This window comes from Streptomyces sp. 8N616 (assembly GCF_052246385.1).
Classification (GTDB): Bacteria; Actinomycetota; Actinomycetes; order Streptomycetales; family Streptomycetaceae; genus Streptomyces.
Window position 1 is genome coordinate 1 of sequence record NZ_JBQQBY010000035.1, and the last position, 93,927, is coordinate 93,927.

67 protein-coding genes and 1 pseudogene are annotated in these 93,927 nt (G+C 69.2%); 40 read left to right on the top strand and 28 right to left on the bottom strand.

The window, feature by feature from the left end; genetic code table 11:
* From ACTWQC_RS27350 to ACTWQC_RS27365, 4 genes are all read left to right on the top strand, one after another.
* A partial coding sequence (locus ACTWQC_RS27350) for an amino acid adenylation domain-containing protein (RefSeq protein ID WP_443318477.1) occupies positions 1-4,976 on the top strand: 4,976 nt, incomplete at its 5' end.
* The gene (locus ACTWQC_RS27355; protein ID WP_443318478.1) at positions 4,976-12,175 is read left to right on the top strand and encodes an amino acid adenylation domain-containing protein; all 7,200 of its coding nucleotides are present in this window, start codon (positions 4,976-4,978) and stop codon (positions 12,173-12,175) included. The genes ACTWQC_RS27350 and ACTWQC_RS27355, both read left to right, overlap by 1 nt.
* Before the next feature lie 41 nt (positions 12,176-12,216).
* A complete protein-coding gene (locus ACTWQC_RS27360; protein WP_443318479.1) occupies positions 12,217-12,447 on the top strand; it encodes an MbtH family protein in 231 nt (76 codons plus the stop codon).
* Between the two features lie 117 nt (positions 12,448-12,564).
* Positions 12,565-13,374 carry an alpha/beta fold hydrolase gene (locus ACTWQC_RS27365; RefSeq protein WP_443318480.1) on the top strand — a complete coding sequence of 270 codons (810 nt, stop codon included), beginning with the start codon at positions 12,565-12,567 and terminating at the stop codon, positions 13,372-13,374.
* A gap of 90 nt (positions 13,375-13,464) precedes the next feature.
* On the opposite strand, the gene ACTWQC_RS27370 is transcribed toward ACTWQC_RS27365, so the two are convergent.
* Complete coding sequence (locus ACTWQC_RS27370; RefSeq protein WP_443318481.1) at positions 13,465-16,008, bottom strand: MMPL family transporter; 2,544 nt, start codon at positions 16,006-16,008, stop codon at positions 13,465-13,467.
* 399 nt (positions 16,009-16,407) lie between these two features.
* On the opposite strand from ACTWQC_RS27370, the gene ACTWQC_RS27375 reads away from it, so the two are divergent.
* Positions 16,408-17,472 (top strand): ornithine cyclodeaminase family protein, encoded by a 1,065-nt coding sequence (locus tag ACTWQC_RS27375; protein ID WP_443318482.1) that lies wholly within the window; start codon positions 16,408-16,410, stop codon positions 17,470-17,472.
* 105 nt (positions 17,473-17,577) lie between these two features.
* On the opposite strand, the gene ACTWQC_RS27380 is transcribed toward ACTWQC_RS27375, so the two are convergent.
* Genes ACTWQC_RS27380 through ACTWQC_RS27390 form a run of 3 tightly spaced genes read right to left on the bottom strand, consistent with a single transcriptional unit; the run spans position 17,578 to position 20,188 of the window.
* A complete protein-coding gene (locus ACTWQC_RS27380; protein WP_443318483.1) occupies positions 17,578-18,222 on the bottom strand; it encodes a response regulator transcription factor in 645 nt (214 codons plus the stop codon).
* Entirely contained in the window at positions 18,213-19,532 is a 1,320-nt protein-coding gene (locus tag ACTWQC_RS27385; protein ID WP_443318484.1) for a histidine kinase, read from the bottom strand. The genes ACTWQC_RS27380 and ACTWQC_RS27385 overlap by 10 nt, the downstream gene beginning before the upstream one ends.
* Positions 19,532-20,188 carry a DedA family protein gene (locus ACTWQC_RS27390; protein ID WP_443318541.1) on the bottom strand — a complete coding sequence of 219 codons (657 nt, stop codon included), beginning with the start codon at positions 20,186-20,188 and terminating at the stop codon, positions 19,532-19,534. The genes ACTWQC_RS27385 and ACTWQC_RS27390 overlap by 1 nt, the downstream gene beginning before the upstream one ends.
* Before the next feature lie 404 nt (positions 20,189-20,592).
* On the opposite strand from ACTWQC_RS27390, the gene ACTWQC_RS27395 reads away from it, so the two are divergent.
* The 11 genes from ACTWQC_RS27395 (at position 20,593) to ACTWQC_RS27445 (ending at position 32,468) form a co-directional block, all read left to right on the top strand.
* Positions 20,593-20,706, top strand: a complete 114-nt coding sequence (locus tag ACTWQC_RS27395; protein ID WP_443318485.1) for a lasso RiPP family leader peptide-containing protein — start codon at positions 20,593-20,595, stop codon at positions 20,704-20,706.
* Between the two features lie 132 nt (positions 20,707-20,838).
* Entirely contained in the window at positions 20,839-22,731 is a 1,893-nt protein-coding gene (locus ACTWQC_RS27400) for an asparagine synthase-related protein (protein WP_443318486.1), read from the top strand.
* Positions 22,712-22,969 (top strand): lasso peptide biosynthesis PqqD family chaperone, encoded by a 258-nt coding sequence (locus ACTWQC_RS27405; protein ID WP_443318487.1) that lies wholly within the window; start codon positions 22,712-22,714, stop codon positions 22,967-22,969. Before ACTWQC_RS27400 ends, ACTWQC_RS27405 begins: the two co-directional genes overlap by 20 nt.
* A complete protein-coding gene (locus tag ACTWQC_RS27410) occupies positions 22,966-23,379 on the top strand; it encodes a lasso peptide biosynthesis B2 protein (protein WP_443318488.1) in 414 nt (137 codons plus the stop codon). The genes ACTWQC_RS27405 and ACTWQC_RS27410 overlap by 4 nt, the downstream gene beginning before the upstream one ends.
* Before the next feature lie 63 nt (positions 23,380-23,442).
* Positions 23,443-24,294: a TauD/TfdA dioxygenase family protein gene (locus ACTWQC_RS27415; RefSeq protein WP_443318489.1), complete on the top strand. Its 852-nt coding sequence runs from the start codon at positions 23,443-23,445 to the stop codon at positions 24,292-24,294.
* 273 nt (positions 24,295-24,567) lie between these two features.
* Positions 24,568-24,945 carry a DUF485 domain-containing protein gene (locus ACTWQC_RS27420; RefSeq protein ID WP_443318490.1) on the top strand — a complete coding sequence of 126 codons (378 nt, stop codon included), beginning with the start codon at positions 24,568-24,570 and terminating at the stop codon, positions 24,943-24,945.
* Positions 24,942-26,555: a sodium/solute symporter gene (locus tag ACTWQC_RS27425; protein ID WP_443318491.1), complete on the top strand. Its 1,614-nt coding sequence runs from the start codon at positions 24,942-24,944 to the stop codon at positions 26,553-26,555. Before ACTWQC_RS27420 ends, ACTWQC_RS27425 begins: the two co-directional genes overlap by 4 nt.
* A 189-nt stretch (positions 26,556-26,744) precedes the next feature.
* A complete protein-coding gene (locus ACTWQC_RS27430) occupies positions 26,745-27,938 on the top strand; it encodes a PucR family transcriptional regulator (protein WP_443318492.1) in 1,194 nt (397 codons plus the stop codon).
* Positions 27,939-28,411: 473 nt separating this feature from the next.
* Complete coding sequence (locus ACTWQC_RS27435) at positions 28,412-30,745, top strand: molybdopterin cofactor-binding domain-containing protein (protein ID WP_443318542.1); 2,334 nt, start codon at positions 28,412-28,414, stop codon at positions 30,743-30,745.
* A 10-nt stretch (positions 30,746-30,755) separates the two neighbouring features.
* Positions 30,756-31,232: a (2Fe-2S)-binding protein gene (locus ACTWQC_RS27440; RefSeq protein ID WP_443318493.1), complete on the top strand. Its 477-nt coding sequence runs from the start codon at positions 30,756-30,758 to the stop codon at positions 31,230-31,232.
* Between the two features lie 93 nt (positions 31,233-31,325).
* Positions 31,326-32,468, top strand: a complete 1,143-nt coding sequence (locus ACTWQC_RS27445; RefSeq protein WP_443318494.1) for an XdhC family protein — start codon at positions 31,326-31,328, stop codon at positions 32,466-32,468.
* A gap of 158 nt (positions 32,469-32,626) precedes the next feature.
* On the opposite strand, the gene ACTWQC_RS27450 is transcribed toward ACTWQC_RS27445, so the two are convergent.
* From ACTWQC_RS27450 to ACTWQC_RS27465, 4 genes are all read right to left on the bottom strand, one after another.
* Positions 32,627-34,063: an MFS transporter gene (locus ACTWQC_RS27450; protein WP_443318495.1), complete on the bottom strand. Its 1,437-nt coding sequence runs from the start codon at positions 34,061-34,063 to the stop codon at positions 32,627-32,629.
* Complete coding sequence (locus tag ACTWQC_RS27455; protein ID WP_443318496.1) at positions 34,060-34,668, bottom strand: TetR/AcrR family transcriptional regulator; 609 nt, start codon at positions 34,666-34,668, stop codon at positions 34,060-34,062. The genes ACTWQC_RS27450 and ACTWQC_RS27455 overlap by 4 nt, the downstream gene beginning before the upstream one ends.
* 140 nt (positions 34,669-34,808) lie before the next feature.
* Positions 34,809-35,687, bottom strand: a complete 879-nt coding sequence (locus ACTWQC_RS27460) for a carbohydrate ABC transporter permease (protein WP_443318497.1) — start codon at positions 35,685-35,687, stop codon at positions 34,809-34,811.
* Positions 35,684-37,048, bottom strand: coding sequence for an extracellular solute-binding protein (locus ACTWQC_RS27465; protein ID WP_443318498.1), 1,365 nt, complete (start codon positions 37,046-37,048; stop codon positions 35,684-35,686). The genes ACTWQC_RS27460 and ACTWQC_RS27465 overlap by 4 nt, the downstream gene beginning before the upstream one ends.
* Before the next feature lie 318 nt (positions 37,049-37,366).
* On the opposite strand from ACTWQC_RS27465, the gene ACTWQC_RS27470 reads away from it, so the two are divergent.
* On the top strand, positions 37,367-40,216 hold the full coding sequence (locus ACTWQC_RS27470) for a BTAD domain-containing putative transcriptional regulator (RefSeq protein ID WP_443318499.1): 2,850 nt from the start codon (positions 37,367-37,369) through the stop codon (positions 40,214-40,216).
* A 167-nt stretch (positions 40,217-40,383) separates the two neighbouring features.
* A complete protein-coding gene (locus ACTWQC_RS27475) occupies positions 40,384-40,509 on the top strand; it encodes a hypothetical protein (RefSeq protein WP_443318500.1) in 126 nt (41 codons plus the stop codon).
* Between the two features lie 23 nt (positions 40,510-40,532).
* Here the strand turns inward: ACTWQC_RS27475 and ACTWQC_RS27480 are convergent, their stop codons facing one another.
* Positions 40,533-43,352, bottom strand: coding sequence for a BTAD domain-containing putative transcriptional regulator (locus tag ACTWQC_RS27480; RefSeq protein ID WP_443318501.1), 2,820 nt, complete (start codon positions 43,350-43,352; stop codon positions 40,533-40,535).
* Between the two features lie 353 nt (positions 43,353-43,705).
* Between ACTWQC_RS27480 and ACTWQC_RS27485 the strand changes: the two genes are divergently transcribed.
* The 3 genes from ACTWQC_RS27485 to ACTWQC_RS27495 all read left to right on the top strand — a co-directional run bounded on the left by ACTWQC_RS27485 (position 43,706) and on the right by ACTWQC_RS27495 (position 46,865).
* Entirely contained in the window at positions 43,706-43,894 is a 189-nt protein-coding gene (locus tag ACTWQC_RS27485) for a hypothetical protein (protein WP_443318502.1), read from the top strand.
* Between the two features lie 9 nt (positions 43,895-43,903).
* Positions 43,904-44,374, top strand: coding sequence for an ATP-binding protein (locus ACTWQC_RS27490; protein WP_443318503.1), 471 nt, complete (start codon positions 43,904-43,906; stop codon positions 44,372-44,374).
* 841 nt (positions 44,375-45,215) lie between these two features.
* On the top strand, positions 45,216-46,865 hold the full coding sequence (locus ACTWQC_RS27495; protein ID WP_443318504.1) for a BTAD domain-containing putative transcriptional regulator: 1,650 nt from the start codon (positions 45,216-45,218) through the stop codon (positions 46,863-46,865).
* Positions 46,866-46,877: 12 nt separating this feature from the next.
* On the opposite strand, the gene ACTWQC_RS27500 is transcribed toward ACTWQC_RS27495, so the two are convergent.
* From ACTWQC_RS27500 to ACTWQC_RS27520, 5 genes are all read right to left on the bottom strand, one after another.
* Positions 46,878-48,209, bottom strand: a complete 1,332-nt coding sequence (locus ACTWQC_RS27500) for a cation:proton antiporter (protein ID WP_443318505.1) — start codon at positions 48,207-48,209, stop codon at positions 46,878-46,880.
* 82 nt (positions 48,210-48,291) lie between these two features.
* On the bottom strand, positions 48,292-49,179 hold the full coding sequence (locus ACTWQC_RS27505) for a Rossmann-like and DUF2520 domain-containing protein (RefSeq protein WP_443318506.1): 888 nt from the start codon (positions 49,177-49,179) through the stop codon (positions 48,292-48,294).
* A 9-nt stretch (positions 49,180-49,188) separates the two neighbouring features.
* Positions 49,189-50,094, bottom strand: coding sequence for a cyclase family protein (locus tag ACTWQC_RS27510; protein ID WP_443318507.1), 906 nt, complete (start codon positions 50,092-50,094; stop codon positions 49,189-49,191).
* Positions 50,078-50,755, bottom strand: coding sequence for a LuxR C-terminal-related transcriptional regulator (locus ACTWQC_RS27515; protein ID WP_443318508.1), 678 nt, complete (start codon positions 50,753-50,755; stop codon positions 50,078-50,080). The genes ACTWQC_RS27510 and ACTWQC_RS27515 overlap by 17 nt, the downstream gene beginning before the upstream one ends.
* A gap of 36 nt (positions 50,756-50,791) precedes the next feature.
* A complete protein-coding gene (locus tag ACTWQC_RS27520; RefSeq protein ID WP_443318509.1) occupies positions 50,792-51,844 on the bottom strand; it encodes a branched-chain amino acid aminotransferase in 1,053 nt (350 codons plus the stop codon).
* A gap of 357 nt (positions 51,845-52,201) precedes the next feature.
* On the opposite strand from ACTWQC_RS27520, the gene ACTWQC_RS27525 reads away from it, so the two are divergent.
* From ACTWQC_RS27525 to ACTWQC_RS27555, 7 genes are all read left to right on the top strand, one after another.
* A complete protein-coding gene (locus ACTWQC_RS27525; protein WP_443318510.1) occupies positions 52,202-52,879 on the top strand; it encodes an RraA family protein in 678 nt (225 codons plus the stop codon).
* 148 nt (positions 52,880-53,027) lie between these two features.
* Positions 53,028-53,939 (top strand): 3-methyl-2-oxobutanoate hydroxymethyltransferase, encoded by a 912-nt coding sequence (gene panB / locus ACTWQC_RS27530; protein ID WP_443318511.1) that lies wholly within the window; start codon positions 53,028-53,030, stop codon positions 53,937-53,939.
* Positions 53,940-53,956: 17 nt separating this feature from the next.
* On the top strand, positions 53,957-55,276 hold the full coding sequence (locus ACTWQC_RS27535) for a glutamine synthetase family protein (RefSeq protein ID WP_443318512.1): 1,320 nt from the start codon (positions 53,957-53,959) through the stop codon (positions 55,274-55,276).
* A gap of 32 nt (positions 55,277-55,308) precedes the next feature.
* Positions 55,309-57,321: an asparagine synthase (glutamine-hydrolyzing) gene (asnB, locus tag ACTWQC_RS27540; RefSeq protein WP_443318513.1), complete on the top strand. Its 2,013-nt coding sequence runs from the start codon at positions 55,309-55,311 to the stop codon at positions 57,319-57,321.
* Positions 57,321-58,709 carry a pyridoxal phosphate-dependent decarboxylase family protein gene (locus tag ACTWQC_RS27545; protein ID WP_443318514.1) on the top strand — a complete coding sequence of 463 codons (1,389 nt, stop codon included), beginning with the start codon at positions 57,321-57,323 and terminating at the stop codon, positions 58,707-58,709. Before asnB ends, ACTWQC_RS27545 begins: the two co-directional genes overlap by 1 nt.
* A gap of 82 nt (positions 58,710-58,791) precedes the next feature.
* Positions 58,792-59,745, top strand: a complete 954-nt coding sequence (panC, locus tag ACTWQC_RS27550) for a pantoate--beta-alanine ligase (RefSeq protein ID WP_443318515.1) — start codon at positions 58,792-58,794, stop codon at positions 59,743-59,745.
* A gap of 1 nt (position 59,746) precedes the next feature.
* Positions 59,747-61,177: an aldehyde dehydrogenase family protein gene (locus ACTWQC_RS27555; RefSeq protein WP_443318516.1), complete on the top strand. Its 1,431-nt coding sequence runs from the start codon at positions 59,747-59,749 to the stop codon at positions 61,175-61,177.
* A gap of 54 nt (positions 61,178-61,231) precedes the next feature.
* On the opposite strand, the gene ACTWQC_RS27560 is transcribed toward ACTWQC_RS27555, so the two are convergent.
* From ACTWQC_RS27560 to ACTWQC_RS27570, 3 genes are all read right to left on the bottom strand, one after another.
* Positions 61,232-62,050 carry an S-methyl-5'-thioadenosine phosphorylase gene (locus ACTWQC_RS27560; protein WP_443318517.1) on the bottom strand — a complete coding sequence of 273 codons (819 nt, stop codon included), beginning with the start codon at positions 62,048-62,050 and terminating at the stop codon, positions 61,232-61,234.
* 100 nt (positions 62,051-62,150) lie between these two features.
* Positions 62,151-64,007 (bottom strand): MFS transporter, encoded by a 1,857-nt coding sequence (locus ACTWQC_RS27565; protein WP_443318518.1) that lies wholly within the window; start codon positions 64,005-64,007, stop codon positions 62,151-62,153.
* 132 nt (positions 64,008-64,139) lie between these two features.
* Positions 64,140-64,919: a YmdB family metallophosphoesterase gene (locus ACTWQC_RS27570; protein WP_443318519.1), complete on the bottom strand. Its 780-nt coding sequence runs from the start codon at positions 64,917-64,919 to the stop codon at positions 64,140-64,142.
* Positions 64,920-65,177: 258 nt separating this feature from the next.
* Between ACTWQC_RS27570 and ilvD the strand changes: the two genes are divergently transcribed.
* The 8 genes from ilvD (at position 65,178) to ACTWQC_RS27610 (ending at position 73,998) form a co-directional block, all read left to right on the top strand.
* A complete protein-coding gene (ilvD, locus tag ACTWQC_RS27575; RefSeq protein WP_443318520.1) occupies positions 65,178-66,860 on the top strand; it encodes a dihydroxy-acid dehydratase in 1,683 nt (560 codons plus the stop codon).
* 16 nt (positions 66,861-66,876) lie between these two features.
* A complete protein-coding gene (locus tag ACTWQC_RS27580; RefSeq protein WP_443318521.1) occupies positions 66,877-67,656 on the top strand; it encodes an SDR family NAD(P)-dependent oxidoreductase in 780 nt (259 codons plus the stop codon).
* A 151-nt stretch (positions 67,657-67,807) separates the two neighbouring features.
* On the top strand, positions 67,808-68,620 hold the full coding sequence (locus ACTWQC_RS27585) for an SAM hydrolase/SAM-dependent halogenase family protein (RefSeq protein WP_443318522.1): 813 nt from the start codon (positions 67,808-67,810) through the stop codon (positions 68,618-68,620).
* Positions 68,621-68,698: 78 nt separating this feature from the next.
* A complete protein-coding gene (locus ACTWQC_RS27590) occupies positions 68,699-70,222 on the top strand; it encodes an ABC transporter substrate-binding protein (RefSeq protein WP_443318523.1) in 1,524 nt (507 codons plus the stop codon).
* Positions 70,223-70,249: 27 nt separating this feature from the next.
* Positions 70,250-71,197, top strand: a complete 948-nt coding sequence (locus tag ACTWQC_RS27595; protein ID WP_443318524.1) for an ABC transporter permease — start codon at positions 70,250-70,252, stop codon at positions 71,195-71,197.
* Positions 71,194-72,075, top strand: a complete 882-nt coding sequence (locus ACTWQC_RS27600) for an ABC transporter permease (RefSeq protein ID WP_443318525.1) — start codon at positions 71,194-71,196, stop codon at positions 72,073-72,075. The genes ACTWQC_RS27595 and ACTWQC_RS27600 overlap by 4 nt, the downstream gene beginning before the upstream one ends.
* Positions 72,075-73,094 (top strand): ABC transporter ATP-binding protein, encoded by a 1,020-nt coding sequence (locus ACTWQC_RS27605; protein ID WP_443318526.1) that lies wholly within the window; start codon positions 72,075-72,077, stop codon positions 73,092-73,094. Before ACTWQC_RS27600 ends, ACTWQC_RS27605 begins: the two co-directional genes overlap by 1 nt.
* A complete protein-coding gene (locus tag ACTWQC_RS27610; RefSeq protein ID WP_443318527.1) occupies positions 73,087-73,998 on the top strand; it encodes an ABC transporter ATP-binding protein in 912 nt (303 codons plus the stop codon). The genes ACTWQC_RS27605 and ACTWQC_RS27610 overlap by 8 nt, the downstream gene beginning before the upstream one ends.
* Positions 73,999-74,073: 75 nt before the next feature.
* Here ACTWQC_RS27610 and ACTWQC_RS27615 read toward each other — a convergent pair whose 3' ends face one another.
* Positions 74,074-76,971, bottom strand: a complete 2,898-nt coding sequence (locus ACTWQC_RS27615) for a helix-turn-helix transcriptional regulator (RefSeq protein WP_443318528.1) — start codon at positions 76,969-76,971, stop codon at positions 74,074-74,076.
* A gap of 553 nt (positions 76,972-77,524) precedes the next feature.
* Here ACTWQC_RS27615 and ACTWQC_RS27620 point away from each other — a divergent pair.
* Positions 77,525-77,980 (top strand): MmyB family transcriptional regulator, encoded by a 456-nt coding sequence (locus ACTWQC_RS27620; RefSeq protein WP_443318529.1) that lies wholly within the window; start codon positions 77,525-77,527, stop codon positions 77,978-77,980.
* A gap of 88 nt (positions 77,981-78,068) precedes the next feature.
* On the opposite strand, the gene ACTWQC_RS27625 is transcribed toward ACTWQC_RS27620, so the two are convergent.
* From ACTWQC_RS27625 to ACTWQC_RS27645, 5 genes and pseudogenes are all read right to left on the bottom strand, one after another.
* Positions 78,069-78,947, bottom strand: coding sequence for a geranyl diphosphate 2-C-methyltransferase (locus ACTWQC_RS27625; protein WP_443318530.1), 879 nt, complete (start codon positions 78,945-78,947; stop codon positions 78,069-78,071).
* Complete coding sequence (locus tag ACTWQC_RS27630) at positions 78,944-79,945, bottom strand: family 2 encapsulin nanocompartment cargo protein terpene cyclase (protein ID WP_443318531.1); 1,002 nt, start codon at positions 79,943-79,945, stop codon at positions 78,944-78,946. The genes ACTWQC_RS27625 and ACTWQC_RS27630 overlap by 4 nt, the downstream gene beginning before the upstream one ends.
* 83 nt (positions 79,946-80,028) lie before the next feature.
* Positions 80,029-80,191 (bottom strand): annotated as a pseudogene (locus ACTWQC_RS27635) (Crp/Fnr family transcriptional regulator); the annotation flags it as partial.
* A gap of 75 nt (positions 80,192-80,266) precedes the next feature.
* The gene (locus tag ACTWQC_RS27640; protein ID WP_443318532.1) at positions 80,267-80,722 is read right to left on the bottom strand and encodes a 1-deoxy-D-xylulose-5-phosphate synthase N-terminal domain-containing protein; all 456 of its coding nucleotides are present in this window, start codon (positions 80,720-80,722) and stop codon (positions 80,267-80,269) included.
* A gap of 484 nt (positions 80,723-81,206) precedes the next feature.
* Positions 81,207-81,479, bottom strand: coding sequence for a tetratricopeptide repeat protein (locus ACTWQC_RS27645; protein ID WP_443318543.1), 273 nt, complete (start codon positions 81,477-81,479; stop codon positions 81,207-81,209).
* Positions 81,480-82,067: 588 nt separating this feature from the next.
* Here ACTWQC_RS27645 and ACTWQC_RS27650 point away from each other — a divergent pair.
* Entirely contained in the window at positions 82,068-83,966 is a 1,899-nt protein-coding gene (locus ACTWQC_RS27650) for a propionyl-CoA synthetase (RefSeq protein WP_443318533.1), read from the top strand.
* Positions 83,967-84,037: 71 nt separating this feature from the next.
* Here ACTWQC_RS27650 and ACTWQC_RS27655 read toward each other — a convergent pair whose 3' ends face one another.
* Both ACTWQC_RS27655 and ACTWQC_RS27660 read right to left on the bottom strand, forming a co-directional pair.
* Positions 84,038-84,250, bottom strand: a complete 213-nt coding sequence (locus ACTWQC_RS27655; RefSeq protein ID WP_443318534.1) for a hypothetical protein — start codon at positions 84,248-84,250, stop codon at positions 84,038-84,040.
* A gap of 82 nt (positions 84,251-84,332) precedes the next feature.
* A complete protein-coding gene (locus ACTWQC_RS27660) occupies positions 84,333-86,384 on the bottom strand; it encodes an AAA family ATPase (RefSeq protein ID WP_443318535.1) in 2,052 nt (683 codons plus the stop codon).
* 506 nt (positions 86,385-86,890) lie between these two features.
* On the opposite strand from ACTWQC_RS27660, the gene ACTWQC_RS27665 reads away from it, so the two are divergent.
* Complete coding sequence (locus ACTWQC_RS27665; protein WP_443318536.1) at positions 86,891-89,242, top strand: GDSL-type esterase/lipase family protein; 2,352 nt, start codon at positions 86,891-86,893, stop codon at positions 89,240-89,242.
* A gap of 204 nt (positions 89,243-89,446) precedes the next feature.
* Here the strand turns inward: ACTWQC_RS27665 and ACTWQC_RS27670 are convergent, their stop codons facing one another.
* Entirely contained in the window at positions 89,447-90,280 is an 834-nt protein-coding gene (locus ACTWQC_RS27670) for an alpha/beta fold hydrolase (protein WP_443318537.1), read from the bottom strand.
* Between the two features lie 676 nt (positions 90,281-90,956).
* On the opposite strand from ACTWQC_RS27670, the gene ACTWQC_RS27675 reads away from it, so the two are divergent.
* Positions 90,957-91,253 carry a hypothetical protein gene (locus ACTWQC_RS27675; RefSeq protein WP_443318538.1) on the top strand — a complete coding sequence of 99 codons (297 nt, stop codon included), beginning with the start codon at positions 90,957-90,959 and terminating at the stop codon, positions 91,251-91,253.
* 241 nt (positions 91,254-91,494) lie between these two features.
* Here the strand turns inward: ACTWQC_RS27675 and ACTWQC_RS27680 are convergent, their stop codons facing one another.
* Together ACTWQC_RS27680 and ACTWQC_RS27685 are read right to left on the bottom strand one after the other, a co-directional pair.
* Entirely contained in the window at positions 91,495-92,607 is a 1,113-nt protein-coding gene (locus ACTWQC_RS27680) for a hypothetical protein (protein WP_443318539.1), read from the bottom strand.
* Positions 92,598-93,668, bottom strand: coding sequence for a hypothetical protein (locus ACTWQC_RS27685; protein ID WP_443318540.1), 1,071 nt, complete (start codon positions 93,666-93,668; stop codon positions 92,598-92,600). Before ACTWQC_RS27685 ends, ACTWQC_RS27680 begins: the two co-directional genes overlap by 10 nt.
* Between the last annotated feature and the right edge of the window lie 259 nt (positions 93,669-93,927).

Sequence of the window (93,927 nt, forward strand, 5' to 3'; positions counted from 1 at the left end):
TGCCCGCCCCGGACTACGGTCCGGAGTGGGTCGGGCGGGCGCCGCGCTCTCCCCGCGAGGAGATCCTGTGCGGCCTGTTCGCCGAAGTCCTCGGCCTGACCGGCATCAGCATCGACGACAGCTTCTTCGCGCTCGGCGGTCATTCGCTGCTGGCGACCCGCCTGGTGAGCCGTATCCGTTCGGTGCTGGACGCCGAGCTGTCCGTACGGCAGCTCTTCGAGACCCCCACCGTCGCCGCGCTCGCCACCGCACTCGACGGAGCCACCCAAGCGCGCCGCGGAGTGGTCCGGCTGGCCCGGCCCGCCCGGATCCCGCTCTCGCACCCACAGCAGCGCCTGTGGTTCCTCCAGCATCTGGAGGGTCCGAGCGATGTGTACAACGTGGCCGTCTGCCTCGAGCTGGACGGGCGGCTGGACGCGGATGCGCTGCGCGACGCGCTCGCGGACGTGGCCGCGCGTCACGAGAGCCTGCGTACGGTCTTCGCCGAGGACGCCGAGGGCAGCGCGTACCAGGTGATCCTGGACCCGGAGCGTGTGCGGCCCCCGCTGGCCGTGGAGCGGGTGGACGAGGAGTCGGTGGCGGAGCGGCTGCGGCGTGCCGCCAGGTACGTTTTCGATCTGTCCGCCGAAGCGCCCCTGCGGGCCTGGCTGTTCGAGACCGGCGGCGACAAGCGGGTTCTGCTGCTGCTGACGCACCACATCGCGAGCGATGCACGGTCGCGCACGATCCTCGTGCGCGAGCTGACCGCGGCGTACGCGGCGCGTACGAGCGGCGCGGCCCCGCAGTGGTCGCCGCTGCCCGTCCAGTACGCGGACTACAGCCTGTGGCAGCGTGACGTGCTCGGCTCGGAGGCGGACCGTGACAGCGGTATCTCTCGCCAGATTGCTTTCTGGGAGCAGGCGTTGGCGGGTCTGCCGGAGGAGCTCGAGCTCCCCACGGACCGGCCGCGCGGCTCGGGGCCGTCCTATGCGGGTGACCGGGTGCCCTTCGAGCTGCCCGACGGACTGTACGAGCGGCTGACGGCCCTGGCCCGGTCTGCACACGCCAGCCCGTTCATGGTGCTCCAGGCGGCGCTCGCCACCCTGTTGACCAGGCTCGGGGCGGGCACGGACATCCCGCTCGGCGCGCCGGTGGCGGGCCGCACCGACGACGCGCTGGACGGCCTCATCGGGTTCTTCGTCAACACCCTCGTGCTGCGCACGGACACCTCCGGCGACCCGACCTTCACCGAGCTGATCAGCCGTGTCCGTACGCAGAACCTGACGGCGTACGCGCACCAGGATCTGCCGTTCGAGCGGCTGGTCGAGGTGGTCAACCCGGAGCGTTCGCTGTCCCGGCACCCCCTCTTCCAGGTCATGCTGAGCTTCGACAACTCCGACCGGAGCACCGGCGCAGTCCCGCTCGCCGAGCTGCCCGGGCTCACGGTCACCGGCCGGCCGCTCGGCGCGCCCTCCGCGAAGTTCGACCTGTCCTTCGAGATCGCCGAGCGCACATCGGAGTCCGGTGCTCCCGATGGGCTGAGCTGTGCGCTGGACTTCAGCACGCAGCTGTTCGACCGGGACACCGCGGAGAGCATCGCCGGCCGGTTCGTACGGATTCTGGAGGCGATGGCCGACGATCCGGATCAGCCCATCGGCGCGGTCGGAATCCTCGACCCCGCCGAGCGGCACCGACTGCTCACCGAGTGGAACGACACGGCCGTCGACTATCCGGCGGAGCGCAGCGTGCACGCGCTGTTCGAGGAGCGGGCGGCTGCCGCGCCGGACGCGATTGCCGTGGTCTGCGGGACGCAGACACTCACGTACGCCGAGCTCAACCGGCGTGCCAACCGCCTCGCGCACCGGCTGATCCGGGCGGGTGTGCGGCCCGAGAGCCGGGTCGCCGTCCTCCAGGAGCGGTCCGCCGAGCTGGTGGTGTCGACGCTGGCGGTACTCAAAGCGGGTGGCGTGTATGTGCCGATCGATCCCCACCAGCCCGCGAGCCGTACCGAGTTCATCCTGCGGGACACCGAAGCCGTGGCACTGCTCACCGACCGGGAACCCGGCCGGGTCGGGTTCGCGACGGACGCCCCCACGGTGCGGGTGGGCGCCCCGGAGGACTTCGACGACGAGGCGGAGACCGACCCGGACCTCCCCACGCGGGCCCAGCAGCTCGTCTACGTGATGTACACATCGGGTTCGACGGGCACGCCGAAGGGCGTTGCCAATACCCACCGCAACGTTGTGCACCTGGCGGCCGACCGGTACTGGCGCGCGGGCCGTCACGAGCGGGTCCTGATGCACTCCCCGTACGCCTTCGACGCCTCCACTTTCGAGATCTGGACGCCGCTGCTGACCGGGGGCAGCGTCGTGGTCGCCCCGGCGGGTCGCCTCGACGCTTCGGACCTGGCCACGGTGATCGCCGCGCAGAAGGTGACCGGCCTTTTCGTCAGTGCCGGCCTGTTCCGGGTGCTGGCCGAGGAACGCCCCGAGTGCTTCGCGGGCGTCCGGGAGATCTGGGCGGGCGGCGACGTGGTGTCTCCGGTGGCGGTGCGGCGTGTGCTGGAAGCCTGTCCTGGCACGGTCGTGGCGAACGAGTACGGGCCCACGGAGACGACCGTGTTCTCCACCGTCAACCAGCTGCGCGCAGCGGACGACGTGCCAGAGGCGGTCGTGCCGATCGGCCGCCCCCTGTGGAACACCCGGGTCTATGTGCTCGACGACGGGCTGCGGCCGGTGGCTCCGGGGGTCAGCGGCGAGCTGTACATCGGCGGTGCCGGTGTGGCCCGCGGCTATCTGGGCCGGGCCGCGCTGACGGCGCAGCGATTCGTCGCCGACCCCTTCGCAGACGGCGGGGAGCGGATGTACCGGACCGGCGACGTCGTGCGATGGCGCGCCGACGGGCGGCTGGAGTTCGTCGGCCGTGTGGACGATCAGGTGAAGCTGCGCGGATTCCGCATCGAGCCCAGCGAGATCGAGGCCGCGTTGGCCGCACATCCCCATGTCGCCCAGGCGGCGGTGGTCCTCCGCGAGGACCGGCCCGGCGACAAACGGCTGGTCGGCTACGTCGTCGCGGGCACCGGGCAGCCGGCCGACCACGAGGAGCTGCGCGGGCACGTTGCAGCGTCGCTGCCGGAGTACATGGTGCCGTCGGCCGTGGTCTTCCTCGACGAGCTGCCGTTGACGGCGAACGGGAAGCTGGACCGGGGTGCGCTGCCTGCTCCGCAGTACGGCGGCGAGCGCTCGGGGCGCGGGCCGGGCTCGGAGCGGGAGAAGACGCTGTGCTCCCTGTTCGCGGAGGTGCTGGGGCTGTCGGAAGTCGGTGTCGATGACGGGTTCTTCGACCTGGGCGGCGACAGCATCATGTCGATCCAGCTGGTGAGCCGGGCCCGGCGGGCCGGACTGGAGCTGTCCGTACGGGACATCTTCGAGCGGCGCACGGTGGCGGCCCTGGCCGAGGTCGTCACCGAGGCGTCCGGGATCGCGGCCGAGGAGCCGGGCGCGGGCGTGGGCGCCGTGCCGCTCACCCCGATCGTGCGCTGGTTCCTCGAACGGGGAGGCCCCGTCGACGAGTTCAATCAGTCACGGCTGATCCAGGTGCCCGCCTCGCTGCGCCACGACCATCTGGTCGCCGCGATGCAGGCAGTTCTGGACCACCACGACGCGCTGCGCGCCCGTCTGCACCGGGACGCGGCCGGCGACCGGATGGAGATCACCCCGCCCGGTTCCGTGCGCGCCGAGTCCTGTGTGCTGCGGGTGGACGCGGCCGGCCTGGACGAGGAGGCCCAGCGGGACCTGGTGCGGGAACACACCGAGGCGGCGCGCCGACTGTTGGATCCGGCCGCTGGCGCCCTGACGTACGTGGTGTGGTTCGACCGGGGGCCGGACATGCCCGGTGTGCTGCTGCTTCTGGTTCATCACCTGGTGGTGGACGGGGTGTCGTGGCGGGTGTTGGTGCCGGATGTGGCGGAGGCCTACCGGGAGGTGGCGGCCGGTCGCCGGGTGCGGTTGCAGCCGGTGGGTACGTCGCTGCGCCGCTGGGCGGAGCGCCTGGTGGAGGAGGCGGTGACGCCGGTGCGGGCCGCGGAGGCGGCGTGGTGGCGGGATGTGCTGCGTGGTGCGTCCCCGCCGCTGGGCGGCCGGGCGCTGGATGCGGAGAGGGATACGTACGGGACCGCCGGGCACCTCACGCTGCGGCTGCCGGTCGCGGTGACGGAGCCGGTGCTGACGACGGTGCCGTCGGTGTTCAACGCCGAGGTCAACGACGTGCTGTTGGCGGCCTTCACGCTGGCGTGGGCGCAGTGGCGCGCGTCCCACGGCGCCGGGGTCCTGCTCCATCTGGAGGGGCACGGCCGCGAGGAGCAGGTGGTGTCCACAGCCGATCTGTCCCGCACGGTCGGCTGGTTCACCAGCCTCTACCCGGTCCGGCTGGACGGCGGCACCTTCGACGCCGCCGAGGCCTGGGCGGCAGGCCCGGCCGTGGGGCAGGTGCTCAAGCGCGTGAAGGAGCAGCTGCGAGCAGTGCCCGACAAGGGGATGGGGTACGGCCTGGCCCGCTACCTCAACGCGGAGACGGCGCGGGCCTTTTCGGGTCTGCCGCTGCCCCAGGTCGGCTTCAATTACCTCGGCCGGTTCACCACCGCGGACATCGAGGACGCGGGCAGCGCGCCGGTCCCGGACTGGGCGGTGCTGGGCACCGCGGCGGGGACCGGGGGCACGGACCCGAGGGTGCCGCTCGCGCACGCCCTGGAGCTCAACGCCCGTACTCACGACGGGCCCCGGGGCCCGGAGTTGTCCGCGACCTGGACCTGGGCCCGCGGAGTGCTCGGCGAAGCCGACGTCCAGGAGCTGGCCGAGCTGTGGTTCCGGGCGCTGGAGGTCCTTGTCGAGCACGCGAAGCGGCCCGACGCGGGCGGGCTCACCGTATCCGACGTATCGCTGAGCCTGCTCAGCCAGAGCGAGATCGACTTGCTGGAAGACGAGTGGAGGACGTCGTAATGGCGACACAGTCCGGATTGCAGGACATTCTGCCGCTGGCCCCCTTGCAGGAGGGTTTGCTCTTCCACAGCGTCTACGACGAGACGGCGACCGACGTCTACCTCGTGCAGCAGGCCATCGACCTCCAGGGCGACCTGGACGTGGCGGCGCTGCGCGCGGCGGGACAGGCGCTGCTGGCCCGGCACGACAACCTGCGGGCGGCCTTCCGGTATGCGGGCCTGCAGCGCCCTGTCCAGCTCATCCCGCGCCAGGTGGAGCTTCCCTGGGAGGAGGTGGACCTGACCCACCTGCCCGAGGACGAGCGCGTGCCCGCGGCCGACCGGGCGCTGGAAGCCGACCGGCTGCGCCGCTTCGACCTGACCAAGCCGCCGCTGCTGCGGTTCACGCTGATGCGCTTGGGCGAGCAGCGCTTCCGCTTCGTGCTGACCAACCACCACATCCTGCTGGACGGCTGGTCGCGGCCGATGGTCGTGCGGGAGCTGCTCGCGCTGTACGCGTCCGGCGGCGACGCCGGCGGCCTGCCGCGGGTACGCCCGTATCGCGACTATCTCCAGTGGCTGGCCGGCCAGGATCGCGATATGGCCGAGGCCGCATGGCGCGAGGTACTGGACGGGCTCGACGGGCCCACCCTCGTGGCGCCGCAGGCGGGCGAGCGGCTGCCGGGCGTGCCCGAGCGGGTGGAGCGGGAGCTGGACGCCTCCACGTACGAGGCGCTGTCCGCGCTGGCCCGCGCCCGCGGCCTGACCCTCAACACCCTGGTCCAGGGCGCGTGGGCGGTGGTGCTCGGCCGGCTCACCGGCCGCGACGACGTGGTGTTCGGGGCGACGGTATCCGGGCGCCCGCCGGAGATCGCAGGAATCGAAACCATGGTGGGGCTGTTCATCAACACTCTGCCGGTACGGGTGCGGCTGCGCCCGTACGAGCCGCTGCTCGACACGCTGCAGCGGGTGCAGGACGAGCAGACGCGCCTTCAGCCCCACCAGCAGCTGGGGCTCGCCGAGATCCAGCGGCTGGCCGGCGCGGGCGAACTCTTCGACACGACGATGGTCTTCGAGAACTACCCGGTCGACATCGCGCCCGAGTACGACGAGGACGGCGGGAGGGGCCAGGACAACGGGAACGCCGGCGGCGACGGTCTGCCCGGAGTCGACGTGACCGGCACACGCAACCGCGACGCGACCCACTACCCCCTGGCGCTCGTGGCCGTCGGCCGCGGAAGCCTGCGGCTGCGCCTCGACCACCAGCCCGACCGGATCCCCGGCGACCTCGCCCGCACGGTCATGGACTGGCTGGTCGCCGTGTTGCGTTCCGTCGTCGCCGACCCCGCCCTGCCGGCCGGACGGTTCGATCTGATGCCGCCCGACGAGCGGCGCGCGGCCCTCGGGTCCGGACACGGCGCGGTGACCGATGTTCCGGCGGTCTCGCTGCCCGAGGCGTTCCGATCGCAGGTGGCCCGCACCCCGGACGCCCCCGCTGTCCGCGATGGCGACAGGACGCTCAGCTATGCCGAACTCGACGCGGAATCCGACCGGTTGGCGCAGCATCTGACCGGACTCGGGGTGCGGCCCGAGACGCCGGTGGCCCTGTGCATGGACCGCTCGGCCGCACTCGTCGTCGCAGTCCTCGGCGTGCTCAAGGCAGGCGGCGCCTACGTCCCGCTGCACCGCAACGACCCGGCCGACCGGCAGCGTCTCGTCGTGGAGCAGTCCGGTGCGCGGATCGTGGTCACCGACGGGGCCGACGCGGAGCGCGCCGCGGAGCTCGGGGTGCCGGTGGTCGTCGCCGACGCCCTGGGCGATGCCCCCGCGGGCTCACCGGAGATGTCCGTACACCCGGAGCAGCTCGCGTACGTGATGCACACCTCCGGCTCCACGGGTACCCCCAAGGGCGTCGGCGTCACCCATCTGGACGTGCTGGAGCTGGCCCGCGACCGGTCCTTCGCGGGCGGTGCGCACGAGCGCGTCCTCGTGCACTCCCCGCACGCCTTCGACGCCTCCACCTACGAGCTGTGGGTGCCCTTGCTGTCCGGTGGCACCGCGATCGTCGCCCCGGCCGGGGACCTCGACCCGGGGCTGCTGGGCAAGGTCCTCGCGGAGCACGCGGTGACCGGACTGTGGCTGACATCCGGCCTGTTCCAGCTCGTGGCCGACGAGGCACCCGAACACCTCGCGGGGGTACGCGAGGTGTGGACCGGTGGCGACGTCGTCCCGGCCGCGTCGGTGCGACGCGTCATGCGGGCCTGCCCCGGTACTGCGGTCGTCGACGGCTACGGGCCGACCGAGACCACGACGTTCGCGGTGCGTCACAAGCTGCCCGCGGGCGGCGCCGTACCCGACGAGATACCGATCGGCACGCCCCTGGACAACACCCGGCTCCTCGTCCTCGACGGGGCGCTGCGCCCCGTCCTCGCAGGCATGCCCGGCGAGCTCTATATCGCCGGTGCGGGCCTGGCGCGCGGCTACTGGCAGCGGCCGGGCCAGACCGCCGAGCGGTTCGTCGCCGCTCCTCACGGCCCGGCGGGCACACGCATGTACCGCACCGGAGACCTGGTGCGGTGGAACGCCGCCGGGGCGCTGGAGTACCTCGGGCGCGCCGACGAACAGGTGAAGATCCGCGGGTTCCGCATCGAACTGGGCGAGATCGAGGCGGTGCTGGGCCGCCACCCCGAGGTCGCCCAGGCCGTCGTCACCCTCTGGGAGCCCCGGCCCGGCGACAAGGGGATCGCCGCCCATGTGGTGCCGGCGCAGGGCCGTGCCCTGGATACGTCCGCGCTGCGGGCGTACGCGGCCGCGGAACTGCCCGACTACATGGTGCCGTCGGCGTTCGAGTCCGTGGACGTGCTGCCCCTGACCGGCAACGGCAAGGTCGACCGCAGGGCGCTGCCCGCCCCGGACCCCGTTGCGGCGTCGGCCGGACGGGCCCCGCGCACGTGGTACGAGGAGATCCTGTGCGGCCTGTTCGCCGAGATCCTCGGGCTGCCGTCGGTCACCATCGACGACCACTTCTTCGAATCGGGCGGCCATTCGCTGCTCGCCACGCGGCTGGTGAGCCGCATCCGCACGGTGATGGGAGTCGAGCTCGCGATCCGGCAGCTCTTCGAGGCCCCCACCGTCGCCTCCCTGGCACGGGCGCTGGACAAGGCCGGCGAGGCCCGCGCCGCCCTTGCCCCGGTGACGCCGCGGCCCGGCCGTGTGCCCGCCTCCTTCGCGCAGCGCAGGCTGTGGTTTCTGCACCGCTTCGACGGCCCGAGCCCCACCTACAACATCCCCTTCGCGGTGCGGCTGACCGGCGACCTCGACCGCGAAGCGCTGCGGTGCGCGCTCGCCGACCTCCTGAGGCGGCACGAGTCGCTGCGCACGGTCTTCGCCGAGGACGCCGAGGGCCCGCACCAGATCGTGCTCGACGCCGCAGAGGCCGCCCCGGAGCTGACGGTGGCGGCGATCGACGAGGGCCGTCTCGACGAGGAGATCGCAGCCGCCGCCGCGTATGCCTTCGACCTGTCCGCCGAGGTTCCCCTGAGGTCCTGGCTGTTCGAAACAGGGGAGCGGGAACACGTACTGCTGCTGCTGATCCACCACATCGCGGGCGACGGCTGGTCGGTGCCGCTGCTGGCTCGCGACCTGACCTCCGCGTACGCGGCCCGCCGGTCCGGGGCGGCCCCCGCATGGCGGCCGCTGCCCGTGCAGTACGCCGACTACAGCCTGTGGCAGCGCCAGGTGCTCGGCGACGAACGCGATCCGGACAGTCCCATCGCGCGGCAACTCGCCCACTGGAAGCAGACGCTGGTCGGGATCCCGGACGAACTGGCGCTGCCCGCGGACCGGCCGCGGCCCGCCACCGCGTCCTACCGGGGCGACCGCGTGCTCTACGAGGTGCCTGGGCAGCTGCACGAGAGGATCGTGGCGCTGGCCCGCGCCACCCAGGCGAGTTCGTTCATGGTCCTCCAGGCCGCCGTCGCCACCTTGCTCACGCGGCTGGGCGCGGGCACGGACATTCCGCTCGGCACGCCGGTCGCCGGCCGTACCGACGACGCGCTCGACGATCTTGTCGGGTTCTTCGTCAACACCCTGGTCATGCGCACCGATACGTCGGGCAACCCGACCTTCCAGGAGCTCCTCGCCCGGGTCCGGGAGGCGGACCTGGAGGCCTATGCTCACCAGGATCTGCCGTTCGAGCGGCTGGTGGAGGAGCTGAACCCCGGACGCTCGCTGTCCAGGCACCCGCTCTTCCAGACCATGCTGACGTTCAACAACACCGCGCAGCGGGAGGGTTCGGACCAGGCGCCCCAGCTTCCGGGCCTCACGACCGAGCCGGTGCGGTCCGACGCGGGCACCGCCAAGTTCGACCTTCTCTTCGCCTTCGCGGAGCGGCACGGCGCCGACGGCCGTCCGGCCGGACTCGGCGCGGGCCTGGAGTTCAGTGCCGACCTGTTCGACCGGAGCACGGCCGAAGCGCTCGTGACGCGTTTGCTGCGGCTGCTGGAGGAAGTGACCGCCGATCCACGGCGCAGGATCGGCGAGTTCGAGATCCTGTCGAGCCTCGAGCGGCGCCAGGTCCTGACCGAGTGGAACGACACCGAGGCCGCCGGGCCCGGTGGCTCGCTGCCCGAGCGGTTCGAGGCACAGGTGGCCCGGTCGCCGCACGCCACGGCCGTGGAGTCCCCGGACGGCCCACTCACCTACGCCGAACTCAACGCGCGGGCCAACCGCATGGCCCGGCACCTGATCGCACAGGGAGTGGGGCCCGAAAGCCTCGTCGCCGTCGCCATGCCCCGCTCCGCGCACCTGGTGACCGCACTGCTGGCGATCCTCAAGGCCGGTGCCGGATACGTGCCGGTCGACCCTGAGTACCCGGCCGACCGGATCGCCTACATGCTCGGCGATTCCCGGCCCGCCCGGATCCTCACCACGCGCGCCCAGGCCGACGGCCTGCCGGCCACGATGACCGGGCGGGCGATCGTGGTCGACGATCCGGAGACGGCGTCGGAGCCGGCGGGCCTGCCGTCCGGCGACGTCACCGCACAGGAGCGCACCGCGTCCCTCGCTCCGGCTCACCCGGCCTATGTGATCTACACGTCGGGATCGACCGGCCGTCCCAAGGGGCTGGCCATGCCGGCGAGCGCGGTGGCCAACCTCCTCGACTGGCACGAGGGCTCCCTGCCCCGCGGACCGGGCACCCGTGTCGCGCAGTTCACGGCGGTCAGCTTCGACGTCTCGGTGCAGGAGATCCTGTCCGCGCTGCTGTCCGGCAAGACGCTCGTGGTCTGCGCCGAGCACGTACGGCGCGACCCGGCGGAGCTGGCGCGATGGCTGCGTGACGAGCGGATCCAGGAGCTGTACGCGCCCAACCTGGTCATCGAGGCCGTATGCGAGTCGGTCGTGGCGCACGGTCTCGAACTGCCCCACCTCACCGACCTGGTGCAGGCGGGGGAGGCGCTCACCCCGCACGGTGCGATACGCGCGTTCCACTCCGGCCACGCGGGCTGCCGGCTCCACAATCACTACGGCCCGGCCGAGACACACGTGGTGACCGCCTATCAGCTCCCTCACTCGGTCGCGCAGTGGCCCGCCGCCGTACCGCCCATCGGCACACCGATCGCCAACACCCGTATCCGGCTGCTGGACGCGTGGCTGCGACCGGTGCCGCCAGGCGCGACGGGAGAGGTGTACATCGCGGGCGCGGGCCTGGCGCGGGGGTACATCGGCCGCCCCGGGCTGACCGCGGAGCGGTTCGCCGCGGACCCCTACGGACCGCCCGGTGCGCGCATGTACCGTACGGGCGATCTCGCCCGTTGGACCGCCGATGGCCAACTCGTCTACCTGGGCCGCGCGGACGCCCAGGTGAAGATCCGCGGGTTCCGGGTCGAGCCCGGTGAGATCGAGGCGGTCCTGACCGCCCATCCCCATGTCGCGCGGGCGGCCGTGGTCGTCCGTGAGGACCGGCCCGGCGACAGGCGGCTGGTGGCCTATGTGGTGGCGGACGGCGAGCAGCCCGAGGCGGGGGAGCTGCGCGGCTTTGCCGCCGGGCAGCTGCCCGACCACATGGTGCCCTCGGCATGCGTCTGCCTGGACACGCTGCCGTTGACGCCCAACGGAAAACTCGACCGGTCGGCGCTGCCCGCGCCCGAGTACTCGACCGGATCCCGCGCACCGCAGACACCGGCCGAGGAGGTGCTGTGCGCCCTATACGCGGAAGTGCTCGGTGTGGCGACGGTCGGAGTCGACGACGACTTCTTCGAGTTGGGCGGCCACTCCTTCCTGGCCGCCCGGCTCGTCGGCAGGATCCGCGAGGAGCTGGGCGTGGAGGCGCCCATCCGCCGGGTCTTCGAGGCACCCACGGTGGCCGCTCTCGCCGGGGCACTGAGCGGTGGTGACGGGCAGTCCGGTCCGGGGCTCCGCCACTCCGCGGATGTGCTGCTGCCGCTGCGGGCGCGGGGTGAGGCTGCGCCGCTCTTCTGCCTGCACCCCGGCGGCGGCTTCAGCTGGTGTTACGCCGGCCTCGTACGGCACATCGGGAAGCATGTCCCGGTGTACGGCGTACAGGCGCGCGGACTCGACGGCGCGGGCGCCTTGCCGTCGACCATGGACGAGATGGTCGAGGACTATCTCGCGCGCATACGGTCCGTCCAGCCGAGCGGCCCGTACCGGCTTGCCGGGTGGTCCTTCGGCGGGCTGTCCGCGCACGCCCTGGCAACCCGGCTGCGTGCAGAGGGCGAGGAGGTCGGGCTGCTGGCCCTGCTCGACGCCTACCCACCGGGCAAGGACGCCGACGCGCGGGAGGTCATCGAGCACGAAGTGGTAGCGCACAACCTGCAGGCCATGGGATTCGAGTTCGACATGGCCGAGCTGATAGCAGACCAGGAGCGCGTTCTGCTGCGTTTTCGGGAGTTCCTGCAAAACACGGACGACTCCCTGGCGCATCTGGAGGCCCAGGACATGCTCGCGGTCAAGGACGTCTACGTCAACAATGTCCGGATCATGCGCAAATTCAAGCCCGGATTCTTCGACGGTGACGTCCTCTTCTTCTCGGCCACGCGCATGTCGGCAACGGACCGGGAAACCCGGCTGAATGTCAGCTTCTGGCAACCATTCGTCGGCGGACGCATTGAAGTGCACGCGATAGACTCGGCGCACGGCAATCTGATGACTGACCCGCGGCATATCGCCGGTATCGGCCGTGTCCTCGCTGACAAGTTGTGAACTCTTCCCCGGAAAATTTCTGAAGCAGAAGGAGTAATCGAATGAGCACCAACCCCTTCGAGGACGCCGAGGGCACGTACGTGGTTCTGGTCAACGACGAGGGCCAGCACTCCCTGTGGCCGTCGTTCGTCGAGGTACCGGACGGCTGGCAGACCGTCCTGGCGGAGACCACGCGCGACGCGGCCCTCGATTACATCAACACCAACTGGACCGACATGCGGCCGAAGAGCCTGATCGCCGCCATGGAAGGCGGCGCCGGCGCCTCCGCGTAGCGGCCGCTTCCTGAATTTCGGAAACAGACGAACCAGCCAGCCAGAGAGTTCCCTGTGCGGCCCGCTCACCGGCAAGCCCGGTGGGCGGGCCGCACAGGGTGGGAGGGGGAGAGGCGAGTGCCCGTCGTACCCGTGAACGGGATCCGGCTCCATTACGAGGACACCGGCTCGGGCGAGCCCGTGGTGATGATCCAGGGCACGGGCGGCAGCCACCGCGCGTGGCAGCTGCACCAGGTCCCCGCGCTCACTGCCGCGGGGTACCGAGTGATCACCCTGGACAACCGGGGCATCCCGCCGACCTCGGAGTGCGCCGACGGCTTCACCGTGCAGGACATGGCCGGTGATGTCGCGGGTCTTATCGAGTACCTGGACCTGGCACCGTGCCATGTGGTGGGCACATCCATGGGGGCCTTCGTCGCGCAGGAACTCGCCCTGGCCCGTCCGGAACTGCTCGGCCAGGCGGTCCTGATGGCCACCCGTGGCCGCACGGACGTACTGCGCAGGGAGCTCACCGCCACCGAGATCGCGCTCCACGACTCGGGGATGTCCCTCCCACCGCGGTACGCGGCCGTGCTCCGCGCCGTGAAGTACCTGTCCCCGAGCACGCTCAACGACGACCGGGCGATGGCCGATTGGCTGGACCTGTTCGAGCTGTCACCGGCCGCCGGCCCCGGGCAGCGGGCACAGATGGACGTCAGCAAGCTGAGCAACAGGCTGGAGGACTACCGGGGGATCGAGGTCCCCTGCCATGTCATCGCGTTCGCCGACGACCTGGTGACTCCGCCGCACCTGGGCCGTGAGGTCGCCGATGCCATTCCGGGCGCGACGTATGAAGTCATCGCCGACTGCGGGCACTACGGATATCTCGAGGACCCCGGTGCGGTGAACAAGAGCATCGTGGAGTTCTTCGCACTCCGGCGGCCCTGACTTCGCGGAAGAGCGGGACGGAAAGGAGGAGGGAGAGCGTCCGGCCGGGGGTACCGGGACGCTCTCCCTCCCGTCGGAATGACCGGGCCTTTACTCCTGCTGGTCCGGTCGTGTGGTCCTGTGGTAGGGCCGCTGCCCAGGGTGCTGCGGGGACGGATTCGGCTCGTACTGCTGCGGCTGGCGGTACTGGGCCTGCTGGTACTGGGTCTGCTGGTACGGCAGTTGGGCGTGCTGCGGATACGGCTGCTCGTTGACGTAGGGCTGCTGCGGCTGCTGGTACGCGTAGGGCTCGTACTGCTGAGACTGGGGCTGCTGGGTCTGCTGCTGCGCGTACGGGTCCTGGTACGCGTACGGCTCGTACCGCCCCGGCTCCTGCGCGCCGTACGTCCCCTGCGCGACTTGCGCGTACTGCGCAGGCTCCGCCACCGTCAACTGCATCGTCACCGGATCCGGCCGGCGCACCGCGCCGCCGCCCTCGCGGCCTGAGGGCACCCCCTTGGCGCGCCGCCGGCGGATCGCGGCGGGCCACCAGTTCCAGCTGCCGAGCACGGCCATCAGAGCGGGGAGGACGAAGACGCGGATGACCACCGCGTCGATCAGAATCGCCACGGCGAGGCCGACTCCGAGTTGCTTGAACTCGACCATGCTCAGCGTGCCGAAGATCGAGAAGACGCCGACCATCACGACGGCCGCGCTGGTGACCACGCCTGCGGAGCGGGTGATCCCGTCCCGCACCGCGTCCTTCGTCGGCATGCCCGCTTCCGCCGCCTCACGGATACGGCTCACCACGAACACGTGGTAGTCCATGGACAGTCCGAAGAGGACGACGAACAGGAACAGCGGCAGCCAGGCCACGACCGCGCCGCTGGACCGGAAGTCGAGCAGGTTCTCCGCCCATGTGTGCTGGAACACGGCCACCAGGACGCCGAAGGCCGCCGCCGCGGAGAGCAGGTTGAGCACGATGGCCGACAGAGCGATGGCCACAGAGCGAAAGATCACGGCCATCATGCCGAAGGTCAGCAGGAGCACGAAGCCGACCACCCACGGCAGGCGCTCCTCCAAGTGCCCGGTGAAGTCCACGCCCTGGGCCACCTTGCCGCCGACTCCGTACTCCGCGTCCGGCACCTGCCCGACCGCGTGCGGCAGCCAGGCCCGGAGCGCTTCGAGCGACGAGCGCGCACCTTCGCTCTTCGGCGTGAAGGGGGTGCCCACGTCGACGGTGTGGACCCTGCGGTCAGCGGACTCGCGCACCGCCGGCTTCTGGTCGTGGGCGAAGAGCCTGGACTCGGCGGTGCGCTGCACCAGGCCGTCCAGCGCCTTCCTGACCTGTCCCGCCTCGCGGGCGGGGGCCCGAACCGCCACCTGGTGGACGGTGCCCTTGCTCGGGAACTCCTCGGCGAGGCGGTCCATGGCGCGTACGACCGGGATGTCCCGGGACAGGTCGTCCGAGCCGGGCTGCTTGAGCTTCATGTCCAGCGCCGGCAGAGCGAGGAGCACCAGGGCGCCCACGGAGACCAGGAGTGTGAGGGCGGGACGGACCAGTGCCGGGCGCAGCAGGGCGGGCCACAGCTTCGACTCGCCGGAACGCAGCGTCAGCCGCCACAGGAACGGGACCTTCGGACGGTCGAGCCAGCGGCCGAGCTTGGCGAGCAGCGCGGGCAGCACGGTCAGCGAGGCGAGCACCGCGACGGCGACGACGATGATGGAGCCGGTGGCGAGGGAGGCGAACGTCGCCTCCTGAGCCAGGTAGAGGCCGGCCATCGACACGATTACCGTCACACCGGAGACGACGACCGTGTGGCCGGAGGTCCTCGCCGCGATCTCGATGGCATCGCGGTGGTTCGCACCCTTCTGGCGCTCCTCCCGCTCGCGCTTGAGATAGAAGAGCGAGTAGTCCACGCCCACGGCCATGCCCATCAGCAGGATCACACTGCTCGCCGAACTCGTCGCGGGCATCAGGTGGGAGGTCAGCGATGACAGGCCGATCCCGGCTCCGACGGCGGACAGCGCCAGCGCCACCGGCACTCCGGCGGCGATGAGGGTGCCGAACACGCAGAGCAGGATCAGCAGCGTCATCGGCAGGCTGATGTACTCGGCGCGTTTGAAGTCCTCTCCCAGGGTTTCGGTCAGACCCTTGGCCGTCGATCCGGTGCCGACCTGCTCGATACGGAGGCCGGGGTGCGCCTCTTCCGCGGCCGCGCTCTGGTCCAGCAGCGGCTGGATGCGCTTGTCGGCGGTCTCCGGGTCTCCCCGCATCGTGACGGGCACGAGCATGGCGGTGCCCCGGGGGTTGGCGACAGGCTTTCCGACGGATGCGACACCGTCCAGCGCCTTCATCCGCCGTGCGACGTCGGCGGCTGCCGACGTCGCTGCCCGTTCGTCCAGCTCGTCCCCCGACTTGGGAGTGATCAGGACGCTTTCCTCGGGCTTGCTGCCGAAGTGCCCCGAGGCCACGATCCTTCCGGCGCGTCCGGACTCCCGTACGCCCGACTCCTCGTCACTGATGTTGTTCGTGCCGGCCGCACCGCCCAGAAAGAGGCACAGAAGGACGAAGGCGCCCCACAGGCCGATGGCTGACCACGGGTGGGTGGCACTCCACCGCGCGATCCGGATCGTCGCCGGTTCTTTCCTCAACGTCGTTTCCTCCCGCTACCCGGTTGACGATCGGCCATAGCCGGTGGCCAGTGGCCCCGTTCACCGTCGGCAACGCTAGTTTCCGCGCCGCCGGAATCGCTATGCGGCAAACCCTCGTCATCCTCGGCGTCCCCCGCACGTCAAACACTGTGGAAATCCGCACCCCGGCCCTGTGGTGTGCCACACCTGGAAAAGGGGTGAACCTTGACGGGATGGAATGGCGCCAGCTACGTTCTGGCCGGAGATGCACGGTGTCATTCACGGGGGAGCGCTCTTCGTGCGTGGCCTTCGCTGCCCTTATCCGGGCCGGCCGCACCGCTTCTGCAGTCTCATTCCGAGTTGTCGGCTCAGACGTTCCGCACTGCCTGAAAAGGGCAGCCGTGCGCCAGTGGCAGCAATATGTCAGAAGCAATATTGCACGAAGGAGAACATGTGGAAACCCTGGTGCTCACTCAGCAGCATGTTGCCAAACTCGTCAGTTCCGGTGGCCGTGACCGTTTCATGGATCTCATGATTGACAGGCTGCGGAAGGCATTTGTCGCCGCCCGCGAATCGAATGGCACCACCCCGCCCAGGGAGGGGTTCCTGCGCTGCCCCGGAGAAACCGGGGTCATCGAGTGGATGCCGCACCATCAGCCGGGCAGTTCGATGACGCTCAAGACGGTGGCCTACACCCCGTCCAACCCGGCCGAGTTCCGGCTGCCCACCATCATCGGTTCACTGACCCGCTACGACGACGTCACCGGCAGGCTGCTGGCCGTCTGCGACGGAATCCTGCCGACGGCGATCCGCACCGGCGCGGCCTCCGCCATCGCCAGTTCGCTGCTGGCCCTTCCCGGCGGCCGGGTCCTCGGGCTCATCGGTGCAGGAGCCCAGGCGGTGACCCAGGCGCACGCGCTGAGCAGGGTGTTCCCGCTCGAGCAGATCCTCGTGTACGACATCGACGAGACGCATGCCGCCTCCTACGCGGACCGGGTGGACTTCCTGGGCCTGGAGGTACGCATCGCGAGCGTGTCCGAGATCGAAGCGAACGCGGACATCATCTGCACCGTCACCTCCGTCGGTGTGGGCGAGGGGCCCGTCCTGACGGGCGAGCACCTCCGGAGCCACGTGCACATCAATGCCATCGGGGCCGATCTCGTCGGCAAGTTCGAGGTCCCGAAGGCGATCCTCGAGTCCGCGTTCGTGGCTCCGGATCACGTCGCCCAGGCGCTCCGCGAAGGAGAGTGCCAGCAACTGGAGCCGGGTGACCTCGGCCCGGACCTGATGGCGCTGTGCGCCGATCCGCGTGCCGCGGAGGAGTTCCGCGACCGGATCACGATCTTCGACTCGACGGGCTTCGCGCTGGAGGACCATGTCGCGTTCGACGTGCTGCTCGAGCTCGCGGAGGAAGCGGGCGTGGGTGAGCGGGTCCGGCTGGAGCACCTCCCCGAGGACGCGCTCAATCCGTACTCCTTCCACTGAGTCGCGGTACGGGCCCGGGCCGGTCCCGTCCTCTTGCCGGCGTGACAAGAGGGCGGGACCGGCCCGGGCAACAGGTCGGTCCGCCGTGCGCATCCCCGCTCGACCTCAGGACTCCAAGTAGCGCACCACCGCCAGGATCCGGCGGCTGTACCCCGTGGTCTGCGCGAGGTCGAGCTTGTCGAAGATCGCGTTCACGGTCTTCTCGACGGCGCTCTGGGAGATGTGCGACTTCTGGGCGATGGCCGCATTGGTGTGGCCCTGCGCCATCTCGTCCAGCACGCTCCGCTCACGCGGCGTCAGCCGGCTGAGCGGGTCGACATGAGTGGTGCGCGCCAGGAGCTGGCGTACGACCTCGGGGTCGATGGCCGCCCCGCCCGCGTGCACGCGCTCCAGCGAGTCCAGGAACTCCTCCACCTGGGCGACCCGGTCCTTGAGCAGATACCCGACCCGCGCGGCGTTGGACGTGAGGAGCTGGGCGGCGTAGTGCTTCTCCACATGCTGGGAGAGCACCAGCACGCCGATGTCGGGCCAGCGCTCACGGATCTCCAGCGCGGCGCGCAGGCCCTCGTCGGTGTGGGTCGGCGGCATCCGGATGTCGACAACGATGAGATCGGGCTTCTGCTCCTCGACTTCCCGGATCAGGGCCGTGCCGTCGCCGACCGCGGCGAGGACCTCATGGCCCTCCTCGGTGAGCAGTCGGACGAGCCCTTCGCGCAGCAGGGTCGAGTCCTCGGCGAGGATTATGCGCACGGAAACTCCGCAGTGATGGTGGTCGGGCCGCCCGGCGGGCTGCTGATGTACAGATGGCCGTCGAGTGCGGCCACGCGGCGGTGCAGCCCGTACAGACCGCTGCCCGCCGGGTTGGCGCCGCCGACGCCATTGTCCTGGACCTGGACGAGAAGCCTGGCACCTTCCCGCCTGATGCTGACGACGATGTGACCTGCGCTGGAGTGCTTGGCGGCGTTCGTCACGGACTCCGACACGACGAAGTACGCGGCGGTCTCGATGGGCTGGGGCAGTGGCGTCGCGAGGCGGAGGTCGATGTGGAGCGGGATGCTGCACCGCTCGGCCACTCCGGCCAGGGCCTCCTGCAGCCCGAGGCTGTCGAGAGCCGTGGGATAGATCCGCCACGCGACCTCGCGCAACTCGCTCAGGACGTCCTGGGATTCCTTGTGGGCCTGTGCCAGCAGCGCGTCGGCCCGCTCCGGGGTGCTGTTGCGGCGCGCCCGGCCCAGCAGCATGGCCAGGGCCACCAGCCGCTGCTGCACCCCGTCGTGCAGATCGCGCTCGATACGACGGCGCTCCGCGTCGACGGCTTCGAGGATCCCGGCCCGGCTGAGGGCCAGCTCGTTGATACGGCGCTTGAGCAACTCCCGTTCGGAGGGCCCGAAGCACTCGCGGGCGAGTCGCTTGTCCCAGGCGGTGAGGGACATGAGCCCCTGCACATTGAGGAAGAGCAGGACGCAGCCGAGCAGCACCTGCGTCAGCACCTCGGTCCAGCTCTGGTTGCCCTGCACGATTCCCACCGCGAGCAGCCCGGCCAGGACTGCGCCGAAGCCGAGCAGGCCGACGACGATGCCGCACAGTATTCCGGTGAACGCGCGGGTCACGACGAAGGAAAGGGCTTTCCTGCCCTCGTAGTCGGGTGGAAAGTGGTCGCCAAAGAAGGTGGAACGGCGCCACCGCTCCAGATTGGCCAGGCGGCGCGCGACGGAGATCAGCGACTGCAGGGCGCGATCCCGGGTCCTGGGCCACAGCAGTACCGGGCTCAGAACGGCACCGACCGCGAGGATGAAGGGGAAGCTGAGGAACGCGGTGCCGATGCCTAAGAGGAGACCGCCGGCCCTGCGGAGATAGGACGGAGCATCCGTCGCGGCGCCTCCGTCTTCCCCGGTGTCCGCATCAGGCGGCAAGTGGGGGACGCCGATGTCGGGCCAATGCTCCTGCTTACCCAGCACGAACGGCGAGCCTAGCCGCGGCGCGAGCGGAGGAGCAAGGCCGTCCCCGCGCACCGGGTGCGCGGGGGTACTGGCCGTGGCGGTGACCGACTCGTCCGTCATCAGGGACGACGGTGCTGGGCGCGATGAGAGCGGCGCTGATTTACGCGCATCACGAGGAAGGCAGCCAGCGCGAGCACGACGAGCAACGCGACGGCCTTGGAGAAGACCCCCACGTACTGTTCGACCAGATCCCACTGGTCTCCGAGCCAGTAACCCGCCAGCACCAGCACGGAGTTCCAGATCAGACTGCCCAGCGTGGTGAGGACGAGGAACGTCGGCATGGCCATCCGCTCGACCCCGGCAGGCACGGAAATCAGGCTCCGGAAGATGGGCACCATGCGGCCCAGAAAGATGGCCTTGGTTCCGTGCTTGGCGAACCACTCCTCAGTCCGGTCCAGGTCGGAGGGCTTCACCAGGGGCAGTTTCGCCCAGATCGCATGCATCCGCCGACGGCCGAGCAGCGCCCCGAGCCAATAGAGGACGGCCGCGCCGACGACCGAGCCCAGTGTCGTCCAGAAGAGGGCCGAGGCCAGGGTCAGCACCCCCTGTCCTGCGGCGAAGCCGGTCAGGGGGAGGATCACCTCGCTGGGAAGCGGAGGAAAGAGATTCTCCAGGGCGATGGCCAGGCCAGCTCCGGGCCCGCCCATGGCATCGACGAGATCGGCGGCCCAGCCCGCGATGCCATCCGCGGGTTCTTGGGGCAGGGCCAGAATCATGGACTTCACGCGGCACCTCTACGGCGGTAATAGGCGGGAGCGGCAAACTCGGCCGCAGCTTGCCGACAACACTAGAAACCGCTGACGAGGCCCACCATGAGGTACGCCGTCGACTCAGATTGAGGAAGTCCACAGCACGGCGTTACGGGAGACCGTAACCGGCCCCGGCTTGTCTATCTTGCATTGCGGACATTGCGATCACTGCGAGCATTTGCTGTCACTCGGGTAGCCCACCCGCTGCCGCAAGGGGAGCAAATCCCGTCTGTCAGGGAGTGAGTGGCCGTGCCGAGCAGTGAATTTGGCAGGTTATTGCCACGGTTGGGATTCCGTTGACACTGCAATCTTACTGCGTGTTACTGTCGGCGAGTCCGAATGCACAATGCGAACCGGAAAGGAGACTCCGAATGGAGATGGAGTCGACTTACGAGGTCCCGGAGCTCATCGAGCTCGGTGACTACGACGACCTGACCAGGGGCGTCGGCATCCCGCTGGCCGACTTCTTCGTCCACTTCGACTAAGTCGATGGCCGAGTGAAGTAATCGCCGAATGAGGTAATGGGATGCGGCGGACCGGCGGCGCAAGTCATCCGGCTGTTCCCGTCGCATCCCATTCATCATTCCCGCTCACCATTCGGAATCGTGGAGGGAAAAGTGGCAAAGGCCACCGCCGTGCCCGGGTTCTGGTTCATGGCACTGCCGGACAATGAATCCGCCACTCCGGTGCTGCGCCGGCTGCACTCGCACATCGGCTTCAGCCATGCGCACGCGTCGGGGCGGCCCTGGGTCATCGGTGGTGTCCGGCCGGACGGCGGCGTCGGCATCACCTCGACCGTCCACGCCGAACACGGGCGTACCAGACTGCTGGTGACAGGCACTCACTCGCTGTCCGACACGGAACTCCAGTCGTGGGCCAGGCGCATCCGGCACGTCGCCGACGTCGACCGGCTCGCCGCATCCCTCGCCGGCTGCGCCCACATCGTCGCGACCGTGGACGGACAGGTACGGGTGCAGGGCAGCGTCTCCGGAGTACGCCGCGTGTTCTACGCCTCTGTCGGCGGTGCGTCGGTGGCGGCGGACCGGGCCGATCTGCTGGCCGCTCTGACCGATGCCTCCCTGGACACCACGCGCCTCACCGCCCGCCTGCTGGCCATAACCCCTGACGCGCTCACGGAACCGGTCTGGTCCGGCGTCGACGTCGTTCCACCCGGCAGTTCCCTGCTACTGGGGGCGGGGGGAGAAAAGAGCGTCAGACGGTGGTGGCAGCCGCCGGAGCAGGAGTTGAGCAGTAAGCAGGGAGCGCCTGCGCTGGCCGAAGCGCTCACCGCAGCGGTGGCTGTCCGGGTACGCGACCACGCGACCGTGGCCTCCGACATGTCGGGCGGACTCGACTCCACGCCGGTGAGCTTTCTCGCCGCGGGTGCCACGGACTCCGCCGCCGGAAAGCTCGTCACCGTGCGCATCGGCGTGGCGGACCCCACCCATGACGACCACCTCTGGGCTTCCCGGGCACAGCAGATGCTCGACGGCGCCCACATCAGTCACAAGGTGTTCGAGCCGGGCGAACTCCCCGACATGTTCGACCGGGTGGCGGAGCCGGTCACGGGCCTGGACGAACCGATCCGCTGGATCCGCCCCATCGCCCGGCTCCGCGAGACGGCGCGCTGGCTGGGTGCTTCCGGCGCAACGGTCCATCTGACCGGGCACGGCGGCGACGAAGTCCTGCCGGTCAAGCCCAACTACCTGCACGACTTGATGCGGCGACGGCCGGTACTCGCTCGCGAACACCTTGCCGGGATGCGTGCGCTGAGGCGTTGGTCCGTATCCGGGACGATGCGGGCGCTCGCCGAACAGCGCTCGTACGCGAAGTGGCTGGCCGATCAGGCGGACCGGCTGACCACCCCCTTTCCCGCGGGCAGCCAGCCGATGTTCGGCTGGGAATACCCGCTGCGCCTGCCGCCGTGGGTCACCCCCGGGGCCGCCGCGGACCTGTCCCGGCGTATCCGGCAGGGGGCCGAGGGCGCCGAGCCCTACCTGCCGTCGAGGTCCGGCCACACAACCGTCGACCTGGCGCGCCAGCTCGGCTCGGCCGTCCGCCTGGCCGAGGCGGTCACGGAGGAGGAGGGGGCGGCGCTGCAGGCTCCGTATCTGGACGACCGGGTCCTCGAGGCCTGCCTGGCGGTGCGCCCGGAGGAACGCAGCTCCCCGTGGACGTACAAGCCGCTCATGGTCGAGGCGATGCGCGACACCATGCCGGAGGGGTCCCTGGAGCGGGCGACCAAGGGAGAGTTCTCGGATGACTTCTTCCGGGGACAGCGGCGCCACCGCGGGCAGATGGCAGAGCTCTTCGACGAACCGCTCCTCGCCGAGCTGGGACTCGTCGACACGGCAGTGCTCCGGCACATGGCACTGGCGGCCTATCCGCCCGGTCTGCCGTGGTCGGCGCTGGACGCCACGATGGCGGCGGAGAACTGGCTGCGGGCTCGGGAGCAGAGCCGGCAGTGGACATTCGATGGGGAGGAAAGCCGTGTCATTCAGCCTGGCTGACGGAGTGTCGATCGCGCAGACCGGGAGCGGAGCCGTGCTCCTGGACGAGCGGTCCGGACGGTACTGGCAGCTGAACAGCTCGGGAGCCCGGGTGCTCGAGAAGCTGCTCGCGGGCGAGTCGGTCGGAGAAGCCGGCGCCGCGGCGGCGTCCGGGACGCGGGTCGCGCCGGAGAAGGCCGCGGGGGACGCGGCCGCGCTGCTCGAAAGACTGCAGGCCGCGGGGCTGGTCTCCCGATGAGCATGCCCGTCGCGATCACAGGGCGCCCCCGCCTGCCGTTGCACCGGCGCCCGCTGCCCTGGCTCGCAACGCTCGTCGCGCGTCTGCTCATGCACCAGCCACCAGCACGCATCCGTGCGGTGCTCGGCTTCGTCCGCAGGGGCGCGCGGCCCGCGACCGTCGAGGAAGCGCAGAAGTGCCGGGACGCGGTTGTGGCGGTGAGCGTCAGCTGTGCGGGTGAAGGGTGCGTCCAGCGTTCGCTTGCCACCGTGCTGCTGTGCCGTGTGCACGGCAGCTGGCCAACGTGGTGTTCGGGCGCAAGGGTCGTTCCGTTCCTGGCCCACGCCTGGGTCGAGGTCGACGGGGAGCCCGTGGGTGAGCCCTATCCGGCCGGTTACCACACGGCCCTCATCCGCGTTCCTCCCCGATGACCACCGCGCCCCGGACCACGCATTGAAGAGGCCCAGGAGGCCGCTACTCGGAGGATTCCAGGCATGCAGACGACCGAACTGACCGAATTCGGCCTGGGACTACGGATCGAGAACTTCCCGCCGGACGGATCCGGCGCGAGAGCCGCCTCGAAGCAGACGATCCGGGACCTGCTGTGGGAATTCGGCGTGCTGCACTTCGCAGGATTTCCGGCCGACAGCGATGTGTTCATCGACTTCGCCCGCTGGTTCGGCCGGCCCGAACCCGTCTTCCCGGCCGAGCACCGAGCGCCCGGATACGAGCACATACGCCTGCAGTCGAACATCCGCGGCTACGGCGTCAACGCGGGTGGCCAGTACTGGCACGCCGACGGCTCGTTCGCCGAAGTCCCCACCGCCATAACGCTGTTGCTCTGCGACGAAGCACCGGACCACGGGGGAGTGACGCTCTTCGCCGATATGCGCGCAGCCTACGAGTCGCTGCCCGAGCCCCTGCGCACCACCGTCCTGGGAATGGCCGGGCACTATCCGTGCCGGGCCATCGCCGCACGGGACATGCGGGCGGCCGTCGCCATGAAGACCGTCACCCTCTCCGAAGCGGATCGGAAAGCCAGGCTGGAGGGCCTGCGGGACTTCACCCGCCCCTTGGTCGGGAGCCACCCGGTGACCGACCGCAGGGCCCTTTATCTGAACCAGCACTGGCTGCGGGGCATTGAGGGCAGGACGGACGCCGAGAGCGCCGAACTACTCGACCTCCTGTACGGCGTCGCCACCGCCCCGGCCAACCTGTACCGGCACACGTGGCGCACAGGAGATGTGTTGGTCTGGGACAACGCTTCGGTCATGCACCGGGCGCTCCCCGCCCCGGCCGGACAACGGAAGGTCACACGGCGCATCACCATTTCAGGCGAGAGCTGAGTGGCTGTTGTCGCACCGATCTTGAGGCGGTGTTTTCGCTGGCCGGGCATAGGGTCGGCGGAGGAATGGCAACCTGACCGCTCGGACGAGGTGCCGCCGCACAGCACTCCAAGACGCTTGGTCGTCTGATGGAACGACCAGGTCGTTAGCAGAGGTTGCCGTTCAGCGGTGATTCCGTGGTGACCCTTCCCTCCACTTGCTACTTGTGAGTAACGTTCATCTCCCCCCCCCCCCCCGCGACGCACTGACCCTCCAGCACCAGAAGAGCACTTCATGCCATCTGACGCACCATCCCACCCCCACTCGTTCCTGCCGCCCCGGCCGCAGCCCCCGCGGGCCCGCAGCACCGCCGGCGACCTGCGCCGACTGCGCTCCGCCTACCGGCTGCTGCGCCGCAGCATGACGCTGACCGCGCTCGGCTGCTTCGTCCTCTTCCTCCTGCTGTCCGGGTTCGCTCCGGACGTCATGGACACCGAGCTGTTCCTGGGACTCAACCTCGGTCTCCTCATGGGCCTGCTGCAACTGCCCGTCGCGTTAGTGGCGGTCATCGCCTACGAACGACTCGCCCAGCGCAACGTCGACCCGCTCGCCCACGGCGTACGGGCAACCGCCGCGCAGCAGGACGACACTGTTGAGGGACGCGGCTGGTGAACACCTTCGACACCTCCGCCCAGACCCTGTCCCTGGTCATCTTCAGCGCGGTCGTCAGCGTCAGTCTGCTGATGTGCATCATGACCAGCGCAGAAAGGGAGGACCTCGGCGACTTCTACACCGGCTATCGCAGCCTCTCTCCCGTTCGCAACGGACTCGCCATCGCCGGTGACTACATCTCAGCCGCCACCATCCTGAACACCATCGGCATCGTCGCACTCACCGGCTACGACGGCCTCACCCTCGGCGTCAGCACTGCGCTGTCCCTGCTCCTGCTGATGTTCCTGCTGGCCGAACCTCTCCGCAACGCGGGCAAGTTCACCATGGGCGACGCCCTCGCCCGGCGCTTCCCCAGTCGGCAGGTACGCATAGTCACCAGCATCATCACCCTGCTCGCCCTCGTACCGATGATCGTCGTCCAGCTTGCCGGAGCCGGTCATCTCGTCGCCCTCGTCCTGGGCTTCTCCGGCGAAGGCGTACGCACCGGGTGCATCATCGTGCTCGGCCTGTTGATGATCGCCTACGCGACCATCGGCGGCATGAAGGGCACCGCCCTCATCCAGATCATCAAGATCGTCGTCCTGACCGGCGCGGTCACCATCGTCGCGGTCCTGGTCATGGACCGGGTCGGCTGGAGCCCCGTCGAGCTGCTCGACCGCGCCAAGCGGGGCAGCGGGGCCGGAGTGGCCTTCCTCAGCTCGGGCCTGCAGTTCGGCACCGACGCCACAGGACGCCTGGACACCATCAGCGGCATGCTCACCGTGGTCATCGGGGCAGCCGTCCTCCCTCACGTCACCATGCGCATGTACACCGCGAAGAGCGCACCGGACATACGCCGCGCCATGTCCTGGGCGTCAGCCGTGGTGATCTACGTCGTGCTGCTCATCGCCGTCATCGGCATCGGCGCCACGGCCCTCATCGGCAGCCGTAAGATCGCTGCCGGGAGCCCGCAGGGCAGCCTCGCCATCCTGCAGATCGGCCAGGCAGTCGTCGAGGGCTCGGGAACCTTCTCCACCCTCGTCTTCAGCGCCGTTGCCACCGCCGTCTTCCTCACCTTGCTCTCGTCCGTGGCGGGGATGACCCTGGCCTGTGCCTCGTCGCTTGCCCACGACTTGTTCGCCCAGGGGCTGCGCGACGGCACGGTCTCCCGGGGCCGTGAAATGGTCACCGCCCGGCTGGCCGGACTCGGTGTGGGGCTGCCCGCCGTGGCTCTCGCGATCGTCGTCCAGGACTGGGCGCTTCAGGCGCTGATCACCCTGTCGTTCTGCATCGGCGCCTCGGTCATTTCTCCGGCCCTCGTCTACAGCCTCTTCTGGCGCCGCTACACCCGTACCGGGCTGCTCACCACGCTCATCGGCGGCAGTGTCTGCGTCCTGGTGCTCCTGACGTTCTCCACGGTGACATCCGGAGGGCCCAACGCCCTCATCCCCGGCCAGGACTTCAGCTGGTTCCCGCTGCACACCACGGGGCTCGTCTCCATCCCTGCCGGCTTCTTCCTCGGCTGGCTCGGCACCCAACTCAGCGACCGCCGCACCCGGCAACGGGAGCAACAGCAGTTCGAGGCCATAGAACCGCGCATCCTGGCGGGTGCTGACGCGCCACCCGTATGAGCGGGCCGTGGGGCTGCCGCGCTGGACAGCCCCACGGTAACCGGACGTGTTCCAGCCGGGACGTGGTCCGCGAGTGCCGAATGGGAAGGATGTATGGGCCACCGACGCGACCGGGGCCATGGGCAGTGGCCGGTGATAACACCGCACCCTTTGTGCCCGTGCACAATCGCGGGGGTCTACCATCTGCGCATGACCACGCCGCCCAGCGCTGACGCGCGCATGACCGATCTGCTGGACCGGCTCCTGGGCTCAGTGGACTCGCTGACCGACGACCTGACCGCCGAGATCCTCAACGGCGAGCACTCGTACGCCGAGAGCACGCTGCTGAGCCACGAGCAGCTGCGCACCGCCGTGCACGACAACCTGTGCACACTGCTCATGGCCTTGAAGAACGGGGGTGTGCCCACCAACATGGACGCCCCGCGGGCGGCGGGCCGGCTGAAGGCCGAGCAAGGCATCCCACTGGCCGCTCTGCTGCATGCCTTCCGCCTCGCCGGGCGGTTCATCTGGGACCGGCTGCTGGCCATGGCCCTCGACCAGGACAGCGCCAGCTGGCTGCTGCACAGGGCCTCGGACGTCTGGCTGATCATCGATGAGTGCTCCAGCGCCGCTGCCGAGGCCTACCGCACCGCGGTGGAGGAACAGGCACGCCGCGACGCCTCCGCGCGCAGCGTCATGCTCACAACGCTGCTCGACGGCACCGCAGGGAACAGCTCCGACGCCTGGGAGATCATGCGGGTCCTGCGGCTGGACCGCAAAGGACCTTTCCTGGTGGTGTGCGCCGAGATCAACGACGGCGCCGATCCCCTGCCGGCGGTCGAGGGACAGCTGCGGGCGGTCGATATCGATGCCGAGTGGATCCACCGGGCAGGCAGCCTGCTCGGCCTCCTCGCCCTCCCGAATGAGCACATGGCCGTTGCGGTGGAGGAACGGCTCGACGGCATCGCGCTCTCCCGCGTCGGCATCAGCCGGTCCTTCACTTCACCCATAGACGCGCCGAACGCTCGGCGGGAGGCCCAACTGGCGGCCCAGTGCCTGCCCCCCGGAGCCCCCGGCACACACATCTACGGAAGCTCACCGATAGCCCTGCTCGCGGCGACCTCACCCGACGCCGCTTCCGAGGTGGCCCATACGGTCTTCGGGCCGCTGCTCACCCTGCCGGCGGCGGAACTAGCCGTGCTGCTGGACACCTTGGACATCTGGTTCACCGCCGGCGGCTCGACCGCACGGGCCGCCGAGCACCTGCACTGCCACCGCAACACCGTCCTGTACCGCCTCAACAGGATCACCGAACTGACCGGCCGGCGAACCAGCGATGCGGACTCCTCCGCGGAGCTCTACGTTGCCTTGCAGGCCGCGCGACTGGGCACCATCCCGGGATGAGGCCTCGGCCGGCACGGACACCGGTACGCGCAGGCCACCCCGACGCCGGTCCCGCCCCGAGCGAAGTGCTTGGTGTGGGCCCTGGCGAGCGCGGATGTCGTCCACCCAGACGACGCTGAGGTCCTCCCGGAGCGCAGGCCGAGCGGACGCGCTCCGGCGATCACGCCGAAGGCCGGCGCCGCGCAGTCTTCTGGTGGGCGGTGAACTGGCTGACGCGGCACTCGCAGATCAGCCGGCCTTGGTGTCCCTTCATTCGAACGCCGGATTCCGTTTGTGATCGCGCACAAAACTGCCGCCCTCTTCGCTGGTGCTCGGCCCAAAGACCAGGAGTGTATGCGGTCCTAGGCTCTGGTCCGCTCGCCGATGGGGAGCCGACACCTGGCCCAGCCCAGTGCTCCTTGCCGCGCTTGTCCGGAAATCACCTGTCTGCCGATCTCGAGAGCGGACGACTGGGCTCAGGAAAGGAATGTGCAATGACCGACGTCCCTGCCAGGGGTGGCCGCACCATTGGACGCGGGAAGCACGCGCAGACCAGCCGCCGCGCGTTCCTTGGCTTTGTGCTGGGCGGAGCCACGCTTGCCGTGGCCGCCGACCTCCGGCTGGGTACACCTGGCTACGCCGCGGTGCCCTCAGCGCCCCAGACCCCGGAGCTGTACGACCTCGAGGATATGCAGACCGACGCTGCACGCCCCACGTCCGCGCTGATCAAGATCGTAATCAACGAGGACGGCACCGCATCGTTCGAGCTTCCGCGGATGGAAGTCGGCCAGGGCATCACCACCTCGACAGCGGTGATCATCGCCGAGGAGCTCGACCTGCCGGTCGACAAGGTGCACGTGACGTTGGCGCCGGCCCGCCCGGAGTTGGTGTTCAACCAGCTGACCGGCGGCTCAAACACCACGGTCTCGACCTTTACACCTGTACGTGTCGCCGCCGCGATCGCCAGGAAAGCGCTGCTGGAAGCCGCGGCGATCGAGTTCGGGTCGGCAGTGGAGCTGCTGAAGTCGAAGGACGGAGTAGTCGTCGCGCCTGACGGGTCGTCACTGACCTATGGCTCGCTGGCCACCAAGGCGGCCAGCCGCACCGTCAAGGCGATGGAGGTCGAGCTGAAGCCCGCTTCGAGCTTCTCGGTGATCGGCAAGCCCCACGGGCGCAAGGACGCCCGACGTGCGGTCACCGGACGGAAGCAGTTCACGATGGACCTTCAGGTGCCAGAGGCGCTGCCGACCATGGTCTGCCGTCCGCCCACACTGAACGGATCGCCGAAGTCGGTGCGCAACAGCGCCACGGTCCTTGCCATGCCGGGCGTAACGGACGTGGTGATGGTCGACACAGGGGTCGCCGTACGTGCGGGGACGTTCGGGCAGTGCATCGACGCGGTGCGTGCGCTCGACGTGGAGTGGGAACCGGGCCCGGTGGAGGGTGAGTCCGACAAGACGATCCTGGCCCGGCTGAGGGAGGCCGAGGCGCCCCTGGCGGTCCCGAAGGTCCCGCTGCTGGCGGGCACGGTAGAGGCGGACTTCACCTTCATGTTCCGCAGCAGCGCCGCGCTCGAGCCGAACTGTGCGATCGCCGACGTCCGGTCGGACCGTGCGACGGTGTGGGCGGGACTGAAGTCGCCGATCGTCGCGCAAGGGGACATCGCCAAGGCCGTCGGGCTGCCGCAGAACGCGGTCACCGTCAACGTCGTCACCGGCGGGGGGTCGTTCGGACACAAGCTCTTCGGTGACGCCGCCATCGAGGCCGCCAAGATATCCAAGGCGATGGGCAAGCCGGTCAAGCTGATGTGGCATCGCGCCGACGAGCCTCGGCAAGGGCGGGTGCACCCCATGGCGACGTCGCGGATCCGGGCTACGTACCTGGACGGGGAGGTGCTGACCTTCGAACAGCGGCATACCAGTGTGGTCACCGACTTCAGCCACGGACTCGGCGAGATGATCACGGCTACGGCCGACAGGCTGCCCACCGGGCTCAGCGGGCTGGGGTTCTCCGAGAGCATCTTCACGCTGACCCAGGAACTTCCCTACAACTTCGGCGCCGTCACCCAGCTGCTCAACGAGACCGACTCGCGCTTCAACACCGGGAGCATGCGCAACATCTATTCGCCGGATGTGGCGTGTGCCAATGAACTGGTGATCGACCAGCTCGCCCGGAAGATGGGCAAGGATCCGCTGGCGTTCCGGCTTGCCTTCCTCAAGAACGACCGGGTCAAGGCGGTGCTCCAGAAGGTCGCTGACGTAGGCAACTGGGGCAGGCCGATGCCCGACGGGATGGCGCAGGGCATTGCGATCCACAGCGAATACAAGGGAGCGACCGCGGTGCTCGTCGAGATCGACTGTCGACCCGAGACCGTGAACCGCAAGATCTACAACGCGGTCACCGGCCCCCGGGTGACCAAGGCGGTGATCGCCGTGGACGCCGGACTGGTGATCAACCCCAAGGGCCTCGAGGCCCAGATGCTGGGTGGTGTCGCGGACGGGATCGCGCTGGCCCTCACCAGCAGCCTCCACCTGCAGGACGGGCACTTCCTCGAAGCCAGCTGGGACAACTACTTCTACACCCGGCAGTGGAACGTGCCCTTCGGCTTCGAGTGCATCGTGATGCCCTCTGACTCCGAGCAACCCGGTGGTGCGGGGGAAGCCGGGGTGGCCGCCTCCGTGGCCGCGGTCGCGTGCGCCTACGCCCGTGCGACCGGCACGATGCCCACCCGGTTCCCGATCAACCACGACACGCTGTCCTTCGAGGTCAAGCCCTTCATTCCACCCGTTCCCGAGTCGCCGTCCGACGGCCTGAGCCACACCTACTGAGGAGCGCACCATGAGCACGCACACCTTCATCCTCAACGGCAAGCGCGTCACGGTCGACGTCGACGACAACGTTCGGTTGCTGTGGGTCCTGCGTGACGTACTGGGCGTCACGGGGCCGAAGTATGGCTGTGGCATCAACGTCTGCAAGGCCTGCACGTCCCACGTCAACGGCAAGGCCTTCAACCCTTGCGCTGTAAAGGTCAAGGACGTGAGGGCGGACGACGAGATCACCACCATCGAAGGCTTGCCCGCACCGGACGGCGCAGACCTGCATCCCATGCAGGAAGCCTGGCTGGAGTACGACGTGGCGCAGTGCGGCTACTGCCAGCCCGGGCAGATCATGGCGGCGGTGGCCAAGGTCAAGCAAGCACGGGCTGCCGGTCATGAGATCAGCGACTCCGATCTCGACGAGATCCGGAACATCTGCCGCTGCGGTACATACAACCGCATCCGGGAGGCGATCAAGGCGGGCGCTGCGAACATGTGACCCGCCCCTGCCCCGAGTGCGCGCCGCACAGGCATGTCGCGGCGGTCGATGCGCCGAAACCCAGGCCGCCGCCGAACGAGGAGAAGGAGCATCGTGCTGGACATCGCCGACCAGTTGTCGCGTTGGTGCGAGCAGGGACGGGCCTTCACTGTCGCGACCGTGGTCACGGTCAACGGCAGCGCTCCCAGGCAGCCGGGCGCGGCGTTGGCCGTCGACGTCGACGGCGCCGTCATCGGGAGCGTGTCCGGGGGATGCGTGGAGGCCGCCGTGTACGACCTGTGCCGTGAAGCACTGGCGACCGCCGCCTGCACGCTCCAGCGCTTCGGCTACTCGGACGAGGACGCCTTCGCGGTCGGCCTGACGTGCGGCGGAGTGCTGGATATCTTCGTACAGCCCGTCTTCCCCACCGAGCGCCCGGAACTGGTGGGGGCCCTGGCCACCGCAGCTGCGGCAGATGCGGTGGCAGTGGCCAGGATCGTCCGCGGGCCGACCGACCTGGTCGGTGGGGCCCTGTTCGTACGGGCGGACGGCTCTTGCGCGGGCGGTTTCGCCGATCCGGTCCTCGAGGCGACGGCGCGCGCCGAGGCCGCTGCCTTCCTGGAGACAGGTCGGACGGGCACGATCGAGATCGGTTCCCGAGGCAGCCGGTGCGGCGAGCCGCTGACGCTGTTGGTGGAATCGATCGCTCCAACGCCACGTATGTTGGTCTTCGGTGCCATCGACTTCGCCGCGGCACTCGTACGGATCGGCAAGTACCTCGGCTACCACGTGACCGTGTGCGACGCGCGCCCCCTCTTCGCGACTCCGACACGCTTTCCGGAAGCGGATGCGGTGGTCGTCGACTGGCCGCACCGCTACCTGGAGTCGCAGGCGTTGGACGGACGCAGCGTGATCTGCGTGCTCACCCACGACGCCAAGTTCGACGTCCCGCTGTTGCAGCGGGCTTTGCGGCTCCCGATCGCCTACATCGGCGCGATGGGCTCGCGTCGAACCCACCTGCAACGGCTGGAGCTGCTCCGGGAGTCCGGTGTCACCGAGGCGGAACTGGCACGGTTGCACTCGCCGATCGGCCTTCACCTCGGTGCCCGTACACCGGAGGAGACGGCCCTGTCGATCGCGGCCGAGATTGTGGCGCACCGCCGGGGCGGGAGCGGCCAGCCGCTGACACACACCGATGGCCCCATCCACCACGACACGACATCGCAGCCATCAAACCGCCTCATCTCGATGGCATGAAAGAGCGCGCGGCCGCTCGACACCCTGGTCAGCTTTGCGCGCGCAGGTCGGTGACCGCCGGTAGGAGACGTTGGTGGCATGCGATTCCTCCAAGACGCTGCCTACGACTGCGGAGTGGGACCAGCGTGGCCGCTTTTAGCAAGGGCGTCGCCGCTCCTCTAGCGGCCCTCGTGAAGCGATGCGGCGGTCGCATCAGCGGGCTTCTGGTTCCCCGCGCCCCCGAGGCGACGGGGCAGTCCGAGAGCGAGGAGCGCACCGATCACGGCGACCGCCGACAGGACCCCCAGGGTGCCGCTCATCGCGGGGACGAAGGTCTCGTCACTGACGTGTCGTCCGCTCCCGTCGGCCTCGTCTCCGAGGGTCATCAGCGCGGTTGCCGCGGCGATCCCCACGGCGGGGCCGATGTTGATCGCGGTCTGCTGGAGTCCTCCGGCCACGCCGGCGGTGTGCACGGACGCGTGGTGCACGATGACGGCCGTGGCAGCGACCATCACCGTGCCGAATCCCGCGCCGAGGAGGAGGAAGCCGCTGCCGAGCGCCACGGTCATGGCTGTCCGGCCCAGCGCGGAGAGGACGAGGATCCCGAGCGCGAGCAGCACCATCGCAGCCACGGCCGTCCGGCGCGTACCGAACCGGCGGAGCAAAACGGCCGAGACTGGGGCGCCCAGCACCATGGCCGCGGGACCCGGAAGCGCCGCCAGACTGCACTGCAGCGGATCCATGCCGAGGACGTCCTGCAGGTAGTAGGAGCCCACGAAGAGCGCACCGAACATCGACGCCGATGCGGTGAGCAGAACGGCGAGCGAGGAGAAGATCGGCGCCGAGCCGATCACATCGGGGGGCACGAGGGGGCGTGGAGTGCGCCGCTCATGCCGGCTCAACGCGACTGCGGCGGCCGTGGCCACGGCACCTGCTGCCGCGGTTGCCCACGTCCGATGGTGGTCGGGACTCTCGACGATGGCGTACACCAGGCACACCAAGGCGATCGCGAGAAGGCAGGCGCCGGGCAGGTCGAGGCCCGTGGAGCTCCGGGGCATGGGCACTCGGACGGTGAGGGCGAGCACTCCGATGGCGAGTGCGGGTGCGACGTTGAGGAGGAAGACGGCTCGCCAGCCCAGCTCGGTGGTGAGCACTCCGCCGATGACCGGGCCAACGGCCGCCGATGCGGCCATGGCGCTGGTGCGCAGGGCGATGGGCGTGCCGAGCCCATCGCGGGGGTAGGCGGCGCGCAGCATGCCCAGCGTGGCTGGTTGGAGCAGCGCGCCGAAGATTCCCTGTGCGACGCGCAGGCCGATCACCCAGCCGACCCCCGGAGCGAGGCCGATCCCTGCCGACGTGGCAGCGAAGCCCAGCGTTCCGGCAGCGAAGACCTGCCGGTGGCCGTACCGGTCACCGAGGCGGCCGGTGAAGACGAGCAGGCTCGCCACGGCGATGAGATAGCCGGTGCTGGTCCACTGGACCTCTGCGAACGAGGCATGCAATTCCCGTTGCATGGTGGGCTGCACGACGGTCAGCACGGTTCCGTCCAGGGCGACCACCGCGGCACCGGTGATGCTGCAGGCGAGCGCGGTACGCCGATGAGCGGCTGTGGTCATCCGTTCTCCGGGCCGAGGTGAGCGTCGAGCGCGGCCAGCAGCAGCGGTTCGACATCGTCGAGTTCCGTGACGAGCGGGAGGCTGCCCCACATCCAGAGCTGGGCGATGCCGTGCAGGTTCGCCCACAGCGCGCCCGCGACAACGGATGCCGTCCTCCCCGAGGCCTCTTCGGCAGTCGCATCGCACCGCAACCGCGCCCTGGTCACGAGGTCGACGAGAAGGGCGAAGAGCGGAAGGCTCTTCTCGCGCAAGCCCAGACGGTTGCTTTCCAGCAGGTCATGACGGCACATCAATTCGAACATGCCGCGGTTGGTGAACGCGAAGTCGAGATAGGCCCGGCCGAGCGCCGCCAGCTGGGAGCGGGGATCCGCCCGGCCGTCCCCGACCGTCTCTGCGGCCCTGTCGGCCAGACTGTCGAAGCCGCGCCGCGCGATGGCGGACAACAGCTCCAGATGGGTCGGGAAGTAACGGCGTGGCGCTCCGTGCGAGACCCCCGCCCGTCGTGCGATCTCACGCAAGGTCAGTGCTTGCAGGCCTTCGCTGGACACCAGATCCACGCCGACATCGACCAACCGGGCACGCAGACCCGCCTCGTGCTCAGACATAGACACTGTCTACCGCATTGAGTAGACAGTGTCTACGCCACGAGATCGTTCAGCCCCTCCCGCCCGTGGGGCCCCCGGCGACGGTGAGCAGCGCGAGGTCGGCGGCCGAGCGTCGGCGCAACCGGTGCCGCTTGCCCATGTCAGACCTCCTCCCGCATCAGCCGCAGATAGCACACCGAGAACAGCGCCCCGACGAGGAGGAGCAGCAGGGCCACCGCCGTGCCGTAACCGATCAGGCTGTTTTTGAAGGCCTGCTCGTACATGAACAGCGGAAGGGTTTGGCTGCGGTTTCCGGGGCCGCCGCGGGTCATCGCCCAGATGAGTCCGAAGACAGAGAGCGTCTGGAGCGTGTTGAGCATCAGGTTGGTGCCGATCGCCCGGCGGATCATGGGCAGGGTCAGACGCCACAGCCGCTGTACGGTGTTCGCCCCGTCCACCTGGGCGGACTCGGTGACTTCGGCGGGAATCTCGGTCAGCGCGGCCGAGTAGACGAGCATGGAGAACGCTGTGCCGCGCCAGACGTTGGCGATGGACACTGCGAGGATGGGGAGGGTGAACAACCAGTCCTGGCCGGGCAGATGGAGCCAGGACAGGATGGTGTTGAGCGTGCCCTCGTCACGGAAGAAGGCGTAGAGCAGAAAGCCCGCCACCACCTCGGGCAGAACCCAGGCCACGATGACGACCGCGCAGGTGAGGAAGCGCACGGGCCGGGACGCACGCTGCATCAGCGCGGCCAGGGTCAAGCCCAGCACGTTCTGCCCGAGGACCGACGACACGATCGTGAAGATCAGCGTCAGCCACACGGCGTTGCGGAAATTGTCGTCATCGAAGGCACGGCGGAAGTTGTCGAAGCCGATGAACGAGGCAGATGCCTGCCCCGAGAGCTGCGTATCGGTGAACGCGATGTAGACGCAGTACGTGATCGGCCCGGCGAGAAAGAGCAACAGCAGCACGGTCGCCGGGCCGAGCAGCAGCCAGCGCCAGCGCGGCAGGTGTCTGGCCCTGGCTGCTTCGGTCACTTCTCGATGACCGCCCCGCGAGTGATCGACTTCAGCTGCTTGTCATAGGCGTCCGCCGCCTTCTCAACCGGGGCGTCCTCCGTGGTGACCGACTCCATCGCCTCCTGGATGGCGGTGGACACCTGAGGATAGGCGGGAAGCGTCGGCCGGTAATGGGTGTGCTCCACCAGGGAGGTGAAGAATGTGAGGCCGGGCATCGAGCCCGTATACGCCTTGTCCTCCGCGACATCTTTGCGTACCGCGATGTTCGCGCTGGCGACGTTGTAGGCGACGGAGTTGCGCTTGGTGCCGAGAACCTCGATGAATTCCCAGGCCAGTTCGGGGTTCTTGGCCTTGGCCGGGATCGCCCAGGTCCAGCCGCCCGACATGCTCACCGCGCCGGGCGACTGCCCGTTCTGGGTCGGCATCGGCGCCTGCCCCAGCACCTTGTCCCACTGCTTCCACGGGGCAGCGCCGGACTTGATCCACGTCCCGCCCAGCCACGACCCGTCCAGCGCGATCGCCAGCTTGCCCTGGGGCAACCACTCCCCGGTCACCCAGGTGTACACATTCGGATCCAGCGCGTCGGAGACCTTCGGCCCGAGCTTCTCGTGGTACACGGTCCTGACGAAGTTCAGCGCGTCCCGGAAGCCTTTGCTGCCGGACACCCACTTCTTGTTCTCTGCGTCGTAGAGCGGGTCCTTGCCGGTGCCGTAGAGCAGCATCTCGAAGGTCTGCATCGTGGCCGCCTCGCCCTGACTCTTGCCGGTGTAGACGTTCAGCGGGGTGATACCCGGCACCTTCTTCCTGACGGTCCGGGCGGCGTCCAGCACATCGTCCCAGTTCTTCGGCTGCCAGTTCTTCGGCAGCCCGGCCTTGGCGAAGATGTCCTTGTTGAACCACAGCCCCCGGGTATCGGTGCCGTCCGGGATGCCATAGGTCTTGCCGTCCTGCGCCTTGGCCGCCGTCTTGGCGGTGTCGACGTACTTGTCCCACTCCGGCCAGTCCTTGAGATAGCCATCGAGCGGGCGCAGCAGTCCAGCGGTGATGTCGGCGTTGATGAGGAAGGTGTCCTCGTAGACCAGGTCCGGGGCGGTCTTCGGTGAGCGCATCAACTGCTGGACCTTGGTGTAGTAGTCCGCGGGCGCCGCTTTGATCGGGAGCAGCTTGACCTTCTTGTCCGGGTATCTCTCCTCGAACTGCTTCTTCACCCGTGCCAGATGGTTGTCCATGGTCCTGGCCTTGTTGTCCAAGGACTGTTGGAACACCACTCGGACGGTGTGCGCGTCGCTGCCGGATCCGCTGCCGCATGCGGTGAGTAGGGTGCCGACCAGGGCAGTGCTGAGCGCGAGGGGCAATAAGGCTGTGGGGCGCAAGATCATCTCCTAAAGCGGCCGACGCTGGATCGGTCAGGTGACCGTCCGTACACCTTTCCTGACTGGTGGCCAGGGGGTGACTCATAGTGGGGGGAAAGAGCCTGCCGGGGAAGGGGAAGTTCCGGGCCGTTGGGCATTGTCCGGATGCACGTTCGCGGCAGCGCGACCCCGTTGTGCGCCCCCCTGGCCATGCCTGGCTGCTCCTGGCATACGCCCACACAGCGCGGGAAACCTGTCGGCGCGTCTAAAATCGCCCGGCAAGATCCGTACTCCAGAAGACGAGGTTCGGACGAGTCAGGTCAAGGATGATGGGGTGGAACCGCGGTGGCGGTGGAGTTCGGGGTGCTGGGCAGCATCGAGGCGCGCGTCGACGGTCAGCTCGTCGAGCTTGGTCCCGCGCGCCAGCGTCTGCTGCTGGCCGCCTTGCTGGTCGACCTCAACCAGGAGGTGTCGATCGGCGAGCTGGCGGAACGGATCTGGGGGACGGAACAGGCTCAGCGGGGCACCCTGTACGGCTATCTGTCCCGGCTGCGGCGGGCGCTGGCCGCGGCCGAGGGCGTGGAAATCACCCGTAGGCCGGCCGGGTATGTGCTGGCCGCCGATCCGGCCATGGTCGATCTGCACCGGTTCCGCGATCTGGTCGGCCGGGCTCGTACGGTGCAGGACGACGGGCAGGCCGCGAACCTGTTCGGGCAGGCTTTGGAGTTGTGGCGGGGCGAGGCCCTGGCCACGGTGGACACCGCATGGGCCGGCATGGTGCGCGAGGAGTTGCACCACGAACGGCTGGCGGCCGAGCTGGACCGGACCGAGGTGCGGCTGCGCCTGGGCCAGCATGCCGAGCTGCTCGCAGGCCTGCGAGTTCGGGCGGGACAGCATCCGTCGGATGAGCGTTTGGCCCAGCAGCTGATGCTGGCGCTGTACCGGTGCGGGCGTACCGCGGAGGCACTGACGCACTACCAGCGCACCCAAAAGGTCCTGGCCCAGGAGCTGGGAATCACCCCCTGCCCAGAGCTGCAGCAGCTGCACCAGCAGATCCTCACCGGCGACCCCGCCCTCACCCCCGGAGTCGGAGTGGCTGCCGGGTCGGCTCCGGTGCAGGCGGCTTCACCGGTGCCGCGACAGTTGCCCGCGCCCCCGGCGTTGTTCACCGGCCGGGACAGGGAACTGGCCGCGCTCACGGCCGCGCTGGCCGGGGCGGACGGGCCGGACGGGGTGGGGGGCACGGTGGTGGTCTCGGCGATCGGCGGGATCGGCGGGATCGGCAAGACGTACCTGGCCCTGCGCTGGGCCCACCAGAACCTGGACCGCTTCGGCGACGGACAGCTGTACATCAACCTGCGCGGCTTCGATCCCAGCGGGGAACCGCTGGCCCCCTCGGTGGCGGTGCGGGGTCTCCTCGACGCTCTCGGTGTGGCGTCAGAGGCGGTGCCGGCTGATCCTGATGCCCAAGCGGCGTTGTATCGCAGCCTGATGGCGGGCAGGCGGATGCTGGTGATGCTGGACAACGCCCGCGACGCTGCCCAGGTGGCCCCGCTGCTGCCGGGCAGCCCGAGCTGCACGGTTCTGGTCACCAGCCGCCACCAGCTCGTCGGCCTGACCACCACGCACGGCACCCAGCCCCTCGCCCTGGACACGCTGCCAGAAGCCGAGGCCCGTCAGTTACTCGCCCGCCACCTGGGAACCGACAGGCTGGCTACCGAGCCTGATGCGGTTGCTGCGCTGCTGAGGCACTGCGCGGGTCTCCCCATGGCGTTGAGTATCGTGGCGGCCCGTGCCGCCGCCCGGCCGGGGCTTCCCCTGGCCCATCTCGCGGAGGAGCTTGCCCAGGCCGACGCCCGGCTGGACGCGTTGGACGCCGGGGACCTCAGCGCCGACTTGCGCGCGGTGTTCGCCTCCTCCTACCGCACGCTGAACACCGCGGTAGCCCGCGCCTTCGCCTTGCTCGGGCTGGCGCCCGGCCCCGACATCAGCCTGCACGCGGCCGCCAGCCTCGTCGGAACCACCCCCGACCGCACCCGAGTGCTTCTGCGCACCCTGGAGACCGCCCACCTGGTCCAGCAGCACACCCCCGACCGCTACCGGATGCACGACCTGGTGCGCCTCTACGCCGCCGAACGCGGCCACCACGACCTGGAAGAACAAGACCGCACCACCGCCCTGTACCGTCTGCTCGACTTCTATCTGCACACCGCGTACCACGCCAACCGGCTGCTCTACCCGCACTGGACGATCCGGCTGGAACCGGGCGCGCCCGCTGACGGCTGCAGCCCCCACCGGTGTGTGGACCTGGCAGAGGCACAAGCGTGGTTCCAGGCCGAACTCCCCTGCCTGCAAGCCGCCCCGCAACTCGCCCGCGCCCTCGGCTGGCACACCCTGACCTGGCAGCTGCCCGAGGCACTGTTCAACATCCGGATGAGGCAAGGCCGTCTCGGTGAGGATCTGGCGATGTGGCGTACCGCGGTCGAGGCCGCCGAACGGCTGGACGACCCGGCCGCCCATGCGGTGGCCCGCCTGCGCCTGGGACAGGCCTGCATGCTGACAGGCCGTTACGACGAGGCCCATGCCCATCTGGAGCAGACCCTGCCCCTGTTCGAACACACCGGTGACATCCTGGGGCAGGGCCAGGCCCACTTCTGGCTCGGTTGGACCTGGGTGCGGCAAGGTGAGCCCCAGCAGGCGCTGCTGTGTCACGGGCGTGCTCTGGACCACTACCGGGCCGTTGGCGACGCCCTGCATGAGGCCGGAGCCCTCAACGCCATCGGGTGGTGCCATGCCCGGCTGGGCCGCCATGAACAGGCCCACGGCTACTGCGAGCAGGCCCTGGCCATCAACCGGGCCGAAGGCGACCGCTACGGCGAGGCTCTCAACCTGGAGAGCCTGGGCTATATCGCCCATCAGCGTGGCCAGCACCGGCAGGCCCTCGACTACTACCACCAGGCCCTCACCTTGGTCCGGGAGGCCGATACCACCTTGGACGAACCCGAGGTTCTGGAGTATCTCGGCGGTACCCACCACACCCTGGGCCAGCACGCCGAAGCCCGCCGGGCCTGGCGGCGGGCCCTGGACCTGTACCAGATCCAGCACCGCACCCCACAAGCCGCACACATCCAGCAACAACTCGACACCCTCAACGACACCGAATCCGACGCAGATCCACCTGCCCCGGCCGTGTAACGGTCGCGAAGGGGGCGGGGCGCCGCGGGACACCCGAAGGCAGGGACCGGCCCGGGTGACATGCCGTACTCGTGCAGGGACCACAGCCACCACCGGCGAACTGCGTCGGGCCCAACGTGATCCCATGCAGGGCCAATCCGAGCAGGCCCCCGGGTGTCGACACCCGCATGTTCAACATGCTGGTGCGGCACATCCGCGCCCTGGGTGAAGGCGCCGCCGAACTCGAGCAACGTCGGCGCAGCCTGCAGTACATCACCCTCAGCCCGCGCCGCCTCGTCCTCAGCCGAATCTGAGAATGATCAGCGCTTGGAACACCTCACTCGGCCCGGGCGGGCGGATCTGCGTCGGATTCGGTGTCGTTGAGGGTGTCGAGTTGTTGCTGGATGTGTGCGGCTTGTGGGGTGCGGTGCTGGATCCGGTACAGCTCCAGGGCCCGCCGCCAGGCCCGGCGGGTCTCGGCGTGCTGGCCCAAAGCATGGTGAACATCGCCGATGCACCCCAGGATCTTGGCTTCGCTCCAGGTGGCGTCGGCCTCTCGGACCAGGGTGAGGGCCTGGTGGTAGTAGTCGAGGGCCTCCCGGTGCCGGCCGCGGTGATGGGCGATATAGCCCAGGCTCTCCAGGTTGAGCGCCTCGCCGTAGCGGTCGCCTTCGGCCCGGTTGATGGCCAGGGCCTGCTCGCAGTAGCCGTGGGCCTGTTCATTGCGGCCCAGCCGGGCATGGCACCACCCCAGGGTGTTGAGGGCTCCGGCCTCATGCAGGGCGTCGCCAACGGCCCGGTAGTGGTCCAGAGCACGCCCGTGACACAGCAGCGCCTGCTGGGGCTCACCTTGCTGCTCCCACGTTATGCCGAGCCAGAAGTGGGTCTGGCCCTGCCCCAGGATGTCACCGGTGTGTTCGAACAGGGCTATGGTCTGCTCCAGATGGGAGCGGGCCTCGTCGTAATGGCCCGTCAGGCTGCAGGCTTGTCCCAGGCGCAGGCGGGCCACCGCATGGGCGGCCGGGTCGTCCAGCCGTTCGGCGGCCTCGACCGCGGTCCGCCACATCGCCAGATCCTCACCAAGACGGCCTTGCCTCATCCGGATGTTGAACAGTGCCTCGGGCAGCTGCCAGGTCAGGGTGTGCCAGCCGAGGGCGCGGGCGAGTTGCGGGGCGGCTTGCAGGCAGGGGAGTTCGGCCTGGAACCACGCTTGTGCCTCTGCTACGTCCGCACACTGGTGGGGGGTGCAGCCGTCGGCGGGCGCGCCCGGTTCCAGCCGGATCGTCCAGTGCGGGTAGAGCAGCCGGTTGGCGTGGTACGCGGTGTGCAGATAGAAGTCGAGCAGCCGCCGCAGGGCTCCTGTCCGGTCCGCCTCGTCCAGGTCATGGTGGCCGCGTTCGGCGGCGTAGAGGCGGACCAGGTCGTGTATGCGGTAGCGGTCGGGGGTGTGCTGCTGGATCAGGTGGGCGGTCTCCAAGGTGCGCAGCAGTACCCGGGTGCGGGCGGGGGTGGTCCCGGTGAGGTTCGCGGCTGCGTGCAGGCTGATGTCGGGGCCGGGGACGAGTCCGAGCAGGGCGAAGGCACGGGCTGCCGCGGTGTTGAGGGTGTGATAGGAGGAGGCGAACACCGCGCGGAGGTCGGCGCTGAGGTCCCCGGCGTCCAGCGCGTCCAGTCGGGCGCTGGCCTGGGTCAGTTCCTCGGCGAGATGGGCCAGGGGAAGCCCTGGCCGGGCGACGGCGCGGGCGGCGAGGATGCTCAGAGCCAGGGGCAGGCCCGCGCAGTGCTTCAGCAGCGCAGCAACCGCATCAGGCTCGGTAGCCAGCCGGTCGGTTCCCAGGTGGCGGGCGAGTAACTGACGGGCCTCGGCTTCTGGCAGCGTGTCCAGGGCGAGGGGCTGGGTGCCGAGCGTGGCGGTCAGGCCGGTGAGCTGGTGGCGGCTGGTGACCAGGACCGTGCAGCTCGGGCTGCCGGGCAGCAGCGGAACTACCTGGGCGGTGTCGCGGGCGTTGTCCAGCATCACCAGCATCCGCTTGCCCGCCACCAGACTGCGATACAACGCCGCCTGGGCATCGGGGTCAGCGGGCACCGCCTCTGACGCCACACCGAGAGCGTCGAGGAAGCCGCGGATGACCACCGAGGGGGCCAGCGGTTCCCCGCTGGGGTCGAAGCCGCGCAGGTTGATGTACAGCTGTCCGTCGCCGAAGCGGTCCAGGTTCTGGTGGGCCCAGCGCAGGGCGAGGTACGTCTTGCCGATCCCGCCGATCCCGCCGATCGCCGAGACCACCACCGTGCCCCCCACCCCGTCCGGGGTCGCTTCGGCGGGCACCGCGGACAGCTGGGCCAGTTCCCGGTTCCGGCCGGTGAACAACGCCGGGGGCGCGGGCAACTGTCGCGGCACCGGTGAAGCCGGGGCGTCACCCGCTCCGGGAGTCAGGGCGGTGTCCTTGGTAAGGATCTGCCGGTGCAACCGTCGCAGTTCCGGGCCGGGGTCGATGCCCAGTTCCTCGGCCAGCCGCCGCTGGGTGTGCTGGTAGTGTCCCAGCGCCTCCGCGGTACGCCCGCACCGGTACAGCGCCAGCATCAGCTGCCTGGCCAAACGCTCGTCCCAGGGGTGTTCTTTGGTCCGCGCCCGCAGGCCTGCGAGCAGCTCGGCATGCTGGCCCAGGCGCAGCCGTACCTCGGTCCGGTCCAGCTCGGCCGCCAGCCGTTCGTGGTGCAACTCCTCGCGCACCATGCCGGCCCATGCGGTGTCCACCGTGGCCAGGGCCTCGCCCCGCCACAACTCCAAAGCCTGCCCGAACAGGTTCGCGGCCTGCCCGTCGTCCTGCACCGTACGAGCCCGGCCGACCAGATCGCGGAACCGGTGCAGATCGACCATGGCCGGATCGGCGGCCAGCACATACCCGGCCGGCCTGCGGGTGATTTCCACGCCCTCGGCCGCGGCCAGCGCCCGCCGCAGCCGGGACAGATAGCCGTACAGGGTGCCCCGCTGAGCCTGTTCCGTCCCCCAGATCCGTTCCGCCAGCTCGTCGATCGACACCTCCTGGTTGAGGTTGACCAGCAAGGCGGCCAGCAGCCGCTGCCGCGCGAGTCCAAGCTCGACGAGCTGACCGTCGACGCGCGCCTCGATGCTGCCCAGCACCCCGAACTCCACCACCACTGCTCCACCCCGGCTTCTGTGACCTGGAATGTCCCTCGGACAGCAAACTCGGCAAGAGAAGGCTCCGCTGGGCAATTGCACAACAACAACGCGGGGCCCATGGGCGCGTCGGGGCACAGCAGAGCGCGATCGTGAGGTGAGGGAGCGCAGTAGTGCCCTCGTGCCCCTGTGCACGCGCAGCCCGGCCGTGACGGGGCTGGCACCCCTGGGGGCCCGGGGCGGTCCCGGAGCGCTGGCATCCCGGACCCTGGCTTCGCGGCTTACGACCCTGACAACCTCCTGCGGGGCGTGCAAGGGCTTGGCAAGAACCGTACAAGGCCCTCCGTCCGCCTGTGCTGTATCACTGGGTCATGGATGCCGACGAACCGCACCGGGCGCGGACTGACTGGACGCGGGTCGACGGGGCGAAGGCGTTGCTGGAGCCTGCGGAAAACGTTCCTATGGATCAGGACGCATCCGTCGAGAATGCAGAGGTGGGACGCCAGGGACGCTGGGCATTTCAAATGCATACTCCCGGGCCGAACCCATTCTACGTCTGAGGAGCCGCAATGACCGGGACTGGTGCCGGCCATCTCTGGAGAAAGAACACTCTGCGTTCGACCACTCCACGGCAGGTCCAGTTAGGTCCCATCCCGGTCGACCACCATATCGAGACGCTCCCCAAAGCCGCTCGCGATCTGGTGGCGAAGCAGCTGCCTCGATGGGGACTGACCGCTCTGGTCGAAGACGCTCAGACCGTGGCCAGTGAGCTGGTCACCAACGCTGTCAAATGCATCCCTTGCGGGACTATCGGTTTTACATTGAAGTACAACGGCGATGCGCTGTGTGTCGAGGTCGAAGACGACTCTCCTGCTGAGCCTGTACTGCGGCAGGCGAGCAGTGAAGAGGAAGGTGGGCGGGGACTGCAGTTGGTGAAGTACCTCTCCGACAAGTGGGGGTTTCGCAAGAACCCCCACGGCACCAAAACGACGTGGTGCTCGTTCCGCACGAGCTCCGCAGCCGACAGCGACCGCAACTGATCTGTGGCAGCCGCCGTTTGGGGGTGCGGGGCTTCCAACACCGCTCCAGAGGTGGCTGCTCAGGTCCTTGTGTGATGGGTCCTTGGGCGGCGATGCGAGACGAGGACACCGATGCCCGTGCCGAGGCAGCCCTTGTCCGCCGGGCGATGTCCCCAGCAGTCGCCGACCTGGAAGATCCCTGTGAGAGACAGAACCGTCCCACCAGGGGCTTCACTCGGTCCGTGCTTCGTGACGCCGCGACCTTCCCGGAGCCCGCGTCAGTCGAGGAGACGAGTGAATGGCTCGTCATCGACGAGTCGATTCGGCTCCCTTCGCCGGGCATACCGCCGCGGTGACCACGTTCTTCGCCGCTTCGAATGAACAACCGCAGGGGGCCGGACAAGGCCTCTCCCCCTCGTTGGCCGCCGGGTGAGTCCGGGAGTGGAATTTCGTAACCCGCCTACACGAAAGCGTAATATGCCATACGCGCCCATTGCCCAGGTTGCGTTAAGTAGGGAACGTGTAAGAGCCGGGGCGTGGTCCGCCGGCTGTAATTATCTTGATGCGCTCGGTGAGATCGCCCGAAGCATTCCAGGGATTTTCTCGGAACGGAGGGGGTGTGACTCCCTCGCACGTATGATGAATCCGGTCCACATAGCGTCGAAGTATATGCTGCATTCACGCAAAAGCGTGTGCAGTAAGTTGTATTCCCTTCAATTACTGCATCTTGCAAACTTCTTGGGGGAGGGAATGCAGAACCGTTTTCCTGCCCGGTGTGGCCTTCCACAACGACCGCGCGGGAGGCGGGGTGCAGGCAGCAAGGAACAGGTGAGGCCACGTGGAGTTCTGCTTACTGGGTCCCTTGGAAGTCTTTCGTGACGGCGCACTGGTGCCGGTGAGAGGGATCACCAAACGTGCGACGCTTGCGTATCTGCTCATCCACGCCAATCGCGTCGTGGCGACGAGTGGGCTGCTCGACGCGTTGTGGCCGGGCGGCACCCCCCTGACGGCACGGAAGATGCTCCAGAACGCCGTTTCGGACCTGCGCCGGGTGTTGTCCGCCGACACCTGTGCCGCTGACCGGGCCATGCTGCTGACCCATACTCCCGGGTATCTGCTCCGGGTCGACGCCGACTGCGTCGACCTGTTCCGCTACCGGCATCTAGTCGATCAGGGGCGAGCCGACCTGACTGCCGGGGGGTATGAGTCGGCGGCCCGCGTGCTGCGGGAGGCGCTGGCGCTGTGGCGGGGCCCGGCACTGGCCGACCTGGTCGAGAACGGGGTCGCCTGGCCGGAACTGGCCGCCTTGGAGAATGCGCGGCTGGACGCTCTGGAGGACTGCATCGAGGCCGAGTTGGGGTCCGGACGCCACAGCGAAGTGCTCGGTGAACTGGAGGCGCTCGTCGCCACGGAGCCGTCCAGGGAGCGGCTGTGCGGCCAGCTCATGCTGGCGCTGTACCGCTGCGGCCGGCAGACCGACGCGCTCGCGGCCTACCGCAGCGCCCGGACCCAGCTCGTCGAGCGCTACGGCCTCGAACCTGGCCCTGAATTGCGGAGGTTGGAGCAGGCGATCCTGTGTCACGCCCCGGAGCTGGATGCCCCGACGCGGTCGGCGCCCTCTGGAACCGCAGATGGCGCGCCGGACACGGCCGAGGTGCGGCCCGCCGCGATCGCGGGCCCCGTCACGGTGACCGGAGGGGGCGGCGAGCCGGCGGTGCACCGCGGACCAGAGCGCAAACAGATCAGCGCCGTGCTGGTGTGGGCCCGTTCGAGTACCGGGGACGACAGGCAGGACCCGGCGGGCGTCGACGACGTCCTGAGGCAGGTGGAGTCGGCTGTCCGCGAGGAGTGTGAGCGTTTCGGCGGATCTGTCGGGAGCACCCTGGGGTCGGTCTTCTCGGCGCTGTTCGGAGTGGCCGACACCAGTGAGGACCATGCGGTACGGGCGGTGCAGGCAGGGTTGGCGATCCGCGACCGGCTCGGTGCCCGCGACTCCGGAGCCGCGACCGGCCGTCCTGGAACTGTCGGGCGCGCACATGTCGCGGTGGTCACCGGCGACGCCTTCATACGGGTGCAGCCCGAGGACGCGACCGCCCCGCCCACGGTGACCGGTGGAGTGCTGGACCGATGTCTCCGGCTGCTCGCACTGGTGCCTCCAGGAGAGGTGCGGGTCTGTGAGGCCACCCGGCGGGCGAGCGAGATCGGCATCGCCTACCGGGTCGGCCCGGAGCCACCCAGGGGATGGGAAGCGCTGCAGGCCCGGCGGGCGGAGCGGGTCAAGGGCGGTAGCCCTGAGGACAAGCCACCCGGGGAGCGGAGAGTAGCCCGAGAGCGGAGCGAGCGCCTCGCTGCTCCTTCCGTTGCTGAGAACGACGAGCTGACCCGCCCGGTGCCCGAGGACCCACCCGCCCCACGGCCGGCCTGGCACCGCGGGTCTGGACAGGCCTGGGCGGGTCCCTGCCCGCCCCCTTTTTCCGGCCCGGCCGCGGGCGGGGACCATGCGCACCGATGATCGCGCGATCGCTCAGCGATCCCCAGTGGGAAGGCTGGGGGGAGACAGTTGCTGGCGATCACATCGCTCCGTCTCCTCCGCTGTCTGCTCGATCCGTGTCATCGCAATCCGCAGCAGGGGTGGTGCCATGACCGAGGTGGCGATCGCGACCAGCACGATCACCGTGTAGGTCGCGGTATTCAGCACGCCAAGCCGCAGGCCGATCATGGCGACGATCACCTCGACGACGCCGCGGGCATTCATTCCGGCCCCGAGGGCGAGCGCCTCCCAGTTGCCCAGTCCGCTGGTACGCGCCCCGACGTAGGCCCCGGCGAACTTGCCAACCACCGCGACGAGGAGGACGACCGCCGCGGTGGCGAGGACCGCTGGTCGGCCCAGCGCGGTGAGATCCATCCGCAGGCCCGCCGTGGCGAAGAACAGCGGGGCGAAGACGACCAGGGTGACGGTGCGCAGCGGCGCCAGCCGGGCCGGGTCCGGCCTGCCGTACTTGCCGATCAGAACCCCACAGACAAATGCCCCGAAGGCCGCTTCCAGATGGAGCGCTTGGGTCCCCGCCGCACTGAGCAGGATCAGCGTCATGGCCGTGGCGATGGTGGGCGTCACGTCGGCTGCTCCGTTGGTCAACCGGAAGAGAGGCCGGATAAGGCCCCGCCCGGCCACGGCCGCGAGGAGGAGCACGCCGGCCAGCGAGATCAGCGCGGACAGCACCGCTCCGCCGGTTAATCCCGTGGTGGCCATGGCCGAGATCAACGACAGCATCATCCAGCCGAAGGCGTCGTCGACCATGCCCGCGGTCAGCGTAAGTTGGCCGATGTCGCGGTGCATCAGGTTCATGTCCATGAGGGTTTTGGCGATGACCGGGATGGCGCTGACGCACATGGCGACCCCGAGGAAGAGAGCGACCACGGTCCGGTCCGCGCCGTCCGGGGTGAGCGAGCTGGGTAGCCAGTAGCCGGTCGCCGTGCCGAGGGCCAGGGGGATGATCAGCCCGAAACCGCTGACCCTGGCCGCGGTCGGCCCTTGGCGGCGCACCAGAGCGGCATCGAGGTGAACCCCGGTGAGACCCACCAGAAGCAGCACACCAATCTGCCCGACCGCGTCCAGTAGGTGCATCTGCTCCGGTTCCGTGGGGAACAGCCACCACGACACTTCGGGCAGCGTGAGCTGCAGCAGCGTCGGACCGAGCACGATGCCCACGCACAACTCGCCGACGACGGAAGGCATGGCGCACTTCATGGCGAGCCTTCCCATCGCGTGGGCCAGGGCCAGGAGCAGGCCGACCTGGAGCAGGAATATCAACGACTGGGTGGCCGGCAGGGGTTCCACAGGCGTCTGGGCGAACATGGTGACAGCCTCCGAAGGACGGGGTTTCACGGGGCGGCGACGGGTCGGCCAGTGACCGGCTGCCTCCTTACTTGACGACCACTCAGCGCAGACGCTTCTCGACCGCAGGCAGCGCTTCGGGGGGCAACAGGCCGGCGCCGGCGGCGAGGTGCGCGGCGCGCACGGCCAGGGCGCGATAGGTCGGCAGCAGCTCGGGGGCCTGCCGGCCCAGCACGTCGAGGTGCCGGCCGATCGTGCGTACGTCTCCTCGGGCGACCGGTCCGGTCAGGGCCGCGGCGCCATGCTGTAGCGCGTTGGACAGCGAGGCGCGCAGCAGGGGGTCGATCAGTCGTTCCGCCGAGTCGATCCCGGCACCGCGCAGCAGGTTCACGCAGTCGCTGACCAGCGCAAGGAGGTGGTTGGCGCCGTGCGCGAGGGCCGCGTGGTACAGGGGCCGCGCCGTCTCCGGAATCCGCACCGGCTCGGAGCCCAACTGCCGTACGAGGTCCTCACCGATGCGGGCCGTGGCGTCGTCGGCCGCCGTGACCCCGAACGCGCATGACGTCAGCCGTTCCAGGTCCTCGGCGCCGCCGGTGAACGTCATCGCGGGGTGCAGGGCCACCGGCAGGGCGCCCGACGCGGCGGCGGGTTCGAGCACGCCGACGCCGTGCACGCCCGACGTGTGCAGCACGATCTGGCCGGTGCGCAGTGAACCGTTGCCTGCCAGGTCACCGACGACCTCGGCGAGCACGTCGTCCGGCACGGCCAGCAGCAACAGGTCGCAGCGCCTGGCCACGCCGTCGGAGTCCGCCCGCGCGACGCCGGGCAGCAACTGGTCGGCTCGGCGCCGGGAGTTCGGGCCGGCGGCGCGCACAGCCGAGACCGGGTGTCCCCCGCGCGCGAGGGCCGCGCCGAGGACGGCGCCGACGCGTCCGGCGGAAACGATGCCGGCCCGAAGCCGCTGGAGCTCCGCTGCTGGTATGACCTCCATGGCCTCAGATCACCGTCCGCGCGCGTGCCGTGGCTCAGGCGGATATGCGGCGGCCGGAACGGACGCGATCGCCCTGCCGGGCGCTCCCGTCGCGCCCTCGACCTTGAGTGGCAGAAAACAGAACCACGCGCCCCGCGGCGGGAGGCGGTCCAGCCCGGTCAGGCACTCGATGAACACGGCCCCGCGGCCGAGGCCGGCCACGTGGACCGCTTGCCCGAGGTCGCCGTGGGCGGGCCCGATGGACGGCGCGTCGGTGCCGATGCAACGCACCCCCCGCTCGAGCAGCAGTTCCACCGTCGCCACATCCGGCGCCGGCCAGGCCGGTCGGCTGCCCCTGACGGCATCCCCCAGGTAGGCCTCACCGGCCTGCCCCCGCTGGTAGTGACGGTCCCAGCCGGTGTGCAGCAGGATGATGTCGGCGCTGCCGAGTCGTCCGTGCGCGTCCTCCCAGGACTCGATCGAGGCGGGCGTGACCAGCGGGCTGACCCCGGCCTCCGTCCCCTCCGGGAGGTCGGTCAGGTCGATGACGGCCGCGGGACCGATCGTCTGGCTGAGCGGTATGCCGTCGGCGGAGACGGCGGCGGCGGGCCCGCTGTGGGCGAGGCCCGATCCCGGTGGTGGGATGAAGTGGCTCGGCGCGTCGACGTGGGTACCGGTGTGCTCGTCGATGGCCATCCAGCGGGTCGCGTACGGGCCGGTCCGGTTGCGCACCGTCGCGGCCGGATCGCGCTGGTCCCGGAACCAGTTCCACGTCTTGTGCTGGAACGGCTGGTGCGTCGGCCAGTAACAGGGCAGGTCCTCGGCGATGAGCAGGGTGAGATCGACGAACTCGTGCGTGTGCCCGCCGAACGGGGAACCGGCGGGCACACGCGACCCCTCGAGGGCCGTGCCCCCGTCCTCACGAACCGGATTCATAGCTGCTCATCACCCTCTCGGGGAACAGGCCCAACGCCGTTGCCTTGTTGATCGCCTGGATCCGGGAGGCGACGCCGAGCTTGGTGTAGATGTTGGTGAGATGCCTTTTGACGGTGCCGCCTGAGATGTAGAGGTTCGCGGCGATCTGGGCGCTGGTCATCCCCTGGGCGACCAGTGCGATGATCTCCAGCTCTCGCCTGGAGAGCAGGCCGTCGACTGGCCGGTGCAGGTTGTTGAGGGCCCGCGGAGTCCCGGAGAAGAGCACGTTCTCCCGGCCGTTTCCCACCGCACGGATCACCGAGAGCATCTCCACCCTGGTGGCGTTCTTGAGTACGTAGGCGCGGGCGCCCGCGGTGGCCACCCGCGTGACCAGCCGCGGCTCCTCCTTCTCGGTGAAGACGATCGCCCTGGAGGCGGGTGCGGCACGGCCGAGGGCGCGCAGGATCCACGCCGGGTCCGGCTGCGGGACGGAGACGTCCACCACGACGACGTCCGGCTTTTCCTGGGCCGCCGCCACGACGGCGGACTCGGCGGTGTCGGTCTGCCCGACGACGACGAGGTCGTCCTCGGCGGAGCAGATCTCGGCCAGCCCCTCCCGGAACAGCGCGTGATGGTCGACGAGAAGTAGCGTGAGGGGCCGTTGCGTTTGTTCTTCGCTCATACTTGCTCCGCTTGACCGTGGTTGCTCTGCTTGACGTCACGCGATCCTGTGCAGCCAGCCGTACGTGTCCGGAACCAGCCCGTTCTGCACCGCTGACAGCCGTGCTTCCAACTCACGGGTGACCGGCCCGGATCCGCCGTTACCGATCAGCCAGGAGCCCTTCGGCGAGCGCACCCGCCCGATCGGACTGATCCGCGCGGCAGTGCCGCACGCGAAGGTCTCCGTGATCCGCCCGTCGCGAGCTCCATCGCGCCAGTCGGTGAACGAGACCGGCCGCTGGACGGCCGGCAAGCCCAGGTCGCCGGCCAGGGTCATCAGGCAGTCCCGCGTCACGCCCGCCAGCAGGGTGCCGGTGAGCGGCGGGGTCACGAGCCGGGCCTGCGACTCCCGCCCGAACACGAAGAAGAGGTTCATCGCGCTCATCTCCTCGACCCAGCTGCGGCTGGCCGAGTCGAGCCAGACCACCTGGTCGCAGCCGTTCTCCTCGGCCTCGGCTTGAGCGCGGTACGCTGCGGCGTAGTTGCCCGCGTACTTGGCCGCTCCGGTGCCGCCGGTCGCCGCCCGCGAGTACCCCTCGCTCACCCACACGGACAGGGCACCGGTGTCGTTGCCGAGCAGCGCCTCCGCGACGCAGGCGATGAGCAGGAACCGGTACGTCCGTGCGGGCCGAAGCCCGATGAACGGCTCGGTCGCGAACATGACCGGCCGCAGGTACAGCGTGATGCCGAGATCCTCGGGGATCCAGGGCTCGTCGCATCGGACCAATTCCTCCACGGCGGCGACGAAGAGGTCCTCGGGCAGTTCGGGCATCATCAGCCGGCGCGCGGATTCCCGGAAGCGGCGGGCGTGTGCGTCCGGCCGGAAGGCATGCACACCGCCGTCCCTCGCCCGGAACACGCGAAGCCCTTCGAAGATGCTCTGTGCGTAGTGGAGCGCGGCCGTTGCGGGATCGAACGGCACCGGACCGTAGGGCATTACCTGCTCGTCCCGCCATCGGCCGTCCGCGTACTGGATCGAGACCATGTGTTCCGTGAAGACGGAGCCGAAGCCCGGTCGGGACATGCGGGCGCGGCGTTGTTTCGCAGTCATCGCGGGCGTGGTCCTGGTGATCTCGAACAACGACTTACGTCGATTGCGTGTCGGCCCGCGTGCGACGGAATCCAGGTTCATCCGCTGACTCATTTCCGCTGGGAAGTCGAATTCCGAGGGCAGGGGCCGGCCGAGTGTGGACTGCACGGCCCTCTTCCGATCGAAGCAGAGCAGCGCGGCCTGCGGTATGGCGTAATTGGCCGGTCGTTATCACGCGACTGGGATTCCGGCCTTCGAGCCGCCCGGTCCACCGCGCGGCACAGGATACGAGCTGTGCCAATACGTGATGTGGCTCGTTCGGCGGGGCCGCTACGCTCCCAGGCCCCGTGAATAACCGGTCCAGGAGAGGAATTCACTTTGACCGCCGATGCACAGCCCCATCATCCGGCCATCGACCTCACCGAAGTGCGAACGGAGTTGAACACCGCGCTGCTGTCCGACATCCTCGACGACCTCGGCCATACCAGGCAGTGTCTGGATGCCGGGATCGCACCGATCGCCCCGGACCAGGTGCTGGCCGGCTTCGCGTTTCCCGTGCTGATCCAACGGGTGTACGACCCTTCGGGCGCGCCGTACGAGGGCGTGATCACGGCCGTGGATGAGCTATCCGCCGACGACGTCGTGGTCATTCCGACCGGTCGTGCCACCGACTTCGCAGTATGGGGTGAGCTGTTGTCGGCTGCCGCGCACGCGCGCGGTGCGGCCGGTGTCCTCACCGACGGCCTGGTCCGGGATACGCGCGCCATCCGGGCGCTCGGGCTCCCTGTCCTGGCCGGCGGTGCCGGTCCGCGGGACTCCAAGGGCAGGCAGGAGACCGTGGCACACCGCGTAGCGGTGCGGATCGACGGCGTGCGCATCGAACCGGGTGACCTGGTCTTCGGCGACGCCGACGGCGCCGTGGTCATTCCATGCCGACTCGCCGAGAAAGTGGTGGCGGCGGCGCTCGACAAGGCGCGTGCCGAGCGCGGGTTGCTGCGAGCGCTGACATCCGGAACGCCGATGACGAAGGCCTTCAAGAATTTCGGGGTGCTGTAAGCGCCCTGCGCGCGCGATGTCGGCGCGGCGAATACGCCATACCGTCTGCGTAGGCCCTCTGCTTGACTCCACGTCAGCGGGACAAGGCCGCCGCAAGCATAAGGCGGCCGGTTCGTGGCCTGTCGCCACATCACGGACCGCTGCTCCGATGAAGCGCTGGAATTCACAACCGAAATGGAGCCCTATCATGACCAATTCTGCCGGAGCTTCCGCCGACGAGACGGTGGCGCCTTACGGCTCAGGCGGCCGCAGCGCCGCGCTGACCAAACAGGTCCGGATCCACCATCTCCGCGAGATGAAGGAGCGGAGCGAGCCCTGGCCCATGCTCACCACCTATGACATGTACTCGGCCGCGATTTTCGAAGAAGCCGGAATCCCGGTGCTGCTCGTCGGCGACTCCGCATCGAACAACGTGTACGGATACGAGACCTCCTTGCCCGTCACCGTCGACGAGCTGGTTCCCCTGGTACGCGCGGTGACCCGCTCGACGAAACGAGCCCTGGTGGTCGCGGATCTGCCGTTCGGCTCGTACCAGGTGTCGCCGGAGCAGGCGGTCAGGACATCGGTGCGATTCATGAAGGAAGGGCGGTCGCACGCGGTGAAACTGGAGGGCGGGCGGCGTTTTGCCCCACACGTCGAGGCCGTTGTCGCTGCGGGAGTACCGGTGATGGGTCATCTCGGCTTCACCCCGCAGAGCGAGCACAACCTGGGGGGCTACCGCATACAGGGCCGAGGATCGGCTGCAGCGGGTCTGGTCGAGGACGCGCTGGCGCTGCAGCAAGCGGGCGCCTTCGCGGTCGTGCTGGAGATGGTGCCGGCGGAAACCGCCAAACAGATCACACACGAGCTGTCGATTCCCACGGTCGGGATCGGTGCCGGGCCGGACTGCGATGCGCAGGTCCTGGTCTGGCAGGACATGACCGGCCTGCGCACCGGGCGCGTGCCGCGTTTCGTGAAGCGGTACGCAGACCTCGCGCACGTTCTCGGCACAGCGGCCGCGCAGTATGCCGGGGAAGTGCGCAGCAGGCAGTTCCCGGCCGCAGAACACTGCTTCCACTGAGAGCCAGGGGTCCCCGTATGAATTCCCGAGAAGTCGACCAGTTCCTGACCGAGAACGCGATCGACACCGTCGAACTGGCCATCGTGGACACGATGGGAGCGCTGCGCGGGAAGCGGCTTCCGGCTTCGGCGTTCCGGCGCGGGCACGAGCCCGAGGTGTGCCTTTCCGGGGCTGTGTTCTGCCTCGACTACTCCCTGGATCTGGTGCACGACGACACCTACAACTGGGTGACCGGTTACCCCGACGTGTTCCTGCGCGCCGATTTCTCCACGCTGCGGGTCGTGCCATGGCGCCCGGGCACTGCGCTGGTCTTCTGCGACGTCGTCGACGCGAACGGAGCGATGGTGCCGTTCCATCCGCGCTACGTTCTGCGGCAGGCGGAGGAGCAGTGCCTGGCCGACGGGCTGGTGCCGCGCGTCGGCTTGGAGACGGAGTTCTACCTGCTGGACCGGGACACCCTGCGGCCGCGCCGCGACCGGATCCCCGTCTACAGCCTGCATGACAACTCCTATCTCGATCCCGTGGTGACCGACGTCCGAGCGGCCCTGGAGACATCCGGGGTCGAGATCGAGGCGTTCGAGGCCGAGTACGGCCCGGGGCAGGTCGAGATCAACCTGAGGTACGCGGGCGCGGTCGCCGCGGCGGACAACCTGATGTTCTTCCGCTACGCGGCGAAGGAGATCGCGGCCCGGCACGGCTACCTGGCGACGTTCATGGCCAAGCCGCTCAGCGACGCGGCCGGCAGCGGCCTGCACGTGCACCAGAGCCTGTGGTCCGACGACACCGGCCAGAACGTGTTCTGGGACGCCGGCAAGGGGGAGTTGAGCGCTGCGGCGAAGGCGTACCTGGCCGGGCTGCTGTCTCACTGTGCCGAGACACACCTCGTGGCCGTGCCCACGCCCAACGGATACAAGAGGACCGTCGCCCATTCGTTCGCTCCCACCCATCTGACCTGGGGGATCGACAATCGCAGCGCGGCCGTACGCGCCTTGGTCCGCGACCGGGACGCCACCCGGCTCGAACAGCGGGTCGCGACGGCGGACGCCAACCCGTACCTGACCGTCGCGACGCAGCTCGTCGCCGGACTGACCGGCATGACCAAGCAACTCGAACTGGACCCTGCCGTCTGCTCCGACGCCAACGAGCCGTCGGGGGCGGATCCGCTGCCCGGCCATATCGAGGACGCGGTCGCGCGGCTGCGCGGAAGCGAGTTCGTGAGGTCGGTGCTGGGCCGGGAGCTGGTGGAAATCCTGTGCCGGCTCGGCATGGGGGAAACGGCGGCACAGAACCTCGAGGTCAGCGACTGGGAACGGTCGCGTTACCTCGAAGCGGTCTGAAGCCACCCATCGAATCGAATGAGTGATCTTTTATGTGTGGAGTTGTCGGCTTTCTGAAGAGCGGCCTGTCCCAGGTCGAGCGAATCGAGAAGTTACGACGGGGCATCAGGGCGGTCGCCCACCGCGGACCCGAGGAAGCCGGAATATACGACGACGGCGACCTCACGCTGGGCACGACCCGGCTGTCGGTCATCGACCCGGAGCTGGGCCATCAGCCCATGATCACCAATGACGGCCGGTTCGTCGCCGGCTTCAACGGCGAGGTGTTCAACTACCTGGAACTGCGCGCCGAGCTGGAAGGCCACGGCATCGAGTTCGCGACCAAGTCCGACACCGAGGTGCTGCTGAAGAGCCTGGCCTACTGGGGCCTTGAGGCACTGGACCGGCTGAACGGGCAGTTCGGGTTCGCCTTCTACGACCGGGTGCGCAAAGAACTGCTGCTCGGCCGGGACCCGCTCGGGGAGCGGCCGCTGTTCTACACCGAGCAGGCCGGCACGACGTTCTTCGCGTCCGAGATCAAGGCGCTCTTCGCGTTCCCGCAGGTGCGCCGCGAGCTGTCCCCCTCCGGGCTGCGGCAGACCAGCAGGTACTGGACTCCCATCCCGGGACAGACCTGCTTCGCCGGGATCCGGAGCGTGCCACCCGGCCATGTCCTCATCGTGCGGCCCGAGGGTGCACAACTGCGGAACTACTACCGGATCCCCGTGGACCGGGGCCCCGACCACCAGCCGGAGTTCGGCTTCGAGGAGGCGAAGGAACGGCTGCGCTCGACGCTCGACCAGGCGGTGCGGTTCCGGCTGCGGGGCGACTATCCGCTCGGCGTGTTCCTCAGCGGAGGTCTGGACTCCTCCATCATCGCCTCGATCGTCCGTCAGCACGTGCCGGAAGAACTGCCGTCCTTCTCGATCCGCGTGCCTGACAAGGGGGTCGACGAGACGCGCCACCAGGAGGTGATGACGGCCCGGCTGGGCACGCGGCACTCCACGGTCATGGTGACCGGCGACGACATCCGCCAGCGGTTCCCGGATCTGGTCTACCGGTGCGAGGTCCCGCTGCACCGCAGCTCCCCGGTCGCCTGCCGGATGGTGGCCGAGCTGGTCGGGCAGTCCGGTGTGCGGATCGTGCTCGGGGGAGAGGGCGCCGACGAGGCCTTCCTGGGCTACGACATCATCAAGGAGTCCAAGGTTCTGGAAGCCTGTCTGGACGAGGGTTTCGACCGGGAGCAGGAGCGGGCGCTGGACGAGGCCCTCGACGACCTGCTGTACACCGACCCGACAGCAGCCGCAGAGATCCTGCGGTTCTTCGCCAAGAACCGGACCAGCGAATCCTTCGACCTCGGCACGCACCTGCGCCGCTTCGAGTCCGAACTGGCCGGTGAACTGATCTCCGGTAACGGCGACATCGTCGACGACGACCGCCGGCTGCTGGCCTGGATGCGGCCCCGGGTCGATGGTCTTGCCACGGACAACCTCGTCGGCAAGGCCCAGTGGCTGGACTTCCAGACGCTGCTCATCGGTTACGGCATGACCTGCCAGGCCGACCGGCCCGGCGCGGGCTGCGGCATCGAGTCGCGCTTCCCGTTCATGGACCGGGACGTGATCGACTTCGCGGCCACGCTGCCGAGGGAATGGAAGCTCAAGGGACTCACCAGGGAGAAGTACGTCCTGCGCGAGGCTTACGCGGCCCTGCTGCCCGGACAGATCACGCGCCGGCCCAAGTTCGGCATGCGTATCCCCGGCGTGGAGTCGCTGCTGCCGCGCGGCACTGGCGACTGGGTGGATGAGATCCTCTCGCCGACGCATCTGCGGTCCTCGTCCGTGCTCGACGAACTCGGGGTCCGGCGGCTGGTCGACCGGGTGCGTGCCTGCGACGGCGGCAGGATCCCGTTCCCGTTGAACCACGCCTACATGCGCGTGCTCAGCATCCTGTTGCTGGAGCAGCGGTACACGGTGGACTTCGAGGTTCCGCACGTGGACATCGACCGGATCCTGGTCAAGAACATCGACGGCACACGGACTCCGATCGTCGCCGGCCGAGGAATCTGATGATGGGTCAGCTGAGCGCGATCGGGCACGCGGTTCTCGCCGAACTGGACCGGTACCGGGAGGCCACACGCCGGGGCGATGCGCCGGTGGTCTCTGCCATGACCATCGACGAGGTCGCCGAAAAGCTCGGGCTGCAGCAGTGGATGGACCGTGGCGACATGGGCGTGACCGAGCTGGTCTCCTTCGTGTCGCACTACTGCGAGCTCGCCACCAACCTCAACCATCCGCGCTACATGGCCCATCAGCTCGCGCCCACCGACACGCCCGCCGTGATCGCCGATCTGATCAACTCGGTGACCAACAACACGACGCTGATCTATGAGATGGGCCCGGGAGGGTCCGCGGTGGACCGGGCCGTGTGCGACTGGATGCTCGCCAAGATCGGCTGGAGCGGTACCGGCGGCTCCACGCTGACCAGCGGCGGCACGCTGGGCAACCTGATCGCCCTGCTGGCGGCCCGGTCGTACGGCTGCCCCGGCAGCTGGCGGGACGGTAACCCGCCGGACCTGACCGTACTGGCCGCGCCGAGCAGCCACTACTCGGTGCGCAGGAGCGTCGCGGTCATGGGGTTGGGCGAGTCCGCTCTGTGGCCGCTGGAGACCGACCGATGGGGCCGGATCGACCTCGACCGCCTGCCCGCCGCCATCGCCGCGGCGCGCGACCGAGGGCGGCGCCCGATCGCCTTGGTGGGGACGGCGTGCGTCACCGCGTCCGGGCTCCACGACGCGCTGGAGCCACTGGCCGACCTGTGCCGGGACGAGGGGATCTGGTTCCACGTGGACGGCGCGCACGGCGCGGCCGCGCTGTTGTCGCCCCGGCGGCGCGGTCGGCTGGCCGGCATCGAGCGGGCCAACTCCGTGTCGTGGGACGCCCACAAGATGCTGCGCACCTCCACCCTGTGCACCGGCGTCCTGTTCCGTGAGCGGGACTTCCTCGACGGCCTGTTCCAGCAGCAGGCCAGATACCTGTTCCGGGACGAATCTGTGGATCTGGACTGGGGACAGCGCAGCTTCGAGACGACCAAGCCGGTGCTGGGCCTGAAGTTGTTCCTGACCCTGGCCTGCCGCGGTGAGCAGGCCCTTGGCGAGTACGTGGACCAGCAGTACGCCAAGGCCGAACTGCTGTGGGAACTGATCGACCAGCGACCCGACTTCTCGTGCCCATACCGTCCGGAGAGCAACGTGATGTGCTTCCGCTACCTCCCGGCCGGCGCCGACCAGGAGCGGGTGCGGCAACGGCTCCGCAGCGCGGGCCGGTTCCACCTGTCCTCGACCCGACTCGACGGCGAGGAGTACCTGCGGGTGTCGCTGATGTCCCCGTACACCGGGCCGACCGAGCTGCGCGAGCTGCTCGACGCGATCGCCGGCTGCGGCGTGGACGCGAAGTGAGAGGACTCCGCGTGGTGCTGGTCCTGGTGCCCAGTGCGGGCCGGGTGCACGCCGCGAAGACACTGCAAGGAATGGAGACATCATGGCAACGCCGATACTCGCGCACACCGGGTCGCAACTGGCGGCCGCGCTGCACCCGTCGCGTCCCGGTGACCTCGCGCTGGTCATGACGATGGGCGCGCTGCACGATGGGCACGCGGCCCTGATTCGCGCCGCTCGGCAGCGCGCAGCCACCGTGGTGGTGAGCATCTTCGTCAACAATCTGCAGTTCGCGCCCACCGAGGACATCGACCGCTACCCGCGCACGCTGGACGCGGACCTGCAGGTGTGTGAACGGGAGGGGGCCGACATCGTCTTCGCTCCGTCAGTGGCCGAGGTGTATCCCACCGGCGAGTCGTACGTGCGGGTCGTGCCGGGGCCGGTGGGCGGCATTCACGAGGGCGCGCTGCGCCCGGCGTTTCTCCCCGGTGTGCTCACCGTCGTCGCCAAGTTCTTCCACGTGGTCCGGCCGGACCTGGCCTTCTTCGGGGAGAAGGACGCCCAGCAGCTGGTCGCGGTGCGTCGCATGGTCGCCGACCTCGACTTCCCCGTGGAGATCGTCGCCGTGCCCGCCGTCCGCGAACCGGACGGGCTGGTGAAGGCCAGCCGCAATGTCTACCTGTCGCCGGCGGAGCGGCGCACCGCGCTGACGATGTCGAAGTCGCTGATGGCAGGGAAGGCGGAAGCGTCCAACGGACCGCAAGCGGTCCTCAAGGCCACGCGGGACGTGCTCGACCGGGGGGCACGGCTGGATCCCCCGCTGCTGGTCAAGTCGCTGGTGCTGGTCGACGAGGCGACTTTCGAGGAGGTCCCCGACCAGTTCACCGGCGGGGCGATCCTCGCGCTGGCCGCCGGGGTCGGCGACACGCATCTGGTCGACAGCGTGCCCCTGGCGATCCGCGGGGCGGCCGGACGCGAGCCACGAAGTGCCGTGCGCCGGCAATCGTCCATGCCCGCGGCGCGGGCCTTCCCCGCCTCGCAAGCCCTGGAGGCCTGACGTGTTCCGCACCATGCTCAACACAAAGGAGAACATGATCACCGAGGTTGTGGACGCGGCGATGCGCCGTGCCCGCGCCGCCCAATCGGAAGCGGCATCGTGGACCCAGGAAAGCGTTGACGAGATCGTGTCCGCGGTCGCTTGGCAGTGCTATCGGGAGGACAACGCACGGCGGCTCGCCGTGCTCAGCCATTCCGAGACATCCCTGGGCGATCCGGAGCACCTTTACGCGCTGCAGCGGCGACGGGTCCTCGGGGTAGCCCGCGATTTGCACGGTGAGCGAACCGCGGGAGTCGTGGAGGACCTGCCGGAACTGGGCCTGCGCAAGCTCGCCAAGCCGCTGGGGGTGATCGCCGTGGCGACGCCGGCCACCGCGCCCGCGCCCGGGATCATCTGCAACGCGCTGCCGATGCTCAAGACGCGCAATGCGGCGATCTTCACCCCGAACCCACGAGCGGCCGGCACGGCCAGGGAAACGATCCAACTCATCCGGGGTGCGCTCGCCGAGGTCGGTGCTCCGCCGGACCTCGTCCAGTGCCTGGAGGCCACGGGCAGGGCGGCGAGTACCGAGCTGATGGCCGCGGCGGACTACGTGGTCGCCATAGGCGGTGCCGGAACAGTGCGCCGCGCCTACAAAAGCGGGACCCCGACGATCGGCGCGGGGGTGGGAAACCCTACGGTCGTCGTGGACGAAACCGCCGACGTGACGGACGCGTGCGAGAAGATCGTGACGGGAGCCGGCTACAACAACGGCACGCCGTGCTCGTCGGAAAGCAACGTACTGGTCCACGCGTCGATCGCTGACCGATTCTCCACCGCGCTGGTCGACCGGGGCGCTCGTATGTGCACGGAAGAGGAGACCGCCCGACTGCGCACCCTGCTCTGGCCCGACGGCACGGCGCTGAACCGGGAAGCGATAGGCCGTCCGGCGCCGGAACTCGCAGACATGGCCGGAATACCCGTGGAGCAGCCGGAAAAGATGGCGCTCCTGGTGCTTGCGAGCAGTGATCCGGGACGAGATGACCCCATTCTGCGGGAGAAACTCGCACCCGTGCTGACGTTCTCCGTCTTCGACGATTTCTCGCAGGCCGTGGAACTGGTACAGCTTCTGGCGGACCGCTGCGGTCGCGGCCACAGCTGCGGCATCTACAGCAACCGGCCGGACCGGGTGGCGCAGCTCGCAGAGGCGGTGGACACCTGTCGGGTGGTGGTGAACCAGTCGACCATGACCAACACGGGAAGCTTCGAGAGCGGCGTGCCGTTCACGACGACGCTTTCCAGCGGGAGCTGGGGCGGATGCAGCACCTCGGGGAACATCACATGGCGCCACTTCCTCAACTACACGCTGATATCCCACCCGATTCCAGCGCGGTTCCCGGATGAGAGGGTGCTGTTCGGCAGGCACTGGCAAGAGCATCACCGACAGCGCTGAAGCCTTACGAACCCAGGATCGCCCGTCCCCGGGCGATCCTGGGTTCGTAAGGCTTCAGGCGCCCGTCGGCGGGGTGTGCAGCAGGTCTACCCGGTCATGCGCCCGCGGGCACGCGCACGTTCGTACGTCGGGCAGCGCGGTGACGACCAGCCGCAGCAGGTCGCGAAGCTTGCCCACGTTCTCCGCGAAGACACGCAGGACGTCCTCGTGCGCCACCGCCGAGTCGGCGTCGATGCCTGCGTCGAGGTCGGTCACGAGGGCGACCGAGGTGTAGCACAGGCCTATCTCGCGGGCGAGTACGGCTTCGGGATGGCCGGTCATGTTGACCAGGGACCAGCCTTGCCGTGCGCACCACTGGGACTCCGCCCGGGTGGAGAACCGAGGCCCCTCGATGACGACCATGGTGCCGCCGTCGACGACGGGGAAGGCGCCCTCCGCGGCCGCCTTCAGGACGGCGGAGCGACCGCTCGGGCAGTAGGGGTCGGCGAAGGTGACGTGCACCGCGTCCTCGTCGAAGTACGTCTGGATGCGGCCGGCGGTGCGGTCGACGAGCTGGTCGGGCACCACGACCGCGCCCGGGCCCAGCTCTGGGCGCAACGAGCCCACCGCGCACGGCCCGATGACCTGGCCGACGCCGACCGCGCGCAGGGCCCACAGGTTGGCGCGATAGTTGATCCGATGCGGCGGAAAGCGGTGGTCGCGACCGTGCCGAGGCAGGAAGGCCACCGGCCGCCCCTGGACACTGCCGATGACCACCCGGTCCGAGGGATCCCCATACGGGGTGGTGACCGTGACCTCCTCTGCCTCGTCCAGGAACGAGTAGAAGCCGGTTCCGCCGATGACGGCGATGTCCGCCTGTGGGTACGGGTTCATGAACACTCCCAATCTTCTGGATTTCCAGTACGCCCGTGCCGTACTCCAGGCCGAGCGAGCGCGACCGGACGGGCCGGGCAACTTGCCTGCCTTCCGCTGCTCAACGGCGAGCGTGCTGGGCGCTGCGCTCGGGCCGGCCGGAGCGCGCCAGGCGGTGCCGCCGTCCGGGGGGCGCACGGTCCGCGGTGGCCACGGCACCCGTCGCCGACGGTGCTCGCCCCGTCAGCTTGCGCGGCAGCAGGAACACCAGACCCACGCAGAGCAAGAAAACGCTCGCGTCGAACAGCAGCGCGCTCTGCAGGGCACGGGAAAAGCTCCGTTTGATGACCAGGGTGGTCGCTGACGCGACCACCTCCCGCACGGCGGGGGCCTGGTCGGCGGGCGCCGAGGCGGCCTCCTGCTGCAGTCGCAGGCAGCTCGCCGGAGTCCGGTACGAATCCGGCTGCTCACCGCGGTCCTGCATGCAGATACGGAAGCGCCCGACGATCCGCTCCTGGAAGTCCGCGGACACGCCGATCGCCCGCAGCTCGGAGCGCACCTGGGGAATCACGTTGTCCGCGCTCATCGCCGACGCGCTGCCCAACTGGCTGAAGAAGACCACGCCGATGAAGGCGACCCCGAGAGCGTTGCTGAACTGCATGACGGAGTTGAGCAGCCCCGAGGACGATCCGCCGTCTTCGAGCGGGACGTCGTGCAAGACGAAGGGGAACAGGACGGACACGATCACGCCCGTGCCGGCACCGCCCAGCGCCATCGCCGGGACGAGCGCCCAGGCGTTGATGTCGTCGCCGCGGAGGCGGACCGTGATGATCAGCAACGTCATGGCGAGAGCGAGCAGGATGGCGCCCAGGGTGAGCAGCCGCCGCCCGAACCGCTTCTGGAGGAGCGGTGCGACCGCGGCCGCGAGCGTGGCGACGAGCGGCCACGCCAGGGATGCCTTGGCCGCGCCCAGCGCGGAGAAGCCGAGCCCGGCCTGCAGGAACAACGCCACAATCAGCAGGAAGGACGAGACGCCGGAGAAGAGCGCGATGGTGACCAGCAGCCCGCCGACGAAGGTGCGGTTCTGCAAGGAGGAGAAGGGGATCAGGGGCATGTTGGCCTTCAGGACCCGGTGCCGGCCCTTCCGGGCGGCCTGTCGCAGGGACTCGTGCGAGGCCAGCAGGAACTCGTAGTGCACGAACAGGCCCAGCACCGGTACCGACAGGATCAGCGCGAGCACGGTCCACGCGGGCCATCCGGTCTCGCTGCCGTGGATCAGCGGGTAGATCAGCAGGACCAGTCCGGTGGAGAGGATCAGCATGCCGATCACATTGAGCCGCGGCGGTCGCGGAAGGCACGACTCGCGGATCAGCCGCGGCCCCATGGCCAGCACCACCAGCCCGATCGGCACGTTGAGCAGGAAGATCGGCCGCCAGTCCAGTCCGAAGAGGTCGAGCTCGATGAGTACCCCCCCGAGCACGTTCGCAAGGATCGGGGCCAGACCGATCACGCTGGTCGCGATCGCGAACGCGCGCTGCCTCTCCTCGGGCGGGAACGCATCGTGGATGATCGCGATGACCTGCGGGACCATCAGGCCGGCCATCGACCCCTGCATCACGCGGGCGCCAACCAGCATCGCGGATGTCTGGGCCACACCGCACAGCAGCGATGCGGCGGTGAATCCGGCCATCCCGGTGAGGAGGATCCGGCGGCGTCCGAAGATGTCCCCGAGCCGCGCGCCCGGGATCAACAGCAGCGAGAAGGACAGCGTGTAGCCCGCGGACATCCACTGCAGTTCGCCGTTGCTGGTGTCCAGACCCTTCTGGATCGACGCCGCGGCGATGTTGATGATGGCGCTGTCCAGAAGATCCATGAAGACGGCGACCAGGGCGACGAAGAACGCCCGCCAGCGGTGCGGGTCCGGGAGTGGATGCGGCGACGGCGCTACGCCGGGCCGGTCATCGTCAAGCGTGCTCATCTCCATGGTGATCTGGCTCCACTTGGGCGGCGGTCGTGTCCGGAGGGGCCGCCGCCGCGACGGTTCGCGTCGGTCGCCCTGGGCCCGAACGGAGGGCCGTCGAACCCCGGTCGGTTCCCGCGGGCTCACGGGTCAGGGCAGCCGCTCCAGCCGCACGGCCTTACCGTCCTCGACCTCCAACAGCACGGCGCCCAGCACGGGCGCGCCGCGCAGCGGCCTGGGGAGCGGTCCGGCGAACGCGTTGCCGCGCTGCTTGAGATTGGCGACGAGAGGCCCGGGGTCGAAACCCTGCACCCCGCCCAATGGGCCGGTCATGCCGACGTCGCAGACCAACGCGGTGCCGCCCGGCAGCAGGTGCATGGGCAGCGTGGGCTCGTGGGTGTGGGTTCCCAGGACCGCGGCCGCCTGGCCGTCGACCGCGTACGCGAAAATCTGTTTCTCGATCACCAGGTCACCGTGGTAGTCCACCAGCACGGTGCTCTCCTTACCGGCCTGCGACCACGAGGGGTATGCGGGCAGGACCTTGCCGTCCAGCGCCTTCACGTGGCGCAGGGCAACGCCGTCCGCGAGGTTGATCACGTTCAGCGGGCCGGCAGCCGTCTCCAGCACGATCTGCCCGCGCCCGGGCACGCCCTCCGCGACGTTCATCGGGCGCACGACCCGCGGGTGGTCGAGGAGTTCGACCGACTCCGCGCTGTCCCACGAGTGGTTTCCACCCGTGATCACGTCGACACCGGCCTGCAGCAGCATGTCGATCTGGGCACGGGCCATGCCGAGCCCATTGGGCGCGCAGTTCTCCGCATTCGCGATGACGGCGTGCGCGCCGTGGCCCGCCCGCAGTTGCGGGACCCGATCGGCCAGATACCGGGCCGCTTCCGCGCCCACGATGTCACCAATGAATATCACGATCACGAATTCGTCTGACCTCTCTTCCCCCGGCTTTCGTGGAAAAGAATCATCGTCTGTGCCCTCGCGCCGCGCATCGCCACATGGTCACATCCGCTTCTACGCCCTTTGTCACAGCCGGGCGTACCGCCTTGCGCCCGCATCCGACGGCCGCCCGGAAAGAGTTGATATCGCTTCAGTGCCGGTGACTAATATGCCGACTCCTGCGCCGCGAGCAATTCATGAGGCACCGCGAGCAATTCATGAGGCTGAGAAGGCAGAACCATGAGTGAAACCGCGCCCCCCGGGCGCCATGACCGCTTCGAGGGACGCGACCGGGCGCCGGCCCGCGCCGCGCTGCATGCCATGGGCCTGTCCAAGGACGACCTGCGCAAGCCTGTGGTCGGCGTCGCGCACTGCTGGATCGGGACGATGCCCTGCAACCTCACGCACCGGGACCTGGCGGCCCGGGTGATCGAGGGCGTGCGCGTGGCGGGCGGGACGCCCATGGAGGTCAACACGGTGGCCGTGTCCGACGTGATCACGATGGGCACCGAGGGCATGAAGACGTCCCTGGTGAGCCGCGAAGTGATCGCCGACTCCATCGAGTTGGTCGCACGCGGCCACGCCTTTGACGCGCTGGTCACGATCGTCGGTTGCGACAAGACGATTCCGGCTGCCGCGATGGCCCACGTCCGGCTCGACCTGCCGAGCGTGATCGTCTACTCCGGTTCGGTACTGCCCGGGCGCTTCCAGGGCCGCGACGTCACGCTGCAGGACGTGTTCGAGGCGGTCGGCAGCAACGCCGTCGGCCGGATGAACGACGAGGAGCTGCTGCAGTTGGAACAGAGCGCCTGCCCCGGACCCGGTGCCTGCGGCGGCCAGTACACGGCGAACACGATGGCGATGGCCATGGAGTTCCTCGGCCTGTCCCCGATCGGCTCGATGGACCCGCCCGCCCTGGACGCCCGCAAGCCGGACGTGTGCCGCGAGGCGGGCGCGCTCGTCCTGCGTGCGCTGGAGCAGCGCCGCACGCCGCGAAGCATCCTGACTCGCGCGTCGTTCGAGAACGCGATCGCCGCCGGCGCAGCCACCGGCGGATCCACCAATCTCGTGCTGCACCTGCTGGCCATCGCCCACGAGGCGGGGATCCCGCTCGCCATCGATGATTTCGACGCGATCAGCTCGCACACGCCGCTGATCGCGGACCTGCGTCCCAGTGGCCGGTACACCGCGGTCGACCTGGACCGGGCCGGCGGAACGCGGCTGGTCGGCCGGCGCCTGCTGGAGGCCGGCGCGCTGCACGGTGAGCAGGTGACGGTGACCGGCAGGACGCTCGCCGCGGAGATCGCGACCGGGACCGTACGGCACGGTCAGGACGTGATTGCGCCGCCGGGGCGGCCGTTGCACCCTACGGGCGGGCTCGTCGTGCTCCGGGGAAACCTCGCACCGGACGGGTGCGTGGTGAAGACCGCCGGCGTCGACCGTCTCGTGCACACCGGTCCTGCACGGGTGTTCGACTGCGAGGAGTCGGCGATGCACGCGGTGCAGAACGGCCGGATCGTCGCAGGAGACGTTGTGGTGATCCGGTACGAGGGCCCCCGGGGAGGGCCCGGCATGCGGGAGATGCTGGGGGTGAGCGCCACGCTCGTGGGCCAGGGCCTGGGGACCGAGGTGGCGCTGGTCACCGACGGCCGGTTCTCCGGCGCGACGCGCGGCCTGATGGCGGGCCACGTGGCTCCCGAAGCCGCGGCTCGAGGTCCGATCGCGGCGCTGCGGGAAGGCGACGCCGTCACTCTCGACATACCCAACCGAATCCTGTCCGTGCATCTGACCGCCGATCAGCTCGCTGCCCGCCTCACCGACTGGACGCCGCGGCCGAGCGGCTGTCCCGGCGGTGTCATGACGAAGTACCGGACGCTGGTCGGATGCGCTTCCCAAGGCGCGGTGACAGTGGCGTGCGAGTGAGGAACCGGGAGGCCAGATGGAAACCAGTACCGGACGCGGTCGACTGTCCGGCAAGACATGCGTGATCACGGGGGCGGCCAGGGGAATCGGCCGCGCCACCGCGCTCCTCTTCGCCCGGGAGGGCGCGCGTCTCGTCCTCGCGGACGTGGACGGCGCCGCGGTGCTGCCCCTGCGCGACGAGTTACGCGACGCCGGGGCCGCGGCCGAGGCCGTCGCCGGGGACGTTTCGGTGCCGGATGACGCGCGGCGCATGGTCGACGCCGCGGGGGAGCACCACGGCCGCATCGACGTCCTGGTGGCGAACGCCGGCATCATCCCGTTGGTGAACGTGGTGGACGCGACGCCGGAGGACTGGGACCGGGTGCTCGCGGTCGACGGCCGCGGCATGTTCCTCACCTGCAAGTACGCGATCGAGGCGATGCTGGAGGCCGGCGGCGGGACGATCGTGTGTCTCTCCTCGATCTCCGGCCTCGCGGGTCAGGCCAGGCAAAGCACCTACGGCCCGGCCAAGTTCGTGGCGTCCGGGCTCACCAAGCACCTGGCCGTGGAATGGGCCGACCGTGGGATCCGCGTCAACGCCGTTGCGCCGGGCACCATCGAGACCGACCGGGTGCGCCGACTGTGCAGCGAGCCGGGCGGCCCCGAGTACCTGAACACGATGGCCCGCGCCCATCCGATGGGGCGCCTCGGGCGGCCCGAGGAAGTGGCGAACGCGATCCTTTTTCTGGCCTCGGACGAGGCGTCGTTCATTACTGGCGTGGTACTTCCGGTCGACGGCGGCTATCTGGCCAGGTGAGCGGCCGCCCGAAGGTCGTAGCGCGGAATGTGACCTTTCACCGATGCGCTGTCGCCGCTGTCATCGCAAGAATTCCTTATCGCCCAACACGGGGCGGCCATACCGATTTCGCTGATTCCAGAACCCGCATTGCCCCCCGAAGGAGAAGCACATGACAGGCCCCCTTATCGCGTACCTTTCCGACGTCGGCGTGGCCGATGAGGCACACGCCCTGGGCAAGGGGCTCATGCACCGCATCTGTCCGGACGTGACGGTCGTCGACATCACCCACCAGGTGACGCCCTTCGACGTGGCTGAGGGAGCGCTGTGTCTTGAGGACGTGCCGGACTTCTTTCCGGCATCCACGATTATCTGCGCCTACGTCTATCCCGAGACCGGCACGGAGACCGGCGCGATCGCGGTGCGCAATGAGAAGGGCCAGCTGCTCGTCGGCCCGAACAACGGCCTGCTCACCTACGCCGTCGAGGCCGTTCCGGTGCAGGAGGCGTACGAGGTCACCGCGCCGGAGGTGATGAACACGCCCGTCACTCCGACCTGGCACGGAAGGGACGTGGTGGTGGCGTGCGCGGCACACCTCGCAGCCGGGGTTCCGCTGGAGACGGTGGGACCCAAGATCGAGGCGGAGCAGATCGTCCGGCTGCCTCACGCGCCGGTGACCGTCACCCCCGACGGGATCCGGGCCTCGGTCGTACGGATCGACAAGCAGTTCGGCAACGTGTGGACCAACATCCCGCAGGACGTGCTCGATGACGGCGGCGACCTCGCCGGCAGGAAAATCCGCCTGGTGGCGGACGGCACGGTGCTGGACGTCCCGTTCCACCGCACGTTCGGCGAGGTCGGTGTGCGGGATCCGCTGGCCTACGTCAACAGCCGGGGACGGCTGGCCTTTGGCCTGAACCAGGGCAGCTTCCTGCAGAGTTACCCGTTGACGCCCGGGACGGAGCTGACGGTCGAGGTCATCTGACCAGCCCGCGCAGCCACGAAGCCCCGCCGCCGCCGGAGATCCCGGCGGCGGCGGCCCCTCATCCAGAGAAGGTCCACGATGGCACGACCCGTCCCCAGGCTCATCCCGCTGCTGATTGCGCTGCTCACCCTCGGCGCTGGCGCCCTGACCTCTGCCGGCTGCTCCGCCGGGTCCGGCGGGGCCTCCGCGTCCGGCGCCCGTGACCGGCTCGCGATCGGGTTCGCCGCCGAGCCGGCGAACCTGGACTTCACCCGTACCGACGGTGCCGCGATCCCCGAGGCATTACTGGTCAACGTCTACGAGGGGCTGGTCAAGGTGGACCAGAAGGGCGCGGTCCGGCCGCTCCTCGCCCGGTCCTGGACCGTCAGCCCCGACCGCAAGACCTACGACTTCACACTGCAGAAGGGGGTCGTGTTCAGCAACGGCAAGAGATTCACCGCCGATGACGTGAAGTTCAGCATCGAGCGGGTCAAGTCCTCGGCGTGGACCGTGTCGCTGAAGAAGGCCATGGACGTCGTCGAGTCGGTGCAGGTGGTCTCGCCCACCGAGGTCAAGGTGGTCCTGGCCCGCCCGAGCAACGACTGGCTGTTCCAGATGACGACCCGGGTCGGCGCCATGTTCTCCCGCAACGGCGTCTCCGACCTGGCGAACAAGCCGATCGGGACCGGTCCCTACGTGCTGGACGCATGGCGACGGGGCGACTCGATCGCGCTCCGCGCGAACCCCAGGTACTGGGGTGCGAAGCCGTCGCTGAAGACGGTCACCCTGAAGTACTTCAAGGATCCGACCGCGCTGAACAACGCCCTCCAGACCGGCGGCATCGATGTGATCTCCGCGGTACAGACCCCGGATGCGCTCCAGCAGTTCGACACCGACAGGTTCCAGGTCGTGGAAGGCACGACGAACGGCGAGGTTCTCCTGTCGCTGAACTCCTCGCGGCCGCCGCTGAACGACAAGCGGGTCCGGCAGGCGATCAACCACGCAGTCGACCGGAAGGCGCTGCTGGACGTCGCCTGGGCGGGCCGCGGCAGGCTCATCGGCAGCATGGTGCCGCCGCACGACCCGTGGTACGAGGATCTCTCCCGGATGTACCCGTACGACCCCGACAAGGCCCGGCGGCTGCTCGCGGAGGCGGGCAAACCACGGCTCGACCTCCGGTTCCGGATCCCGAACCTGCCGTACGCCCTGTCCGCCGCCCAGGTGGTCAAGTCCCAACTGGCACGGGTGGGCATCGCGGCGGACATCGAGCCCCTGGAGTTCCCCGCCCGCTGGCTGGATCTCGTGTTCACCCGGGCCGACTACGACATGTCGCTGATCAATCACATCGAGCCGCGCGACATCGTGACGTTCGGCGACCCCGACTTCTACTGGCGCTACGACAACCCCCGGGTCAGGCGGCAGCTGGCCGATGCGGTCCGGGCCGACGAGAAGGGCTACGTACAGGGCATGCGAAAAGTCGCCCGGAGTATCGCCGAGGACGCCGCGGCCGCCTGGCTGTACCTCGCGCCGAACCTCATCGTGGCCGGGCAGGACGTGAAGGGACTGCCGAGGAACCGCGTCAGCGAGTCGTTCGACCTGACCGCGCTGAGGGTCTCGTCGTGAGCCGGGATCCGCGGGGGCGGTGACGTCGTGCTGGTGGAAGTGCTCAAGCGCACGCTCGTGTTCGTGGTGGGCCTCGTGCTCGCCTCGGTGGCCGTGTTCGGGTTCATGGCGGTGCTGCCGGGTGACCCCGCGCAGGTCGCCCTCGGCGTCAACGCCACGCCGGAGGCGCTGGCCGCGACGCGGGCCCGCTTCGGGACCGATCGTCCACTGGTCGTCCAGTACCTGTCCTGGGTGTCCGGCCTGCCCGCCGGCCGGTTCGGCACCTCCTACCTCACCGGGGCGCCCATCGGATCGCAGATCGCCGACCGCTTACAGGTGACGCTGTGGCTCGTCGTCACGGGCACCATCATCGCGTTGCTGATCGCCGTGCCGCTGGGCGTGTGGGCCGCGGCCCGCCACCGCAGGGTCAGCGGCACGATCGTGTCCTGCCTGAGCCAAGTAGGCGTGGCCGTACCGGCGTTCCTCGCCGGAATCCTGCTCATCTCGGTCTTCGCCGTGAGCCTGAAGTGGCTGCCGTCGGGGGGCTGGACGCCCCCCGCGCAGGGCGTGGGCCGGTTCGCCCGCCAGCTCATCCTGCCGGCCGGGTCGCTCGGCCTCGTCCAGGGCGCGGTGCTCACCCGTTATGTACGCTCCGCGGTCCTCGACGTTCTGCGGGAGGACTACCTGCGGACGGCACGCGCAAAGGGCCTTGGACCCTACCGCGCGCTCGCGCGGCACGGCCTGCGCAACGCGGCCGTCGCGGTGGTGACCGTGCTCGGCCTGCAGCTCGCCACACTGCTCATCGGTGCCGTGGTCGTCGAGCGTGTCTTCGTCGTCCCCGGCCTCGGCAGCCTGCTCCTCGACGGCACCGGCAATCGCGACCTGCTGCTGGTGCAGGGCGTGGTGATGGTCCTGGTGGTGGCCGTGCTGGCGGTGAATTACCTGGTGGATGTGGGCTACACCGTGCTCGACCCCAGACTGCGGAGGCTGCGATGACGCCGCGGGCCGGCAGGACCCCGCCGTCCACCGCGCCCGCGGCGATGGGCACCCCTGCGCTTCGCCGTGACGCCAACCCGAGCCTGGTGGCCGGCGTGGTCCTCATCGGCTTGGTCGTGGTGGCCGCAGGCGTGTCCCTGGTGTGGACGCCGTACGACCCGGTCCGGGTCGAACCCGCAGCGCGGTTGCTCGGCCCCGGCCGCGAGCACTGGCTGGGCACGGACAAGTTCGGCCGCGATGTGTTCAGCCAGCTCATGGTCGGCGCGCGCACGACACTGCTCGTCGGCGTGGTGTCGGTCGGTGTCGCCTCCCTCCTGGGCACCCCGCTGGGCATCGTCGCCGGCATGGAACCCGGCTGGCTCGGGCAGGCGCTGATGCGGCTGACTGACCTGCAACTCGCGTTCCCCGCACTGCTGCTGGCCATCATGTTCGGGGCGGTGTACGGCGCGAGCACGGTCACCGCGATGGTGGCGATCGGGCTGGCGACCGTGCCGTCGTTCGCGCGTGTCGCCCGCGGCGGAACGCTGCAGGTCATGAGCTCCGAGTACGTGCTGGCCGCCCGCGCCGCAGGGCGGTCGACGACGGGTGTTGCCGTTCACCACGTGCTGCCCAACATCGCCGGGGTCGTCATCGTCCAGTCCTCGGTGTCCTTCGCGATCGCGGTGCTGGCGGAGGCCGCGCTCTCCTTCCTCGGCTTCGGCACCCCGCCGCCCACGCCCTCCTGGGGCCGCATGCTCCAGGAGGCACAGGAACTTCTGCCCGTGGCACCTGGGCTGGCGCTGTGGCCCGGCTTGTCGATCGCGCTGGCCGTCCTGGGTTTCAACCTGCTCGGCGATGGCTTGCGGGACCGCTACGACCCCCGTCTGGAGGACCGCTGATGACCACCGCACGTCCCCGTACAAGTCCGACCCGGAAACGCCCGCCGCGCGAGCAGGCCGCACTGACCGTGGATCAGCTCAGCGTCGCCGGCCGGGGCATGGAACTGGTCAATGAGGTGTCCTTCGCGCTCGACCCGGGCCAACGGGTAGGCCTCATCGGCGAGTCCGGTGCCGGGAAATCACTGACCGCCGGCGCGATCATGGGTCTGCTGCCCGATGGGATGCACGCGCGCGGCGCGGTCCGTCTCGGCGGCGTTTCCCATGACCTCCTCGGCGCGTCCGAGCGGCAGATGTCCGCGATCCGGGGGCGGCGTCTGGCCATGGTCTTCCAGGAGCCGATGACCGCGTTGAACCCGGTCATGCGCGTCTGCGACCAGGTCGCGGAGGCGATGCTGGTCCACCGGACGCAGCCGGGCCGCCGGGCCGCGCGGGACCGGGCGGTCGACCTGCTGGCCCGCGTCCGCCTGCCGGACCCGGCGAACACGGCGCGTGCCTACCCGCACCAGCTCTCCGGCGGGCAGCGCCAGCGTGTCGTCCTTGCGATCGCGCTGGCCAACGACCCGGCCGTGCTCATCTGCGACGAGCCGACGACCGCCCTCGACGTGACGGTCCAGGCGCACATGCTCGAGCTGATCCTGGAGGCGGTGACCGAGCGCGGTTGCGCGCTGCTGTTCATCACGCACGACCTCGCCGTTGTCGCCACGGTCTGCCAGCGCGTCCTGGTGATGTACGGCGGGCGCGTGGTCGAGGCGGGTCCCGTGCGCGATGTCCTCACCGGGCCCCGTCACCCCTACACGCGGGGTCTGCTCGACGCCTCGGACCTCGAACCATCCGGCGAGCGGGACCGGCTGTACAACATCCCGGGCACGGTCCCCGCCGCGGGGGCCTTCCCGGCCGGGTGCGTTTTCCGGACCCGTTGTGCGCGGGCCGACGACCGCTGCGCGACACGCCCGGACTGGTCGGGCGACGAGGCCCGGGGATACGCGTGCTGGTACCCCCTCGGAGACCGCGATGAGTGACCGGACGACGCCGGGCGACCCGGTCCTGAGCGACCAGACGGCGGTCGACGATGCACCGCTCATCGAGGTCCGCGACGTGAGCCGCGTCTACCTGCGCGCCCGCACGTCGCTCGTTCGGCCTCCGGCGCGGGTGACCGCGGTGGCCGGTGTCTCCTTCGACGTCCGGCGGGGCCAACGCTTCGGCATCGTCGGGGAGTCCGGCTCGGGCAAGTCCACGCTCGTACGCCTGCTGTGCGGGCTCGACCGCACGACCTCCGGGTCGATCCGGTTCACCGGGCGGGACATCGCCGGCAGGCCCGAACGCGAGTTGCGATTCTTGCGCCGCGAGCTGCAGATCGTGTTCCAGGACCCGATGGGCTCACTCGACCCCCGGATGAGGGTGCGCGATATCGTTGCCGAACCGCTCGCCGCACAGCGCCGCCCGGCGCCGGCCGCCCGGCTGCGCGAACTCCTTGAGGCCGTCGGCCTGCCCACGGACGCCGGCGACCGGTTTCCCCACCAGCTCTCCGGTGGCCAGCGCCAGCGCGTCTCCCTCGCGCGGGCGCTCGCGCCACAGCCGTCGGTGCTCGTCGCCGACGAACCGGTGAGCGCCCTGGACGTCTCGGTCCGTGCCCAGATCCTCAACCTGCTCGCCGACCTGGCCGACCTGCACGCGCTCACCCTCGTGTTCGTCTCCCACGACCTGTCGGTCGTCCGCAGGGTGTGTGACACGGTGGCGGTCATGCACCAGGGACGGATCGTCGAATGCGGCCCGAGCGAGCAGGTCTACACCGCCCCGAGGCACCCCTACACACGCGGCCTCATCGCCGCTGCCCCGACACTGCGCCGTGCCCTCGGCGGGGCCGGAGCCGCGCAGCCGGCCCGGGGAGTGCCGGAGGCGGGCGGCCCGAGCGACGATTCGTAGGCGACGCCTCCGGTCGGTGGGCCGGCGGCGCAGCAGCCCACCCGCGATGTCCGGCGCCGGCGCGCCGACGGGTTCCTAGTTTTCCCCATCGCCCAGCTCTTCCAGGTGTAACCGGCGCAATTCCCCACGGCAGGAGATGCCGAGCTTGCGGAAGATGTGCCGCAGATGGGTGTCGATCGTGTGGGGGGAGACGAACAGCTGTGCAGCGGCCTGCTTGTTGGTCATGCCGCTGGCGACGAGGTTGACCACCCTGCGCTCCGTGTCGGTCAGGCTGCGCCATCCGGAAGTCGGGCGGGGCGCGGACTTCCAGTGCCGGGCGCGGACGCCCCGCAGCCGGAGCCGACGGCGTACGCGTGCCGCGTCCCGGTGAGCGCCGAGGTCCGCATAGCGGCGCATCGCCGTCTTGAGCGTGTCGATTCCCTCCCGCCGCCCCGGATCGGCTCGTCGTCGCGTGAACAGGACCCCTAGGTCCTCCATAGCCGAGGCGCGCGCCCACGGGTCGGGCTGATCGCGGGCGGCGTCCTCCAGCGCCCTGCGGTCCCCGTTCAGCAGTCCACGCGCGTGGCGTGCCTGGGCGTTCACGGTGGGGACATGGGGGTTGCGGGCGGCGAGCCCCTCGGCGGCGGCTACGACATCCTCGGCCCACCGGCGCTCTCCCATCACGAGCGCGGCCCGCACCAGCCAGGGAGCGGCGGACGGTTCGTCGTTCAGCAGGCGGAGCTGGGAGGCGAGTCCGGAGCACTCGTTCCGCAGCAGCTCCCAGGCACGGGGAGTTCCGTGCTGGGCGGCTTCGACCTGCACCGCGATCCAGTCGTACTGAGGGTCGGCAGATGACACGTCACCGCCGGCCAGCTCCTCGCGAAAGGCCCGCACGTGCCCGGCGGCGGTGGGCGTGTCGCCCGCCCGCAGCGCTATCGCAGCCAGCAGGGACCGCGTACCCGGGACCAGCACGCGCTTGTCCAGCTCGCCGGCGAGCGCGAGCGCGGCACGGGCTTCCTGGCCGGCCTCGGTCAAGCGGCCCGACCGCATCAGCAGCCGCGCGTGGATGGTCATCGCGATGGGAGCCTGCAACACCAGGCCCCGTTGGTCGATCTCGGTGCGCACGCCCCGCAGGAGCGCCTCCGCCTCGTCGAACTCGCATAAGCTCACCCGTCGTGCGGCCAGCAGCAGCCGTGGCCAGAACCGCAGTGAGCCGGCCGCTCGGCCAGGCGTCTGCCGCGCCGATTCCTTGATCAGGCGGACCGCCTCCGTCAGGTCTCCCCGGTCCCAGGACATGAGCGACTTGATCGCCGCCGCAACCGCTGCGGACGCGGTGTCGGGGCCGTCGTGCCGGTCGTCGTGCGGCAAGCCGGAACGGCCGGGCAGGGCGCCGGTCGGGCCCTCGCAGCGAACGAGCTCGAGGCAGTGCGCGGCGCGGGACCCGTCATGCCAGAGCAACCCGAGGAGGCAGACGGCGGCCGCGGACTCGTAGACCGGCCCCGGCAGCGAGCCGGGCGCGAGGACCTGCTCCGCCCGTTCCATCGCCTCGCGCAGCTCCCCCCGTTCGGCGAGGACGGTGGCGACGGCTCCGCGCAGCTCGGCCGTGATAGCGGCCGGTGCGGCCAGGGACTGGGCGAGCACGTCGCGTGCCAGAGCCTCCGCCCTGGGCAGTTCGCCGACCGCGATGAGTGCGCTGACGGCCGCCGCGACACGGGAGGTCCGCATCGTGTCCTCAGGTGCAGTGAATTCGAGCGCTTTCAGCGCGAGCTCGACCGCGGTGCACGGCGAGGACAGTACGAGTTCCCGGGAAGCGCTGGTGAGCGCGCTGACGGTGTGGCTGTCACTCGGCCTGCCACCCTCAAGAAGGTGGGCCGCCGCCCGCACCGCGGAACCGTCACAGCGTGCGAGCAGCATCGAACCGGCCTGGCGATGCAGTGTCAGGCGCACGGGACGCTGGATCGACTCGAGGACCATCTGCCACACGATGTCGGAGACGAACTCAAGATGATCGCTGCCCGCCACGATCAGCCCGGCGGCTTCGGCCTCGTGCAATGCCGGCAGCAGCGTGGCCGGCTGTTGTCTCAGCATCTCCGCGGCCTCCTCGATGGGGAAGGACCGACCGAGAACCGCGCCCACCTCGGTCACTTGCCGGGCTGGGGCGGACAGGTCATCCAGCACCGTGCGCACCCATGCGAGCAACCGCGGCGTGGGGCGCCGCGACACCGACCGGGCGGCGCCCTTCCGCACGACGGTGTCGCCCTCCTCCCGCAGGCCGTCGATCAGCAGCCGGGTCACTCGAGGGTTTCCGCCGGCGCGCGCCGCGAGCTCGGCCACATCCGGTCCAGCCTCGGCGCCGAGTAGGTCGACGACGAGCTCGGTCACCGACGCTTGGTCCAACGGCCCCAGTTCCAGCCGGGAGGCGTCCGCATCCAGCCCGGAGGACGTCTGCTTCGCGTCCCGCGCCGTGGCACGCCGGGTCGCTATACAGGCCGCCGGCGAGAACGCCCGCGACCGGAAGAGCATCCGGAGCACGCGCAGGCTGGCCGCGTCAGCCCACTGCACATCGTCCAGTCCGATGAGTGTCGGCCGGCCTCCGGACCCGGCCGCGAGGCGCCTCCTCGCCCACTCCATCAGATCCCAGACCGCGACAGGGTGGCCGTCCAGCGGCTCGCCCATCTCGGGGATCGCTGGTGGGGACTCGCCCACCAGGGACGACAGAAGGGCGAGCGGAACCTGGCGAGCGTCCTCGTGGGCGTCACCGTGCAGCACGAAGAAACCGCGTGCTTCGGCCATCTCCTCGACCGCGGTCAGCAGACATGTCCTCCCGATCCCGGGTGGTCCGGTGATCAGCACCTCCGTGTCCCGGTGGGCCTCCACCTCGGTCAGCACGTCGGATAGTTGGGCCACCTCTCGCGTGCGGCCCCGCAAGCGATCGGTGCCCGACGCCGGGACGAAGGTCGTGTCAGTGATCGCGGCCGGGCGATCCACCGGCATGGCAACGGGCGTCCGGCCCAGCCCACCTCCGGTCCGCGAAGCGGGGGCGATCCCTGAAGCTGGTGAATTCATGCGACCTCCCGGCCGATATGCTGCAACGAAGGACTGCGAATCAAAGTGTTCGGGACTCTTACCGAATTGAGGCCCGGTCTTGTTCGACGGGATGAGTGATTTCGCCAGACGGCAGCGCGACCGTGAGTAGCCGGTCGGTTCCTGCGGAACTCGCAAACCCTGCGGGTGGGTTGAGCGGGCATGCTTTCCTTCAGCGTCACGTTCAGGGTGATGAAGGTCGGATTCGACCCCGGCGCTCGCTGAGCGCTTGCATCACACCGTCGCGCACCGTCACGTACAAGAACTTATGCGAGGCCCGGGAATGGACGCAGTGGCAGGATTCCACTGACCGGAAATTGCCGAGCCACCGGTCATTGCAAGTCGGCGTGGATTATCCGGCAATGGGCTGTTCGGCCGAGCAATTGTAGAATCCTGTGAATGAGGGTGTTTCAGGCGGCTGCGTGGACTCGTAGGGGCGCAAGCGGAACCACCGCATCACCGAGTGCGTCCGGACTGCTGGCACGCGGCGGTTGACCGGCACCGAGACGATCCTCATCACCGTGATCATTGCTGCTGCCGGGACGCTCGCCGTTGCCCGTCTGCCCATGGCCACCGGGCTGGAACTGCTGAGCGGGGCCGGCCTGCTGGCCGAACACCTTGCCCGGGCTTCCGGCCACCGCGGCCTCGGCGAGGGGACGCGGCCAACCTGGCCGGACTCAGCGAGTCGTACTACCGGGACCTGGGGCAGGGCGTTGCCTTCAACGCCTCACCGCAGGTTCTCGACCCGGTCAGCCGCACCCTCTTCACAGACTGGGAGGCGAAGGTGCGTGACGTCGCCGCCGCCCCCCTCAGACTGTCCGTCGGAGCCTGGGCCGAATATCCCCGACTCGTACCACTGATCGGGGAACTCAGCGTCAGCAGCCAGGAGTTCGCGAAAGCAAGCCTGGGCAAGCCATGAGGTGAGCACGTGCGGACTGGACCCGTTCGGCCTCAGCCACCCCGTGGCAGGATCTCTGACCCAGAGCCCGGCCCCACCCATCATCGGCCTACACCCGGTCGGCGGCGATCAGCATGTATTGGAAGCTGCCGCCCGTGTAGGCCTCGAGGAATACGTCCTCGATTCCAGTGGCCACGCTGGACTTCTTCCGCAGCTTCCAGTAGGGGATCGTCGCCTGCGTGAGGTCCACGACCTCAACCGGCACCAGCCGGTTGGCCGCCATCGCCTTGAAGTACATGGACCGGGGATGAATGTCGCAGATGTAGTGCGCGTTGATCGTAGAAACGGCCTGGGACGGCAGTCCGTAGGTGTCGTCGTAGCAGCCGGTGATCGTCACGTACCGGCCGTTGCGAGACAACTGACGGGCATGTTCGGCGAACAGGTCGAACAGGTTGCAGTACATCGTGGACTCGTTGTTCCAGATCGCCTGGTAGGTGCCCGGCGGGAACCCGGTGTCAAGCATGTTCTTCAGGTGGAACCTGACCTTGCCCGAGATTCCGCGCTTGGCAGCCTGCTGGTTGGCGAAGTCGGCCTGGTGGCGGGAGATGGTGATGCCGTCCACCTCGCAGCCGAACCGCTCGTGAGCCATGATCGACGACCCGCCCCGCCCGCAGCCCGCGTCCAGCACCCTGTGATGGGGCTTGATGTCGCTGAATCGGTCGAGGAGGAAGTTTGCCTGGGCGGTCTCGAGCCGGTGCATTTCCGCGATCGTCCGCTGTTCGATCGTGTCCGGGTCACCCTCGAGGACGGACCAGTCGACGTCGCCGATGCCGTAGTGGTGGTGGAAGAGCTCGTCGATCTCTCCGAGCCGGAGGTTGACCGGGTTTCGTTCCTTGTTCCAGTAGGTGGCGACCGATTCCTGGTAACCCGGCCCGATGATCGGGTTCGCCGTCTGGGCGGGGATGTGCGCTTGCCTGTGCGTGCTCATACTGACGTTCCTCGGCTGTCGGTGACCTGGTGGCGTGTGCTGGTGGCGTGCCATTCCCGGTTCCCGCCCATCCAGTTCCACACGCCGGTCAGGTAGCGGACGACGGTGGGCTCGGGCGCAGCGGCCATGGCTTCCGCTGCGGATTCTTCGAAGGCGTGCATGAGGTCGTTGTGGATCCGGACGGCTTTGCGGAACGCCTCGTCGAGGGGGAGGCGTTCGTTGGTGGCGATGACACAGGGAAGGTTGAACGGAAGGCCGTCTCCCCGGATCTCACGCAGCGTGGAGTACAAGTCGTTGACCAGGGTGGCGGCCAGGGACGCTGTGGTGGTGGCGTCCTGAACGAGAGGGTGCGCGTACAGCTGTGGGGGAATCTCGTAGCCGTCGACGCTATCGGTGAGGGTCAGGCAGGGCCGGAAGGAGTTCATCTGCCGGTTGGCGAGGTACTGCCATACGGGCGGCAGTTGGCCGGCGATACGCCACCCATTCTCGGCCTGATATCCGAGGTAGAGCTGCGCGATATCGTGCTGGGCGCGTTTGAGCTGGGCCGGCGTGGCGAAGTGGGCGAGGTGGTTCATGGCCTGATGCTGGGCTTTGATGACCGGCTGGCTATCGCGGTACTTCTCCCACGCGGCCTGGAGTTCCTGGGTGAGGCGCGGCGGGTCAATGGCGGACTGAGCCAGGGACAGGTTGGGCCCGATGCTCTGGTCCGCCCGGTCCCGGTACCTGTTGGTTTCGCAGAAGTAGTCGTCGACCGCCGTCTCGGCGACGACCATTTTCGCGGGGGCCATCAGCCGCTCGATGTCGTCACAGCCCGGATGGCACAGGACAGTGCCCCGTCCGGGGTCGTGGGCCAGCAGACCTTCGTAGTGCTGCTCGGAGCCGAGCCCCACTTCGTCCATCCAGACCAGGATGCGCCGGTTGATCTCGTCCGCCAGCACCGGATCATCACGGACTGGCGGGGGGCAGTACAACTGCTCGGTGCCCCTGGTGGCGCCCATGGGAGTGAGGGCCGATGCTCCCAGGACACCCGATGTGTGCGGGGCTTGAACTGGGACGGGAATCGGATGCGGCACGGCGGGAATCACGTGTCATACCTCGCAATCTTGACGTTCTCCAGCAGCCCCATCGCGTAAGGCATGAGGACGGCGGCGCTGCGGTAAGCGGTGACGAAGTGGGCGCATGACGGCCTGATCGTTGACGCCCATGAAACGGAAGTTCAGGCCGGGCTGGTACTCGTCCGGGATGCTGCGTGGGAGCAGCCGTTGTCGTTCAGTACGGGATCACCCTGCGGTTCGAAGCGCCGATGCTGTTCGAACGCCTCACACACCATGTCCCCGGTCAGCGCCCCGGCTCAGACGACAGCGACGAGGGCGCCGCGACGGCCTCGGGCCTTGGCAGGATGCCGCCTGCGGGCCTTGGCGAGCCCGTCCGCGTAAGACAGCGCTGTGGCTGTGGATGCTTGGCTGTTCTATCCAGTCGTGCGGAGACTCGGCCCTCGGCGGATAGCCGGAGATGCCGCCGGCCTGCCGCAACGTGTCGAACCGTGCCGCCCGCCCGGTGACGGTCTTGTCCACGAACGCCTGGTGGCCGGTGTCGCACACCACGTCGTGAGGGTCAGCGAGCCCGACAAGCTCTTGGGCTTCCTTCAACCCCCGCAGCTTCTTCAACGAGGGCAGAGTCTCCCCGAAGGACCGATGAGAGGTGGTTGTCACGGTTCTCCCCCGCTTGCCTGCCCGCTGGTCACTCTTCGCTTTCTTGGCCTTACCCCTTGTCACGCGGTCACAAGACCTCGTCTCGAGGCGTCACCGAACCAGCAGAAGCAGGGGCAAGATTTCCACGCCCCCTGTAGCTGTGTGAGCGGACCCGAGGACCCCCGCACCCAGATGCCTCGTTAGGAGGGTTTGGGGACTGGCGCGTTGGCTGATGCTCGGTATCCGACCTGTTCCGCTCGGAACACCCTGAGTCTGAACTCAGGTTCCCCAGCCAACGCCGGGGCTCGCTCGCACGGCGTCTGGGACGATTCTTCGATGCCGCTGTCCATCGTCACCGCAATGGGGGGAACACGGTTCAGGCGTCCCTATGACGCATCTCGCCGTAATGCGCAGCTCGGGTACAGCTTGCTCGACACCGATGCCCGTGTCGGCCATGCTCCGTCATCGACGGCAAGCGCATGGACGAAGGCCGCGAGGTGAATGCTCTGCATCACGATGCCAGGCGGGAGCCCTTCGGGCATGCCCGAGCTGGTTGGTGGAGGATTGTTCAGCATCCCGCAGACAGGATCCGCGCCAGTACTCGCTGTGCCTGCACCAGGTCGCCTGCCGCCATGAGGGTTTGGGCCCACTGAAGACGCGTATGGATGACGTGGGGGTGGTCTGGTCCGAGAACTCTGGTGCGGGCGGCGGCCAGCTGCGCGAAGCCCGCCAGCGCTTCCTGGGTCCGTCCGGAACGTGCCGCGAACGAGGCCTGGCTGCTTCGGATGGCGAGTGTGTGGGGGTCGTGGGGTCCGAGACAGGCGCAGGCGTCCTGCAGCAGTTCCCCCCAACACGTCCGCCGTGGGCCCTCATTTTCCCAGCGATTCGGAGGAGTTCCACTGCCGAATCCGGCCGGGGATCAGCATTCCTCCTTCCCGAGCGCTCTGGTGATGTCACTCCGCATGGCACGTGACTGCGGTGTGTATGGCACCGTACGGCCCTTGACGGCAGCTCAGGACTACGAGAGTTGAAGCCCAGGGTCCTCAGCAGCGGCGGCAGCATCTGCCGGTGGTACGGTCGCCGTACAGTCGGAGGACCAGGAACCGGCACGATTCGGGTCATCCCTCGTCGCCTGACCGATTCGCGGGCGATACGCTCAAGCCCGCCGCCTTCTTCGGCATGTTCCGTGTCGGCCGACAACTGCCGTGCTCAGCGGACCCCGGGTCTGCCCTTGCCAACGACCGACGCAGCGCGTGACCGCGTGTGCGCGACGGCCGGATGGAACCCGGCGGTCGGCGCGAGGCCCCTGCCTTATGTCGGTCGGCCGGAGTACTCGGCCGGCGCCGCGGTAGGCGTACCCGCATGGCGACCGGTGTGCGCCGGAACCGGGTGCAAAAGACACCCGTCCCACACAGACAGGAGAACTGCCATGACCGCAGGGCCACCCCTGCCGGGAAGCTACGCGGCCGCCTACCACCGAAGCCTCGAGGACCCCGAGCACTTCTGGCTGGAGGCAGCGGGAGTGATCGACTGGGACGTCCCGCCGACGACGGCCCTGGACGGCTCTCGGGCGCCGCTGTACCGCTGGTTTCCGGACGCGCGGCTGAATACCTGTCACAACGCCGTGGACCGGCACGTCGACGCCGGTGATGGAGACCGTCTCGCGCTGGTCCACGACAGTCCCCTGGCCGGTACGCGCAGCACCTTCACTTACCGGCAGCTGCGCGACGAGGCCGCTCGTCTGGCGGGTCTGCTGTCCGAGCTGGGAGTCGTCAAGGCCGATCGCGTCGTGTTGTACATGCCGATGATTCCCGAGGCGGTGATCGCGATGCTGGCGTGCGCCCGTATCGGCGCCGTCCACTCGGTGGTCTTCGGCGGATTCGCCGCGCGGGAACTGGCCGTGCGTATCGACGATGCCCAACCCAAGGTCATCATGTCCGCCTCATGCGGGATCGAGCCCAAGGGCGTCGTGCCGTACAAACCCCTCCTCGACGCCGCCCTTGCCCAGGCCCGTCACCAGCCCGACCACTGCCTGATCCACCAACGACCGCAGTGTGTTGCCGAACTGACAGCGGAACGGGACCTGGACTGGGCCGAAAGCGTCGTTGCGGCCGAACCGGTGTCCTGCACGCCGGTCGCGGCCACCGACCCGCTCTACATCCTCTACACCTCCGGCACCACGGGACGGCCCAAAGGCGTGGTGCGCGACAACGGCGGTCACGCCGTAGCACTGCGCTGGTCGATGCGGTACATCTTCGACACCCACCCTGGCGAGGTGTTCTGGGCCGCCTCCGACGTCGGCTGGGTCGTCGGCCACTCCTACATCGTCTACGGCCCCCTGCTCACCGGCTGCACCACCGTGCTCTACGAGGGAAAGCCCGTCGGTACCCCCGACGCCGGAGCATTCTGGAGAGTCGTCGCCGAACACGGCGTCACCACGCTGTTCACCGCACCCACGGCCATCCGCGCGGTGCGGAAGGAAGACCCGGAGGGCAAGCTGCGCGCCGCGCACGACACCGGCTCGCTGCGCCACCTGTTCCTGGCGGGCGAACGCCTGGACCCGCAGACCTACCACTGGGCGGGCGAGCTCCTCGGCGTGCCGGTGATCGACAACTGGTGGCAGACGGAAACGGGGTGGCCGATCGTGGCCGACCCCATGGGCCTGCAGCCGCACCCGACGAAACCGGGGTCACCGACCGTGCCGGTACCCGGCTACGACGTGCGCATCCTGGACGAGGCCGGCCGTCAGGTGCCGAACGGTACGGAGGGAGCAGTGGCCATCCGGCTGCCGCTGCCCCCTGGCACCCTCACCACACTGTGGGGCGACGACGAGCGGTACATCCGCTCCTATCTGTCCGAGTACGACGGCTACTACCTCACCGGTGACGGCGGCCGCAAAGACGAGGACGGATACGTCTACATCATGGGCCGCGTCGACGATGTGCTCAACGTCGCCGGACACCGCCTGTCCAGTGGCGCGATGGAAGAGGTACTCGCTGATCACCCCGACGTTGCCGAATGCGCTGTCGTCGGCGTCAAGGACCCGCTCAAGGGCCAGGTGCCGCGCGGATTCGTGGTACTCAAAGCCGGTGTCGAGCGCGCTCCCGAACATGTCTGCGCAGAACTCGTCACCCGCGTGCGTGAACACATCGGACCCGTAGCCGCACTTCGCCGGATCGATGTCGTCACCGCCTTGCCCAAGACCCGCTCCGGCAAGATCCTGCGGCGCACCATGCGGGACATCGCGGACGGCGCGGATCCCGCACTGCCTTCAACCATCGAGGATCCCGCGGTGATCGACACCCTCCGGCAGGTGCTGCGCGACTGAGACCGCGTACGTGAAGATCATCGATGGCTTCATGAGGGAGGTAGCCGGCGGACTGGACGGCGCCCCGGACATCAGCGAGCAGTTGATGCGCTCTCGCCGATCGAGCTGCCCGACAGCCCTTCGGCAGAGCTGGTGGGCGCCTGGCCTGAGCTGGTTGAACTCATCCAGGACCCGAACTTCTTTCCATGGGCCGCGACCACCCCGGCCTGCCGGTGTGATGCGGCCGGGTCCCGGCCCAGCACGCTCACCCGATGGCCGTCCGAGGCAAGAAGCATGGCGGTCACCAGACCCGAGATCCTCACCGACTTCTGGAACTGCTTGGACCAAGGCCTGCCGGAGGGGGCACGTGACGGGGGCTGCTGAGGCTCACATGCCGGTCTCGGTCTCCATGGCCGATCCGTTGAGTTCCTGGCGCCACAGCAGGTCGCTCATGCGCTCGACGGCGGAGGTGAGATGCCTCCGGAAGGTGCTGAGGGGCAGCCCGAGGCGTTCCGCGGCCGCTTCCTGGGTCGGGGCGCCCTTGAAGTAGGAGGCGATGACGGCACGGTGCCGTTTGTCGCCGCCCCTTTCGTCCAGCAGCGCCTCCGCGGCCTGGGTGAGCACCTCTGCCAGGCCCTTCCCGCTCTCGACGATCAGGCGGGAGTGGTTGAGGGGGTTGGCCGCGAGCCTGTCCGGGCGCCGTAGCGTGCGCAGCGCGTCGCGGATCGCCGTGTCGAACTCGGGACGCGACAGGACGGCCAGCTCACCGTGGGCCGGCTGCGGCCGCGATGCGGGCAGGGAGCCCGTCAGTATGGCGTCGCTCTTGGCCTTCAGCCACGGTCCGGCCGGCGCCGAGCGCCAGTCGCGGCAGAACAGGGCGTACCTGAGGTCGCCGACCCGGGGGCGCGACGCGATGGGCTGCATGAGGTTGTCGTGCAAGTGGGCGTTCCAGAATCCGTCGTCGCGGAACACCAGATACGACCAGGCCAGGCGGCCGGAGCGGACCCACTCTCCGACGGCACGCCACTGAATCAGCGTCATCGGCGCCGAGGGGCGGTGGTGGGCCGGGGGATGCACCGAGAAGCGGGCCATTCCTATGTGCTCGCCCGGCCGCAGCGGCCCGCACGCCCGAGCGTGCTCCCAGGCCGTGGCGACGACCGGATCGATGTCGGCGCCCTCCGGCTCCGGCAGCTTGAGCCACGCGGAGCACGCGACCAACTCGCCGGTCTGGGTCGAACGGTAGACGCGGAATGCCTCGGGCTGCCGGTCGAGCCAGAAAGAGGCGATCGACGCGGATCGGCCGCCCTCGGCCTCCTCCACCAGCTCCAGCACGCGCCTCCGCTCGTCCGGGGCGTACGGCTGGTCCTCGATCACGCCTGCCTCGCGCCAGCCGTAGAACTGCGCCATACGCCTGTCGGTACGGAACAGATAGGTCAGCTCTCCGGTGGCCTGGAGCAGATGCGTCTCGGACACCGAGCGGAGCCGGCCCAGCAAGTGCTCGCGCATCTGCTGGTGCATGGCGGAGAACCCTTCCGGGTCGCGCCACCGCAGATCCGCTTCGAGTACTTCGCGTACCGCATCGTGCGGAAACAGTCCGGCAGCGGTCGACTCGACGTACGGCTGGCGGCGGAGCCAGGCGAACAGCTGCGAGGCGTCCTCACCGATCAGGGCGCGCAGCAGCGACTCCGAGGTGATGTACGCGTGCGCGCAGATCTCCAGGGCCTTGCGCTGCAGGGGGTCGGGGATGTCCCCGATCAGTTGTGGCAACAGGGTCGCGATGACGTCCTGGTTCGGCTTCCAGCCCGGAGAGGCCGTCTCATCCTTCACCGCCACCGCGGCAGCCAGCGCCAGCGCCAGCGGATTACCTCCGGTGAAGGACAGCAGCCCCTCGTGCGCTCCGGGCGGTACGCCCCACTTCCTCAGGAACGCGGCCGCGTCACCGGGGACCAGGTTGCGCAGGGCGGTGACGCCCAGCAGATCGGTCCAGCCCGGGTCAGCGATCCACTTCGGGTCCGGTGCTTCCCGCCCCGCCACGACCACCACGGCGCCCGCGGGCACCTGCGGCAGGAAGCGCTCCCACAGCCAGCCTTCGAGTCCCTGGCACCGCTCGAACGTGTCCACGAGCAGAACCACGCCCGGCTCGCGGGCCGCTCCACCGGCCGCCGCTGCCAAGCCTTCGGGAGTCGGTGGGATGGTACGGCCGTCCACTTCCACTACGGCACGACCCGCGTCGTGGGCTTCCCGTGCGAACCGACGCAGCAACGTGGATTTGCCGATGCCCCCAGGGCCGTGCAGGTAGTGCACGGGCCTGGCCCCCGGAGTCCCGGCCAGGGCTGCCCGGAACAGGGCGAGTTCCCGCTGCCGCCCGACGAAGGCCCGGTCCCGGCCCGCCGCCACGGCTGCACCGATCAGGGTCTCCCGGCCGCTCTGTTCGCTCATATCCCCAACCCCCTGCTCGCCAGCTGCTGCCCACCGCTGGTGAAAATTTGATCCCATGGTGTTCGGTATCGGGGTCACGCGCCACGCCGTGGCGCCCCCTCCGGCAGTCCACCGGCCACGCGCCGCTGGAAACGGCGGGATTGCGAGGGAACGGGAGGACCCTGCCCTAGCGGTGTGTCGAGGAGCCCGACTACCGGACGAAACAAGGAAAACGTCCAGATCACAGCCTTCTGGCGCTTGAGTAAACCCCGAGCGGTTCCGTTGTGGAGGCTGCGGAAATGGACGGTAGAACGGTCTGTTAAGTGAGCAGTTCCCTGGCGGAGAATCCTGCGGGCCAGCCAGTACGGCAGGCCATGGCATGAATCTTCGGAGAGAACATGATGCGAACCAACTCCTCCGGCGCCCGGCATTTATGGTCAACCGGCGCCTCCGCGTCGGGTGCGGTACGGGCCCGGGGTGGAATGCCCTCCAGACGTCGGTGGAACCGTGGTGGCACGACCCGTGTGGTGGCCGCCGTGATGGCGATCGTCAGCGCCGCGGCGCTGACGATCACCGGTCTGTCCGTGTCGGCTGCATCCGCCGCCCCGTTGCAAAGTACGCCCCTGATCACCTGGAACATGCAGGGCGGAACCTTCGACGACGGAAGACGGAGCAAGTGGACCGAGAACGTTGGTGGTTACGCCTCAGCGGCCGAGATCGTCCTGCTCCAGGAGGCCGGACCGGAGCCTCCGGGCTACAACGTACAGAACATCACGCACAACGCGGCCCCGGCGGGCGCCCCGGTCGCCAGTCCCAACAATCCCGGTCGTGCCCACTTCATCCAGCACAATCGGTGGCACTACGGCTACACCACACTCGAAGTGTTCTTCCTCCAGACCGATGCGCACGGCGGCGACTACGACGGGGGCCGGGTCAACTCGGCCATCGTCACTCATCGGGTGCCGGACGAGGTGCGGGTCGTGCCGAATGCCGCGGGCCGCGCCGCGCTGGGAGTGCGCTTCAACAACGACTGGTACTTCACCTTCCACGCCCAGTCCCTGAGCGGTCGCATCAACGACTCCGGCCCGATGACGGCGGCGGTCGCAGCCAGCGTTGCCGCGGACGGTGTGCCGGGTCGCCACTGGACGATTGGAGGTGACTGGAATCTGGACCCGGACCAGTGGTACCGGCCGGGCACATTCCAGTACGCCACGGGAGAAGTGACGCACTACGGGGACGATGGCGTAAACCGCGAACTGGACTACGCGGTGTCATCGCGCAACATCCAGCAACATCCTGTGAACCGTCTGGCCTACGGCGCGTCCGACCATCATCCGGTGGCCCTCGGCAGCATGCGAGCGGGTGCAGAGCCGCCGGATCTACGACTGTTGTCCGGGGGTGACTCGCAGACCGAAGGCGTGAACAGCATCACGAAAGCCGGTTTCCGTGCCCCCCTCTGGGAGAGTGTCACCTTCGCCGACTCGGTGCTCTGGAAGAAGGACTTCGTCGGCGGGGAGTACGGGGGGCGCACGCCCGACCCCGATCACGAGGGGCACAGCGGCGCTCTGATCGAGGAGATAGCGCTCGAGCTGGCCTGCTCCGTGCCGGCAGAGCGGCCCAATGTCGTCACCTTGCTCGCGGGAACCAATGACATGAACCAGCAACATGAGCTGGCCACCGCTCCGGACCGGCTCGGCAATCTCGTGGACCAGATACTCCGCGACGCGCCGGAGGCGGTCGTTCTCGTCGGCACCCTCCCGCCGTCCACGAAGCCCGGGATGCAGCCCCGCATCGACGCGTTCAACGCCCGGGTCCCGGACGTGGTGCGTCAGCGGCAGAACCAGGGCAAGCACGTCGTGCTGGTGGACATGAGCGTGTTGACCACCGACGACGTCGACGGGTCGCACCCCGACGACGCCGGTTACCGGAAGATGGCATTCGCCTGGCACGACGGCATCGCCCGCGCGGCGGCCAGGGGGTGGATCAAGCAACCCGTCGACGGCACCGGCGAGGACTGCGCGGGCAAGGAAACCGCGAAGAGTGGGCTGGGCCCCGGCTGGAGCGCGATCGGCGTCATCGCCCCCGGTATGCAGTCGCCCGCCGGCCGGACCGACATCGTCGAACTCAACGGCGACCATCGGGGCGACTACGTGCGGATCTCCGACGATGGGCGCACCATACGAACGGCAATCAACACACCGGACAAGCCTGGCAAACCGGACTGGGTCGAAGTGGCGAGCGGTCTGCCCCATCAGGAGCCCGGCCCTGGCGGCAAAACGCAGTTCGCCGACCTCGACGGCGACGGCCGAGACGACTGGCTGGTGATCAAGCCCCACATTACTCCGAACGTGATCCTCTTCTACCGCAACCTCGGAGTCCGCGACGGCCGGATTTACTGGGACTCGGGATATTCGATCCCCACCGCTGTTGCCGACGTCCCTCCCGAGGCCATCCGCTTCGCGGACGTCAACGGCGACGGCCGAGACGACTACCTGCGCGTGGGAGAGAGCGGCGCCGTGCACGCGTACGTGAACACTCCCCACGACGGCGCCATCCCGATCTATTGGGTGGAGAGGCTGAACTGGGCCCCAGGGGTCTCCTATGGGTCCCGTGACAAACTGCGTCTCGCCGATGTCAACGGTGACCGCAGGGTGGACTACCTGATGGTGGGTGACGACGGCACCACTCATGCCTACTTCAATGACGGCGGCGGCGGTGCCGGTGGCTTCACCGAACACAAATACTTCGTCAAGGGCAGTATCTATCCCGGGAACAAAGCGGCCTTCCGGGACGTCAGCGGCGACGGCAAGGCGGACTACGTCGTGGTCTACGACGGCGGATCCGTCCGCGCCTGGCTCAATCGGGGAGGCAATGTGTGACGGTGACCGAAGAGGCGGCACATAGCCACCCGGCCCGCTGACGTTACTTCCGTTGCCCTGGCGCCTTCAGCGCGCCAGGGCAGTCCACCCGTGCCACGAGCAGCGCGCCCCAGTCATGGCCGACCAGATCGATCGGCTTGCGCGCTGCTCGTGCCCGGTGAGCCGTCGTGGCTCTCCGGCGCATGTCCTTCCGGAGAGGAACGACTACTTGGCGAGGAAGGTGAGGAGGGCGCTGGTGACTTCCTCCGCGTGGGTCCACAGCAGGCCGTGCGGGGCGCCTTCGATCTCGACGTAGTCCGCGTGGGGCACAGCCGCACGGAAGGGATGACCGGTGGCCTCGATGGGCAGGATGCGGTCGGCGGTGCCGTGGAGAATCAGAGCCGGGACATCGATCTTGGGCAGATCGGAGCGGAAGTCGGTGGTCCAGGTCGGGACGCAGGCGGCGGAGGCGTGCGGGGAGGCGCCTGCGGCCATGTTCCAGCTCGCGCGGACGACATCTTCGCTGATCCGCGTGCCGAGGTTTTCGTCGAGGTTGTAGAACGCCTGGTAGAAGTCGGTGAAGTAGGCGTAGCGGTCCTGGGTGACGGCTTCCAGGATGTCGGCGAACACGCTGCCGTCGACACCGGTGGGGTTGTCCTCGGTCTTGAGCAGGTAGGGCTCAAGGGAGGCCAGGAAGGCGGCCTTGGCCACCCGCTGCGAGCCGTAGGTGGACAGGTAGCGCCCCACCTCGCCGGTTCCCATGGAGAACCCGACCAGGACCACGTTGGTGAGGTCCAGTATCTCCAGCAGGATGTTCAGGTCGGCGGCGAAGGTGTCGTAGTCGTACCCGGTGGTGGGACGGCTGGACCGGCCGAAGCCGCGGCGGTCGTAGGTGATGACGCGATATCCGGCCTCGAGCAGGGCGTGGGTCTGCTTCTCCCACGAATCGCCGTTCAGCGGGTAGCCGTGGATGAGGACGACGGGCTGGCCCGAGCCGTGGTCCTCGTAATAGATGTCGATGTTGGTGCTGTTCTCCCGGCCGACGGTGATGAATGCCATGACGATCTCCTTGGCGGTGGTGGTGTGATGGTGCGGTTGATGGACCAGGAACGCTGTGCTGTCAGGTAGGAGTGGTAGCCGCTGGCGGATGCTGCCCGGGCGGGCGGTGGCGAGTCACTTTGATCGTCGACCGAGGCTGCGAGACAGGAGTCGCTCCTGCACTGCCGGGCAGGCCACGGCGAGAGCAGTGGCGGTGGCAGCGGCGGCAGCGGTGTCAGTGGCAGCGGTGAGCAGCGGGCGCCGGCGCGCCGGGCGTGGCAGTGACGACCAGTTCATCGCGGATTCCTTCAGCAGAGAGACCGAAGCGGGCACCAAGGACACGGAGTCCTCCCGGAGCTGCCGGCACCGACGTTGTCCGCCGAGCCATCACGATGGTCATCCGGAGAGGTGTTCATCCGACAGCTCACTTCTCTGCTCACTTTCTGCAGATGTGGCACTTCCTCCCTGCGGCCAGGAGCGGGGCTCCGCTTGGTGCGTGCCCGCTCGGGGCAGAGAAGTGGCCCGGTGACTGCAGCCGACAAGCGCGGTCACCAGGGCGGGACACCTCGTTGAGGCGATGCCCTGAACACTGTCATGCCTTCTACGGCGGGAGGGCGCGGAAGGTTCACCTGAGAGCCGACCCAGTGGGGACCACCGTCGGTACGGTCGTGACCCGCGCAGCCCCGGGGACGCCGTGGTGCCAGCCTTCGGAACGGGCCCGCTCGGCGAGCCGGTTGACCGTATCGCGCAGGGGCGAGACCTTCAGGGCCCGGCCCCCGCCACCATGACCGGCTTCGCCGCCCTCGACGGCAGGCTGCTCGCTGCCCACGGCAACGACGGCCGGACTCCCCGGAAGGTCGCCCACTACCGGCCCCTCTACGAAAGCCTGCTGTCCGACCAGCCCGACCCCGTCCTCAGCTTCGACACCGCCACGACCGTCACCGAGCTCCATCACACGACGCCTGTCCGTGAAAACCCCGATTCGGGGATGTGACCCGGCGTTCCTCTGCGGGCGTGGTGCGGGCTGGGGAGTGAGCAGGTGCTTGCGGTGCTCGTGGGTCTGTCTATTGGCGCGCCGGTCGCTGGAGTTGGCCGGTCTGCGCTTCCTTGGTGTCGTGGCCCTCGGGCGCCCAGCCGGGCGACGTCGGAGTCCAGGTAGCGGGAGCACCGCACTCGGTGGCACGTCCTGATCGCGCGCCGTCGCGGCGGCGCGACTTCGCCGCTTGGGAGCGTCGTCAAGGGATGGCGGGGGCGGAGCAGCCGTGGGCTTTCGCCGAGCGCTCGGCGAAAGCCTTCAGAGCGGCGCGTTCGTGGGCGAGGTCCGGGTGGCGCCTCGGGTTCTTGCGCTTGTCGTTCTGCTCGTCGGCGGCCTGCAGGGTGAACAGCGCCCGACCGTCCGGGCACTTGGCCGTGGTCCAGCTCATCGAGCCGTCAGGGTCGCGGTGGTGGGCGAGTGTGTCGGCGGACGGTGTGTCCTCATCGTCATTTTCCTCGTAGCCGAGCAGCCGCTCCTGCGCATACGGGCCGTAGTCCGCTTCGAGTACGTAGCGTTTCCTGAGGTCGGTGTCAGCGAGCCGGCAGGTCTCGTGCGGGGCGCCCCCGCGGGCGGTTTCGGTGGCGATCGCCACACCATGCGCGGCGGGGATGCCGGAGCAGGTTCCGTCGGCCGTGCCGAGCGGCTCGTACTCGTCCTCGTTCACCGGCAGGTCGAGGCTGCGCACGGGCTTTCCGAGCTTGGCCCCGCAGTGCCGGGTCTTCGAGGCATTCGCCGCGGTGGAGGTGGCGATCGTGGTGAATTCCGGCCGGTTCGCCGGGTTGTCGAGTGTCTTGTCGAGCGTGGTCTCGACGGTGATGGACAGGCCTTTGGCGCTGCTTGCTTCGGTGCACTCAAGGATCAGGCTCGTGGTGACCTCCTCGTCCTCGTCGGCCTCGAAGAGGTCCGGGTCGGCCCCGAAGGGGTCCGGGTCGGCTCCGAAGAGCCCCGTCCAGCCATGGCCGAGCGGCACGGAGAGAGCACTCGCTCCGGGCGGGCCCGTGTAGAGGGAGATCCAGGACTGCCCGGTGCGCGCGGTGTCGACGATACGGATCTCGGCGGTGCCACCGTCGTGGACGTGCACCTCACAGCCCACCAGGCCCGCACCGGACCTGTCGTTCTCGACCTCGACGGATCCCGGCCCGAGGACGCCGCGTACTGCGTTCCGGTCGAGCAGCCCGTCGCAGGCGCCGTCGAGCGCCGACTCGTCGCTCCAGCGCTGGAAGTCCCCGTGCACCAGCAGATATCCAGTGACGGCAACGGCCACTGCGCACAGGGCCGCGACCGCCCGGAGGACGGTCGGCCTCACTGCCATCCCTCCACTTCTCCGAGGATCTTGGTGTCCTGGCACCGCTGCTGCCGGGGCCAGCCGTCAGGGTCGGCGAGATAGCTGTCCATCAGCTTGCGGGCGTCCTTCGAGAACGTGGTCCGCTGCGCCTCGCTGAGCGTGTGCCCACTCAAGTCGGAGGTCTCCAGGCGCACGGTGACACGGTGGTAGGTGCTCCCGGCGGCGCACTCCGATCCGGCCCACAGGGCGAGTTCGGTCGGCTCCGACTCCGGGATGACCTTCGTACGCTCCCCCTCTCGGAAGGTGAAGCTGTCACCGGTGTAGTGGTACTCGCCGTTGGCGGATTGGCTGATGGGCCCGGCCCAACTCGCCGCCGAGACGTCGACGACCGCGCCGTCCGGGGGCGTCGGCTCGGTGCCCCACGGGTCCTTGCGGTCCAGGATGGTGGCGCCGCAGACGCTCAGCAGCCGGGAGTCCTGCAGATCGCCGCCGGCGGTCCAGTTGCCTGGGAAGCCCGCGCGCTTGCCGAGCCCTCGGCACTTCTTCACGCCCAAGCCCGGCTCGTCGATCCCCACGACCCTGATGTTGCCCCCGTCCGCGTCCTTGGTGACATGGGGCTCATAGGTATCGATGACCCGCGTGGGCGTTTTCAGCGCGGTGCCACCGCAGTTCTGCGCCGCGGTGACCCCGTTGGCGACATGGACGGCCGTACGGAAGTCCGCGAGGTACTCGGCCCGCTTCCCCTTGCCAGGAACGGGTAGATCGACAGCGGCCGTGACATACATCCCGGGCACCTCGCGGACCCGGCCCTCGAGCCCGCCGGGGCACTCAGCGACGACCCACGTCCGCCCGTCCTCTCCGACCCTGCCGGTGACCCCGGGCGCCTCGTACCCCTCGTCGTCACCGCCGGGCAGGATGTCCTCGGCTCGTACCGTCACCGGCATCCGGGAGATGAGCGCGACGGCGCGCACCCGCACCGACCCATGCCCCGGCCAGGTGAGGGAGCAGTTCACCAGGGAACGGCTGTCCTCATCGGGCTCGAGCATGGTGCCGTACTGTCTCACTTCGCCCGCAACGTCGTCGGGCACGAGGTCTCGCAGCTCCTCGTACGGCAGCAGCCCCGCACAGGCACGCTTCAACTGCGCCTGATTCGCGGCCGAATGACCGCTGCCGCCCGAAGCACCGGCACCGAAGAAGAACAAAGCCCCGACGACGAACAACTTGAGTTCTAGTGGTCGTTGCAACACCCCAGCTCAAGGGGTGCGATGGACTTCGAGATCCGGCAGGACCGGACGGTCGCGCAGGGGCGCAAGAGGCTGATCCGCGAGCGGGAGCAATACTTCCGCT

Coding starts and splice junctions, on each gene's coding strand:
- ACTWQC_RS27385 (WP_443318484.1), bottom strand. CDS start 19,532: ATGACGGACGAGTCGGTCACCGCCACGGCCAGTACCCCCGCGCACCCG.
- ACTWQC_RS27355 (WP_443318478.1), top strand. CDS start 4,976: ATGGCGACACAGTCCGGATTGCAGGACATTCTGCCGCTGGCCCCCTTG.
- ACTWQC_RS27520 (WP_443318509.1), bottom strand. CDS start 51,844: ATGACTGCGAAACAACGCCGCGCCCGCATGTCCCGACCGGGCTTCGGC.
- ACTWQC_RS27560 (WP_443318517.1), bottom strand. CDS start 62,050: ATGAACCCGTACCCACAGGCGGACATCGCCGTCATCGGCGGAACCGGC.
- ACTWQC_RS27625 (WP_443318530.1), bottom strand. CDS start 78,947: ATGAGCACGCACAGGCAAGCGCACATCCCCGCCCAGACGGCGAACCCG.
- ACTWQC_RS27360 (WP_443318479.1), top strand. CDS start 12,217: ATGAGCACCAACCCCTTCGAGGACGCCGAGGGCACGTACGTGGTTCTG.
- ACTWQC_RS27485 (WP_443318502.1), top strand. CDS start 43,706: ATGGATGCCGACGAACCGCACCGGGCGCGGACTGACTGGACGCGGGTC.
- ACTWQC_RS27545 (WP_443318514.1), top strand. CDS start 57,321: ATGATGGGTCAGCTGAGCGCGATCGGGCACGCGGTTCTCGCCGAACTG.
- ACTWQC_RS27515 (WP_443318508.1), bottom strand. CDS start 50,755: ATGAGCGAAGAACAAACGCAACGGCCCCTCACGCTACTTCTCGTCGAC.
- ACTWQC_RS27585 (WP_443318522.1), top strand. CDS start 67,808: ATGACAGGCCCCCTTATCGCGTACCTTTCCGACGTCGGCGTGGCCGAT.
- ACTWQC_RS27420 (WP_443318490.1), top strand. CDS start 24,568: ATGCCATCTGACGCACCATCCCACCCCCACTCGTTCCTGCCGCCCCGG.
- ACTWQC_RS27615 (WP_443318528.1), bottom strand. CDS start 76,971: ATGCCGGTGGATCGCCCGGCCGCGATCACTGACACGACCTTCGTCCCG.
- ACTWQC_RS27500 (WP_443318505.1), bottom strand. CDS start 48,209: ATGTTCGCCCAGACGCCTGTGGAACCCCTGCCGGCCACCCAGTCGTTG.
- ACTWQC_RS27610 (WP_443318527.1), top strand. CDS start 73,087: ATGAGTGACCGGACGACGCCGGGCGACCCGGTCCTGAGCGACCAGACG.
- ACTWQC_RS27465 (WP_443318498.1), bottom strand. CDS start 37,048: ATGATCTTGCGCCCCACAGCCTTATTGCCCCTCGCGCTCAGCACTGCC.
- ilvD (WP_443318520.1), top strand. CDS start 65,178: ATGAGTGAAACCGCGCCCCCCGGGCGCCATGACCGCTTCGAGGGACGC.
- asnB (WP_443318513.1), top strand. CDS start 55,309: ATGTGTGGAGTTGTCGGCTTTCTGAAGAGCGGCCTGTCCCAGGTCGAG.
- ACTWQC_RS27440 (WP_443318493.1), top strand. CDS start 30,756: ATGAGCACGCACACCTTCATCCTCAACGGCAAGCGCGTCACGGTCGAC.
- ACTWQC_RS27505 (WP_443318506.1), bottom strand. CDS start 49,179: ATGGAGGTCATACCAGCAGCGGAGCTCCAGCGGCTTCGGGCCGGCATC.
- ACTWQC_RS27395 (WP_443318485.1), top strand. CDS start 20,593: ATGGAGATGGAGTCGACTTACGAGGTCCCGGAGCTCATCGAGCTCGGT.
- ACTWQC_RS27630 (WP_443318531.1), bottom strand. CDS start 79,945: ATGGGCGCCACCAGGGGCACCGAGCAGTTGTACTGCCCCCCGCCAGTC.
- ACTWQC_RS27475 (WP_443318500.1), top strand. CDS start 40,384: ATGTTCAACATGCTGGTGCGGCACATCCGCGCCCTGGGTGAAGGCGCC.
- ACTWQC_RS27390 (WP_443318541.1), bottom strand. CDS start 20,188: ATGATTCTGGCCCTGCCCCAAGAACCCGCGGATGGCATCGCGGGCTGG.
- ACTWQC_RS27490 (WP_443318503.1), top strand. CDS start 43,904: ATGACCGGGACTGGTGCCGGCCATCTCTGGAGAAAGAACACTCTGCGT.
- ACTWQC_RS27680 (WP_443318539.1), bottom strand. CDS start 92,607: ATGGCAGTGAGGCCGACCGTCCTCCGGGCGGTCGCGGCCCTGTGCGCA.
- ACTWQC_RS27535 (WP_443318512.1), top strand. CDS start 53,957: ATGAATTCCCGAGAAGTCGACCAGTTCCTGACCGAGAACGCGATCGAC.
- ACTWQC_RS27450 (WP_443318495.1), bottom strand. CDS start 34,063: ATGACCACAGCCGCTCATCGGCGTACCGCGCTCGCCTGCAGCATCACC.
- ACTWQC_RS27580 (WP_443318521.1), top strand. CDS start 66,877: ATGGAAACCAGTACCGGACGCGGTCGACTGTCCGGCAAGACATGCGTG.
- ACTWQC_RS27600 (WP_443318525.1), top strand. CDS start 71,194: ATGACGCCGCGGGCCGGCAGGACCCCGCCGTCCACCGCGCCCGCGGCG.
- ACTWQC_RS27590 (WP_443318523.1), top strand. CDS start 68,699: ATGGCACGACCCGTCCCCAGGCTCATCCCGCTGCTGATTGCGCTGCTC.
- ACTWQC_RS27510 (WP_443318507.1), bottom strand. CDS start 50,094: ATGAATCCGGTTCGTGAGGACGGGGGCACGGCCCTCGAGGGGTCGCGT.
- ACTWQC_RS27670 (WP_443318537.1), bottom strand. CDS start 90,280: ATGGCATTCATCACCGTCGGCCGGGAGAACAGCACCAACATCGACATC.
- ACTWQC_RS27660 (WP_443318535.1), bottom strand. CDS start 86,384: ATGAGCGAACAGAGCGGCCGGGAGACCCTGATCGGTGCAGCCGTGGCG.
- ACTWQC_RS27455 (WP_443318496.1), bottom strand. CDS start 34,668: ATGTCTGAGCACGAGGCGGGTCTGCGTGCCCGGTTGGTCGATGTCGGC.
- ACTWQC_RS27565 (WP_443318518.1), bottom strand. CDS start 64,007: ATGAGCACGCTTGACGATGACCGGCCCGGCGTAGCGCCGTCGCCGCAT.
- ACTWQC_RS27435 (WP_443318542.1), top strand. CDS start 28,412: ATGACCGACGTCCCTGCCAGGGGTGGCCGCACCATTGGACGCGGGAAG.
- ACTWQC_RS27430 (WP_443318492.1), top strand. CDS start 26,745: ATGACCACGCCGCCCAGCGCTGACGCGCGCATGACCGATCTGCTGGAC.
- ACTWQC_RS27415 (WP_443318489.1), top strand. CDS start 23,443: ATGCAGACGACCGAACTGACCGAATTCGGCCTGGGACTACGGATCGAG.
- panC (WP_443318515.1), top strand. CDS start 58,792: ATGGCAACGCCGATACTCGCGCACACCGGGTCGCAACTGGCGGCCGCG.
- panB (WP_443318511.1), top strand. CDS start 53,028: ATGAAGCGCTGGAATTCACAACCGAAATGGAGCCCTATCATGACCAAT.
- ACTWQC_RS27410 (WP_443318488.1), top strand. CDS start 22,966: ATGAGCATGCCCGTCGCGATCACAGGGCGCCCCCGCCTGCCGTTGCAC.
- ACTWQC_RS27375 (WP_443318482.1), top strand. CDS start 16,408: ATGTCAGAAGCAATATTGCACGAAGGAGAACATGTGGAAACCCTGGTG.
- ACTWQC_RS27605 (WP_443318526.1), top strand. CDS start 72,075: ATGACCACCGCACGTCCCCGTACAAGTCCGACCCGGAAACGCCCGCCG.
- ACTWQC_RS27650 (WP_443318533.1), top strand. CDS start 82,068: ATGACCGCAGGGCCACCCCTGCCGGGAAGCTACGCGGCCGCCTACCAC.